Below are 113,793 nucleotides of genomic sequence, written 5' to 3'. Positions count from 1 at the left end.
CTGGCCATGGGCGCCGTCGCCATCCGACGCAGCGGCATCTACTTCGCCATGATCACGCTGGCGCTGGCGCAGATGGTGTTCTTCTTCTTCCTGCAAGCCGGCTTCACGGGCGGCGAGGACGGCCTGCAAAGCGTGCCGCGCGGCACCCTGCTGGGAATCGTCGATCTGTCCAACGACCTGAACCTGTACTACCTGGTGATGGCCATCTTCATCATTGGCTACTTCATCATCTGGCGCACGGTGCACTCGCCTTTCGGGCAGGTGCTGCAGGCCGTGCGCGAGAACGAACCCCGCGCGATTTCGCTGGGGTACGACGTGGACCGCTTCAAGCTGGTGGCCTTCGTGCTGTCGGCCGCGCTGGCCGGGCTGGCGGGCGCCACGAAGACGCTGGTGTTCGTGTCCGCCACGCTGTCGGACGCCACCTGGCAGATGTCCGGGCTGGTGATCCTGATGACGCTGATCGGTGGACTGGGCACGCTGACCGGCCCCGTGCTGGGCGCGTTCATCGTCGTGCTGCTCGAGAACAAGGTGGGCGACTTCGGCCAGATGATGGCCAAGTGGACCGGCGTGGAATGGTTCCTGCGCCTGGGCGAGTCCGTCACGATCGTGAGCGGCCTGATCTTCGTGATCTGCGTGCTGGCCTTCCGGCGCGGCATCGTGGGCGAACTGGGCGCGCTGTTCAACCGGCGCCGCGCCGCGCGGGCCTGAGGTTCGGTCGCCGCAGCATGACCCACGGGGCCGCGCACAGCGGCCCCGCTGCATTGGGGCGCGCGGGGAGCGCCCCGTACAATGTCAGGCACTCCACTACACAGGTGCCGACCATGCGCAACACGCATCTCGTTTCCGGCCTCGGCGCGCTCGCGCTGGCCGCCGCCCTGCTGTCCCCCCTGGCGGCCCACGCCGCCCCCGCCGCCCCAACTTGCGAAGTCGACCGCCCCGTGCGTTTCAGCGGCCTGAACTGGGAATCCAACCTGGTCCTGGCCGGCATCGAACGCTACGTGCTGGAACACGGCTACGGCTGCAAGACCACGGTTGAAATCGGCGAAACCCTGCCGATGCTGGCCGCGCTGCAACGCGGCGACGTCGACGTCACGCCCGAAGTGTGGCCCGGCCAGATCGAAGGCGCCTGGAAGAAGGCGCTGGCCAGCGGCAAGGTACTGGGCGTGGGCCATGTCTATGACGCTGGCGAAGGCTGGTACATCCCCCGCTACACGGCCGAACGGCACCCGGACCTGAAGTCCGCCGCCGACCTGGCGCGCTTCAAGGAGGTGTTTGCCGATCCCGAGGATCCCGGCCGCGGCCGCATCTACGGCTGCCCGGCGGGCTGGGCCTGCGGCACGCTGAACGACAACCTGCTGCGCGCCCTGAAGCTGGACAAGGACTACACCCTGTTCGCCCCCGGTTCCGGCGCCGCCCAAAAGGCCGCCATCGTGTCGGCCTACAAGCGCAAGCGCGACATCGTCTTTTATTACTGGACGCCCACGTCGCTGGTCGGTGCGCTGGACCTGGTGAAGCTGCAACTGCCGGCGTTCGACCAGGCGGCCTACACCTGCATGACCGATCCCAAGTGCGCCAACCCCGTGGCCACCGAATTCAAGCCCAATCCGGTCGTCACGGGCATGAACGCCGATTTCGCGAAGGCCGCGCCGCGCGTCACCGAATTCCTGTCCAAGCTGACCGTGCCCGACGAGGCCATCGATGCCACGCTGGGCTGGCTGGAAAACGAGGGCAAGGAACCCGAGGACGCCGCGCGCTATTTCCTCAAGCAGTACGGCCCGGTCTGGCGGCAATGGATGCCCGCGGATGTCGCCGACCGCGTGCAGGCGGCGCTGGCCAAGGAATAGCGCCCCCCCGGATCATGTATCCTGGCGTTTCGGCGGGGTGCCGAGGCGGGGCCGCCTGCGCGCGGCCGCCGAGGCGCCGCGAGCGCCAACCCGATTCACGCGAAGGAACACAATCATGGATGCCTTGTTCTGGCACAAAGGTCACTGGACCACCGAAAACCCCAAACTGCTCGGCCCGGCCGACCACGCCTTCTGGATGGCCAGCATGGTCTTCGACGGCGCGCGCGCATTCCGCGGCCTGACCCCGGACCTGGACCTGCACTGCCAGCGCGTCGTGCGCTCGGCGGAAAAGATGCTGATGAAGCCGCAGATGGGTTGGGAAGAGATCCAGGACCTGTGCCTGCAGGCCGTTGCCAAGTTTCCGGAAGGGTCTGAGCTCTACATCAAACCCATGTTCTTCTGCGCCGACGGTTTCCTGCTGCCTGACGCCGAAAAGACCCAGTTCGTGCTGCACGTCTTCAAGGTGCCGATGCCCGGCGACCAGGGATTCTCGGCCTGCTTCTCCAGCTTTGCGCGTTCGTGGCCCAACATGGCGCCCACCGACGCCAAGGCGTCCTGCCTGTACCCGAACGGCCAGCGTGCCATCCGCGAAGCGGCTGAAAAAGGCTTCGACAACGCCATCATGCTGGACGGCGCCGGCAACATCGCCGAGTTCGCCACCAGCAATCTGTGGCTGGCCAAGGACGGCGTCGTGTCCACGCCCGTGGACAACGGCACCTTCCTGAACGGCATCACCCGCCGCCGCGTGCTGGCCCTGCTCAAGGCCGACGGCGTCGAGGTCCAGGAGCGCAGCCTGACGCGCGCCGACGTCGAGGAAGCCGACGAAGTGTTCTCGTCGGGCAATTACGGCAAGGTGGTGCACGTGAACCGCGTCGAATCGCGCACGCTGGAATACGGCCCGATGGCGCGCCGCGCCCACAAGCTGTACATGGATTACGCGGAAAGCACCCGCCGGGGCTGATCGCGTCCGGCTCATTCCTCCCGCGGCGGCAGATGCAGCATCGCCACGTGGGGGGAGTCCTCCCATCGCGGGTAGCGCTGCAGCACCGCCGGATCATGGCCTGGCACCACGTGCTGGTCGGACTGCGCGGCCGCCTGCAGCCTGGCATAGCCCGACAGCATCTGCGCGGTGTTGTAGACGATGGGGAACGGGCGCTCCCGCTCCATGTTCTCGTAGTAGTGGCTGGCGTCCGACGCCAGCACCACCCAGCCGCGCGTCGTGTGCACGCGCACCGATTGCAGGCCTTTGGTGTGGCCGCCTATCTTCAATAGTTCGATGCCCGGCAGGAGCGCCTCGTCGCCGTCATGGAACACCACGCGGTCCTCGTACACCCGCCTGACCAGCGACACCACGTCCTCGACCGCGTAGGCGTGCCGCAGGGGCTGAAGGCACATGCAGCGGCCCGTGGCGTAGTCCATTTCGTCATCCTGCACGTGGAATTTCGCTTCGGGCAACAGGTCCAGGTTGCCCGCGTGGTCATAATGCAGATGCGTCAGCACCACGTGCTGCACATCCCCGGGCTGCACACCCAGTTCCGCCAGCGCGCCGATCGGGCAGTGGATGAGGTCGCGCTGCCGCTTGCGCGCCATGTCCGAATTGAAGCCCGTATCGACCAACACGACGCGGCCCGCCCCACGCACCAGCCACACGAAGAAATCCATGGGCATATCGCCGTCGTGCGGATCGCCGCCCAGGAAATTGTCGCGCCGCCGTCGCGCCATTTGGGCGTAGCGGACGGCATAGACCTCGTACTCGGGTAGCGTCATTGGCGTTGCCGAGCTCATATCAGATTCCAAGATAGGCCTTTTGCACGAAAGGATCCGCCAGCAGCTCGTCGCCCTTGCCGCTGCGGACCACTTCGCCGTGCTCGAATGCGTAAGCCTGGTGCGCAAGGCGCAGGGCCAGGCGCGCGTTCTGCTCCACCAGCACAATGGCGATACCGCTTTCACGGTTGATGCGCTGGATGGCGCCCGCGATCTCGGCCACGATCTTGGGCGCGATCCCCAGCGACGGCTCGTCCAGCATCAGCAGGCGGGGTTGCGCCATCATCGCACGTCCGATGGCCACCATCTGCTGTTCGCCGCCGGAGAGAGAACCCGCGAGCTGGGCACGCCGCTCCTGAACCCGCGGGAACAGCGCGTAGATCTCGTCCAGCCGCGTCCGCACGCCCGCACGCGAGCCGACCGCGTGGGCTCCCGCCAGCAGGTTGTCCAGGACGGTCATCCGCCCGAACAGCCGCCGTCCCTCCGGCGAGAGCGCCAGGCCAGCCGAGACGCGCGCTGCCGATCCCAATCGGGTGAAGTCGCGTCCTTCGAAGCGTACGCGCCCGCTCGCCACGGCCGCCAGTCCGATCAGCGCTTTGAGCGTGGAACTCTTGCCCGCCCCGTTCGACCCGACCAGCGCAACGATTTCGCCCTGCTCGACGTTGAAACTGACGCCACGCACCGCCTCCAGCTGCCCATAACGCACATGCAGATCCTGGACTTCAAGCATGGGCATAGTCGGGGGCTCCCAGATAGGCTTCGATCACGACCGGGTTGTCGCGGATGGATTGCGGCGTGCCTTCGGCGATCTTCTCGCCCTGCACCAGCACGACGATGCGATGGCAGAGTTCCATGACCAGCGCCATGTGATGCTCGACCAGCAGCATCGTCAGCCCTTCTTCGTCTTGCAGCCGCCGCAGCAGCCGGCCCAGCTCGTTGCATTCTTCATGGTTCAGGCCGGCCGCGGGCTCGTCCAGCAGCAGCATGCGGGGCCGGCAGGCCAGCGCGACCGCGATGCCCAGCTTCTTCTGCAGACCGTAGGCCAGCGAGCCAGCAGGCGCGTCGCGCCAAGCCTGCAGGTCCAGCAGCGTGAGCAGGCGATCGACCTCGCGCGCGACCTCGGCAGACGACAGCAGGTCCTCGCTGCGTCCCGCCAGGCGCCGCAGCCAGGAATGCCGCACGCGCGACAGCATGCCGCGATGGATATTTTCGGCCACCGTGACGTCGGGATAGGTGGACGTGGACTGGAAAGTGCGTGCCAGCCCGTGCACCACCACGCGGCTTGGCGGCGCCCCCGAAATATCGAGGCCGTCGAAGTGGACCGACCCCGCGCTGGGCGGCATGGCTCCGCTGATGACGTTGAAGGCGGTGGTCTTGCCCGCGCCGTTGGGTCCGATCAGTCCGACGATCTCTCCCTGCGCGACAGCGAACTCCAGGCCGCGCAAGGCAGTCAGGCCGCCGAAACTGCGCGACAGGCTTCTCACCTGTAATAGAGGTTGGCTCATTGTGGCTCCTTGCCCCGGCGCGCCTGCCAGGGCCCCAGCAGGCCGGCCAGGCCGGCGGGTAGAAAACGCAGGATCAGGATCAGCGCCGCGCCATAAAAGATATGCTGCGTCTGAACCGCCCCACGGAAAAGTTCGGGCAGGGGCGTCAGGACCATGGCGCCGATCAGTCCTCCCCAGACCGAACGCCGCCCCCCGATGACCAGCATGATGATGAAGCCGATGGATATGCTGGCGTTGAAGGACTCCGGCGACACATAGCCCACGTAACGCGCCTGCAATGCGCCACCGGCCGCGGCCAGCGCGCAACCGCCCACGAAAGCGCACAGCTGGATGCGCCGCACGCTCAAACCGGTGGATTCCGCCAGCGCGGGGTTTTCCGCGACGGCGTCGATGGCGTGGCCGAACGGGCGCCGCGCCACCGCGGCCAGCAGCGCCACGGAACCCAGCGCGACGCACAGCGCCAGGCCGTAGAAGCTGGCGCGCGTGTCGAACGTCACGCCCGCCAGCGCCGCGGGCTGGATGCCCGTGACGCCGTTGGCGCCGCCTGACCAGGACGACCCATCAAGTAGCACCAGGCGCACCAGCTCACCGAATGCGAACGTCACCAACACGAAGTACACCCCCTTCAAGCGCAGAATGATGGCGCCCAGCACCAGCGCGATCACGGCGGTCAGCGCCACCCCGGCCAGCGTGGACGGCACGAAGCTCCAGCCCAGGTGGCGCGCGGCCAGCACCGAGCCATAGGCCCCCACCGCGACGAAGGCCGCGTGCCCCAGCGACAACTGGCCGCAGCGGGCGATCAGCGCCAGGCCATTCACGATCAGGACGTTCAGGCAGGTCAACACCGCCAGGTGCTGTACGAAAGGTCCGGCGAACCATGGCGTCGCGGCGATGGCCGCCAGCGCCAGCCATAGCAACCACTGCACGGGCGCGGGCCGCGCCATGCCGGCTTCAAGCGAAATTACTGTCATGGCTCAGGCCTCCCCCCGTCCCAGCAGCCCCTTGGGCCGCACGACCAGCATCACGATCACGATGGCAAAGATGAGCATGTCCGCGGTGCTGCTTTCGAACAGCAGGCTGCCGTAGCTTTCCGCCAACCCCAGCGCCAGCCCTGCCACGGCGGCGCCCGGAATGCTGCCCAGTCCGCCCAGGATCACCACGATGAACGCCTTGAGCAGCGGCGTGGCGCCCACGAACGGCGACACCGAGAACAGCGGCGCCATCAGCGCGCCGGCCACGGCCGCCAGCCCCACCCCCAGGCCGAAGCCCAGCGGATAGTAGATGCGCGAACGGATGCCCTGGATGGCGGCGATCTCGAAATCCTCGACCACCGCGCGCAGCGCGCGCCCGGGCCGCGAATACCGCAGGAAGCCGTACAGCAGCGCCAGCGCCAGCAGCGCGAACAGCACCACGTACAGCCGCGAAAGCGGCATCACCACCTTGCCCATTCGGGCCGTGCCCTGGGCGACGGCCGGCATCGACAGCGGGTCGGGGCCAAAGAACATCAGCGCGAGGTTCTGCAGGATCATCGCCAGGCCGATGGTAGCGATCATGCCGTTGAGTTCGTCGCGCCGGAACGGCTTGAGGACGCCCCACTCCAGCACCGCGCCCCCCGCCACCGCCAATGCAAAGGTAAGGGCCACGGCAGGCAGAAAGGCAAAGCCCGCCTGGGTGGTCAGGTAGTACGCGCCGAACGCGCCCAGCATGTAGAACTCGCCGTGCGCGAAGTTCACCATCCGCATCACGCCGAACACCAGCGTAAAGCCCACCGCCATCAGCAGGTACAGCAGCCCCACGATCAAGCCATTTATCGTGGCCTGCGCCAGCAGAATGCTCCAATCCACGTCGTTTCCTCCGCCGCGCTAGCGGCATCCTTCGACCGTGCAGCGGGCGCGGATGACCTCGCGGCCATCCTTGACCTCGGCGACGTAGAACGGCGCATTGAGCTGGTGATCGATGCCGTACCTGGCCTTGCCGGTCCAGCTCAGCTTGCCCAGTGAGCCCTCGAAATCGTCCAGCTTCTCCAGTTCGACGCGCACGCGTTCCGTGTCCTCCACCGTGCCGGCGCGCCGCATGGCCTCGAACAGCATGTTGGTGCCGTCATAGAAGGCGGGGCTGAAGCCGTTCATCGGGTGCTTGTACTTGGCCGCGTAGCGCTGGGCATAGGCCTGGGTGGCGGGCAGTTCCGGATCGATCGGCGTATGGACCAGCATGCCTTCGGTCGCCTGCTTGCCGGCCACGTTGACGATCTCCTGGGTGGCAGGGCCGCCCGTGCGTACGATCTTGCCTTCGAATCCCAGTTCGCGCGCCTGCTTGACGATGAGGCCCGCGGTGGTGGGGGAATTGCCGTCCAGTTCAATGGCGTCGATGCCGCGCGCCATCATGCGGGTCAGGAGCGGCACGAAGTCGACGCGGTCGCGCTCGAAGAATTCCTTGGTGGCCAGCGCCGCGCCCGCTTTCTTGTAGGCGGCCTCCAGGTCCAGCGCGATCTGCTGGCCGGTTTCGTCGTTGGGGAACAGCGCGCCGACCTTGCGCAGGCCCTGCGCCTTGACGAGCCAGTCGATCTGCGGCTGCGAGACCTCGGCGGTGGTGACGTTGGGGCGGAAGGTATAGGGCTTGTCGCCGGCCAGGGCTTTGGCCGTGAATCCCAGCGTCAGCACGATGACCTTGTTCTTTTCGGTCATCGGCTGGATGGCGAGCACGGGCGCGGACCCGACGGGGCCGATCACATAGCGCACCTTGTCCTCGAACACCAGGCGGTTCGCCACGGTGACGGCCTCGTTTGCCTGGTACTTGTCGTCGTAGGCCACCACCTGCACGCGGTACTTCTTGCCGCCCACTTCCAGGCCGCCCGCCTCGTTCACCTGGTCGGCGGCGACCTCCGCGGCGTTTTTCATGCCCTGGCCCCAGGCCGCGCCGGCGCCAGAAAGCGTGACCAGCGCGCCCAGCTTCAGCGTCTCTTGGGCGTGGGCGTTGGAAGCTGCGGCCAGCGCGAAAGCGCTGGCCAGGATGATCGGATAACGCATGTTGTCTCCTGGGGAAATGCGGGCGGCAGCGGCCCGTCGGTATTGCCTGCTCTATTGGCGGGCGATGGCGTCCAGCACCGGCAGCACATAGCTGCGGAACTGACCCGGGTTTTCGCTCATCGGAAAATGGCCCAATTCGCGCATGATGGTCACCTGCGCGCCGGGAATGCCTGCCGCGGTGCGCAAGGTGTCTTCCGGCGTGCAGGAGAAGTCGTATTCCCCCGTCAGCAGGTAGAGCGGGCATCGGTCGGTGCGGATGCCGTCCAGGCGTCCACGCAGATCGCTGTCCACGCGGTAGAAGTACAGGTCGCCGCGGAAGACGCCGGGACCGCCCTGCATGTATTGCCACAGCGTCTCATGGCGATGCACGTCGGGCGACTGCGGGGCGACCAGCCCGGACACCAGCGCCGCGCAGACTTCGCCGCCGTGCACGTCGCCGCGGTGCAGCCAGGACGTGTCGTACCAGGGCTGCTGGTGGTCGGCCGCCTCGACGCCGATCAGAGCGCGAAACGCGTCGGAATGCAGATGCGCGAGCTGTAGCACGATGCGCCCGCCGATGGAGCAGCCGATGAGCGCGGGGCGGTCCAGATCCAGCGCCTGGCAGAAGGCCATCACGGTTTCGACGTACAGCTCGGTGGAGAGACGGTATTCCTGGTCCTGCCAGCCTTCAGGCGGGTAGGACTTGCCGTGCCAGGGCATGTCGAAGGCGATGACGCGAAAGCGCGACGTGATCTCCGGGTCGCACATCATGTGGCGGTACTGGCGGCCGTCCGCGCCTGCCGTGTGCAGGCATACGAGCGGAATGCCCTCGCCCGCTTCCTCGAAATAGACGCGGCAGCGCTTGCCGGCGATATCGAACGACACATAGCGTCCGACGATGGGTTCCAGTGCAGCGCTCATGCCCGCGCCTCCCTGGCCGAGGCCAGCAGGTCCTTCACGAATTGCAGGTGCGCCATCAGCGGCTGAAGATTGCCATCGATGGATAGCTCGCCGCGCTTGCTGAGCGCGAAGATGTCGTGCCAGCCCGCGTCCGGCACGACCTGCCAGAATCGCGTCCAGGCTTGCTCGGAGGCGCGCAGGGCAATGTCGCACGACGGCAGCGGAACAGCGGGAAACTCGGCGGCGGTGACCCGGCCCTCGCGGATGCGCACGAGGACGGGATGGGCGCCGAACCCGACCAGCAGGTCCATGTCGACCTGGCGTGGCCGCGAAAACGACAGCGCGCAGCGGCAAAAGCGCTGCGCGAGCTGCGCGCCGCCAGCTTCCCGCGCGGGCATGGCTTGGTTCTGCATTGTCTCTTCCTGTATTTGTCGTTCTTTTCAGCAGAACGATTATTCTTTCTGTAAGAACATTCTAAGGAGCCAAAACGATCGGTGTCAACACGGGGAAAGCACGAAAAGGGCTGGTGCCGCCGCCTGCAAGCGCCCCGCCGCAATCGCCGCCGCTTATTCCGCCGCCAGCGTCCGGCAATCGGGAGCCAGTGCCAGCGGGCAGCCTGTAAGCGCCTGCAGATCCTCGAATCTCAGCCCGGCGACCATCGCCCTCACCCGCATGCCTGCCGGCGCCACATCGATGATCGCCAGGTCGGTATAAATGCGGTCCACGACACCCGCGCCGGTCAGGGGATAGGTACATTCGCGCACGATCTTGGGCTGACCGTCCTTGGTGACGTGCTCCATCGTGATGTAGACCTGGCGCGCCCCGGCCACGAGATCCATCGCGCCGCCGACAGCTGGGATCGTGTCCGCGGCGCCCGTGTCCCAGTTGGCGAGATCGCCCTTTTCGGACACCTGGAACGCGCCCAGCACGGTCAGGTCAAGATGTCCGCCGCGCATCATGGCGAACGACACCACGTGGTCCGTGATGGACGCGCCGGGCAGCAGGGTTACGGCCTCTTTGCTGGCATTGATGAGGTCCAGGTCCAGCGGCGCGTCAGGATCGCCGGGCCCCATGCCGACAATCCCGTTCTCGGTGTGCAGGATCACGTCGCGCCCCCGGGGCAGAAATGCCGACACCAGCGTCGGAATGCCGATGCCCAGGTTTACGTAGGCGCCATCCTCGATATCCGCCGCGACGAGGCGCGCAATGCCGCGCCGGCTGAGTTTTTCATAGCCCATGACCCGCTCCCACTTGCACCACCCGCTTGACGAAGATTCCTGGCGTCATGACCTGCTCGGGCGCTATGCCGCCCAGTTCCACGATCTCATCGACCTGCGCCACTGTCATGGCGGCCGCCATGCACATGACTGGCGCGAAATTGCGGCCCGCATAGCGGTACGTCAGGTTGCCCCAGCGGTCCGCCGTCCGCGCCTTGACGAAGGCATAGTCGCCCTTGAGCGGCGACTCCAACACGTAGCCCACGCCGTCGATGATTCGCGTCTCCTTGCCACGGGCCAGCGGCGTGCCGAACGCAGTCGGCGTAAAGAATGGACCCAGGCCGGCGCCTGCCGCGCGCATGCGCTCGGCCATCGTGCCCTGCGGCACGCATTCGAGCTCGACCTTGCCGGCCCGATAGGCCTCTGCGAAGGCGGCCGCGTTTGGATTCTTGCGGTCTGACGAGCGCGCGAACGAGCAGACCATCTTGCGCACCCTCCCGGCCTGCACCAGCTCGCTCAGGCCGCGCTTGCCGTTGCCGGCGTTGTTGTTGACGATGGTCAGTTCGCGCGCGCCCTGGTCCAGCAGCGCGCAGACCAGTTCGGTCGGCACGCCCGAGGCGCCGAACCCGCCGATGAGGATTACCGCCCCGTCCTGCACACCCGCCACCGCGTCCGCCAGGGTATCGACTATCTTGTCCAGCATGGATTGCTCTCCTTCGAGGGAAGCCGTGGTTCAACGCGTGGCAGGGCCGCCCAGGATGGCGGTGGACTGGCTGGACAGCGTGCCGCCGTTGCCGTGCACCAGCGCAATGTCGGCGCCCCGCACCTGCCGTTCGCCCGCCTGCGCCCGAAGCTGGCGCACAGCCTCGATGACCAGGAAAATGCCGTACATGCCGGGATGCACGCAGGACAGCCCGCCGCCGTTCGTGTTGACGGGCAGCCGGCCGCCCGGCGCGATAGCCCCGTCCTGCACGAACGCGCCGCCCTCGCCCTTCTTGCAGAAGCCCAGGTCTTCCAGGAACAGCAGCGTATTGATCGTGAAGGCGTCGTAGAGCTCGGCCACGTCGACGTCGGCGACGTTCAGTCCCGCCATGGCGAGCGCGCGCTTGCCCGATTCCGCTGCCGCGGTGACCGTCAGGTCCTCCATCGACGAGATCTGCCGGTTCCACACGGCGGTCGCACTGCCCAGCACATAGACCGGCGGTTGCTTGAGCTGCCGCGCACGGTCCGCCCGCACCATCACGTACGCGCCGCCGCCATCGCTCACCAGGCAGCAGTCGCGCACCGTCAGGGGATCCGATACGGGACGCGAGGCCAGCACGTCGGCGATCGACAATGGATCGCGCATCGCGGCCTCCGGATTGAGCCGCGCCCAGGCACGCGCCGCGACCGCCACCTCGGCAAGCTGTTCGCGCGTGGTACCGTATTGGTGCATATGCCGCGCGGCAGCCAGCGCATAGGATGTCACCGGTTGCAGAGGCGAATACGGGTGTTCCAACGGCTGCGGGTCCAGCAGCGTGCGCGCCTTTACGCCCTCCTTGCGCCCGAACGTCGCCGTCTTCTGCGTGCTGCCGTAGCAGACCAGCACCGCGTTGCATTGTCCGGAAACCAGCGCCATCACCGAAGGCAGCAGGTGCGAGACGAAGCTGGACCCGCCCAACATCGTCGCCTCGATATAGCGCGGCCTCAAGCCCAGGTATTCGGCGACGGGCATGCTCCACATCGTGGCCGAAGAGCTGCACGTCGCCAGCCCATCGATGTCGCGCATGGTGAGGCCGGCGTCCGCCACCGCGCGCGCGGCGGCCTGCGCCAGCACTTCCATTTCCGTATGGCCATGGGCTTCGCCCAGGCCCGCGTGCCCCACGCCAGCGATGGCGACCTGGCCGCGCAGCGATTCCAGCGACATCATGCGTCCTCCGCGGGAACGAACACGACCAGCGGCTGACCCTCGCCGCGCAGCACGCGTGCCCGGACCGGCATGCCGATCCGCAGGCTGTCCAGCGCGACGCCGTCGACGCGGCTCATCATCCGCACTCCTTCCTGCAGGTCGACCAGCGCCACGTTGTAGTCGCCGCCCGACTCAGGCTTGCGCCGCACAATGCTGAACGAATAGACCGTGCCGGCGCCCGATGGCTCGGTCCACGCCAGGTCCTGCGCGCCGCAATGCATGCACAGGACGCGCGGAAAGAACTGATGCGCGCCGCAAGCCGTGCAGCGCTGGATCTGGAAATGGCCTTCGGCCAGCTTCGAAAAATACTGTTCCTGCGGCCCGCGTGGCGCGGCGCCCGCCTGTTCCCTCTGCATTTCCTGGTCTCCTGATTCTTTTGCGGGGCGCGTCAACGCCCCTTGTCCATCACAATTCCGCGAAGGTGCGCCCCTGCGCGACCAACCGTTCGAGCAAAGGCGCGGGGCGCCAGAGTTCGCCATGTTCGGCGTGAAAGCGCCGGATCGTCGCCAGCACCTGCGGCAGTCCCTGCTGGTCGGCATAGAACAACGGCCCGCCACGGTGCACGGGAAAGCCGTAGCCGTTGACGTAGATGACGTCGATGTCCGACGCGCGGCGCGCGATGCCCTCGTCCAGGATGCGCGCGGCTTCGTTGACCAGCGCATACATCGTGCGCTGCACGATTTCCTCGTCGGAGATCGCGCGGCGCGCGACGCCGTCTTCGCGCGCGCAGGTCTCGATCAGCGCCAGCACGTCCGGATCTTCCAGCGGCGCGCGACTGCCTGCCTCATAGCGGTAGAAGCCGCCGCCGGTCTTTTGCCCCAAGCGCCCCTGCTCGCAGAGGCGGTCGGCCACGCGCGAGTAGCGGACATGGGCCGGCCGGGTGGGCGCCGTGCGCTTGCGAAACGCCCAACTGATGTCCAGCCCCGCCATGTCGGCCATGCGCAGCGGCCCCATCGCCAGGCCGAAGCGTTGCAGCGCGCCGTCCACCTGCGCCGGCGTCGCGCCCTCCTCCAGCAGGAAGTGCGCCTCGCGCGTGTAGGGACTGACCATGCGGTTGCCGACGAACCCGTCGCACACCCCTACCAGCACGGGCAGCTTGCCCATCCTGCGCGCGAGACGAAACACGGCAGCGACGACGTTGCCATCGGTTTCGCGGCCCTTCACCACTTCCAGCAGCCGCATGACGTTCGCGGGACTGAAGAAGTGCATGCCCAGTACCTGGGCAGGACGGTCGGTGAACCCGGCGATTTCGTCGATATCCAACCGCGACGTGTTCGACGCGAGGATCGCGCCTGGCTTGCAGACGCGGGCCAGCAGCTGGAATATCTGGCGCTTGACGCCCATGTCCTCGAACGCGGCCTCGATCACCAGGTCGACGTCGCGCAGGTCTTCCATGTCCAGGCTGGGGCGGATACGCGCCTGACGTTCCGCGACCTGCGCGGCGGTCAGATTGCCCTTGGCCGCCGTAGCGGCGTAGTTCTTCGCAATCACCGACCAGCCGCGCTCCAGCGCCTGCGCCTCGCGCTCGACCAGCACCACGTCGAACCCCGCATTGGACAGGCTCATGGCGATGCCGCCGCCCATCGTGCCCGCGCCGACCACCCCCACCGAGGCGATGGGCGCCGCCGCGCGCCATTCAGCCGGCAGCTTGACCGCGGCGCGCTCGGCGAAGAACAGGTGGCGCTGCGCCTTGGACTGGCTGCCGTTGACCAACTCCAGGAAGCGCTCGCGCTCGAAAGCGAGCCCGTCGCCCAGCGGGGCCCGAGTGGCGTATTCCACGCAGTCCACGCAGGCGAGCGGCGCCACGCAACCGCGGTAGCGCCGCGCAGCCTCCTGCCGGGCGCGTTCATAGACGCCGGGGTCGGCGGGCGCCGGTACTGGCCGCGCACCCACGTTGCGATCGGCCAGCGGCGCGTCGGCGATCGCCAGCGCATAGGCCGCCGCCCGCGTTCTGAGGCCGTCCGCATAGACTTCGTCGACCAGTCCCCAGTCCCGAGCCAGGCTGGCGTCGACGGGATCGCCGCCGCAGATCATCGACAGCGCCCGCTCGACGCCCACAATGCGTGGCAGGCGCTGCGTGCCGCCCGCGCCGGGCAGCACGCCCAGCTTCACTTCGGGCAGGCCCAGCGACGCGCCGGCAAGCGCGACGCGGTAATGGCAGCCCAGCGCCAGCTCCAGGCCTCCGCCCAGCGCCGCGCCGTGGATGGCCGCCACCACGGGCTTGCCGGCTTCCTCAATCCGGGCGATGACGGACCGCAGCGTCGGTTCGCGCGTCGACAGTGGCGTGTTGAATTCACGGATCTCGGCGCCGCAGCAAAAAAAGTCGCCGTCACCCGCCAGCACCAGGGCGCTTACCGTGTCGTTGGCCAGCGCGGCGTCGATCGCCGCATGCAGTTCGGCGCGCAGCGCCGCGCTCATGCTGTTGACCGGCGGATTGCGCAGCGCCAGCAATGCGACGCGCCCTCCTTCCATCCGTTCCGTATGGATCAGCATGGCGGTCTCACTCCAGCTCGACCACGACCTGGCCTTCGTCCACCTCGTCGCCCTCGCCGACGAGTACGCGCGCCACGACGCCCGCGCGTTCCGCCTCCACGGGAATTTCCATCTTCATCGATTCGACCTTGGCCACGCTGTCGCCCGCCTCGACGCGCTGGCCCGGGCTGACGGTGACGGCGACCACGCGGCCGACCACGGGGGTTTCCACTTTGAACATTGTCTGCTCCTGATAGTTGTCGGTTTGAACCTGCGAACGGCCTAGGCGGGCTGCGCCTCGGCGAGAATGCGCTCCGCCATGCCGGTGCTGACCCGCCCGGCGCGGAACTCCGGGTCCTCGACCACCCGGAGCACGAACGGAATGTTGGTCTTGACGCCTTCCACGCGGAACTGCGCCAGCGCCGACCTCAGCAGATCGAGCGCCTGCTCGCGAGTGGCGGCATGCGCGATCACTTTGGCCAGCATCGGGTCGTAGTGGCTCGACACACGGCAGCCTTCGGCGTAGCCCGTTTCGACACGCACGCCAGGCATCGCGGGCGGCTGGAACACCCGCAACAGGCCGGGCGAAGGCAGGAATCGCACCGGATCCTCGGCGTAGACGCGTGCCTCGACGGCGTGTCCGTCCAGTGGCGGGACCTGCGGCAGCACGTCCTGCATGCGGTCGCCGGCCGCCAGCCTCAACTGCGCGGCCACGATGTCCACGCCCGTCACGGCTTCGGTCACGGCGTGCTCGACCTGCAGGCGGGTGTTGATCTCCAGGAAGGAGAAGCCCGATTCGGGCGTATACAGCATCTCCACCGTGCCGATCACGTCGTACCCCATGCCCGCCAGCATGGCTTCCAGCCGCGCGCCCATCTCCTTGAGCGCCGCACGTGGCAACCCGGGCGCGGGCGCCTCCTCCAGCACCTTCTGGTGGCGGCGCTGCGTGGAGCAGTCGCGCTCGTACAGGCAGCGCACCTGCCCGTGGCGGTCAGCCAGGAACTGGAATTCGACGTGGCGCGGGTTGCGCAGCAGTTTTTCCAGGTAAAGATCGGAGCCGCCGCCGAAGCTGCGTTCTGAAATCTGCCGCGCGCGCGCCCACTGCGCTTCGGCATCCTGCGGCCCCTGCAACGGGATCATGCCGATCCCGCCGCCGCCCGAAGCCGGCTTGATCAGCACCGGGTACCCCAGGTCTCCGGCGGCCTGGCGCAGCGCCGCGAGGTCATCGCCCAGCACCGCGCTGCTGGGCGCCATCGGCATGCCCAGCGCGCGCATCGCGTCGCGCGCCTGGGTCTTGTGCCCGAGCATGCGGATCCAGCGCGGCGACGGGCCCACGAAGATCAGGCCCGCCTGCTCCACGGCCTCGGCGAACGCCGCGTTCTCGGAGAGGAAGCCATATCCCGGGTGCAGGCCGTCCGCGCCAGTTTCGCGCGCGACGCGCAACAAGGTCTCCTGGTTCAGGTAGCTCTGCACCGCGGGCGATGGCCCGATCGGCACGGCCAGGTCCGCTTCGGACAGGTAGGGCATGTCGCGATCGGCCTCGGCATGGACCGCGACCGACTCGATGCCGAGCGCGCGCAAGGCGCGGATGACGCGGCGGGCGACGGCGCCCCGGTTGGCCACGATGACTCGTTTCATGTTGGGCTCCTGGCGAGGCGTCACGGACGGTAGCCGAAGGCGCGCGGGCCGGGTTCGCGCAGCGGCGCCACCAGTTCCACGAATTCCTCCAGCACCTGGCGGGTCGCGGCGGGATCGATGATGTCTTCCACGACGAAGGCTTCGGCGCTGCGGAACGGCGAGGTCAGGCTGCGCACGCGCGCTTCGATTTCGCGCATCTTGGCCTGGGGATCCTCGGCGGCTTCGATCTCGGCCTTGTACGCGACCTCCAGCCCACCCTCGACCGGCAACGAGCCCCACTGGGCCGATGGCCACGCGTAGCGGAAATTGAAGCGGCCCGCACTCTGGTGTCCGCCCGCCGCCACGCCGAATGCCTTGCGCACAATGATCGAGCACCATGGCACCGTGGATTGCGCGACAGCCGTCAGCGCGCGCACGCCGTAGCGCATGGCGCCGGCCTTTTCGGCACTGAGCCCGATCTGGAATCCGGGCACGTCGACCAGGTTCACGACCGGCAGATGAAAGGTCTCGGCCAGGTCCAGCAGACGGGTGAATTTCTCGGCCGCCGGCCCGTCCCAGCCACCGCCGTAGTGATAGGGATCGCTCCCGAACACGGCCACCGGCCAGCCGTCGATGCGCGCCAGGCCGGTAATGACGGCGCGCCCCCAGCGCCTGCCGATCTCCATGAAAGAGCCTGCGTCGACCAGCGCCTCGACGATGGGCCGCATCTTGTAGACCGCGCGTGGGTCGGTGGGGATGGCCGCACGCAGCCAGTCTTGCGCGCCCGCCTGGCCGGACTCGGCGGCGCGCGGCGGCAGTTCGTGCACCGAGCGCGGCAGGTAGGACAGGAAGCGCCGGACCATCGCGAAGGCGGCCTCTTCGGAATCGGCCTCGTCGTCCACTACGCCGTTGCGGGTATGGATATCGCTCCCGCCCAGCTCGTTCTTGTCCAGGTTCTGGCCGATGCGGGCGACGACGGGCGGTCCCGCGATGAAGAGCTGCGAGGTGTCGCGCACCATGACCGAATAGTGGCTGGCCGCCACCCGCGCCGCACCCAGGCCGGCCACCGAGCCCAGCGCGAGCGACGCGACAGGCACGGTCGCGAGGTTTTGCGCCATCAGCGGCCACATGCGCAGCTTAGGCAGCAGGGTGTGACCCTTGATCTCGATGCTGCGCACCGAGCCCCCTCCGCCCGTGCCGTCGACCAGCCGGATGAGCGGCAGGCGCAGGTCCTGCGCCATGCGCTCGGATTCGACCAGCTTGTCGCCGACGGCGCCATCGTTGGCGCCGCCACGCACGGTGAAGTCATCGGCCGCGACGACCACCGGGCGGCCATCGACCTTGGCCCGGCCAATCAGCAGGTTAGACGGCGTAAAGTCCGTCAGGCGACCTTCGGCGTCATATTCCCCGCTGCCCGCCAGCGCCCCCACTTCCCGGAACGATTCCGGATCGACCATCCTGCCGATACGTTCGCGCACCGGCAGCTTGCCGCCCTCGCGATGCCGGCGCACCTTCGCCTCGCCCCCCATGCGCGCCGCCAACTCCTTGCGCGACGCCAGTTCCCGCAGTTCTTTTTCCCAGGACACCTTGTGCTCCTTCCTGCCAGTTGCCGACGCGGTCCGCGCGCCGGTCAGTCGATCGTGATGTTTGCGCGCTTGATGAGCGATTCGTTCTGCTTGAGCTCGTCGGCGATCTTCTGCCGGAATTCCTTGGGCGATTGCGTCGACGGATTGCCCTGCGCCGCCAGCCGCGCTCGCACGGCGGGGTCCTTGGCGACCGAGGCGATCTCCCGGTTCAGCCGCTCCACGATGGCCGGCGGCGTGCCCACCGGCGCAAACACGCCCACCCAGAACGAAATGTCGAACTCCGGATAACCCAACTCGGCCACAGCGGGCACGTCGGGCAGGTCATGCCAGCGCTGCGCGGTGGAGACCGCCAGCGCCTTCAATTTTCCCGACTTGATGAGCGGCACGCCCGACAGCGTGTCGAAGCCAAAATCGACCTCCCGGGACAGCAGGCCCGCCTCCATCGGCGCCGCGCCCCGGTAGGGGACATGCAGCATCTGCACATTCGACATCGTGGCGAGCTGGGCGCCCGCCAGGTGCATCAGGTTGCCGTTGCCGGCGGAACCGTAGCTGACGGTGTTGGGATTGCGCCGCGCCAGTTCGACCAGCGACTTGACGTCATCGACCCCTGCCACCCGCGGATTCTCGGCGTTGATGGTGAGGATGAAGGGCACCGAGACCACCGTGGTGATCGGCTCGAAATCCTTCAGCGGGTGGTACTGCAGGTCCTTGTAGAGCAAAGGATTGACGGTGATAGAGCTGGAATTGCTGACCAGGATGGTGTAGCCGTCGGGCTTGGCCTGCGCCACCATGCGCGCGGCGATCATGCCGTTCGCGCCGGTCCGGTTTTCCACCACGAATGTCTGCCCCATGCGCGTGGACAGCGCATCGCCGACGATGCGCGCCACCAGATCGATCGTGCTGCCGGGGCTGAAGCCCACGACGAACTTGACCGGGGCATTGGGATATTCGGCGGCGCCGGACGCCGCGGGTAATGCGGCGCACCACGCGAGCGCGCCTGCTGCCAGCCATTTTGCAACTGCCATGATGTGTCTCCTCCGTGTCTGCATGGATCCGCGCCGGGCGCTGCATAGGCGCGTGGCTGCGGATTGCGTGGGTGTCTACTGCGCTGCGACGGCGCCGGAAGCCTTGACGGCCTGGCCCCATTTCTCCTCTTCCTGGTTCATGAACGCGGCGAACGCCTTGGGTGTGCTGTTCACGACTTCTCCGCCCAGCCCTTCGAGGCGCTTCTGCATGTCCGGCGTGGCGACGATCCGGGACACGTCTTCATAGATGCGCTGCGCCTGTTCCTGCGGGATCGACGCCGGCGCCAGCAGGCCGAACCACGTCGCGGCCTCGAATCCCGGCATGCCGGCTTCGGCGAACGTGGGCACGTTGCGCAGCGCCTGCACCCGCTTGCCGTTGGCGACGGCCAGCGCGCGCAGCTTGCCGGATTCGATCAGCGGCAGCGCCGACGTGATGGTGGCCAGCATCATCTGCACCTGTCCGCCCGCGAGATCCGTGAAGGCGGGCGCGTCGCCGCGGTACGGCACGTGGGTGATGCCCGATTGCGTGGCGATCTTGAAGAGCTCGCCGCTCAGGTGCTGCGCCGTGCCGTTGCCGGGCGAGGCGAAGTTCACCGAGCCGCCGTTCTGCTTCAGGTAGGCCAGAAATTCCGGCAAGGTCTTCGCCGGAACGGCGGGGTTGACCACCAGCACCAAAGGCACCTTGGTGACCAGCGTGATCGGCGCGAAATCCTTGACCGGGTCGTAGCTCAGCTTGTTGTACAGATGACCGCTGATCGTGTGCGCGGACGTGGTCATGAACAGCGTGTAGCCGTCGCCCTTCGAGCGCGCCACGGAGCTTGCGCCGATCGTCGTGCCTGCGCCAGCGCGGTTTTCGACGATGACCGATTGCCCCCACGACTGGGTGAGGCGTTCGGCCACGGCGCGCGCGACCACGTCGGTCGCGCCGCCGGCCGGATAGGGCACGACCATCGTCACGGGTTTCGAGGGATAGGTGTCGGCGTGCGCCGTCGCCGCGAACAGGGTCGCGGCACAAGCCAGCGCGCGCAGCCAATTGCATTGCATGGGTAGGTCTCCTCTTGTCATCGGTTGAAGATTCGGTTTATTCTTATCGTTCCATTAGGCAGAACGCTTATTCTATTTTATATTTTTTCAAACCCAGGCTGTCAACGAATAAATGCGCCCGGCCGTTTGCCGCCGGGGCGAAACAGAGCCCATCAAGAGAGGAACGACACTTCATGTCCGAATCATCGGAAACCCTTAAATCCATGTTGATCGGCGGCGAATGGATCGCGCAGGAAGACGCCGCGTTCGAATCCGTCAACCCCGCCACCGGGGCCCGCAACTACCTGATCAGCGCGGCCTCCGAGGCCCAGGTCGACCAGGCGGTGGAGGCCGCCTGGCAAGCGCAGCGCCAGCCCGCGTGGCGCGACATGCTGCCGCACCAGCGCGCCGCGATCCTGCGCCGCATCGCCGACGGCATGGACCAGAACGCGCCCCTGCTCGCCCGCCTGCAGATGATCGAGAACGGCAAGGTGTGGGCCGAATGCAAGGCCCAGGTCGCCAGCGCCGCCGCCACCTTCCGCTACTACGCCGGCGTGTGCGAGACGCTGGGCGCGGAAGTCACGCCGCCGCGCGGCAATTACCTGTCCATGACGCATTACGACCCGTATGGCGTCGTCGTGGCGATCACGCCGTGGAACTCGCCGCTCACGATGGAGGCGCAGAAGGTCGCGCCGGCGCTGGCCGCGGGCAACGCCGTGATCCTCAAGCCGTCCGAGATCACCTCGTCGCCCGCGCTGGCGCTGGGACGCATCGCGCTCGAAGCCGGGCTGCCGCCGGGCATTCTGAACGTCGTGACCGGACTCGGCGCGACGGTGGGCCGGCGCCTCGTCGAACACCCCGGCGTGCGCATGGTGTCGTTCACGGGCGGCACCGCCAGCGGCCGCGCGATCGCGCATGCGGCGGCCGAAAAGCTGATGCCCGTGGCCCTGGAGCTGGGCGGCAAGTCGCCGCACATTGTGTTCGAAGACGCGGACCAGGACGCCGCCATTGAAGGCGTCATCGGCGGCATCTTCGAAGGCAGCGGACAGTCCTGCGTGGCGGGCTCGCGGCTGTATGTCCAGCGCAGCATCGCAAAGGCCTTCATCGAAAAGCTCGTGGCGCGCGCCAGCCGCCTGAAGGTCGACCTGCCCGACGCCGACGGCGCGCAGATGGGGCCGATCGCGTCCTTTGGTCACCGCGAGAAGATCGAAGGCATGATCGATGCCGCGCGGCGCGACGGCGCGCACGTCCTGCTGGGCGGAGAACGGCCCGGCGGCGATGCGCTTGCGGCGGGCGCGTTCTACCGCCCCACCATCCTCGGCGGCCTGTCGCGCGACGCGCACGTGGTCCGCGAAGAGATCTTCGGGCCGGTGCTGTGCGCGCTGACCTTCGAGGACGAGGACGACCTGGTCGATCAGGCCAACGACAGCGCGTATGGCCTGGCCTCGGGCATCTGGACGGCGGACTACCGCCGCGCCTGGCGCGTTGCCAAACGCCTGGAAGCGGGCAGCGTGTGGATCAACACCTACAAGCAGCTCTCCATCTCCACGCCCTTCGGCGGCTTCAAGCAGAGCGGCATCGGCCGCGAGAAAGGCGTGAGCGGGCTGCGCCTGTACCAGCAGTCCAAGGGCATCTACTTCGGCATGTAGGCCGCGCGCCTTTTCCCAAGACCAATCATGGCCGCGCGCCGCGGCCTATCCATTACCTCATCGGAGACCATCCTCATGCCTGAATTCCAACGAGCCGGCTTCATCGGCCTGGGCGTCATGGGCGAACCCATCTGCCGCAACCTGGCCGCCAAGGGCGGCGTGCCCGTGCTGGGCTGCGACAACGACCCCGCCCCCTTGCAGCGCCTGGCGCCGCACAACGTGGCCGCGGCGACAGCACCGCAGATCATGCGCGAATGCGACGTGGTGTTCCTGTCCTTGCCGTCCGGCGAAGTCGTCGCGCAGCTTGCCCGCGCGGCCGACGGGCTGCTGGCGAATGCGCGCAGCGGCCAGTTGATCGTGGACCTGAGCACCTCGCCTGTCGACGTGACGCGCGAATTGGCCGGCGAGTTCGCCGCCAAGGGCGCGACCTTCATCGACGCGCCCGTGGCCCGCACGCGCGCCGCGGCCGAAGCCGGCACGCTGTCGGTCATGATCGGCGGGAATGAAGCGTCGTTCGCGCGCGTCAAGCCGCTGGTCTCGACCTTTGCGAACGAAATCACGCATTGCGGCCCCATCGGCAGCGGCCAGGTCGTGAAGATCCTGAACAACATGGTGCTGTTCGAAACCGTGCTGGCGCTGTCCGAAGCCCGTGCGATCGCGCACCGTTCGGGGGTCGATCCGCGCGTGCTGCTGGAGACCTTCACGCGCGGATCGGCGGACAGCTTCGCGTTGCGCAACCACGGCTTAAAGGCTATCCTGCCCGCAGACTTTCCCGAAAAAGCCTTCCCCGTGGACTACGCCCGCAAAGACCTGCGCTATGCGCTGGCGCTGGCGGAACAGACCGGCGTACAGGCGCTGGGAGCCCGCAACGTGGATCACTGGTTCGACGCAGCGATCGCCCAGGGGCACGGCAACCGCTATTTCCCGGTCATCAGCCGGGTGATCGATCCGGAGTCGGGAACCCCCACGTAATCACCCCCTATCTTTCCCATGAGTCGTACCCCTACTCAGGATAATTCCACCGACGGCGTCGCCGCCGTCGAACGCGCCCTGACCATCGTCGGGGCGGTCGCGCAACGCACCGATCCCATCACGCTTGCCGATCTTTCCCGGGCCACGGGGTTCTACAAGAGCACGCTCTTGCGGCTCATCGCTTCATTGGAAAAGGCCGCCCTGGTGGTGCGCCGCGCCGACGGGCGCTATGCCCTCGGCCCCTACGCCCACCACCTGGGCCGCGCCTACGAGGCCACCTATCGCCTGACCGAAACCATCCTGCCGCTGCTGCAGGCGCTGGTCGACAAAGGCACTGAAAGCGCGTCGTTCCACGTCTACCACGACGCGCAGACGCGCGTGTGCCTGCTGCGGGTGGATTCGCACCACTCCACGCTGGATCGCATCCGCGTCGGCGACCTGCTGCCGCTGGACAAGGGCGCGGCAGGCAAGCTGCTGACGGCCTACCTGGTCGACGGCAAATCCCCCGCCGAGGCCGGCCTGATGCTCACGTCCATGGGCGAGCGCGATCCCAACTGCGCCGCGGTGGCCAGCCCCGTGTTCGGCCCCGACGGGGACCTGTGCGGCGCCATTTCCCTGTCCGGTCCGAAAGAGCGCTATTCGCCCGCTGCCGTCAAGAAAATGGGCAAGCTCGTGCAGGACGCGGCGGCCGAGGCCACGCGCGCGCTGGGCGGCCGCTGGCCGTCAGGCAAATAACAGGAAGGCGGGCGTAAGCTGTGGGCTTTGGACCGCGAGCCCAGCCCATGCACAGCAGACGCGATTTCCTGCGCGGCAGCGCCACCCTGGCAGGCGCCGGCAGCGCGCTGGCGCTGTTTCCCGCAGCCATCCGCCGCGCCCTGGCCATCCCGGCCAACCGCCGTACCGGGTCGATCCGCGATGTGGAGCACATCGTGATCTTCATGCAGGAAAACCGGTCGTTTGACCATTATTTCGGCGGCCTGGAAGGGGTGCGTGGCTTTGGCGACCGCTTTCCAATACCGGTGCCCGACAGCCCGCAGGCGCGTCACCGCACCGTCTGGGCCCAGTACAACGACAGACCGGACGAAGGGGCGCCGCGCACCGTGCTGCCGTACCGGCTGGACACGCGGGCGGCCTACGAGGCCATGCGCCTGGCCAGCACACCGCACACCTGGTCCAACGCGCAGGACGCCTGGGACGTCGGCCGCATGGGCAACTGGCCGGCCGCCAAGAAAAACCACTCGATGGCCTACTACGGCGAGGCCGACCTGCCCTTCCAGTACGCAATGGCGCGCGCCTTCACCGTGTGCGACGCCTACCATTGCTCGTTCACCGGCGGCACCAACACCAACCGCCTGTTCCTCTGGACCGGCACCAACGACGGCCTGGCGCAAGGCAACGGCCCGGCGCTGGGCAATGCGTACAACAAGCTCACCGGCGGCGATCCGGCGCGCGCCTATACCTGGACCACGTATCCCGAACGGCTGGAACGCGCCGGCGTCAGTTGGCGCATCTACCAGGACATGGCGGACAACTACTCGCTCAATCCCACCGCCGGGTTCAAGGCCTACCGCGACGCGTATCGCGGCCTGCCCGGCGCCGTCGCGGCATTGAAGGACAAGGCGCTGACCACGCGCGGCCTGGATCTGCTGCGCCAGGACGTGCTTGACGGCACGCTGCCGCAGGTATCGTGGATCTGCGCGACCCGCGCCGGCTCCGAACATCCCAGCCCGTCCAGCCCGGCCCAGGGCGCGGACTACACCGCGCGCGTGCTCGATGCGCTGACCGCCAATCCCGCGGTGTGGAGCAAGACCGTGCTGCTGCTGATGTTCGACGAGAACGACGGCTTTTTCGATCACATGCCGCCGCCCGCGCCGCCGTCGCGCAACGCCGCGGGCGAACTGGCCGGCGCGTCCACCGTCGACACCCGGGGCGAATATCACGAACATCTTTCCGGCGTCGAACAGGACGACACGCCCGCGCACCTGCACGGCGTCTACGGGCTGGGTCCGCGCGTGCCGATGTACGTGCTGTCGCCCTGGACGAAGGGCGGCTGGGTCAATTCGCAGGTCTTCGATCACACCTCGGTGCTGCGCTTTGTCACGCAGCGCTTCGGGGTGGACGAGCCGAACATCTCGCCGTGGCGCCGGGCGGTCTGCGGCGACCTCATGTCCGTGTTCGATTTCGCCGCGCCGGACGACCAGGACCTGCTGCGCACCCTGCCCGCCACCGCCGAGCGCGCGGCGCGCGCCGCAGCCCTGCCCGGCACCGTCAAGCCGCCGGCGCCGCTCGCGCCCGCGCCGGCACGCCAGCATCCCGGCGTGCGGCCGTCGCGCGCCCTGCCCTATGCGCTGCATGCCCACGCCCGCGTCGAAGACGGCCGCGTGTTCCTGCGGTTCGAAAACACGGGCGCCGCGGGCGCGGTGCTGCACGTGTACGACCGGCTTGACCTCGCAAGCGGGCCGCGGCGCTACACGGTCGAGGCGGGCAAGGTACTGGAAGGCGCATGGAACACCGCGCCGCACGGCCGCTATGACCTTTGGGTGCTGGGCCCCAATGGCTTTCACCGGCACTGCGCCGGACAGGTCCGGCCCGCGTCACCCGCGCTGGACGTGACGGCGGCCTACCCAGGCGCTGGCGCGCTGTTGCGACTGTCGCTGCATAATCCCGACGCGCGGCCGCGCGCCTGCCGCATCGCCGCCAATGCCTACGGCCACCCAGGCACAACCGAGGTCGCGCTGGCTCCCGGCGAGACGCGCGAGCTCACCTGGGACATGTCCGCGAGCGGCGGCTGGTACGACATCAGCGTGCACGATGGGGACGACGCGGCCTTCCTGCGACGCCTGGCCGGGCGCATCGAAACCGGCGCGCACGCCACGTCGGATCCCGCAATGGGCAACGAATTGATCCTGCAATGGACGCCGCTGCCCTGAACGGGCCGGCCAAAGAAAACGCCGGCGCCTCTCGGCGGCCGGCGTTCTTGCGCGCGGTGCGGTCCCCGATCAGGCCGCCTCGGCGCCCTTGCCCAACCCCAGGTAGCTTTCGATGACCTTGGGATCGCCGGCCAGTTCGCGCGCCGGGCCGTGCAGGATGACCTCGCCGGTTTCCAGCACGTAGCCGTAATCGGCCACCTGCAGCGCCGCGCGGGCGTTCTGCTCGACCAGCAGGATCGCCACGCCGGTCTCGCGCAGCCGCGCGATGATGTGGAAGATCTCGCGCACGATGCGCGGCGCAAGCCCCAGGCTGGGCTCGTCCAGCATCAGCAGGCTGGGCTTGGCCATGAGCGCGCGCCCCACGGCCAGCATCTGGCGTTCGCCGCCGGACAGGGTGCCGGCCTGCTGGGCGCGCCGCTCGCGCAGGCGCGGGAACAGGTCGAACACTTCGTTCAGCGTGTCGCGCCAGCCGCTTTCGCGGGCGCGGTAGCGGCGAAAGCCGCCCAGCAGCAGGTTGTCTTCCACCGACATGGTGCCGAAGAGCTCGCGGCGTTCGGGCACCAGCGACATGCCGGCCGCCACGCGGCGCTCGACCATCCAGCCCGACACGTCCGCGCCGGCATACTGCACCGTGCCGGCCGCGTGACCGGTCTGCGGCAAAGAGCCCATGATGGCGTTGAGCATGGTGGACTTGCCGGCGCCGTTGGCGCCGATCACGGTGACGATGCTGCCGGCAGGCACGCTGAGCGTGGCGCCCGCCAGCGCACCGACCTTGCCATAGCGCGCCGACAGGTTGCTGACTTCGAGAACGGGAGTCGTCGTTGCGTTCATCACACGCCTCCCGCGGGCACGGGCTTGGCCTGGTCCGCTTCGGGCAGGTCGTCGTCGATGCCGCCAAGATAGGCTTCCAGCACCGCCGGGTTCTTTTGCACGTCGGCCGGCACGCCTTCGGCCAGCTTCGTGCCGAAATCCATCACCACGAGGTGGTTGGTCAGGCGCATCACAAAATCCATGTCATGTTCGACGAGCAGAATGCTCATGCCTTCCGCGCGAAGCTGTTCCAGCACGCGCGCCAGGTCCTGCTTTTCCTTGTAGCGCAAGCCGGCAGCCGGTTCGTCCAGCAGCAGCAGCACCGGATCGCAGGCAAGCGCCCGCGCGATTTCCAGGATGCGCTGCTGGCCGAGCGCAAGGTTGCCCGCCTGCTCGTACAGGAATTCGCCCAGGCCCACCCGCTTGAGCTGCTGGGCAGCTTCATGCAGGAGCTGCGCCTCGCGGGCGCGGTCCGAGTGCAGGGCGCCGGACAGCACGCCGACGTCCGAGCGCAGATGCGCGCCCAGCGCCACGTTTTCCAGCACGGTCATGCCCGGCAGGAGCTGGACGTGCTGGAACGTGCGGCCCACGCCCATCTTGGCGATCTCGCGCGCCGAGCGGTTGTCGATGCGTTGGCCCATGAACGTGACCTGGCCGCGCGTCACCGGCAGCACGCCGCTGATCAGGTTGAAGGTGGTGCTCTTGCCGGCGCCGTTCGGGCCGATCAGGCCCATGATCTCGCCGGAGCTGACCTTGAAGGAAATGTCGTTGACGGCGACCAGTCCGCCGAATTCCTTGCGGATGGCGTCGACCTCCAGCACCACCTGGCCGGCTTGCGGGCGCTCGCGCGACGGCAGCGCCGGCGCCGATGCGGGCGGCGCCAGGTTGCGGCGCGATCCGTCCGCGCCGGTGACGCTGCCCCACCAGCCCGCCAGGATCGGCCACAGGCCGTTGCGGGCGAACTGCAGCATCAGGATCAACAGCACGCCGAAGACGATCATCTCGAAGTTGGCGTTGGTGTCCAGCAGCCTGGGCAGCAGGTTCTGCAACTGGTCTTTCAGCACCAGGATGACGCTGGAGCCGAGCAAGGCGCCCCAGACGTAGCCGGCGCCGCCGACCACCGCCATGAACAGGTATTCGATGCCGTAGTTCAGGCCGAAGGGGCTGGGACTGACGGCGCGCTGCATGTGGGCATACAGCCAGCCCGACACGCAGGCCAGCAAGGCCGCCCACACGAAGATCACAATCTTGTAGGCCGCCGTGTTGACGCCCATGGACTCGGCCATGCCCGCCCCGCTCTTGAGGGCGCGGATGGCCCGGCCCGGACGCGAGTTGAGCAGGTTTCGGGTGGCCCACAGCGCCAGCAGCACGAACACCCAGATCAGGTAGTAGATGTGGCGGCCGCTGGCCAGCGAGATGCCGAAGATGCTGATGGGCTCGATGCCGGCAATGCCGTCATGCTTGCCCAGCCAGTCGATGTTGCCAAAGAGGTAATACAGCGACAGGCCCCAGGCGATGGTGCCCAGCGGCAGGTAATGGCCGGACAGGCGCAGCGTGATCGCGCCCAGCAGGTAGGCCACCACGGCGGTCAGCACCAGGCCGGCGGGCAGCGCCAGCCAGGGCGACACGTCGTATTGCGTGGTCAGGTAGGCGGTGGTGTAGGCGCCCAGGCCCACGAAGGCCGCCTGGCCGAAGGACGTCAGGCCGCCCACGCCGGTCAGCAGGACGAGGCCCAGCACGACCAGGCTGGCCAGACCGATGTAGTTGAGCTGTGTCACCCAGAACTCGGGCGTGGCCGACACCAGCGGCAGGCCCGCCAGGACGACGAGAAATACGGCAAGCAGAATGCGGTTCATGGCTTTATTCCTCTTCGTCCGCGTGATGGGTGCTGAACGAACGCCAGACGAGAACCGGAATGATCAGGGTGAAGACGATCACTTCCTTGTAGGCGCTGGCCCAGAACGAAGAGAACGATTCCAGCACGCCGACGAGCAGCGAGCCCGCCGCCGCGATGGGATAGCTGGCCAGGCCGCCGATGATGGCGCCCACGAAGCCCTTCAGGCCGATGAGGAAACCGGTGTCGTAGTAAACGGTGGTGATGGGCGCGATCAGCATGCCGGACACCGCGCCGATGCCCACGGCCAGCGTGAACGTCAGCGTACCCGACATATTGGTGCTGATGCCCACCAGCCGCGCGCCGCGGCGGTTGACGGCGGTGGCGCGCAGCGCGCGGCCGTACAGCGTCTTGCCGAAGAACAGCCACAGGGCCAGGATGAGCAGCGCGCAGGTGGCGACCACGAAGAGGCTTTGCGCCGACCAGGACATGAATCCCAGGTCGACCTGCCCGCTGACGAACGCCGGCGTGCGCCAGCCCTCGGCGCCGAAGAACACGAGCGCCAGGCCCATCAACGCGAAGTGCACGGCGACCGAGACGATCAGCAGCACCAGCACGGTGGCTTCGGCGAGCGGCTGGTAGACGATGCGATAGACCATCGGACCCATGGGGATCACCAGGAACAGCGTCAGCAGCATGTTCAGCCACAGCGAGTTGTCCGGGGCGGTGTAGCTCTTGGTCAGCCAGAACAGCGCCAGCGGCAGCACGACGCAGGTGGCAATGGTTTGAGGCAGGCCCGCGGCGTTGCGGGTGCGCAGCGCCCGCAGCAGTTCGAGCGCCAGGCAGACGAGTCCCAGCAGCGGCAGCAGATAGGCGGTGCCCGGCACTTTGCCGTCCACCAGCATGGCCAGGGTCAGGGCGCCGAACGCCACGAACTCGCCCTGGGGAATGAAAATGACGCGCGTGACGGCGAAAACCAGCACCAGAGCCATGCCCAGCAGGGCATAGATGGCGCCGTTGACGACACCGTCTTGCAGCAGGATCAGCGCAATTGATGAATCCATCGAACAACTACCTTGTGGTTTCTTGGTGTCCCGACCCCATTCGGAACACTGATACGACACACCGGCCGGAAAGGCCGGTGCGACGTACTGACGGGCTGCGCGGCAAACGGTGAGCCGCCGCGCGCCGAGCGCCCTTGGATAGGGCGGCCCGGGATAGGGCTGCCCGCGATAGGGCTACCCGCGACCGGGCGGCCCGATCGCGGGCAATCTGGGGAATCACAGGCCGGGCTGGTAGACCCACTTGCCGTTTTCCACCTTGACCATGACGCGCGAACGCTCGTCAAAGCCGGCGTGGTCCGTGGGCGACATGTTGAACACGCCTTGCGAAACGGCCAGGTCCTTCACGCCTTCCAGCGCGTCGCGCATCGCGGCGCGGAATTCCGGCGTGCCGGGCTTGGCGCCCGTCTTCAGGGCCACGGGCAAGGCGGCCACGACCAGTTGGCCGGCGTCCCACATGTGGCCGCCGAACGTGTTGGTCGAACCGGCGCCGTGGGCCTTTTCGTAGGTTTCGACGTAGGCCAGGGCCGACTTCTTGACCGGGTTGCTGTCGGGCAATTGCGCGGCGACCAGCAGCGGGCCGGCCGGCAGCAACATGCCGTTGCAGTCCTTGCCGCAGACGCGCAGCACGTCGTTGTTGGCGGCGCCGTGGGTCTGGTAGATGGTGCCGCCGTAGTTGCGCGCCTTCAGTTCCTTTTGCGGCAGCGCGGACGGGGTGCCGGCGCCGGCGATCAGGATGGCGTCGGGCTTGGCGCCGACCAGCTTGAGCACCTGGCCCGTGACGCTGGTGTCGGTGCGGCCGTACTTTTCGACGGCGACGATCTCGATGCCCTTGGCCTTGGCGGCCTTCTGCATCACGTCCAGCCAGCCGTCGCCATAGGCGTCGGCAAAGCCGATGAAGCCCAGCGTCTTGACCTTGGACTTGGCCATCGCGTCGGCCAGGGCGCTTGCCATCAGCGCGTCGTTCTGGGGAGTCTTGAAGACCCAGCGGCGCTTGTCGTCCACGGGCTCAACGATCTTGGCGCTGGCGGCCACGCTGATCATCGGCACCTTGGCCTCGGCGGCCACGTCCACCATGGCCAGCGATCCCGGCGTGATGGAGGTGCCGATCAGCACGTCGACCTTGTCGTCCGACGCCAGCTTGCGCGAGTTCTTGACGGCTTGGGTCGTGTCGGTGGCGTCGTCCAGGACGATCCATTCGATTTTCTGGCCGGCAACTTCCTTGGGCAGCAGGGCCACGGTGTTGCGCTCGGGGATGCCCAGGGAGGCGGCGGGACCGGTGCTGGCCACCGTGACGCCCACCTTGACCTGTGCGCTCGCCAGAAGCGGCAGAGTCAGGGCTACAGCGGCGGCGGCCGCGGACAAGCCGAAGTGCTTGCGCATGTTTTTGTCTCCTGTGTATGGCTCTTGTGTGCCTCGAACGAGGCGAAGCGAGCCTGTTTAAAGTTATACAGAAAAAAATATTATATGGTTAAAACAGTATCAGATGACCTGGCGCAACTACGGTAATTCCCTGATGTGCTACGGAAATGTGCTCCGGAAACCACGATCTGTCTAACGCATTTGTTAATGGCGAACTTGTACTTGAAAGGGTGGCGAGCGTCAGTTGGGGGATTCCCTTGGGATGATTGGATCTTTGCCCGGGCTGCGCCAGCCTCAGCGGCCCAGCATCGGCCACACCCGCTCGACGCGCGACGCCACCCAGGCGGCCACGACGGCCTTGACCAGGTCGCCGGGCAGGAACACGGCGACCGCCGCTGCGGCCTTGGCCAGGTCCATCTTCGCCACCGCCGACAGCCACGGCACGCCGAACGCATACACCACGGCAATGCCGCCCACGACGCAGGCGGCCACATAGCCGGCCAGGCCCATCCAGGTGCCCGATTGGCGGGCGGCCAGGCGGCGCGCCAGCCAGCCCGTCACGAAGGCGCCCGCCACCATGCCGACCAGAAACCCGCCGGTGGGACCGAAGAACGCGCCCAGACCGCCCCGGCCGCCGGGCAGCACCGGCAGGCCGACCGCCGCCAGCGCCAGGTACAGCAGGCACGCCAGCGCGCCGCGCACCGGGCCCAGCATCGCCCCGGCCAGCATGGCGCCCAGCGTCTGCAGGGTGATGGGCACCGGAATGCCGGGCATCGGAATCGGCGGCATCAGGCTCAAGACGACGATCAGCGCCGCGAAGAGCGCGACCAGCACCGTGTTACTGGATTTCATGGCTTTTCCCCCTTTGTTGATGGTTACGGCGCGCCGCCGTCAGACGCTGCGCGCATCGATCGCTTCGGAAACTTCCTGGGCCCGCTTCAAGGTCAGGACGATCAGCGGCACGATCAGCGCGACCGGGTTGGCGCCCAGTCCCCGCGCGGCCTGCGCTTCGCGGATCTCCTGGAAATTACGCCAGATTTCCGGCACGAAGCGCAGCGCCAGCGCCAGGGCCAGCGCCACCTTTTCGGCATCGACAAGGCCCGTGCGCTCCAGCGGCCGCAGCGCCCCTTCACAGACGGCGATCAGGTCCGAGGTGCGCGTGGCCAGCGTCACGGCCAGCGCCAGGCCGACCATGGCCGCCACCCGCAGCACGACGGCCAGGGCGTCGGCTGGCCCCTGAAACCAGCCGGTGAACGACGCCACGGCGAGCAATATCCAGATCAGTCCGCGCACCTGGCGCCAGACCGCGGCGGCGCCGACGCCGGTCGACCAGACCAGCGCCGCGGAAAATCCCAACGCCAGCGCCAGCCAGACCGGGTCGCGCAGCAGGAAGAGCCCCGCGCCGGCCGCCATCAGGGCCAGCAGCTTGATCCACGCCGGCAGGCGGTGCAGCGGCGTGGCGCCCGGGACGTACAGCGGCTCCATCATCCGCAGTGCTCCCGGTACCAGCGCAGCGCGGCCGCGGGCGTGTCGTCGGCCGCGATCGCGCCGTCGCGCACGACCAGCACGCGGTCAAAGTCCTCGAGCAGCTCCAGGTCGTGGCTGACAACGATGGCATCATGGGGCAGCCCGGCAATGGCGGCGCGCACGCGGTTGCGATTGCGCAGGTCGAGTTGGGTGGTGGGTTCGTCAAAGACGATGAGCGCGGGCTCCATGACCAGCACGGCAGCCAGGGCCACCAGCTGGCGCTCGCCGCCGGACAGCGTGTGGCTGCTGCGGTCGGCCAGGTGGCCGACGCCCAGGCTGTCCAGCCCGGACTCGATGCGGGCCTCGCGCTGCCGGCGGTCCGGCGCCAGGCGCTTGAGCCCGAAGGCCAGGTCCTCGCGCACGATGGGAAAGACGATCTGGTTTTCCGGGTTCTGAAAGACAAAGCCGACGCGCGCGCGCACGGCCTTCAGGTCGTGCCGCGTATCCAGCCCGTCCACCCGCACCTTGCCCGAGGACGGAATCACCAGCCCGTTGACCAGGCGCGCCAGCGTGCTCTTGCCGGCGCCGTTGGGGCCGACGATGCCGATGCGGCGTTCGGCCAGGGTGACGCTCACCCCGCGCAACACTTCCGCCTGGGGCGTGGATACTACCGCCTGGTCAAACTCGATTAACATGGGGCGGGATTATGCCCGAACCATTTCGGGCATCGCGACTCCAAGAGCTCATATGGAAAAAGTACGCAAAACCGACGCCGAATGGCGCGCCCAGCTTTCCCCCGAAGAATACGTGGTCACCCGGCAAAAGGGTACCGAACGCGCGTTCACCGGACGCTACTGGGATACCTTCACGCCCGGCATCTACCGCTGCGTGGGCTGTGGCACGGCGCTCTTCGCATCCGACACCAAATTCGACGCGGGTTGCGGCTGGCCCAGCTACTTCCAGGCGCTGGATCCCGAACTGGTCCGCGAAGAACGCGACACCAGCCACGGCATGGTGCGTACCGAGGTGCTGTGCAATGTGTGCGACGCGCACCTGGGCCACGTCTTTCCCGACGGCCCCGAGCCCACCGGCCTGCGCTACTGCATCAATTCCCTGTCGATGACGTTTGAACCCCTAGAAGACTGATGAAGAAGTTTCTGTTCGACCTGTTCCCGCTGCTCCTGTTCTTCATCGCCTACAGGTTTACGGACATCTTCATCGCCACGGGCGTCGCCATGGCGGCGGCCGTGGCGCAGATCGTCTGGCTCAAGGCCACCGGCCGCCCCACCGAAGCCATGCACTGGATCAACCTGACCGTCATCCTGGTGTTCGGCGGCGCCACCATCTGGCTGCACAGCGACGTCTTCATCAAATGGAAGCCGACGGTGCTGTACTGGATGTTCGGCGGCGCGCTGGTCTTCGCCCGCCTGTTGTTCGGTCGCAACCTGATCCGCCGCCTGATGGAAAAGCAGATCCAATTACCCGACACGGCCTGGGACCGGCTCAACATGCTCTGGGCCGCCTTCTTTCTGGTGGCCGGCGCCCTCAACCTCTATGTCGCGTTCTCCGGGCACTTCACCGAGTCGCAGTGGGTCAGCTTCAAGGCCTTCGGCCTGATGGGCCTGATGATCGTCTTCGTGGTCGGCCAGTCCCTGTGGCTGGGCAAGCACATCCAGACCGAGGAAAACACCCCGGCCGGCCCGGGCACCACGCCGCCCGGCAAGCCCTGAGCCTCCTGCGCCGCCCTCCTCCCAGGCGCGCGCGCCCCCGAAGCGGGGCCGCCGCGCCGGAACTTCCCCCTTGCTCCCATGTCAGAAACCACCGATCGCATTGCCCTGATCCGGGAACGGCTAGCCGCCCTGGAACCCCTCAGCCTGGAGATCCTGGACGACTCCCATTTGCATGCCGGCCACGAAGGCAGTAAAAACGGCGCCGGCCATTATCGCGTGATCATCGTGGCGCCTTGCTTTGCGGGGCTCTCGCCCGTCGCGCGGCATAGGCTGGTGTATCATCATTTGCAAGATTTGATCCCCTATCCGATTCATGCGCTTGCGCTTGACGCCCAGGCTCCCAAATAGAAAGTAAAAGGATATTCATGAAACGCATCGTCATGCTGGCTGCGGCCTGCGTCATCGCCGTGCCTGCTTTTGCGCAAAACGTGGCTACCGTCAACGGTAAGGCCATCACGCAAAAGAGCCTGGATCAATTCGTCAAGCTCCTGGTCGGCCAGGGCGCCACCGATTCGCCGCAACTGCGCGAACAGGTCAAGCAGGAAATGATCAACCGCCAGATCTTCGTGCAGGCCGCCGAATCCGGCGGCATCGCCAAGCAGGCGGACGTCCAGACCGAAATCGAACTGGCCCGCCAAGGCATCCTGGTCCGCGCGCTGATGGCCGACTACCTGGCCAAGCACCCGGTCACCGATGCCCAGGTCACCGCCGAATACGAGAAGATCAAGAAGGAACAGGCCGGCAAGATGGAATACAAGGTCCGTCACATCCTCGTCCAGGACGAGAAGACGGCGAATGACCTGCTGGCCCAGATCAAGAGCAACAAGGGCAAGTTCGACGACCTGGCCAAGAAGAACTCCAAGGACCCCGGCAGCGCCGAAAAGGGTGGCGACCTGGGTTGGGCGCCCCCGACCAACTACGTGCAGCCGTTCGCGCAAGCCGTGACGCAGCTCAAGAAGGGTCAAGTGGTCGACAAGCCGGTCCAGACCCAGTTCGGCTGGCACATCATCATGGTTGACGACACCCGCCCGGTCGAATTCCCGCCGATGGATCAGGTTCGCCCGCAACTGGAAGAAATGATGCGCCAGCAAACCCTGGCCGACTACCAGAAGCAACTGCGCGAAAAGGCCAAGGTCCAGTAAGGCCCCGCCAGACGAAAAACTGCCCGCTTGAAGCGGGCAGTTTTTTTTTGCGCGACGCGCGGGCGTTCGCGGTGCAGGCAGACAGGCAGGCCTGATCGGGAGACCCCGATCAGGACATGCCGAGCAATGCCTTCAAGCCGTCTTCGTCCAGCACCGGCACGCCCAGTTCCTGGGCCTTGGTCAGTTTGCTGCCGGCCTCTTCGCCGGCCACCAGATAAGCCGTCTTCTTGGACACCGAGCCGCTGACCTTGCCGCCCGCCGCCTGGATGTGCATCGACGCTTCTTCGCGCGTCCAGTTCGGCAGCGTGCCGGTCAGCACGAAGGTCTTGCCGGCCAACGTGGTGTCTTGCGGCGCGGCTTCCGCCACGGGGTTCACGCCCTGCGCCTTGAGCTGCTCGATCACGTCGCGGTTGTGCTGCTCGGCAAAGAAGTGGCGGATCGACGCCGCCACCACCGGGCCCACGTCGGGCACCGAGGACAAGGCTTCTTCGTCGGCATCCATGATGGCGTCGATGCTGCCGAAATGCCTTGCGACGTCGCGGGCCGTCGTCTCGCCCACGTGGCGGATGCCCAGCGCGAACAGCAGGCGCGCCAGGCCCGGCGAGCGCGCCTTCTCGATGGCGGCGATCAGGTTGTCGGCGGATTTCTGGCCCATGCGGTCCAGGCCGACCAGTTCCAGCGGACGCAGCCCGTACAGGTCGGCCAGCGTCTTGACGCGGCCGCTGTCCACGAGCTGGTCCACGAGCTTTTCGCCCAGCCCCTCGATATCCAGCGCCTTGCGGCTGGCCGCATGCCACAGCGTCTGCTTGCGCTGCGCGCCGCAAAACAGCCCGCCGGTGCAGCGCGCGATCGTTTCGCCTTCCAGGCGCTCGATGGCCGATCCGCAGACCGGGCACTCGGTCGGCATGACGAATTCCCGCGCATCGGCGGGCCGCTTGTCCGGGACCGGTCCCAGCACCTCGGGTATGACGTCGCCCGCGCGGCGCACGATGACCGTGTCACCGATGCGCACGTCCTTGCGGCGGATTTCGTCTTCGTTGTGCAGCGTGGCATTGGTCACGGTGACACCGCCCACGAACACAGGCTTGAGCCGCGCGACAGGCGTGATGGCGCCGGTGCGGCCCACCTGGACTTCGATGTCCAGCAAAGTGGTGGTCGCCTCTTCGGCGGCGAACTTGTGCGCCAGCGCAAAGCGGGGCGCGCGCGCCACGAAGCCCAGCACCTTCTGCGCCGGCAGCGAATCCACCTTGTAGACCACGCCGTCGATGTCGTAGGGCAGCTCGGCGCGCATGGCGCCGACCTTGGCGTAAAAGGCCATCAGCCCTTCGGCGCCCGTGGCCCGGTGGTTGTGCACGACGTTGACGGGCAGGCCCAGCGAGGCCAGCCATTCCAGCATCGCGCCGTGGGATTTCTCGGGAAGCTGCGAGGCCTGCGCCGCGCCGGCCGAGGCCTCGTCGAACAAGCCGTTCTGCGCGCCGGGCAGGCCATGGACCTCGCCCCAGCCATACGCAAAGAACCGCAGCGGCCGCTTGGCCGTGATGCGGGGATCGAGCTGGCGCAGGCTGCCCGCGGCCGCGTTGCGCGGATTGACGAAGACCTTTTCGTCGCGCTTGGCCTGCGCCTGGTTCAGTTTTTCGAAATCGGCGCGATTCATCAACACTTCGCCGCGCACCTCCAGCACCTTCGGGGCCGCGCCCTTCAGTTGCAGGGGAATCGCCTTGATCGTGCGGATGTTGGAGGTGACGTCCTCGCCCGTCTGCCCGTCGCCCCGGGTGGCGGCCTGCACCAGGCGGCCGTCCTCGTAGCGCAGGCTGATCGCCAGGCCGTCGAGCTTCAGTTCACAGAAGTAATCCGGTTGCTGCGCCGGGCCCAGCATGCCGGCGCCGCGCAGGGTGTCGGTGACGCGGCGATCGAACGCGCCGACCTCTTCCTCGGAGAAGGCATTGTTGAGCGACAGCATGGGCACCACGTGGCGCACGCTGCCAAAGGCGGACACGGGCGCCGCGCCCACGCGCTGCGTGGGCGATTCGGGCGTCACCAGTTCCGGATGCTCGGCCTCCAGGGCCTGCAGTTCCCGCATGAGCCCGTCGTACTCGGCATCCGAGATGGAGGGCTCGTCGTAGACGTAATAGCGGACGTTGTGCTGTTCGATCGCGGCGCGCAGCCGCGCCGCCGCCTGCGCCGGATTCTCGCCGGACCCACTGGCCATCAGGCAAACACCCGCTGGGCACGCTCGCTGCCGGCAGGCAGGCCCGCCTGTTCAAGCTGGCCGAACAAGACCTGCAGACGCTCGTCGATGACCGCTTCGGAGCCGTCGGCCAGGGGCTTGCCCTGGTCGTCGACCAGTTCGGCGCGCAAGCGCGCCGCCAGGTCCCGGCCCACGTCGACCATGCGGCCAAAGGCGCGGGTGTCCGCCGGGCTGCACGGGACGTCGAGCAGCAGGTAGAGGCGTTCGATGCCGCCCATGCCCGCATCGAAGGCCGCGCCGTCCGCGCGGGCCAGCGTGAAGCGGGTCACGCCGTTCTCGTTGGGCCAGGCCAGGCGGTTGCCGTCGGGAACAAAGCCGGCGTCGCGCGCCACGGCCAGCACCTCGGCGGCCGGCTGGGCCGAGCCCAGCAGCAGCGTCAGGCCGACCTGGGTGTCCAGCGCGGCGCAGGTGTCGTCCAGGCGGGCGCCCTGCTCCAGGACCGCCTGCTGGTCGGGGCCCTCGATGGTGGCGTCGAAACGTTCGGCCATGTCCTGCGCACGCGCCCAGGCCTGCGACCATTCAATCGCGGTCAGGGGGCCGCTGCGGTTGGCCAGCAGCACGGCAAGCTGCATGGACGCATAGGACTCGCCGGCATGGATGCGCGCGCGGTGGCGGCGCTGATCGGTCGAGGCGAACACGCGCATGGGCTTGCGGCCCACGCTGCGCAGGCTTTGCATGTAGGGCAGCAGGTCGGCGCCGCGCACCGGCTCGGCGAAGTTGATCTCGATGACGACTTCGCAGGCGGGATCGGGGTCTTCGGTGTCGTCGGCGTCGCTGCCCGGATCCACGCGCGCGGGCTGGCCGGGCTGCGCGCGGGCGGGTTCGCCGCCCATGCCGGGCTCACGCCGGGCCGCGGCAGTGGCCGCGGCGCCGCCGGCCGCGCCCGCACCCAGCAGCGGATCCTGTTCGGAGGTGGGGAAATGGCTCTGCATCTTGCGCCGGACGCGCCGGTCCTGCCACCAGTTGAATCCCAACACCAGCAGTATCAGCAAGACGCCCAGGGCTATCAGCCCGATCTGCAAATCACTCATGTGTAAATCCCGCGCCAGAAGGCGGCGCCTTTCTCAATATTGGGTTTATGCCGCTTCGGAGGCCATCATCTGGACGGCCGAATCTATGTCTACCGCAACGATACGCGAAACCCCTTGCTCTTGCATGGTCACGCCGATCAATTGCTTGGCCATCTGCATCGCGATCTTGTTGTGCGAGATGAACAGGAACTGCGTCTGCTCGCTCATGTTGGCGACAAGGTTCGCGTAGCGCTCGGTGTTGGCGTCGTCCAGCGGCGCGTCCACCTCGTCGAGCAGGCAGAACGGCGCGGGGTTCAACTTGAACAGCGCGAACACCAGCGCGGTGGCGGTCAGCGCCTTTTCCCCGCCCGACAGCAGGTGAATCGTGCTGTTGCGTTTGCCGGGCGGCTGGGCCATCACCTGCACGCCGGCATCGAGGATTTCCTCGCCGGTCATGCTGAGCTTGGCCTCGCCCCCGCCGAACAGCTTGGGGAAGAGTTCGCCGAAGTGCCCGTTGACGATGTTGAAGGTCTCTTGCAGCAGCTCGCGGGTTTCGCGGTCGATCTTGCGGATGGCGTCTTCCAGGGTGTCGATGGCCGTCATCAGGTCCTGATGCTGCGAATCCAGGAAGCCCTTGCGCTCGCGCGAGGTGTTCAATTCGTCCAGCGCGGCCAGGTTGACCGAGCCCAGGGCCTCGATCTGGCGCGAGATGCGTCCGACTTCCTGTTGCAGCCAGCTTGCGCGGCGCCATTCGTCGGGCTGGTTGGCCAGGAACTGGGCCAGTTCCTCGCGGTCGACTTCCCGGGCGTTGAGCTGCTCGGTGAACTGCTCTTCGGCCAGGCGCGCGGCCTGCTCCTGCAATTGCAATTCCATGATGCGCGCACGGCGCGGCTCCAGGGTCTGCTCCTGCTGCTGCCGGTCTTCATCGGCGCCGCGCAGCAGCGCCGCCAGGTTTTCGAGTTCCTGGCGCGCGCGCGACAGCGCTTCCTCGCGCTCGGCGCGCATTTCCAGCGCGTCCTGCAGGCCGGCCTGCGACGCGGACGCGTCGAGTTCCGCCAGGTCGCCCATCAGCTGTTCCAGCTCGACCGCGCCGCGCTGGCTCTGGTCCGCGGCCAGTTGCCGGTTGCGTTGCAGGTCGGTGATGCGGACCTGGATGCCGCGCTCGGCGAATTCGGCCTCCTGGGCGGCGCGCTCCAGTTCCCGCAACCGGGTGCGGGCCGCCTCGGCCTGCGCGGCCAGCGTCTCGCCGTCCATTTCGGCGTCGGCAAACCGGGACTGGTGCTCGGCAAGCTCTTCGTCCAGGGCCTCGAAGCGGGCCTCGGCCTCTTCGCGGGTGGCGCGCAGGTCTTCCTCGTGCGCCTTGATTTCTTCCAGGTCCTGGCGCAGGCGCGAGGCGCGCTCGCCGGACTGTTCGGCCTGCTGCTGCAGCCGGGAATGTTCGAGCTGGATGTCGTGCACCCGGCGCGTGACCTCGGCCACGCGCGTGCGCGCCGGGGAGATGGCCTGGGACACCTGCTGCCAGGCGGCTTCGGCCCGGGCGACCGCGGCACGCGCCTGGTCGGTGATGAGCTGCTGGGCCTTGATCTCGCGCTGCAGGTTTTCGATTTCCTGCTGGCGGGCCAGCAGGCCCGCCTGTTCGGAGTCAGGCGCGTAGAAGCGCACGCTGTGCGCGTCGATGAGGTGACCGGCCTTGACCACGCAGGCGGCGCCCGCGGGCAAGGTGGCCCGCAGGGACAGCGCCTGGGTGAGGTCATTGGCGGCGTAGACGCCGGACAGCCATTCGTTCAGCAGCGTGCGCAGGTCGGGATCGGTGATGCGCAGCAGGCTGGCCAGCGGCGTGAAGCCGGCAGGCGCGGGCGGCGTCGGGGCCGCGACGGGCAACTGGTGAAATGCCAGGCGGGCGGGCGGCGCGTCCTCGGCGAAGGCGCGCGCCCAGTCCAGGGTGCGCACTTCGATCGAGGCCATGCGCTCGCGCAGCGCGGATTCCAGGGCGGTTTCCCAGCCCGGCTCGACGTGCAGCTTCTGCCACAGGCGCGACAGCCCGGCCAGCTCGTGCTTGGCCAGCCAGGGCTCCAGCGCGCCCTGCTTCTGCACGTCTTCCTGCAGCTTCACCAGCGCCGACAGGCGGGCTTCCAGGCGGGCCAGGTTCTGGGCTTCGGTCTGGGCGGCGGCCTGGGCGCGGCTGCGCTCGGCGTCGGCCTCGGGCACGCGGCCCTCGAGGACCGCCAGTTCTTCCTGGGCCGCTTCGAGCTGGTCTTCGCCCGCGGCGCGGTCGCCGGCAAGTTGTTCCAGGCGCTCGGGATCGGGGCTGTGCAGTTCGCGCAGTTCCTGCTGCAGGCGTTCGCGCCGCTGGTCCAGGGTCTGCATCTGGCGGTCGGCGTCGCGCTGGGTCTGCGCCACCAGGGCGAGGTTCTGCTCGACGCGGGCCAGCGCGGCGCGCATTTCGTCGCGGCCAGCGGCCGCTTCGCGGACGCGCTGCTCGACGGCCGGCAGGCCGGCCTGGGCGTCTTCGGCGGTGGCGCGCGCTTCTTCGGTGCGCGCGGCGGCGGTGGCCAGGTCATCCTCGGCCTGGGCGATCTGTTCGGTGCAGTGCTCCCGCTGGCTGGTCCATTCGGCGATCTGCTGCTGCAACTGGTCGCGGCGCGACTGCAGGCGGTTGCGGGAATCGACGACGTGCCGGATCTCGGCCTCCAGGCGGCTGACCTGGGCGTTGGCTTCGTACAGCGCGCCCTGCGCGGTGTGAACGGCGTCGCTGGCGGCGTAATGGGCCTGACGCCGGGATTCGAGCGCGGCCTCGCCTGCGCGCAGGCCGGCAATCGCGGCTTCCAGTTCGTTCTGGGCCTGCGCCATTTCCTGCGCCTTCCTGGCGCGTTCCTCGCGGGCGCCCGTCTCCTTCAGCAGCCACAGCGAATGCTGCTTCTTTTCGCCGTCGGCCTGGAGTTCGCGGTAGCGCGTGGCCACTTCGGCCTGGGCTTCCAGCTTTTCAAGCTGGCTGTTCAGTTCGCGCAGGATGTCTTCGACGCGGGTGAGGTTTTCGCGGGTGTCGGACAGCCGGTTCTCGGTTTCCCGGCGGCGTTCCTTGTAGCGCGACACGCCGGCCGCTTCTTCCAGGAATACGCGCAGTTCTTCGGGCCGGGCTTCGATCAGGCGGTTGATCATGCCCTGGCCGATGATGGCGTAGCCGCGGGCGCCCAGGCCGGTGCCCAGGAAGATGTCGTGGATGTCGCGGCGGCGGACCTGCTGGTTGTTGACGAAATAACTGCTGGTGCCGTCCCGGGTCAGGACGCGGCGCACCGCGATTTCGGCGTAGCTGCTCCACTGGCCGGCGGCGCGCCCCTCGCTGTTGTCGAACACCATTTCCACCGACGCCCGCGCCGCGGGCTTGCGGTTGCCGGACCCGTTGAAAATGACGTCCTGCATGGACTCGCCGCGCAGTTCCGATGCCTTGGCCTCGCCCAGCACCCAGCGCACGGCGTCGATGATGTTCGACTTGCCGCAGCCATTGGGACCCACCACGCCGACCAGCTGGCTGGGCACGGGGATCACGGTGGGGTCGACGAAGGACTTGAAGCCGGCGAGTTTGAGCTGAGTAAGGCGCACAGTACGATGACGACGGGGTGGGTTGAACGAAAGGCGTTAACGGACCTGCCGCACAGATTGCAAACCGGCCCAAAAAGGGCCGGCTCTCATATGGACCGTATGATACCGCAGGCGGTCTGTCCCCAGAGGTTGGCACCGGTCAACCCGCGGGCAAACGCGCGATGGCCCGGCGCAAGGCTCCGGCTATACTCCCTGACACTTTTTGGCACGACACATCATCTTCAAGCGGACTGGTCAGCCTCTGGCCGAAGAACGGGGACATTCTTGAAACGTGGTTTCTATCTGGTCATGGCCGCGCAGGCCTTCTCGTCATTGGCGGACAATGCGCTGTTCATCGCAGCAATCGCCTTGATACAGGAACTGCACGGTCCTGACTGGTTGGCGCCCATGATGAAATGGTCGTTCGCGCTGGCCTACGTCGTGCTGGCCGCATTCGTCGGCGCCCTGGCGGATTCCTATCCCAAGGGCCGCGTCATGTTCTCGACCAATGCCCTCAAGGTCGCGGGCTGTCTGCTGATGTTCTCGTATGCCAGCCTGGGCATCGCCCCGCAATACCAGACCTGGCTGGTGTGCGCGGCCTACGGCGTGGTGGGCATCGGCGCCGCCGCCTACTCCCCCGCCAAATACGGCATCGTGACCGAAATGCTCCCCCCGGCGCTGCTGGTCAAGGGCAACAGCTGGATCGAGGGCCTGACGGTCTTCTCCATCATCCTGGGCACCGTCCTGGGTGGACTGCTGATATCGTCGTCCGTCTCCAGCGCCCTGCTGAGCCATTCCTTCATCGGCAAGCTGGTCAGCACGCCCGCCGAGGCGGCCATCCTGGTCATCGCCTTCGTGTACCTGCTGGCGGCGCTGTGCAACCTGCTGATCCCCCACACGCACGTGCGCTATCCGCCGCAGCAGAAAAACCCCGTGCGGCTCGTGCGCACCTTCTGGGGCTATGTCTGCGTGCTCTGGAAGGACAAGCTGGGACAGATCTCCCTGGCCGTCACCACGCTCTTCTGGGGCGCGGGGGCCACGCTGCAGCTCATCGTCATCGAATGGGGCCGCAGCCATCTGGGCTACCAGCTCGACAAGGCTTCAATGCTGATGGGCGTGGCTGCGCTGGGCACGGTGGTCGGGTCCATCCTGGCGGGCCGCATCCCGCTGCGCCGCGCGCTGGCCGTGCTGCCGGTGGGCGCCGCCATGGGCCTGGTCGTGCTGCTGATGCCGCTGGTCTACCAGCCTTGGAGCGTCTATCTCCTGTTGCTGCTGACGGGCGGTCTGGCCGGCTTCTTCGTCGTGCCCATGAACGCCCTGCTCCAGCATCGCGGCCACGTGCTGCTGTCGGCCGGCCATTCCATCGCCGTCCAGAACTTCAACGAACAGCTCAACATCCTGCTCATGGTGGCCATGTATACGCTGCTGCTTTGGCTGGAGCTGCCGATCAACATCATCATCGTGATCTTCGGCACCGTCGTGGCCGTGCTGATGGTCGTGTTCATGCGCTGGAGCAAGCGCAACATGCTGGCCAATCCGGACCTGCACGACCAGATCGGCCAGGAAGGCCACGGCCGCGCGCTGGATTCGACACACTGACCCGGTGCGCCGCGCACGCGCTGCGCCGCCAATGACAACACCCGGGCGCGCCCGGGTGTTTTTCTTTGTGGCCGGTGCGGGCTAGAGGTCGCGCGCAGCCAGCTTCAGGTCCTGCCAGGCGCGTGCCTTCTCGGAGGGGCTGCGCAGCAGATAGGCCGGATGGTAGCTGACCACGACCGGAATCTGCGCACCCTCGTCCGTCTTCAAGTGATGGACGCGGCCGCGCAGGCTGCCGATGGTGGCGTCAGTGCCCAGCAGCGTCTGCGCCGCGAAGCGGCCGAGCACCAGGATGCGTTCGGGCTTGAGCAGGGCGATCTGCCGCATCAGGTACGGACTGCAGGCGGCGATCTCCTCGGGCTTGGGATTCCGGTTTCCGGGCGGGCGGCACTTGATCACGTTGGTGATGAATACGTCGCGCTCCCGGCTCATGCCCACGGCCGCCAGCATGGCGTCCAGCAACTGGCCCGACCGCCCCACGAAGGGTTGGCCCTGGCGATCTTCCTGTTCGCCGGGGGCCTCGCCCACCACCAGCCAGCGGGTCGGCTGCGCGCCGTGGCCCACCACCGCATGGCGACGGCCCTGGCACAGGCCGCAGGCGGCGCACGCCACGACCTGCGCGGCCAATTGCTCCAGATCGGCATCCTTGACCGCCTCGGCCACCGGGATGGGCGGCGGCGCTTCTTCCTTGACCTCGACCTTCGGCGCGGGACGCGGCGGCGGGCCGCTGCGGTTCAGGATCGAGGCGGGGATGGCCGAGGCGCGACCCGATGCCGGCTCGGCCGCGGGGCTTGCCGCGGCAGCCGGCGCGGGTTTGGGTACGGCGGCCGGCTCGGCGGTGGACGCCGGGGGGACCACTGCAGATTTAACTGGCGAGGCAGGCGGCACCGCGGACGCCGCCTCCGGCGCGACGACACGCGCCGTGACCGGCGCCATGGCTGGCGGCGCAACCGGCGGGGTGCGCAGCCAAAGCCGCTCCATGCCGATCTCGCGCAGCCAGATGCGCTGCAAGGGGTTGATACGCGGCGGCGCCGGCCGCGGCACGGCATCCATGGGGCTCATGCCGGTCCCCCGCCCGTGTCGCTGAAGCGTTTCTGCATGACCAGGGCGTCCTCGCGGCCGCCCTTCTCGGCCGGGTAATACGCGCGCCGCACGCCGATCTGCAGATAGCCGTGGCGCTTATAGAAACTGATGGCGGACGTGTTGGACGGCCGGACCTCCAGCAGCAGGCCCTCCAGCCCGCGCTCGCGCGCCTGCTGTTCGCACCAGTCGAGCAGCACGCCGCCCAGGCCCTGGCGGTGCAGGTCCCGGGCCACGGCGATCACCAGCAGATGCGCCACGTCAGGCGCAAACATGAGAATGGCGAAGCCCGCCAGCCTGCCCTCGCGCCGCAAGGTCCAGGCGCCATAGCCTGCCGCCAGAGCGTCCGAGAAATTGCCGCGCGTCCAGGGAAAGGACTGCACGTGCGCCTCCAGCGCAACCACCTCGTCCAGGTCGGCCTGCGTCATGGACTGCGGGATCTGCGGCGCCAGCGAGGGCTGCGCCTTCGGATTGCCGCCCTCGCCACGCAGCCGCTCGGCGGTGGTGAATGCCACTTTGTCTCGGACATAGAGCGGCGCGGCCAGCTCGGGCGCCACGGTTTCGCCTCGCAGCCAGCCCAGGCGCGCAAGCCGCGCCACACTGGCCGCCTGCGGCCGCTGCGCGTCGCCGGCCCGGCGCCATTGCGCGGGGCAACGCATGTCGGCCGGATAAGCCTCCCAGGCGTCCCCGGCCAGGAGCGGTTCGAGCGGCTGCCCCGCCTGGGCCGACCAGTTCGGCAGATGATGCGCTGTCCAGGGCACCACCTCGGCCGCGGCGATCAACATCGGCGCCTGCAGGGTGTCCCAGACGGAATCCTCGCCAGCCGCGTCCCGGCGGCGGTAGACTGCCAGATAGACCTCGTTCATGCGGGCGTCCAGGGCCACGACGATGGCATCGGCCGGCGTCCCGGCGACCTCGGCGGCCACCGCCTGGTGCGAAACAATAGGCAACACCGGGATCCCCAGGCCGAGGGCCATGCCCTGGGCCACGCCGCAGGCCACGCGCAGACCGGTAAACCCCCCGGGGCCCTGCCCGAACGCCACGGCATGCAGGTCCGACGGCGGGATGCCGGCTTCGGCCAGCAGCTCATCGGCCATAGGGAGGAGGCGCTCGGCGTGTTCCTGGGCGCCTTCGTGTTCGCGCACGCGGATGTCCAGGCGGCCGTCGACCGCCCGCAAAAGGGCCACGCCACAGCGCGACGACGACGTTTCCAGAGCCAGCAGGTTTAGTTCCATAGAAGCAGATTGTACGAAATAAGCCGCTGTTACCCCCGGGTGTAAGGGGGATTTCAACCAGGGTTCGCAATGTGTAATATCTTGTGAACGCCCACTAGCCGCTGGTTCTTGTCACTGTTACATTTCCGGCCATGAATACGCAAAACACCACCCCCACCCGAAAAATCCTCGTCGTTGACGACGATCCGCGCTTGCGCGATCTGCTGCGCCGGTACTTGTCCGAACAGGGATTCAACGTTTTCGTCGCCGAAGACGCCAAAGAGATGGGCAAACTCTGGCAACGCGAGCATTTCGACCTGCTCGTGCTGGATCTGATGCTGCCCGGCGAGGATGGCCTGTCCATCTGCCGCCGGCTGCGCGGTGGTCACGACAACACCCCCATCATCATGCTCACGGCCAAGGCGGAAGAGATCGACCGCATCGTCGGGCTGGAGATGGGCGCGGACGACTACCTGTCCAAACCGTTCAATCCCCGGGAACTGCTGGCGCGCATCAATGCGATTCTGCGCCGCCGCGGCACCGAGGAACACCCCGGCGCCCCCAGCCAGGAGAACGAGTCCATCGCCTTCGGCCCTTACGTGCTGAACCTGTCCACCCGTACGCTCACGCGCAACGGCGAACAGGTGCCCATCACCACGGGTGAATTCTCGGTGCTCAAGGTGTTTGCGCGCCATCCGAAGATTCCCCTGTCGCGCGACAAGCTCATGGAACTGGCCCGCGGCCGCGAATACGAAGCCTTCGATCGCAGCCTCGACGTCCAGATCTCGCGCCTGCGCAAGCTGATCGAACCGAACCCGTCCAAGCCCGTATTCATCCAGACGGTCTGGGGTCTGGGATACGTGTTCGTCCCGGACGGTGGTAGCTGATCGACTCGCCCGCCCCGGGCAGGAGCGCAGCTTCGTGCCGCGCCTGCGCAGAACATTCAGGAACCTGACATCACGTTTGCGGCTGGGTTTATTCGGCCGCACGTTCCTTTTGCTCGCCGCACTGATGCTGGTCAGCCTGGGCGCGTGGCTCCAAGTATTTTTCAGCATGGAGCTGGGACCGCGCGCCAATCAGATGGCGCAGCGGGTGATCACGGCCGTCAATATCACGCGCACCGCGCTGATCTATTCGCATAACGGCGAACGCAGCAAACTTCTGCTCGACCTGGCCACCAATGAAGGCATCCAGGTCTATCCCCGCGAAGTCACCGACTTTGCCGAAGCCCTCCCCGACGACGACTACTGGCAGCGCGTGGCCCAGCACATCCGTACGCGCTTCGGCCCGGAAACGCAGATCGCCTGGGGCGTGAACCAGGTGCCGGGTTTCTGGGTCAGCTTCCAGATAGAAAAAGACCTGTACTGGCTGGTGTTCGAACGCGAACAGATCGGACTGACCGGCGGCATCGAATGGCTGGGCTGGGGCGCCACCGCGCTGCTGCTGTCCCTTGTCGGGGCCGCGGTCAGCGTCGGGTTCGTCAACCGGCCGCTATCGCGCCTGGCCCGGGCCGCCCAGGTCCTGTCGCGCGGTGAAACGCCCGCCCCCCTGCCCGAACAGGGGCCGCTCGAAATCCGCGACCTGAACGCCTCGTTCAACCGCATGGCCAAAGACCTGCGCCAGGCCGAGGCCGACCGCGAGCTCATGCTGGCCGGCATTTCGCACGACCTGCGCACCCCGCTTGCGCGCATGCGGCTGGAAATCGAGCTGAGCGGCGTGTCCGAAGACGCCCGCCAGGCCATCGACGAAGACCTCGGCCAGATCGACCACAGCATCGGCCAGCTCATGGAATACGCCCGCCCCGCGGGCACGCTGCCGCAACTGGCCACGGACATTTCCGCGGTGCTGGCCGAACTCTACGAACGCGAGCGCAGCCACACCGCGTCGCTGGGCGGCGATCTGGAAGCCGTCCTGGAACCCGGCCTGCGCGCCCGCATCACCGCCTTGGACCTCAAGCGCATCGTCAGCAACCTGATCGAAAACGCGCGCCGCTACGGCCGGTCCGACGACGGCCTGGCGCACTTGAACATGACGCTGCAGGCCGAAGGCAGCATGATCGTCATCGAGGTCTCCGACCGCGGCCCCGGCATCGCCCCCGAGGACGTGGATCGCCTGTTGCGCCCGTTCTCCCGTGGAGAAGCCGCGCGCACCGGGGTCAGCGGCGCGGGCCTGGGCCTGGCCATCGTCGAACGCCTGCTCAAGCACGTCGGCGGCTCGTTGCGCATGCTGCCGCGCGAGGGTGGCGGCCTTACCGCAAGGATAGAGCTGCCCAAAGCCAAGTTTAGGAATTATCAATTAGACAACGATAATCCATAGCGTAGAATTTATGGTTTGAGGCACTGCCTTATCTCCACCCAACAACTACGGGAGTAAACATGAAAACTGTTGGCGACAAACTCGAACCCTTCAAGGTCACCGGCGTCAAGCCCGGCTTCAACCAGCACGAAGAAAACGGCGTGTCGGCGTTCGAAGACATCACCGAAAGCTCCTTCCCCGGCAAGTGGAAGGTGATTTACTTCTACCCGAAAGACTTCACGTTTGTTTGCCCGACCGAAATCGTCGGCTTCAACAAGCTGGCCAAGGACTTCGAAGACCGCGACGCCGTCCTGCTGGGCGGTTCGACCGACAACGAATTCGTCAAGCTGGCCTGGCGCCGTGAGCACCCGGACCTGAACAAGCTGGGTCACTACCAATTCGGCGACACCACCGGCGCGCTGATCGACCAGCTCGGCGTGCGTGAGAAGGGTGCTGGCGTTGCCCTGCGCGCCACCTTCATCGTCGACCCGGACAACACGATCCAGCACGTTTCGGTGAACAACCTGAACGTCGGCCGTAACCCGGAAGAAGTGCTGCGTCTGCTCGACGGTCTGCAAACCGACGAGCTCTGCCCGTGCAACCGTACGGTTGGCGGCGCCACGCTGTAATTTCCAGCCCGGCCCGGGGCCTGTTCGCAGGCCCCGCCCGGGCTTTAACTGCGCTAGATTATAGGTAAAAACTATGGAATTTCTTACGACCATTAAGGAACAGTTGCCGGATTGGGCCAAGGACATCCGCCTGAATCTGGACGCCGTGATCGCCCGCTCGACGCTGGCTCCCGAAGACGCCATCGGCGCTGCCCTGTCCGCCGCCTATGCCGCGCGCAGCCCGGTGCTGGTTGAAGCCTTCAAGAGCGGCCTGTCGGAAGGCGACGCGAACGCCGCGCTGACCGCATCCGCCCTCATGGGCATGAACAACACCTGGTACCCCTACGTCGAGATGACCGGCGACGCCCAGCTCAAGAGCCTGCCGGCCCAGTTGCGCATGAACGCCTACGCCACCCATGGCGGCGTCGAGAAGAAGCGTTTCGAGCTCTTTGCGCTGGTGGCCTCCATCATCGGCAAGTGCCACTTCTGCGTTGCGTCGCACTATGAAAACCTGAAGAACGACGGCCTGTCGACCGAACAGTTGCGCGACGCCGGCCGTATCGCCGCCGTGGTCAACGCCGCTGCCCTGGCGCTGGCCGCCCAAGGCAAGTAAGCGGTTCCGCCGATCGGAAAAAAGCCCGCCTGCATGATGCAGGCGGGCTTTTTGCTTAATGGCGTCAGGGACGGCGGCGCGATGGCGCCCCCGTCGCGCCGCTACTTTCCGGCGGCCGGCTTGACCGGCGCGGTGGGCAGGCCGTTGGCCACCCAGGCCTCCATGCCGCCGCGATACCAATACGCGCGCCATCCCAGTGTGCCTGCACGCAGCGCCGCGTTATAGGACGAACGGTCATTCATGCCCGCGCCCATGAACACGATGGGTGCGTCGCGCCGGCCGCCCGTGTTCTTCTGGAGCCAGGCGTCGAGCGCGCCCTGCAGGTGATCCGCGACGCTGCCGTCCTGGCCCGCGTCCGCCAGCGGGTAGGCAATGGGCAGCGTGTCCCGCAGGCCGCTGGTGTCGATGATGAGAATCGACTTGTCCTTGTTGATCATCTGCACCAGGTCCGCGGTCGTGATGACCTCGGCGCGGGTGTGCTTGTTGGGCGTCGGGCCCTTGTAGGGGGACGAGAACAGCATGGACGTGGGCGGCACGCCGCTGTCCTTGAGTTCATCGAACGTGCCGCTCGGCTGCGCGGGCATCCCCTGCCCGGCGGCTGGCGGCTGCCGGGGAGCCGCGCCATCCTTGGCCACGACTTCTCCGCCCACGGTGCCCGTTTCAATGTCGGAGATCATCACCGCGATGTTCTCGATCAGGTCGTAGCACATGGTGATCGACCCTTCCCGGGGGCTGTACCAGGCGTTCAGCTGGCCGCAGTCCTTGAACACCACGTTGACCGGCCGCGGCAGCACGTAGGTCTGGCCCAGCAGCTTGATATTGTTGGTGATCGCCTCGGACAGGTTGTTCGCAAAGAGATTGCCGATCTTGCGCTTGGACGGCTCGAACACCACATTGACCGGCGCGCCCGGCGCGTCGGCCGGCTGTTGGCCGTCGGGCGTCCACGCGCCGACGCGGGTGTGCGGCGCCAGCAGCCGGCGCCAGGCGCGGTTCTGCTTGTTGAATTCGTCCGTGCAGCGCGCCTTGGTCCGGTCCTCGAAGCCCACGTGCTTAGCCACCGGCTCGAACACCGAGGGGTTGCCGCCGTACATGATGCACAGCATGTTGCGGAAACGCTTGAGATCGCCCGTGTGCTCGTCCTGCCACGCCGAATTTGCCGACGCGCCGCGCTTTTCCGCCAGCATGCCGCTGTAGTACCACTGCAGCGCGGCGTACGTCGCGGCCTCGCGGGCCATGATGTTCACGTCCTTGTCGCTGGACGGGTACATCGTGGGCTCGACGATCTGCAGCGCCGAATACATGTCGACCGCGTCTTCTTCCGCGCCCGTCGCGGGCAGTTCCAGCTCGCCGATCAGCGCATGGCCGAATTCGTGCAGGAAAATGCTGCGCATGATCCCGACGTAGACGCCGACGATGCGCAGCGTGTCGCCGCCGAACCGGGGATAGGGCCCCGCGCCGGGCAAGGCGGGCGTGTTGTTCGCGGGCGCGGGCGCCGCGGCGGGCGCCCGGGTTGACCCAGCCCCTGCCCCTGCGCCTGCGCCGCCTTGCGCACCGCCGCCGGCCGGCTGGGTGGCCAGATTGGAATTGATCGTGAAATCGGCGATGCCGAAGGTGCCTTCATCGTAGGCCATGATGCCGACTTCGCTGCCCAGCGCGGGCTCGTTCTCGACGTCGGCGATCTTCTGGCCATTGACGATGAAACGCGCCGCGCCCGGCACTTCAACCACTTTGATGCGGTCCGTGCCGTCCAGCTTCGCGACATTGGGCACCGACGCGATGTCGCGCCGCTTCTGGCCCTCGAGACAGAACAGCAGCGTGTTGCGGTCCGCCCGGATCTCCAGCAGGCACAGGCTCTTGCGCGCATTGTTGTTGAGCGCGACGCCAATGGACGCCTTGGGGCTTTTTGAGTTGACCACCACGTTGACGTCGATGATGCGGCCCGATTCGGGCGGCTGGCCCGCGTTGACATAGAACGTCTGCTCGCCGCCGGGCACGTCGCTGTTGCGCAGGGTGAACCAGCCATCCTGTTCGCCCACGTGCCACCCCTGCAGAAGCTGCTGCCTGACGGTGCCTGCCAGCGGGCCGAGCTGCTGCTCGTACTCCGCGTGCGCGGAGGTGGCAAATGCGGCAAGAACGAAAAATAGCCCCGCGCCCCGTAATTGCATCTGAATGTCCCTGATTAGTCAGATTTCAAGTGGCGCAGCGTAAGTCAGATCAAATTCACCCGCTTATTCATTTGTTAAAGATGTATGCCAACGTAAATGCCGCCTGGCGTTGCGGCGCAGGCGGCATTGAAAAGGCGTGGGGCGCGTGGCGCGGACGCCACGGACATGGCGGCGTGCGGGGTCAGCTTTCGACGCGCGCCAGCAGCGCGACCACCGTCGCCGCGATGCCTTCCTTGCGGCCCAGGTAGCCCAGCCCCTCGTTGGTCTTGGCCTTGATGTTGACCTCGGCTTCGTCCAACCCGGTATCGGCGGCGATGTTCTTCACCATGGCCGGCGCATGCGGACCGATCTTCGGCGCCTGCGCGTGCAGGGTGGCGTCGATATTGACCGGCGTCCAGCCCGCCCGGCGGACCCTGGCCATCGCCTCGCGCAGCAGCACGCGGCTGTCGGCTCCCTTGAAGGCCGGATCGGTGTCGGGAAAATGCCGGCCGATATCGCCCAGGCCCGCCGCGCCCAGCAGCGCGTCGGTGATCGCGTGCAGCAGCACGTCTGCATCGGAATGTCCCAGCAGGCCGTGGGTATGGGGAATCGTGACCCCGCCGATGATCAGCGGCCGGCCCTCGACCAGCGCATGCACGTCAAAGCCTTGCCCGACGCGGAAAGGAATGCTCATAGCCATTTTTCCATCAGTTCGAAATCGTCCGGCCACGTCACCTTGAAGTTGCGCATCGCGCCCGGAACCAGCAACGGCGCGTAGCCGGCGGCCTCGATCGCGGAGGCCTCGTCGGTGACGGTCACGCCGTCCACGCAAGCCGCGGTCAGCGCATCGCGCAGCACCCCGGCGCGGAACATCTGCGGCGTTTGCGCCAGCCACAGGCCATTGCGGTCCAGCGTGCGCTCCACGCGCTCGTGCCCGCCCTTGACCGTGTCGGCCACCGGCAGGGCCAGCAGGCCGCCCACCGGATCGACAAGGCAGGCGTCGATCAGGCGGCCCAGCGCCGAAGCGGGCAAGCCCGGCCGCGCGGCATCGTGCACCAGCACCCAGGCGTCATCCGCGACCTCGCTGTCGGCCAGCGCGCCCGCGACCGTATCGGCGCGCGTCGCGCCGCCGCAGGCGCGCCAGACGGTGCGCGGCAGGCCGGCCAGCGCGGCGTCGACCCAGCCGTCTCCCGGCGTCACCGCCACGCGCACCTGCGACACGCGCGCATCGGCCAGCAGCGCGCAAACCGCGTGGCGCAGCATGGGCTGTCCGGACAGTGGACGATATTGCTTGGGAACGGCCTCGTGCCCGGCGCGGGTGGCGCGGGCGCCGACGCCCGCGGCGGGCACGATCGCGATGATTGAGTCAGACATGGTGCGGAGATTTTATAATCTTCCGCTTGATGTCCGCTTCCAGCCTGATGCCCACCCCTTCTTCCCTCGACACGGCCGCGCCGCCCGTCCCCGCCACGGTCCCCACCCTGTCCGCGCTGAAAGCCGGCGCGCGCTACGCGCAGCCCCGGCCGCCCGGCTCGGGCGACGCCTGGCTGCTGGCGGACCTGGCACGCCAGGCCGGCGCGCCGCTGGTGATCCTGACGGCCGAGCCCCTGGAGGCCCAACGCCTGGCCGAGGAAATCCAGCTGTTCGCGCCGGGCCTGCGCGTCAGGCAACTGCCCGACTGGGAAACGCTGCCCTACGACGCCTTCTCGCCGCACCAGGACCTGATCTCCGAGCGCCTGAACACGCTGCATTCGCTGATGATGAAGACGGTGGATGTGCTGACCGTGCCCATCACCACCGCGTTGTACCGGCTGGCCCCGCCCTCGTTCCTGGCCGCCTACACGTTTTCGTTCAAACAGAAGGACAAGCTGAACGAATCGGCGCTGCGCGCGCAACTCACCCTGGCCAACTACAACCACGTCACCCAGGTGACCTCGCCCGGCGAATTCTGCCTGCGCGGCGGCCTGATCGACCTGTTCCCGATGGGCTCGGTGGTGCCGTACCGGCTGGATCTGTTCGACGACGAGATCGAGACCATCCGCAGCTTCGACGTCGACACCCAGCGCAGCCTGTACCCCGTGCGCGAAGTGCAGCTCCTGCCCGGCCGCGAGTTCCCCATGGACGAAGACTCGCGCAACCGCTTCCGCGCCCGCTTTCGCGAGGTCTTCGAAGGCGATCCGTCGCGCGCCCTGCCCTACAAGGACATCGGCAACGGCATCCCGTTCGCCGGGGTCGAGTACTACCTGCCGCTCTTCTTCGAGGAAACCGCCACGCTGTTCGACTACGTGTCCGAAGGCACGGTCATGGTCACCGTCGGCGACATCGACGATGCGATGCAGCGCTTCAGCCAGGACACCGCCAGCCGCCATGGCTTCCTGAAAAGCGACCGCGAACGCCCGGTGCTGCCGCCTTCCGCCCTGTTCCTGGACAAAGAAGCGCTGTATGGGCGGCTGAAGGAATTCCGACGCCTGTCGCTGGCCGCGGGCCAGCCGCATCCGGACTTTCGCGCGGCGCCCGACGTCAGCGTGGCGCGCCGCTCCGATGACCCCATCGCCAAGCTGCGCGCGCTGGTGCAGACGCGCCAGACCCGCGTGCTGCTGTGCGCGGACTCGGCCGGCCGGCGCGAAACCCTGGTGCAGATGCTGAACGAGTTCGGCGTCACGCCCGACGCCCAGCCGGACACCATCCAGGCCTTCCTGGCGTCGGACGCGCATTTCGGCATCGTCGCCTCGCCGCTGGGCACCGGCTTCGAACTGCCGGACGCCAACCTGGCGTTCCTGACCGAAAACGATCTCTACCCCGGACTGGCCAGCACCGGACGCCGTGGCAAGCGCGACCAGGAACGCGCGAGCAACGTCGAAGCCATGGTGCGAGACCTGTCCGAACTGCGCGAAGGCGACCCCGTCGTCCATGCGCAGCACGGCATCGGGCGCTACCACGGCCTGGTCAATATGGACATGGGCGAAGGCGAGATGGAGTTCCTCCACCTCGAATATGCCAACGGCAGCACGCTGTACGTGCCGGTGTCGCAACTGCACGTGATCGCCCGCTACAGCGGCGCCGATCCGGAAGCCGCGCCGCTGCACCAGCTGGGCTCCGGCCAATGGGACAAGGCCCGCCGCAAGGCGGCCAAGCAGGTCCGCGATACGGCCGCCGAATTGCTGGCGCTGTATGCGCAGCGCGCGGCGCGCGAAGGCTTTGCCTTCAACCTGCCGCTCAATGACTACGAAGCGTTCGCCGAAGGCTTCGGCTTTGAAGAAACGGCCGATCAGGCCGCCGCCATCCAGGCCGTGATCAGCGACATGACGTCCGGCCGTCCCATGGACCGCCTGGTGTGCGGCGACGTCGGCTTCGGCAAGACCGAAGTCGCGCTGCGCGCCGCCTTCCTGGCCGTGGCCAACGGCAAGCAGGTGGCCCTGCTGTGCCCCACCACCCTGCTTGCCGAACAGCACGCGCAGACCTTCTCCGATCGCTTTGCCGACTGGCCCGTGCGCGTGGTGGAGCTGTCGCGCTTCCGGTCCCCCAAAGAGGTGGCCAGCGCCATCGAGGGCATCAATGACGGCCGGGTCGATATCGTCATCGGCACGCACAAGATCCTGTCCAAGGACGTGAAGTTCAAGCGGCTGGGCCTGGTCATCATCGACGAGGAACACCGCTTCGGCGTGCGCCAGAAAGAGGCCCTGAAGGCGCTGCGCGCCGAAGTCGACGTGCTGACGCTGACCGCCACGCCCATCCCGCGCACGCTGGGCATGTCGCTGGAAGGCATCCGCGACTTCTCCGTGATCGCCACCGCGCCGCAGAAGCGCCTGGCCATCAAGACCTTCGTGCGCCGCGAAGACGGCAGCACCTTGCGCGAGGCCCTCTTGCGCGAGCTCAAGCGCGGCGGCCAGTGCTACTTCCTGCACAACGAGGTCGAGACCATCCACAACCGCCGCGCCCGCCTGGAAGAACTGGTGCCCGAGGCCCGGATCGCGGTGGCACACGGCCAGATGCCGGAGCGCGAACTCGAACAGGTGATGAAGGGGTTCTACCAGCAGCGCTACAACGTCCTGCTGTGCACCACCATCATCGAAACCGGCATCGACGTGCCCAGCGCGAACACCATCGTGATCCACCGCGCCGACCGCTTCGGGCTGGCCCAGCTGCACCAGTTGCGCGGGCGGGTCGGACGTTCCCACCACCAGGCCTATGCCTATCTGCTGACGCCGGGCGAGGACGCCATCACCAGCAACGCCAAGAAGCGGCTGGAAGCCATCCAGGCCATGGAAGAGCTCGGCTCGGGCTTTTACCTGGCCATGCACGACCTGGAAATCCGCGGCACCGGCGAAGTGCTGGGCGATTCGCAGTCCGGCAACATCCAGGAAGTCGGCTTCTCGATGTACAACGAGATGCTCAACGAAGCCGTGCGCGCCCTGCGGGCCGGCGAAGAACCCGACCTGGACGCGCCCTTCAACCTGGCGTGCGAGGTCAACCTGCATGCGCCGGCGCTATTGCCGTCCGACTATTGCGCCGACGTGCATGCACGCCTGGCCATCTACAAGCGGCTGGCGCACGCCGCCGACGAGGACGACCTGATCCACATCCAGGAAGAACTGATCGACCGCTTCGGCAAGCTGCCCGAGGCGGCGCAGACCCTGCTCGCGACGCACCGCCTGCGCCTTGCGGCCCAGCCCCTGGGCATCGTCAAGATCGACGCCAGCGAAAGCCAGGCGCTGCTGCAGTTCGGTCCCAAGACCACGGTCGACCCCGGCCGGATCATCGATCTCGTCCAGCGCCAGCGCCACATCAAGCTCGCCGGGCAGGACAAATTGCGCGTCGAGATCAAGGCGCCCCAGCTTGCGGCCCGCGCCGACGCCGTGCGAGCGGTCCTGCGCGCACTGAAATAATCCCAGACACCCTTCCCCATCCCGCCATGACTACCCACAACCTCGTCGTCCAATCCCCCGGCCTCGCCATCGAACATGCGGAACAGCTCGCAGCCCTGGCCCAGGCCCAGGGCATCGCGCGGATCAGCAATACCGCCGCCCGCCTGCTCGACGTGCAGCACGACGCCGAGACCCGCAGCGTGGTCACCGCCTGGGCCGATGCCCGCGGCGTCGACGCCGCTTTCGTGCCGTCCGGCCTGAAGCTGTCGCACTGCAAGGTCCTGGCCATGGACATGGACTCCACGCTGATCAACATCGAGTGCATCGACGAGATCGCGGGCGTGGTCGGCGTGAAGGACAAGGTGTCCGAGATCACCGAAGCCGCCATGCGCGGCGAAATCAAGGATTTCGCCGAGAGCCTGCGGCGCCGGGTCGCGCTGCTCAAGGGCGCGCCGGCCGGCGCGCTGGACCAGGTCTACGAGGAAAAGCTGCGACTGAACCCGGGCGCCGAGCGCCTCATCACCACCGCCCAGTCCGCGGGCATCAAGGTGCTGCTGGTGTCCGGCGGATTCACGTTCTTCACCGAGCGCCTGCGCGCCCGCCTGAACCTGGACAGCGCCCACGCCAATACCCTCGAAATCGAAAACGGCGTGCTGACCGGCCGCGTGCTGGGCGACATCCTGGACGCCGACGCCAAGGCCGCGCATCTGCGCGAGTTCGCGCGCACGCACGGCGCCGACACGCACCAGATCATCGCGATGGGAGACGGCGCCAACGACCTGAAGATGCTGGCCAACGCGGGCTTCCCGGTGGCCTACCACGCCAAGCCGCTGGTTCGGCAGCAGACGCGCTACGCCCTGAACGTGTCGGGGCTGGACGGCGTGCTGAACTGGTTCGAGACCTGATCCGCAGATGCCCCGGTGTCTGACACCCATCAGCGCGCCGGTGCCAGCCCCCCAAAGCACAAAAGCCACCTCAAGATGAGGTGGCTTTTTCGTAGCGAGTCGGCGCCGGCTGCGCGGCGCCGCCGCTCAACGCCCCATGCTCAATACCGCATGCGCAGGGACAGCAACGCCGCCCGGCCCGTGCCCAGCGCCGCGTAGTGCGCGGCATAGGCCTTGGTGTAGTACGTTTCGTCGAAGATGTTCAGCACGTTCAACTGCGCCGAGATATGCTCGTTGAATTCGTAGGCGGCCATCGCGTCGAAGCGCCAGTACGAAGGCACCCAGCGCGCCTTGGGCGTGCCATCGGCATTCTTCGTGGCGTCCGAGTTGCCGTAGACCTTGTCAACGTAGTACGCGCCGCCGCCGACCGTCAGCTTGGGCAGGACCTTGTAGGTCGTCCACAGGCTGAAGGCATTGCGCGGCGTGTTGGGCAGGTCCTGGCCGACCGCGCCGCTGTTGTACGCGCCCTTGGTCATTTCGCTGTCCATGAACGTGTAGCCGCCGAAGACGTTCCACTTGGGCGTGATGGCGCCCGAGAAGCCGATTTCGATGCCGCGCACCTTGGCCTCGCCTACCTGCGCCACTTCGGTCGCGGACACGGCGACGCTGGTGTTCTTGCGGATGTCGTGGAAGGCCGCCGCCGAGAGCGTCAGCTTGTCATCCAGCACCTGCCACTTCGTGCCCAGTTCGACCGTCCGGCTCTTCTCGGGTTCGAGCGACGCGTTCGACAGCGACGTCGCATCGCTGACCGCGCTGCCCGCCACCGCGGACGGCGTGGACGAGGTGCCGTAGGTGGCGTAGATCGTGCCATTGGGCGCAGGCTTGTACGCCAGGCCGACCTGGTAGTTGAAGAGGTTGTCTTCGCGGCTCGTGCTGTAGAACGCGGGTGTGCCGGCCGGATCGCTGCGGCCGCGCGCGATGTTGCTGCCGCTGGTCCGGTAGTTGTCCCAGCGCGCGCCCAGGCTGGCCTGCCATTGTTCGTTGAACTTGATGGTGTCAAAGCCGTAGAGCGCGATCGTGTCCGTGTTGTAGCGGGCAGGATTGTCGTTGCGGGTCAGCTTGCCCGGGTAGTCGTCGCTGGGATCCGGATCCCACAGCGACGTGCACAGCGCCGGATTCGACAGGTCCGTCGCGCTGACCTTGCAGTCCATCGGGCCGCGGGCGATGGTCTGGGTGTAGCCGTCCTTGTCCTGCTTGATGTTGCTGTACTCGAAGCCCAGATCGAACGAATGCTTCAGGCTGCCGGTCTCGAACTCGCCGGTCAGGTCCGTCTGGTTGGCAAAGGTCTTGGTGACGTAGTAGCCCGACTTGAGCGCGCGATACACCAGCCCGTTGGGAATGTTGCCCTTGCTGTCGTCAGGATTGGTGGCGGCGAAATCGGTCGTGCCGCGGCCGTAGCGCATCACGTTGCGCAGCTGCAGCTTGTCGGAAAAATCATGCTGGAAGTCGACCGTCGCGACGTCGTCGCGCGTCTTCATGAAATCGCGTCCGGTCAGGCCGTAGAACGACTTGCGGCTCACGCCCATGGTCTCCGTCACCGGCTGGCCCGTCTTCGGGTCATACGGGATGGAGTAATCCGGCATGCTGTCGTCTTGGTAGTGGTAATAGCTGAGCGTGATGCGCGTCGGCGTGCCGACGCCCAGCATCAGGGAAGGCGCCACGCCCCAGCGTTCGAAGTCCACCGCGTTGTCGCGGCCGGGCACGTCGCCCTTGTTGCCCATGACGTTCAGACGGAAGGCCGCCTTGTCCGCCAGGCGCCAGTTGCTGTCGATGGTCGCGCGGTAATTGTTGTCCGTGCCGATCTGCGCCGTGGCTTCGGTGAAGTCCGTGGCCTTGGGCGTCTTGCTGACCATGTTGATGCTGCCGCCCGCACCACCGCGGCCGGAATAGACCGAATCCGGTCCCTTGATGATCTCGACCTGCTCCAGGTTGAACGTGTCGCGGATCTGGGTGCTGGAATCGCGGATGCCGTCCAGGAAGATGCTCCCCGCGGAATTCTGCCCGCGGATGATGGGCAGGTCGCCGCCCGGCCGGCCGCCTTCGCCGGCGCCGAAGGTGATGCCGGGCGAGTTGCGCAGCACATCCTGAAGCGACGAAGCGGCCTGGTCCTGGATCACCTGCTGGGGCACGACCTGCACCGTGCGCGGCGTATCCAGCAAGGGCGCCGTCAACTTGGGCGACTGAGCCGTGGACGTCTGGTAGGGAGAGCCTTCGCCCTCGACACGGACCGGGGACAACTGGGTCACGCCGGTGTCGGCGGACTGCGCTGCGGCATAGGGGCTGACGAACAACGCCGGCGCCGCGATGGCGGCGGCCAGCGACGTGGCGAGCGTATTCAGCGAATACGAATCTTGGGGCTTCAAACCAACTTCTCCAGAATGTGAATAGCAACGATTCTTGTTTTTTTGTCGTTTGCGATTCTGAACTGGGAGGCTGAATGAAACCTGAATGATTCGATTCCGCTCATCCGAAAGATGAAAAAACAACACTGCTGGGCGAACTTTCGACGTATTTCGAATGCTCAATTTTTGGGGGCGGATCGGGGCCGGCGATCGAAGGCGCGCGGGGCGCAGGGCTCGTCTTCGGTCCGCCCCTGCCCGCATGAACGGCCCCGCTCGTACCAGCCAGGGATAGGCGTCTCAGCCCTGCAGCCCGACGCGCCAGAACGCGCCACAGGCTGCGCCAGGCACGTTCCACAGCTTTCCATGAGCAAATGAAAAAACGCCCCTGGCGGGGCGTTTAAGGGTCTTGCCGCGTCTTCAAACGCGCAAGCGAGGGTGCCGCTTGAACAGATACCGGTACACGAACCCGGGATAGGCCAGCACCAGGTACAAACTGAGCGTGATCGCGTAGAACTCCCAGGTCTGGGCAAAGCGGTTGCCCAGCGCGGATTCAAACGCAAATCCCAGCGCGCCGACGATCGCGTAGAAAACCAGGACTTCGACCAGGCGGACCCAGAAGGGCTTGACCGCCGTGGCGCCGCCCTGCTTCCAGGGCAGCACGGCAAACACGCGTTCGGTCAGAAAGGGAAGGTTCGCGCTGACGAGCGCCAGCGCGATCAACAGCCATACCGCCAGCGTCTGGTTCATGGCTGTGATCCGTCCCTTACAGGGTCAGCGACGAGCGGATGGCCTGCACGCACAGCGCCATCAGGCCGCCGGGCAGCAGGCCCAGCACCAGGATCAGGGCGCCGTTGATCGACAGCACGCCGCGCTGGCCAGCGGTGGCCACCATCGGCGCGGCGTCGGCCGCCGGCTCGTCGAAGTACACGACCTTGACCACGCGCAGGTAGTAGAACGCGCCGATCAGCGAGAACAGCACCGCCACCACGGCCAGGGAAATATGACCGGCGCTCACCAGGGCCTGGAGCACGGCCAGCTTGGCGTAGAAGCCCACCAGCGGCGGGATGCCGGCCAGCGAGAACATCAGCAGCAGCACGATGGCGGCATGCCACGGGCTGCGGCGGTTCAGGCCCTTCAGGTCGTCGATGTGCTCGCACTCGAAACCTTGGCGCGACAGCAGCAGCACGATGCCGAAGCTGGCCAGCGTGGTCAGCACGTAGGTCAGCATGTAGAACAGCGACGCGCCGTAGGCGGCGGACGACAGTTCCGGCTTGCCCGCGACCGAGCCCGACATCAGGCCCAGCAGCACGAAGCCCATGTGCGAGATGGTCGAGTACGCCAGCATGCGCTTGAAGTTCGTCTGCGCGATGGCGGTCAGGTTGCCGATGGCCAGCGACAGGACGGCCAGGATCATGAGCATGGGCTGCCAGTCGGCGGCCAGCCCGTGCAGGCCGTCCACCAGCAGGCGCAGCGTGATCGCGAAGGCGGCCAGCTTGGGCGCGCCGCCCAGGATCAGGGTGACGGCGGTCGGCGAACCCTGGTAGACGTCAGGCACCCACATGTGGAACGGCACGGCGCCCAGCTTGAACGCCAGGCCCGACACCAGGAACACGATGCCGAACACCAGCGCCATCTTCTCGGCCTTGCCGGCGGCGATGACCTTGGAGATCTCGGCCAGGTCCAGGTGACCCGTCGCGCCGTAGATCATCGACATGCCGTACAGCAGGAAGCCCGAGGCCAGCGCGCCCAGCACGAAGTACTTCATGGCAGCTTCGGTGGCCACGACGTTGTCGCGGCGCAGGGCGATCAGCGCGTACAGCGCCAGCGACATCAGTTCCAGCCCGAGGTAGATGGAGATCAGGTTCCCGGAGGAGATCATCACCATCTGGCCCAGCAGCGCGAACAGGGTCAGGACGTACAGTTCACCGCCCTTGACCATGTCACGCACCTGCGCATAGACCCGGCCGTAGATCAGCGTCACGGCGACCGCGACGTAGGAGGCGATCTTCAGCAGATGCGACAGCTCGTCGGTGACGTACAGCCCGTTGAACGTCGAACCCGCCACGCCGTTCTTCCATTGCACGGCGGACACGACGGTCAGCACGCCCAGGGCAAGCATGGTCAGCAGGAACGTCGGCTTGCGCTCGGGGTGATTGCTGACCGCGTCGATGAGCAGGATAGCCAGGCCGAAAATCAGCAGAAGGATTTCCGGTGTCGCCAGGGCGAAATCGATTTGGGATTGCATCATTGTCTTGTCTTACAGTTTCGAGACGGCAACGTGTTGCAGCAGGGCCTCGACCGACACGTGCATCACGTCGGTAAAGGGCTTGGGATAGATCCCCATGTACAACACGGCGATCGCCATCACGCCAAGAATCACGAATTCGCGGCGATTGATATCGGTCAGCTCGCGCACGTGGTCGTTGGCGACATCGCCCAGGACGACGCGCTTGACCATCCACAGCGAATACGCCGCGCCCAGGATCAGGGCGGTGGCTGCCAGGAGGCCGATCCAGAAATTGTGCTGGACCGCGCCCATGATCACCATGAATTCGCCGACGAAACCGCTGGTGGCCGGCAGGCCGCTGTTGGCCATCGAGAACAGGATGAAGAACGTGGCAAAGCGCGGCATCACGTTGACCACGCCGCCGTAGTCGGCGATGCGGCGCGAGTGCATGCGGTCATAGAGCACGCCGATACACATGAACATGGCGCCCGACACGAAGCCGTGCGAGATCATCTGCACGATGGCGCCTTCGACGCCGGCCGTGTTGAAGATGAAGAAGCCCAGCGTGACGAAGCCCATGTGCGCGACCGACGAATAGGCCACCAGCTTCTTCATGTCGTCCTGCACGATCGCGACCAGGCCGATGTAGATCACGGCGATCAGCGACAGCGTGATCATCAGGCCGGCCAGGCTGTGCGAGGCATCAGGCGCGATCGGCAGCGAGAAGCGCAGGAAGCCGTAGGCGCCCAGCTTCAGCATGATCGCGGCCAGGACGATGGAACCGCCCGTGGGCGCTTCGACGTGGGCGTCGGGCAACCACGTGTGGACCGGCCACATCGGCACCTTGACCGCGAAGGCCGCCAGCAGCGCCACGAAGATCAGGATCTGCGGGGTGTAGCCCAGCTTGGTCTGCTGCCAGGTCAGGATGTCGAACGAACCGCCCGAGACGTTCCAGAGGTACACGAACGCCACCAGCGTCAGCAGCGAACCCATCAGGGTGTACAGGAAGAACTTGAACGCCGCATACACGCGGTTCGGTCCGCCCCAGACGCCGATGATGATGTACATCGGGATCAGCGTGGCTTCGAAGAACACGTAGAACAGCATGCCGTCCAGCGCGCAGAACACGCCCACCATCAGACCCGACAGGATCAGGAAGGCGGCCATGTATTGCGCGACGCGGCTGGTGATGACTTCCCAGCCCGCCAGCACCACGATGATGGTGATGAACGCGGTCAGGAGCACGAACCAGAGCGAAATGCCGTCGATGCCCAGGTGGTAGTTGACGTTGAAGGCCTCGATCCAGGAGGTCTTCTCGACGAACTGCATGGCAGCCGTGGAGGAATCAAAACCCGTGTAGAGCGGAATCGTGACCAGGAAGCCGGCGATCGAGCCGACCAGCGACAGGCCGCGGGTCAGGCCGGGACGATCGTCGCGGCCCACCGCCAGCACCAGCAGGCCGAATACGATCGGGACAAAGATCGCAAGCGTGAGCCAGGGAAAAGTGTTGGATGCCATCTCGCTTGCCATCATTGGGGAATCAGCACAAAGAAAGTCACCAGCGCCATGACGCCGATGATCATTGCGAACGCATAGTGATAGATGAAGCCGGACTGCAGGTGGCGGCTGATGGCTGCCACCCAGCCCACCAGGCGGGCGCTACCGTTGATCAGGATGCCGTCGATGATGCCGCGATCGCCGGTCTGCCACAGGCCGCGGCCCAGGCAGCGCAAGCCGCGCGCGATCACCTGCTCGTTGAACCAGTCCACGTAGTACTTGTTCTCGAGCACCTTGTTCACGCCCGACAGGCTGGACTTGATGGCGGCCGGAACCTTGGGATTGATCAGGTAGCAGTACCAGGAGATGACGAAGCCAGCCACGACCAGCCAGAACGGCAGGGTCTGGAAGGCATGCAGGCCGTAGGCGACCCAGCCGTGCCATTCCTCGCTCAGCACGTGCATGGCCGGATGCTGCAGCGGCAGCACCTTGATGGTGCCTTCGAAGAACTTGCCGAAGACCATCGGGTCAACCGCCCAGGCGCCGATCAGCACGGACGGGATCGCCAGCAGCACCAGCGGCAGCGTGACCACCCAGGGCGACTCGTGCGGCTTGCCGCCGTGGTGGCCATGGCCGTGGTCGACGTGGCCGTGGTCGTCATGACCGTGGCCGTGCGCGTCATGGCCGTGGCCGTGGTCGGACGTATCGAAGCGTTCCTTGCCGTGGAAGACCAGGAAGTAAACGCGGAACGAGTACAGCGAGGTGACGAACACGCCGATCAGCACCGCGTAGTACGCAAAGCTCGCGCCCCACACGTTGGCGTGGCCGGCGGCTTCGATGATGTTTTCCTTCGAGTAGAAACCCGAGAAGAACGGCGTGCCGACCAGGGCCAGCGTGCCCAGCAGGAAGGTGATCCAGGTGATGGGCATGTACTTGCGCAGGCCGCCCATGTTGCGGATGTCCTGGTCGTGGTGCATGCCGATGATGACCGAGCCCGCGCCCAGGAACAGCAGCGCCTTGAAGAACGCGTGCGTCATCAGGTGGAAGATCGCGACCGAGTAGGCCGACGCGCCCAGCGCCACGGTCATGTAGCCCAGCTGCGACAGCGTGGAGTACGCGACGACGCGCTTGATGTCGTTCTGGATGATGCCCAGGATGCCCAGGAACAGCGCGCCGATGGCGCCGATCACGATGATGAACGACAGCGCCGTGTCCGACAGCTCGAACAGGGGCGAGAAACGCGCCACCATGAAGATGCCGGCCGTCACCATGGTGGCGGCGTGGATCAGCGCGGAGATCGGGGTCGGGCCTTCCATCGAGTCGGGCAGCCAGGCGTGCAGCGGAACCTGGGCCGATTTACCCATGGCGCCGATGAACAGGCAAATACATGCGACGGTCAGCAGCATCCAGTCGGAACCGGGCAGCGTCATGCCGGCCAGCTTGTCGGCCTGGGCGAAGACTTCGCCGTAGTTCATGGTGCCGGCGTAGGCGAACAAGAGGCCGATGCCCAGCACGAAGCCGAAGTCGCCGACGCGGTTGATCAGGAACGCCTTCATGTTGGCGAAGATCGCCGTGGGACGGGTGTACCAGAAGCCGATCAGCAGGTACGACACCAGGCCCACCGCTTCCCAGCCGAAGAACAGCTGCACCATGTTGTTCGACATCACCAGCATCAGCATGGAGAACGTGAACAGCGAGATGTACGAGAAGAAGCGCTGGTAGCCGGGATCGTCGGCCATGTAGCCGATGGTGTAGATGTGCACCATCAGCGACACGGAGGTCACCACGACCATCATCATGGCCGAGAGCGGATCGATCAGGAAGCCGATTTCCAGCTTGGTCTGGCCGATGAGGCTCCAGGTGTAGACCGCGCCGTCGAAGCGCAGGCCGTTCAGCACGTCGCCCAGCACCACCACCGAACCGATGGCGGAGATGAGCACGCCCAGGATGGTGATGACGTGCGAGGCGCGGCGACCGATGGGACGGCCAAGGAACCCGGTGCCGAAAAGGCCCGCGAGAATTGCTCCGGCCAGCGGCGCCAGCGCGATGAGCAGGTAGAGATTGGGTGAGCTAGACATTTTCTTCCAATACCCCGTCAGCCCTTCAGGCGATCGAGTTCGTCAACGTTGATCGTGTTCAGGTTGCGGAACAGCAGCACCAGGATGGCCAGGCCGATCGCCGCTTCAGCGGCGGCCACGGTCAGGATGAAGAACACGAACACCTGGCCGGCGGTGTCGCCGAACCAGCTGGAGAACGCCACGAAGTTCATGTTGACGGCCAGGAGCACCAGCTCGATGGACATCAGGAGAATGATCAGGTTGCGGCGGTTCAGGAAGATGCCGAAGATCCCGATGGCGAACAGGATCGCGCCAAGGATCAGATAGTGGGCCAGCGTCAACGTCATTCTTTTTCTCCTTGGGGCGCGGCAACGCCGTTCGAAGCGTCACGCTTGGCCTGGGCGCGCTCGCTCTGGGCGGGCATGCTCACCATGCGGAAGCGGTCCTTCGAACGCACGCGGACAGCGGCGACCGGGTCGTTGTACTTCACGTCGCGGCGGCGGCGCAGGGTCAGCGCAATCGCGGCGACCATGCCGACCAGCAGCAGCGCGGCGCCGACTTCAACGGCATAGACGTACTGCGTGTACATCGCCTCGCCCAGGGCGCGGGCGTTGTTGTAGTCGCTGGCGAGCTGCGCCTGGGGGCCGGAGCCGTACCAGATGGAGCCCAGCACGAAGGACACTTCCAGCACCAGCACCAGGCCGATCACCAGGCCGAGCGGCAGGTAGGTCTTCATGCCCTGGCGCAGGGTGTCCATGCGGATGTCCAGCATCATCACGACGAAGAGGAAGAGCACCATCACGGCGCCCACGTACACCAGCACCAGCAGCAGCGCCAGGAATTCCGCGCCCAGCAGCATCCACAGCATGGCGGCGTTGGCGAACGCCAGGATCAGGTGCAGAACGGCGGTGACCGCGCTGCGTGCGGTGATCACGCGGAACGCCGCGATCACCAGCACGGCGGCCAGTATGTAGAAAAGGACAGTGGTAAAAGTCATGGATCGGACCCTGGGCTTCAGCGGTAAGGCGCGTCTTCGGCCCGGCGGCGGGCGATGTCGGCTTCGTAGCGGTCGCCCACGGCGAGCAGCATGTCTTTGGTGAAATACAGGTCGCCGCGCTTTTCGCCGTGGTATTCGTGGATATGGGTTTCCACGATGGAGTCCACGGGGCAGCTTTCCTCACAGAAGCCGCAGAAAATGCACTTGGTCAGGTCGATGTCGTAGCGCGTCGTGCGGCGGGTGCCGTCGTCACGCTGATCCGACTCGATCGTGATCGCCAGCGCCGGACACACGGCTTCGCACAGCTTGCACGCGATGCAGCGCTCTTCCCCATTGGGGTAGCGGCGCAGCGCGTGCAGGCCGCGGAAACGCGGCGACGCAGGGGTCTTTTCCTGGGGGTAGCGCAAGGTGACCTTGCGCTTGAAGAAATACTTGCCCGTCAGGCGCATGCCCTTGAGCAACTCGGTCAGCATCAGGCTGCCGAAGAAATCCTTGATCGCTTCCATATCGTGCCTCTGCTTGGCGGCTTAGCGCCAAATGTTCCAGGGCGTCTGCATCCAGATCGCCACCACGACCAGCCAGACGCCGGTCAGCGGGATGAAGATTTTCCAACCCAAACGCATGATCTGGTCGTAGCGGTAGCGCGGGAACGAGGCCCGGAACCACACGAACAACGAGACCACGACGAACGTCTTGAGACCCAGCCAGATCCAACCCGGAATCCAGGTCAGCGGCGCGATATCGATCGGGGAAGCCCAACCGCCCAGGAACATGATCGACGCCATGCACGACAGCAGGATCATGTTGGCGTATTCGCCCAGGAAGAACAGCGCGAACGCCATGCCCGAGTATTCGACCATGTGGCCGGCCACGATTTCGGATTCGCCTTCCACCACGTCGAACGGGTGGCGGTTGGTTTCCGCGACGGCCGAGATCACGTAGATCACGAACAGCGGCAACAGCGGCAGCCAGTTCCAGGACATGAACGTCAGGCCCTTCTCGGCAAACCAGCCGCGGTTCTGGACGTTCACGATCTCGGACATGTTCAGGCTGCCCGACACCAGCAGCACCGTCACCAGCACGAAGCCGATGGCCAGTTCATACGACAGCATCTGGGCCGAGGCGCGCAGCGCGCCCAGGAACGCGTACTTGGAGTTCGAGGCCCAGCCGGCGACGATCACGCCGTACACGCCGATGGACGTGATGGCCATGATGTACAGCAGGCCGGCGTTGACGTTGGCCAGCACGACGTCCGGGCCGAACGGCACGACCGCCCAGGCGGCCAGCGCGGGCATCAGCGTGACCACCGGGGCCACGATGAACAGCACCTTGTTGGCCTGGCTGGGAACGACGACTTCCTTGGTCAGCAGCTTGAACACGTCGGCGAAAGGCTGCAGCAGCCCCTTGAAACCGACGCGGTTCGGACCCATGCGCACGTGCATGGCGCCGATCATCTTGCGTTCCCAGTACGTCAGGTAGGCGACGCACAGGATGATGGGCACGGCAATGACCACGATCTTGATGAGGGTCCAGAGGACCATCCAGACCGTCGGGCCCAGCAATGCCTGACCGTGGCTTTCAAGAACATTGAGCCATTCCATCAGGCACGCTCCACGCTGATTTGACCAAATGCGCCACCCAGGGCAGCGGTAGTTTCGAAGGCTGCGGAAATGCGCACGGCGCGGTCGGCCACGGCATCATCCTGCACGGTTTCCAGTTCGACGGCGCCCTGCCCGCCCGACACGCGCACCTTGACGCCGGCCGTCAGGCCCAGGCTGGTGAGCGTGCGGCCGTTCATGGCGGCGGCGGGCTTCTTGGAAGCCGGCGAGGCCTGCAGCGGTTCCGAACGGCGCACCATGGCGTCGGTACGGTAGATCGGCACATCGGCGACGCGTTCCAGGCCGGTGAGCGCCTGGCCCAGGCCCAGCGGCGCCTTGATGTCGTTGGAAAGACGGCCTTCGATGCCACCGGCCAGCACGGCGTCGCGCACGGACTCGGAGGTCTCGTCGTCAAAGCCCGCCAGGTGCAGGACGTTGCCCAGCACGCGCAGGACTTTCCAGCCCGGACGGGTCTGGCCAAACGGCGTGACCGTGCCCTTGAAGCTCTGGGCAAGACCTTGCGCATTGACGAAGGTGCCGGAGGTTTCGGTGAACGGCGACACCGGCAGCATCACGTCGGCCCATTCGGCCGCGGCCGAACGGTAAGGCGTGAGCGCGACGGCGAACTGCGCGCCGCGCAGCGCGGCGATGGCCTGCTGGCCGTTGTCGGCGTCGAGCAGCGGCTCGGCGTGCAGGACCACGTAGGCCTTGAGCGGTTCGGCCAGCATGGCGGCGGCGGTCTTGCCGCCCTTGCCCGGGATGGCGCCGGCGAGGTAACCGCCGACCGTGTTGCCGCCCGAGGTCAGGAAGCCGAACTTGCCGCCTGCCAGGTCAGCCACGGCGCGGCCGTTGGCGGCCAGCGTGGTGGCCTGGGCGCTGGCGACGGCCAGGTTGCCCATCAGCACGGCGGTGTTGGCGCCCGACGCGAGGCTGGCGGCGATGAGCTTGGCGTTTTCGCCCGGCGTGACCGAGGCGAATTCGGCCGGCACGGCCTGCTCCTTGGCCTGGGCCAGCGCGACGGCCACTTCGGCCAGCGCGCGCGCCAGTTCGGACGGCGCGACGGTGATGCGCGCGGTCACGGGCAGCAGGGGATCGTCGGCGGCGCTGTCGACCATCAGGACCTGCGTGCCGCGCTTGGCGGCCTGGCGCAGGCGCTGGGCCATCAGGGGGTGATCCTTGCGCAGGAACGAGCCGACCACCAGGACGCGGTCCAGGTTGTCGAGTTCGGCGATGGGCATGCCCAGCCACGGCGCGCCAGTCAGCGCGGCGTCGAAGGCCGGATCGGTCTGGCGCAGGCGGAAGTCGATGTTCTCGGAACCCAGCGCGCGGACCAGGCGGCCCAGCAGCGCGTATTCCTCGGTGGTGGCGTACTCGGAGGCCAGCGCGCCGATCTGGCCGGCGCCGAAGCTGTCACGCACGCGCGACAGGCCCTGGGCCACGGCCTGCAGGGCATCGGCCCAGGAGGCTTCCTGCCACTTGCCATCGGCGCCCTTGATCATCGGGGCGGACAGGCGGTCTTCGCTGTTCAGGCCTTCATACGAGAAGCGGTCGCGGTCGCTGATCCAGCATTCGTTGACGGCTTCGTCTTCGAACGGCACCACGCGCATCACGCGGTCGCCCTTGACCTGGACCACCAGGTTGGCGCCCAGGCTGTCGTGCGGGCTGACCGAACGGCGGCGAGCCAGTTCCCAGGTGCGCGCGCTGTAGCGGAAGGGCTTGGAGGTCAGCGCGCCCACCGGACAGATGTCGATCATGTTGCCCGACAGTTCGGACTCGATCGAGCGGCCCACGAAGGTGGTGATCTCGGAGTGTTCGCCACGGCCCAGCATGCCCAGTTCCATGACGCCGGCGATTTCCTGGCCGAAGCGCACGCAGCGGGTGCAGTGGATGCAGCGGGACATTTCCTCGGCGGAAACGAGCGGGCCGAGGTCCTTGTGGAACACGACGCGCTTTTCTTCCTGGTAGCGCGACGAGGATCCGCCGTAGCCCACGGCCAGATCCTGCAGCTGGCATTCGCCGCCCTGATCGCAGATCGGGCAGTCGAGGGGGTGATTGATGAGCAAGAATTCCATCACCGACTTCTGAGCGGCGCGAGCCTTCTCCGAGCAGGTGTGGACGACCATGCCGTTGGTCACGGGCGTGGCGCAGGCGGGCAGCGCCTTGGGCGCCTTTTCCACTTCAACCAGGCACATCCGGCAGTTGGCCGCGATGGACAGTTTCTTGTGGTAGCAGAAATGCGGCACGTAAAGCCCGACTTTCTGGGCGGCATGCATGACCATGCTGCCTTCGGGCACTTCGACCTTGTTGCCGTCGACGGTTAGTTCAACCATTGCTGTTCCTGAGACCTACAGATATTGCGGGACCACACAAGACTTGTGCTCGATGTGGTGCGCGAATTCGTCGCGAAAATGCTTGAGGAAGCCACGGACGGGCATGGCGGCGGCGTCACCGAGGGCGCAGATGGTGCGGCCCATGATGTTCGCGGCCACGTTGTCCAGCAGCTCCAGATCTTCCGGACGGCCTTGACCGTTTTCGATGCGATGCACCATGCGGTAGAGCCAGCCGGTGCCTTCACGGCACGGCGTGCACTGGCCGCAGCTTTCTTCGAAATAGAAGTAAGACAGGCGCAGCAGCGACTTGACCATGCAGCGCGTCTCGTCCATGACGATGACGGCGCCCGAACCCAGCATCGAGCCGGCCTTGGCGATGGAGTCATAGTCCATCGTGCAAGCCATCATGATGTCGGCGGGCAGGACCGGGGCGCTGGAGCCGCCGGGGATGACGGCCTTGAGCTTCTTGCCGCCGCGCATGCCGCCCGCCAGTTCCAGCAGGGTCGAGAACGGGGTGCCCAGCGGGATCTCGTAGTTGCCGGGACGCTCGACGTCGCCGGTGATCGAGAACAGCTTGGTGCCGCCGTTGTTCGGCTTGCCGACTTCCAGGTAGGCCTGGCCGCCGTTGCGGATGATCCACGGCACGGCCGCGAACGTTTCCGTGTTGTTGATCGTGGTGGGCTTGCCGTACAGGCCGAAGCTGGCCGGGAACGGCGGCTTGAAGCGCGGCTGGCCCTTCTTGCCTTCCAGGGATTCCAGCAGCGCGGTTTCTTCGCCGCAGATGTAGGCGCCGTAGCCGTGGAACGCGTGGAGCTGGAAGCTGAAGTCCGAACCGAACAGGCGGTCGCCCAGGAAGCCGGCGGCGCGCGCTTCTTCCAGGGCTTCCTCGAAGCGCTCGTAGACTTCGAAGATTTCGCCGTGGATGTAGTTGTAGCCGACGCTGATGCCCATGGCGTAGGCGGCGATGGCCATGCCTTCAATCACGATGTGCGGATTGAAACGCAGGATGTCGCGGTCCTTGAACGTGCCGGGCTCGCCTTCGTCGGAGTTGCAGACCAGATACTTCTGGCCGGGGAAGGCGCGCGGCATGAAGCTCCACTTCAGGCCGGTCGGAAAGCCCGCGCCGCCGCGGCCGCGCAGGCCGGAGGCCTTGACTTCGGCGATCACGTCTTCCGGCTTCATGCCGGTGGTGAGGATCTTCTTCAGGGCTTCGTAGCCGCCGCGCTTGACGTAGTCTTCCAGGCGCCAGTTGGCGCCGTCGACGTCGGCCATGATCTGCGGCTGGATGTGCCGGCCGTGCAGGCACATGGAATTGGACAGGTCGTTCAGGGGGTTGGGATCCAGCCCTTGCGCGAACTGCTTGTACAGGTCTGGCGCGTTCATGCCGACTCTCCTTGCACCTTGAGGGCCGCGACCAGCGCGTCCAGCTTCTCGTCGGTCATGCGCACGCACATATGCTTGTTGTTCACGATCAGCACGGGGGAATCGCCGCAGGCGCCCATGCATTCGCCTTCGACCAGGGTGAACTGGCCGTCAGCGGTCGTCTCGCGGTAGTCGACGCCCAGCTTGCGCTTGAGGTATTCGCCGGCGCGGTCGCCGTCGCGCAAGGCACAGGGCAGGTTCGTGCAGACGGCGATCTTGTTCTTGCCGACGGGCTTGACGTCGAACATGTTGTAGAAGGTGGCGACTTCCTGGACCGCGATGGGCGGAACGCCAATGTACTTGGCCACGTCTTCGATGATTTCGGTAGCCAACCAGCCCTTCTCTTCTTGCGCGATGGCAAGCGAGGCCATGATGGCGGACTGCCGCTGGTCGGCCGGGAACTTGGCCAGTTCACGGTCGATTTTCTGGTAGGCCTGTTCGGAAAGCAGCATAGTTTGAATCCGGGTTATGCGGGCGTGCTCGTGACTGTCTGGACGGATCAGCGATCGATCTCGCCGAAAACGATGTCCTGCGTGCCAATGATGGTGACGGCGTCGGCGATCATGTGGCCGCGCGACATTTCATCCAGCGATTGCAGGTGGACGAAGCCAGGCGCCCGAATCTTCAGGCGGTAAGGCTTGTTGGCGCCGTCGGACACCAGGTAGATGCCGAATTCGCCCTTCGGATGCTCGACCGAGGCGTACGCCTCGCCCGGAGGCACGTGGAAACCTTCGGTGAAGAGCTTGAAGTGATGGATCAGCTCTTCCATGTTGGTCTTCATGGCGGTGCGCGACGGCGGGGCGATCTTGTGGTTCTCGATCATGACCGGGCCGGGATTGTTGCGCAGCCATTCCACGCACTGGCGGATGATGCGGTTGCTCTGGCGCATCTCGGCGACGCGGACCAGATAGCGGTCGTAGCAATCGCCGTTGACGCCGACGGGGATGTCGAAATCGAGCAGATCGTAGACTTCGTAGGGCTGCATCTTGCGCAGGTCCCAGGCCACGCCCGAACCGCGCAGCATCGGGCCGGTGAAGCCCAGCGCCTTGGCGCGCTCGGGATCGACCACGCCGATGCCGACCAGGCGCTGCTTCCAGATGCGGTTGTCGGTGAGCAGCGTTTCGTATTCGTCGACGCAGGCCGGGAAGCGGTTGGTGAAGTCTTCGATGAAGTCCAGCAGCGAGCCCGAACGCGCGTCGTTCATGGCGCGCATTTCCTTGTCGCCGCGGTACTTGCTGGTGTCGCCGTATTGCGGCATCGAATCCGGCAGGTCGCGGTAGACGCCGCCCGGACGGTAGTAGGCCGCGTGCATGCGCGCGCCCGAGACCGCTTCGTAGCAGTCCATCAGGTCTTCGCGCTCGCGGAAGGCGTACAGGAACACCGCCATCGCGCCCACGTCCAGGGCGTGCGAGCCCAGGGACATCAGGTGGTTCAGGAGGCGCGTGATTTCGTCGAACATCACGCGGATGTACTGCGCACGCAGCGGCGCCTCGATGCCCAGCAGCTTCTCGATGGCCATGACGTAGGCGTGCTCATTGCACATCATGGACACGTAGTCCAGGCGGTCCATGTAGGGCAGCGCCTGGATGTAGGTCTTGTGTTCGGCCAGCTTTTCGGTGGCACGGTGCAGCAGGCCGATGTGCGGGTCGGCGCGCTGGATGACTTCGCCGTCGAGTTCAAGCACCAGGCGCAGCACGCCGTGCGCGGCCGGGTGTTGAGGACCGAAGTTCAGGGTGTAGTTCTTGATGTCTGCCATGATTCAACGCCCCATGCCGTAGGTGTCTTCGCGCACCACGCGCGGGGTGATCTCGCGCGGATCGATCGTGACCGGCTGGTAGATGACGCGCCGTTGTTCGGGGTCGTAGCGCATTTCGACGGTGCCCGACAGCGGGAAGTCCTTGCGGAAAGGATGGCCGATGAAGCCGTAGTCCGTGAGGATGCGGCGCAGGTCGGGGTGGCCTTCGAAGACGATGCCGTACAGGTCGAAGGCTTCGCGCTCGAACCAGCCCACGGCCGGCCAGCATTCCATCAGCGAGGCGACCATCGGGAATTCGTCGTCAGGCGCCCACGTACGCACGCGCAGGCGCCAGTTGTTCTCGATGGAGAGCAGGTGCGCCACGACGGCATAACGCGAACGGTGGACCCGGACGTTGGCTTCCTCGGGAAGCTGGCGCGTGCCGTTGCCCCAGGTCAGGTAGTCGACGCCGCAGAGGTCGATACAGGTTTCAAAGCGCAGGCCGGCTTCGGTGCGCAGCTTGTTGCAGACGGAGAACCACTGCTCCGCGGGCACTTCGAGCGTCAGCTCGCCCAGCGCCTCGGTCAGCGCGATGTCCGCGCCGAGGGTGGTCTGCAAATTGTTTTTCAGGGATTCGAGCCTGGTCATCATCTTGTACGCTTAGGTGAACCGATACGCTGGCTTCGCGGGGTCCGAGGCGGCGGGGCCTGCCGTCGAACCCGTGAAGCATCAGCGCGCAATCGTGTTGGTCAGGCGGATCTTGTTCTGCATCTGCAGCAAGCCGTAGACCAGCGCCTCGGCCGTGGGCGGGCAGCCCGGCACGTAGACGTCTACCGGTACGATGCGATCGCAGCCACGGACCACCGAATACGAGTAGTGGTAGTAGCCGCCGCCATTGGCACAGGAGCCCATGGAAACCACCCAGCGCGGCTCGGGCATCTGGTCGTAGACCTTGCGCAGCGCGGGCGCCATCTTGTTGCACAACGTGCCGGCCACGATCATGAGATCGGACTGACGCGGACTGGGCCGGAAGATGATGCCGAATTGGTCCAGGTCATAGCGGGCCGCGCCCGCGTGCATCATCTCAACCGCGCAACAGGCCAGACCGAAGGTCATGGGCCACATCGAACCGGTCTTCGCCCAGTTCAGGAACTTGTCGGCGCTGGTTGTGATGAAGCCTTGCTTGAGAATGCCGTCTATAGCCATATTCGTCTCTGATAGCGTGCTGTGAAATGAACCCGGAGGTCACTCCCAGTCCAGCGCGCCCTTTTTCCATTCGTAGATGAAGCCGACGGTCAACACGGCGAGGAAAACCATGACCGTCCAGAAACCGACGAGCCCGACAGTGCCCTGGGCAATGGCCCACGGGAACAGGAACGCGATTTCCAGGTCGAAAAGAATGAACAGGATCGCCACGAGGTAGTAGCGCACGTCAAACTTCATGCGAGCATCTTCAAACGCTTCGAAGCCGCACTCGTAAGGCGAGAGCTTCTCAGCGTAAGGACGCCGCGGGCCAAGGAGGGAGCCGGCCGTTAGAAGCGCGAACCCGATAAGGGTGGCCACTACGATAAACAGCAGGACGGGAAAATACTGTTGCAGGTTCATTCAGGCGTCCGTCAAATGCGCAAACCTTAGGATTGTAGCATTCGCGCGGTTACTTCCGGCTGAACTCTGTAGCTTGAATAGCAGGCGAAAGACTGCATTCCTCAAATGGAACAATCGCAGCTTTCACAAGCACTTGTGAAGGATACACGGCTTGAAAGACAAGTCGCCGCAGTATGCCCGAATTCAACCATCAGGCGAAAAAAAACCACCCCAACGGGTGGTTCATGCGAACGGGCCGAAGCCCGTTCGCGTCAGCTTTAAATCCAGGCAGGGCTTGCGCCCTGCATTGGATTAGAAGCGGTGACGGACACCGACGCCGACGGCGGTCGACTTGATGTCTTCCACGAAGGCGTAGTTCTTGGCGTACGAACCGTAAGCGTACAGGTTGGTGCGCTTGGACAGGTCGTAGGTGTAGCCCAGCGAGAAGACGTTCATCGTCTCAGCACCGTTGATACGGTCGTTGCTGGGGTCAACCATTTGCCACGAACCGAACAGCTTGCTTGCGCCGCCGATCGGGGCGGACAGGCCGACCATGTACGAGTTGGCCTTGAAGCCATCGGCGAAGATGTTGGTGCCGATGCTCAGGGAGCCCGTGCCGGTGTTCACGCCTTGGCCAGCGAACCAGCCGTCGGTGGTGCGAGCGTAGGCCAGGGCCAGCTTCACGACTTCGAAGTCATACGAAGCGCCGATCGCGTACATACGCGGGGTGGCGTCGGTGGCTTCCGTCGGCAGACGGTTCGAAGCGTTCAGTTGGTCGTACGACAGAGCGACATTCAGCGGGCCGTTGACGTAGCGCAGACCGGTCGTGATGGCGCGGGTGTTGTCGGCAGTCTTCCAGCCGGTTTGGGCGGTGTTGTTGTCGTCAGCGTTGAACGAGTAACCAACGCCAAACTGGAAGCCGCTGAACGACGGGGTCTGATACATGACCATGTTGTCGTAGCGTTGCGTGTTGGCAGCGCTCATCGAAACGCCGATGTTGGCTTGACCGAAGCCAGCGCCGAACGGGTCGATGGAACCGAAGTACTTCGACGCGATGTTGGTTTGACGGCCGAAGTCCAGTTGGCCCCAGCTGTCGCTGGCCAGACCGACGGTGGCTTGGCGACCGAACAGACGGCCACCTTGAGCCGACTTGCCGTTACCCGAATCAAAGCCGGATTCCAGTTGGAAAACAGCGCGCAGGCCGTCACCCAGATCTTCCGAACCACGCAGACCCCAGCGCGAACCGTTTTGGACGCCGTTGATCATGCCGAAGCGGCTGCCGTTAACGGCATCGGGACCACCGCTGATCTTGTTGTAGCCGAGGCCCGTGTCGATGATGCCGTACAGGGTGACAGACGTTTCTGCCTGGGCGACACCGGCGAAACCGGCGAGCAGGGCGGCAGCGAGCAGAGTCTTTTTCATTTAAGAAATCTCCGTTGATTTGAGTGACAAGAGCAGCAATCCAGCAAACCAGCCTGCCGCCCCCCTAACTCCGCGAAGGGAAGTTGACGCTATTGCATCAAAAATCAGGGGGACTGGCTACGGTCGGCATCAGAAAAGTGCAGGTTTGCGACAGGCATGTTGGGAAGTTGCAACATCCCGCTGATGCTGGCGGAGCAACGCTAGGGCTTACCCTTATCGAACAGCCCGAGCGCGCAACCATGCGACTTTCGGCCCTGCCCCCAATTTTCCGGGCAATTCCAAAACCCATTCGTCAAGCGACTTTCTTCACGGTTCCCGCTGCCGTCCGAGGGAAATCGGAGGCGGCCGGGATGACTCCGGCACTGAAGACCATCGTAATCACAAGCGGGGCGAATAACGTTGTTATTAATAAAAATCGTCGATATTATCGATGGCATCGAATCGAGCCCGACCGACATGTCCATCCCCTCCCCGCGCGCCGAACGCAACGAACGCCTGAGTGCGCTGCGCAGGCAGATCATCCTGGACGCCGCCTTGCGGGTCTTCGAGCGCGATGGGCTGGAAAAGACCACGATCCGCGCGATCGCCAAGGAGGCCGGCTGCACGACGGGCGCCATTTACCCCTGGTTCGCGGGCAAGGAAGCGATCTATGGGGAACTGCTGGATGGGTCGTTGCAGCGGTTGCACGCGCACCTGGAGCGGGCCGCCGCCGCGCATGAGGACACGACGGCCGCGCGCGGCGCGATCCTCGCGTTCTTCGGCTATTACGCGGAACGGCGCACGGACTTTTCGCTGGGAATGTATCTGGTCCAGGGGCTGGGCCCGCGCGGACTGGGCCGGGACATGGACGAGAAACTCAATGCCCGGCTGCGGCAATGCATCGATCTGCTCGGGCATGCGCTGGCGCGCACGAAGGCCTGGGAGGCGGAAGCCGTGCAAACCGAGCAGATGAACGTCTTTACGTATCTGATGGGGCTGTTGCTGCTGCTGCACACCCGACGCCTCAAGTCCCTGGGCCAGCAGGCCGAACCGCTGCTGGACAACTATTGCCACGCCCTGGAACGACGATGACCGCAACCGCCCTGCCCCCCGACACCCGTGCGCCGCTGATCAGCCTGGCCGACTTTCATGTACTGCTGGCCGAACAGCATCCGTTCTCGATGCTGCTGGGCATCGACGTCCTCCATATCGGGCGCGGCACGGCGCACGCGGTCCTTCCCGCGCGCGACGCGCACCAGCGGCTGGGAGGCATCGTCGCCGGGCCCATGCTGATGGGACTTGCCGACCTGGCCATGTATGCGGCCGTGGTGGGCGCGACCGGCCAGGCCCACGCCGTCACGGCCAGCCTGACCATCAATTTCCTGCGCAAGAGTCCGGCAGGCGCCATCCATGCCCATGCCCGCCTGCTGAAGGTGGGCCGGCTGTCCGCGGGGGAAGTCGTGCTGACGGGCGATGGCTCGGATGAGCCGCTTGCCCATATCGTGAGCACGTGGTCGGTGCCCAAGCCATGAGCCGGCGCGTCAGCATCGTCGGCATGGGCAGCATCGGCACGCGGGCGGCGCGGCAGTTGCTGGCCGCCGATCCCGACATTGCGTTGACGCTCTACGATGTCGAAGCGGCGCGCTGCGAGGCGTTCCGCGGCAACGCAACGCTGGCGACGTCGGCGCGCGAGGCGCTGGCGGAGTCGGACACCATCGTGCTGGCCCTGCCCCGGGAGCGCGAGATCGACCGCACCCTGGAGCGGTTCAGCGACGGCCAGGTGACGGCGCCCATCGCTGGCAAGCTGATCATCGATCTGGACCCGCCGCCCGACGACCGGATGCGGCAACTCGACCGGGCCATCGCCCGCGCGGGCGGGCGCTACACGTGCGCGCCGTTGCCGACCGATGGCGTCGACCGGGCCGGGTCGTGCCTACTGGACGCGCTGAACCGCCGCCCCTGACATGTGCAGCCGTTCGCAGGCCGCCACGCATAGCACCAGCCACCCCAGGCTCACCGCCAGCCCGGCGACCACATCGCTCGCAAAATGCACCTGCAGCAGGATGCGGCTCAGGCCGATCGCCACGATGAGCGCGGTCATGCCGGCCACGCAGGGCATGCGCCAGGCGGGCGGAGCCAGGCGCCACATCAGGTAGCAGGCCGTCCCGTACACGGCCATGGCGGCCGAGGAATGACCGCTGGGGAAACTCCAGCCGCTTGCCATCGCGTAGCCGTGGTCGTGTTCCGGCCGAACGCGTTCGAAGGTGTGCTTGAGCAGCCAGTTGAGCGCCCCGCCCAGGCCGGTTGTGATGGCGCAAAAGAGCGCAAGCTGCCACATCCCGCGCCAGAGCAGGCCCAGCGTCATCAGCACGCTGAACACCGTGAGCAGGTTGCGGTCGCCCAGATAGGTGATCCAGGACAGCAGCCACAGCATCGACGTGGACATGGACATGCTCAGCGCGTCGGCCAGCGCGCTGTCGAAGGCGACGATCGTCCCGCGGCTGTCGACGGCCACGGCCAACGCCAGAAACGTCCCGAACGCTGCCAGGGCCGTGGCGGCGAAGAGCGCGGTGCGGCCGCCGGCGGACAGCCGGCCGTGCCAGCGCATGAACAGCAGCGACGCGGCGCCGGCCACGAGCGGCAGCGCGACAAACAATTGGAGGGCATGGGCCGCGGCCCATGCCGCATAGACATCGGTCATGAGTACGCCATCAAATTGAAAAAATGCGCGAAGTGCGCGCTTACTGCACCAGCGTGACCAGCGTTTTGTCGACAGGTGCGAAGGCGCTTGCGCCGGCCGCATAGTCCCACCGCTCGACGTGGCAGACCTGCTGGCCGTCTTCGACCGACCGGGTGATCAGGCCCACCGAATTGGGCACGCTGCCCCGGACACGCTGCGAACAGGCAGTGCCGGCCTGGACGATCCAGCCCGCCGGCCCCGACGATGCCGTCAGCGGCAACACGTAGGGCAAGTGTATGTGACCGCCCAGCACGAGGTCGACACCGGCCTGCGCCCACGCGGCGAGCGCGCGCTCGCGGCCGATCAGGAGATTGGACAGGTCCGATTCCACCTTGGCCCGCACGGGATGGTGCGCCACGACGATGCGCAACTGCCCGGGACGGGCCTGGCGCAGCCGCTGGGCGACGCGGGCGATCTGGGCGTCGGAGATTTCGCCGTCCTTGTGGCGCCTGGGCCGCGTGGTGTTCACGCCGATGGCCAGCACGCCGGGGCTTTCGAACACGGGTTCGAGGATCGGGCCCAGCGCGCGCTTGTAATTGCCGTAGGGGTTGAGCACCCGCGCGAAGACGTTGAACAGCGGGATGTCATGATTGCCGGGCACCGCCAGCACGGGCAGTGACAGGCGTTCGATGAATCGGCGCGCGGCGGCGAACTGGGCGCGTCGGGCGCGCTGGGTAATGTCGCCGCTCAGCACGACCAGGTCCGGCGACACCTGCCGGGCCACGTCCAGCACGGCCTCGACGACCGCCTTGCGCTCAGTGCCGAAATGCGTGTCTGACAGATGCAGGATCCGCGTCATGAGCGGTCCAGGTACTCGGCGTCCGTCGGCACCACCAGGGGCAGGCGATCGTCCGCCACCTTGAATTCGAGCGGCGTGTCCATCCAGGAGATCTCGCCGTCCATCGCGACCTTGACCCGCCGGCGGCCGCGCACGCGCACCGTCATTGTGTCGAAGGCGAAACTGATGACATGCTCGGCCTCGCCCAGCCGGCTGAGCAGGCCGCGCAGCAACAGGCCGTACAGGGCAAGCGTGCCCACGGGGCGCGCGGCCATGGCGACCAGCCGATTGCGGTCGAGCTCTTCGTTGTCGATGCCGACGTGCTCGAGCTGCAGCTTGTTGTTGCCCACCACGAGCGTTGGCGACCGCAGGCTGCGCGCCTTGCCCTCGAACTCGAGCTGCAGGCTGAGCTGGCGCGGTTCGCGCATCAGCGTGACCAGGCCCGACCACAGGGCGACCCAGCGCCTGCGGCCGTAGCGTTGCTTGTAGGCTTCGCGGTCTTCGAGCAGTTGCGGATACAGGCCGAGGCTGGCGTTGACGAGGAACGGCCGGCCGTTGAGCAGGCCGACCTGCACCGGCTGGATGCGGCCTTTCAGAAAGCCGCGCAGGGCGACTTCGGTCTCTTGCGAGATGCCGTAGGTGCGGCCGAAATAGTTGAAGGTGCCCTGCGGCAGGATGCCGAAGGGCACGCCCTGCCCCAGGACCGTGGCCGCGACGGCGTTGAGCGTGCCGTCGCCGCCCGCGGCGATGACGACGCCCTGCTCGTCCTGCGCGCGTTTGACCGCCTGCCGCGCGACGTCAGTCAGGCGCGACGGATCGTCCACCGACATCAGGTCGTATCGCCGCCCGGCCTCGTCGAGGATGCGCCGGATGGTGTCCTGCAGGACCTGCGCGTCGCCGCGCCCCGATCCGGTGTTGAGGACGATGAAAAGAGGTTCTGTTCCCGTGAGGGGTCGAGCCGCTGTAGCCAGGCTCTGCTCGGATGGCGTCATTCCACAAACATACCCTATGCGGGTAAGCCGCCGCAAGACGCCAAAAGATCCCAAAAGATCCGGAAAGACGCCACAAAACGCCACAAGACACTACAAGACGCCTCAAGTCCCGATGAATCGCCGGGCGCCGCCATGGGCCGACGTGGGCCTTCGTGAGCCGCCGTCAGCCGTCGAGAACCGCCGCTTCAGCGCCCGACCGCGTAGGCCTGCATCAGGCGCGGCGTGGCCGCCGCGTGCAGCAGGCCGTCGGGATCGCGCGAGGCCGCGGTCAGCCGTCCCACCGACCATTCCGGCACTTCCTCGATCTGGTGCCCGCGGCGGCGCAGCGCCTCGATCACCTCGGCGCCGAAGCTGGCCTCCAGCGCCAGGTGCCCCGGCTTGCGGTCACGGGGATAGAAGGACGTGGGGAAATGCATGGTGTGCGACATGGGCAGGTCGATGGCTTCCTGCAGGTTCAGGCCATGGTGCACGTGACGCAGGAAGAACAGCAACTGCCACTGCTCCTGCTGGTCGCCGCCCGGCGTGCCGAACGCCAGGTAAGGCACGCCGTCGCGCAGCGCCAGCGACGGGGTCAGCGTGGTGCGCGGACGCTTGCCCGGCGCCAGCGTGCCCGGCAAGCCCTCTTCCAGCCAGAACATCTGGGCGCGGGTGTTCAGGCCGAACCCAAGCGCCGGAATGACGGGCGAGGACTGGAACCAGCCGCCCGAAGGCGTCGCCGAGATCATGTTGCCCCAACGGTCGATGACGTCCACATGCGTGGTGTCGCCGCGCTTGGCCGAGGCGCGCATGTCGGCGAGCGTCGGCTCGTTCGTAGCGCTGCCCGGCGCGGTCACGGGCGACAGGCGTTCGAGCGTGTCCATGACGCGGGCCACCTGGGCCTCGAAGCCGGGCACCCGGCCCGGCAGCAGGTCGCGCGATGCGGTCTCGCCGATCAGCTTGCGGCGTTCGGCGCTGTAGGCATCCGAAAGCAGATGGTCCAGCGGCACGTCGATGAAGGCCGGATCGCCGTAATAGGCTTCGCGGTCCGCAAAGGCGAGCTTCATGGCCTCGGTGACGCGGTGGATGAACTCGGCGCTGGTGGGGCTGACGCCAGCCAGGTCCATATCCTTCAGGATGGCCAGCGTCTGCAGGAACACGGGGCCCTGGCTCCAGGCGCCCGCCTTGGCGACCGTGTAGCCGTGGTAGTCGTAGGTGAGCGGCGTGTCGTAGCTGGCGGACCAGCCGGCCAGGTCGTCGGCCGTGATGACGCCGCGGTGGGTCGTGCCGCTTTCGTCCATGACGTCGGTGTTGCGGGCGAAACGGTCGATTTCTTCGGCGATGAAGCCGCGGTAGAACGCGTCGCGCGCGGCCTCGATCTGGCGTTCACGGTCGGCGCCGGCCGCTTCGGCCGCTTGCAGCACGCGGGTCCAGGTGCGGGCGAGCGCCGGGTTGCGGAACAGCTTGCGGGCCTGCGGCACCTGGCCGCCCGGCACGTACACCTGGGCGGTCGTGGGCCAGTGCGTCTGGAAGAAGTCCTTCAGGCCGGCGATGGTGTTGGAGATGCGCGGCATCAGGGCGTGGCCGTGCTCGGCATAGTAGATGGCGGGTTCTAGCACGTCGCGCACGCGCATCGTGCCGTGGTCGCGCAGCAGCAGCATCCAGGCGTCGAAGGCGCCCGGGATCACGGTGGCCAGCAGGCCGTTGCCGGGAATGAGCTTGAGGCCTTCGGCGCGGTAGCGCTCGAGCGTGGCGGCGGCGGGCGTCGTGCCCTGCCCGCACAGCACCTCGACCTTGCGGGTGCGCGCGGAATAGAAGACGGCCGGCACTTCGCCGGCCGGCCCCACGAGGTGGGGTTCGACGACCTGCAGCACGAACGCCGAGGCGACGCAGGCATCGAACGCATTGCCGCCGCGCTCCAGCAGCGACATGCCGGCCGAGCTGGCCAGCCAATGGGTGGACGTCACGACACCGAAGGTGCCGAGGATTTCCGGGCGAGTCGTAAACATGGTGGGTCCTGTTGTGGGCGGGTGGGTGTCAGACACCTGCAATGTGCGCCGCGCGTGAAGAGGCCCGCATCTGCGGGCCTGGGGCTTTACTTCCTGGATACGCCCTTGAGGCGGATCAGGCCGTCGGGATAGGGCACAAACCCTTCCACCTTGCTCTGCACGCCGAACGTCCAGGGCAGGTAGAACAGATAGATGATGGGACGCTGGTCCTGCATCGCGGTCAGCACCTGGTCGTACATGGCGCGGCGCTTGGCGGTGTCGGCCTCGGCGCGGGCGTCGTTGAGCAGCTTGTCGATGCCGGCGTCGCAGAACTTGCCGTCGTTCAGGTTGCCCTTGCAGCTCAGGTATTGGTGGATATTGCCGCTGGGATCGACGCGGCCGGACCAGCCGTTCTGGCCGACCTGGAAGTCGCCGCGCGCCAGCGAGGATTGCAGCGAGGCGAATTCGACGGGACGCAGGGTGATGTCGAAGCCCGCTTCGGCGCCCATGGCCTGCACCAGTTCAAAGACCTGCTGCATCGTGGTGTTGTTGCCGAAGGTGATCTCGACCTTGACGCGGTCGTAGCCGGCTTCCTTCAGCAGGGCCTGCGCCTTTTTGGGATCGCGGCCCGCGCGGTCGAACGACTTGTTGTAGGCGAAGCTGGCCGGCGGAAACGGCTGGTACGCCGGCTGGAACATGCCTTCGCCGATCACCTGGTTCAGCACGTCGCGGTCGATGGCCAGATCCAGCGCCTGGCGGACGCGCTTGTCCTTGGCGAGCGGATGGTCGGCGCGCGCGCCGTTGGCGATGTTCACCGAGATGGACTGGAAGCCCAGGCCGGTCACCGGCGCCAGACGCAGGCTGGGATCGTCCTTGACGGCCTTGGTGTCGCTGGGCGCCACGCGCTCGATGATGTCCAGGTCGCCCGCGCGCAGGTTGTTCAGGCGCACGGTGTTGTCCGGAATCGGCGTGTAGACGAGGCGGTCAAAGTGGTAATTGGCCGCGTCCCAGTACTTGGGGAATTTCTCGAGCACGATGCGGTCGTTCTGCACGCGCTCCTTGAACTGGTACGGACCCGAGCACACGGGCTTGCCGCCGGGATCCTTGTCGAAGCTGTCGGGCGAAATCATCATGCCGGCGCGGTCGGACAGTTGGGACAGCAGGGAAGCGTCCGGCTCCGACAGGTTCAGCACCACGGTCTGGTCATCCGGCGCGTCCACGCTGGCGACGGTGGCCAGCTCGCTCTTGCGGTTGCTGTCCGGCAGCGTGCGGGCACGGTCCAGGTTGGCCTTGACGGCGGCGGCGTTGACGGGCGTGCCGTCATGGAAGACGGCATCCGTGCGCAGCTTGAAGGTCAGCGTCTTTTTGTCCGGGCCGACGGTCCAGGACTGCGCGAGCTGGGGCACGAACTTCAGGTCGGGGGTGATGTCGACCAGCTTGTCGCACAGCGACGCGAACACGATGCGGCCGACAAACGTGCGGGCGCGGGCCGGATCCAGCACGTCCGGGTCGTCCTGCAGCCCGATACGCAAGGTGGACTGGGCCTGCGCCAATCCGGTGGCCAGCATTCCCGCCATGGCCATGGCGAGGCAGAGTTTACGCATGAATGATCTCCATCGGTTCCGACAGGGCTGCCGCTTCGTGCGCCGGCGCACCGCCTGGCGGGAAGGACAGACCCCGGGGTCGTGCCGCGTCGCCGGGTCCATCCCCCGCTGCGCACGTTGTTGTTGGATTCTGCGCCAGGCGCGCGGCGATTGTATAGACCGGCGTGGGCGCGCCGCCCACTATACGCCCGTGGCGGCCGCCTTGCGGACGCCCGGATTCAGGGGATCCGGCAGGGGGCCGAAAAATCGGCGGAGGCGGCGACCGTGCCGCGCAGCATGGCGACCAGCGGCCGGGCGTCGTCGCGCCGGTATTGGAACGCGTAGGGCAAGGCGGCCAGCTCGGGCTCGCCGTGCAGGACGCGCAGGCTGCCTTCGGCCTGCAGCGTGTCGGCCCAATGGCTGGGCAGCAGCCCCACGCCGGTCCCTTCGATCAGCAGGCCGACGATGGCGCCCCAGTTGTTGCAGCAGAGGCGCTCGCCCGCGGCTTCTCGTCCGCCCAGCCAGTCGTCGATGATGCGCGTGGTGCCCGCGCCTTCCGGCAAGGTCACGAGCGGCAGCCGGGCCAGCAAGGCCATCGTCATGCGGGTGTCGCCGGGTTGCAGCACCGAGGGCGCCGCCGCCCAGGAAAAGCGCGCCTCGCCGATGGGCGACGAAGCGATGCCCGCCCGGGACGAGCGCCCGGCGATCACGGCGAAGTCCAGTTCGCCGTCCGCCACGCGCTGCTCCAGCACCTGCCCGATGTCGACATAGGGTTCCAGCACCAGCTCCGGATAGGCGGCGCGCACGGCGCCGATGAGGCGCGGCAGCCAGGTCAGCGCGGTCAGTTCGCCCACGCCGAAACGGCACCGGCCGCGCAGGCCCGGCGTCTCGGCCATGGAGGCGCGGAGCTGGTCGGCGGCGGCCAGCAGGCTGCGGGCCTGCGGCACCAGCCGCTGGCCCGCGTCGGTGAGTACGGCCTTGTGGCCGCTGCGGTCGAACAGCGGCTGGCCCAGCGCGTCTTCCAGTTCGGTGAGCCGTTTGGAGAGCGAGGACACCGACAGATGCAGCCGTTCAGCAGCCACGGCAAAACTGGCGCAGGTGGCGGCCCAGTAGAAGGCTTCGAGCTGCTTGAGGGTCATGGCCGTTCGCTGACGCGGTAGGCGCAGCGCCGCGCCCCCGCCAGGATGTGCTCTTCGCGCTCGACCCGCACGCCCTCGCCCAGCACCTTGCGAAACAGCTCCAGCTCGCTGCGGCAAAAGCCCATACAGGCCTTGGCGGCCGAACAGATGGGGCAATGGTTTTCGATGAAGATGAAATCGGCGCCGTCCTGGCGCAGTTCGGCCATGTAGCCTTCCGCGCACCGCACGCCGACCAGGCGCTCGAGCCGCGCCTTCAGGCCGGGCGCGTCCTGCATCGCCTGGCGGTAGCTGCTGAACATGGCGCTTTCGCGCACCTGCACGAGCTTGTCGATGCCTTCCTCGCCGAACACCTGGCGCACGGCGGCGATCATCTGCACCGTCATTTCGGCATGGGTGTCCGGGAAGCGGCCGTGGCCGGCCTCGGTCAGGAACCAGATCTGGGTGGGCCGGCCGCGGCCCGCGCTGCGGCTTTCGGCGTCGACCAGCCCGTCCGCGTGCAGCCGCGTCATCTGCTGGCGCACCGCCTCGGCCGTCACGTCCATCGCCCGCGCGATGACCGCGATGGATTGCGGCCCGCGCGTCTTCAGGGTCATGAGCACGCGGTCCGCGGGCTGGTGCGGCATCGCGGCGGCCGGGTGGGACAGGCTGTCAGACATGAGGGGGTTCGATGCTCCGGAAGAAGTGCCTATGGTGCCACGGACGGCGGACCTGGGTCAGCCGGGGCCGGCCCCCGTCCCCGATGCCGGCGATGGCGCCGATACCGCCGACGCCGGCTGCGGCGCCTGCCAGCCGCCGCCCAGCGCCTTGACCAGCGCGACCAGGCGCGTATAGGACTCGGTCTCGGCGACGGCCACGGCGTCCTGGGCGCGCAAAAGCGTACGCTGCGCGTCCAGGACGGTCAAATACGGGGCGCTGCCCTCGCGGTAGCGCAGCCGCGCCAGTTCGGCGGCCCGCCCGCTGTGCGCGGCGGCCTGCGCCAGGCTGCCCAGGCGCTGCTGCGTCTGGCCGAACTCCGCCAGCGCGGATTCCACTTCCTGCACCGCCCGCAGCACCGTCTGTTCGTAGCGCGCCGCCTCGCCGTCCAGACGCGCCTCGGCCCCGCGCTTGCGGGCGAAGGCCGTCGGCAGATGGAAGGCTGGCCAGTTGGCGCTGGCCGCCACGCTGAATCCGCGGCTGGCCGCCGAACCGAAGTCCGCCCCGCGCAGCGCGACAAAGCCCAGGAAGCCGCCCAGGTCGATGCGCGGGTAGAGGTCGGCCGTCGCGACGCCCACGTCGGCGTTCGCGGCGGCCAGATTGCGTTCGGCGGCCAGCACGTCCGGGCGCCGCGACAGCAAGGTGCCCACGTCGCCGATGGGAAGCCGCGCCGTCAGGGGCGCAAGCGGCCCGGCCGCTTCCAGCGCTCCCAGTTCGACGGGGCGCAGGCCCACCAGTACCGCGATCCGGTAGCGCGCCAGCCGCCGCGCCGTCTCCTGCACCGGCACGCTGGCCTGCACGGTTTCCAGTTCGGCCCGCGCGCTGGCCAGATCGCCCTCGTCGCCGCGGCCGGCCGACACCAGGGCCTGGGTCACGCGCAGGCTGTCCTGCTGGCTGACCAGGTTGGCGCGCGCCACCGCCAGCCGCTGCTCGGCGCCGCGCAGCTCGAAGTAGTTGCGCGCCACTTCGGCCGCGACGACGATGCGGGCCTGCGCCAGATCGGCGGCCTGCGCCTCGCTGCGGGCGGCGGCGCCCTCGGCGGCGCGGCGCAGCCTGCCAAAGAGGTCCAGCTCCCAGGCAGCATCGAAGCCCGCGCGGTAGCTCTCGGCCAGATTGCGCTCGCCGGCCGCGCCAGGGTTGGCCTGCGACAGGCTGCGTTCGTAGCCGCCGCCCAGCGTCACGACGGGCAGCTTGTCCAGTTCCTTTTCGTCCAGGGCCGCGCGCGATTCGGCAAGGCGCGCCTGCGCGATGCGGATGTCGTGGTTGCGCGCCAGCGCCAGGTCGATCAGGCGGTCGAGTTGCGGATCCTGCAATTGCTTCCACCAGTCGCGCTGGAGCTGGTCGGTGGGAAACAGCGCCTGCTCCGGACTGGCCAGAACGACGGGCGCCGGGTGCGGCGGCCGGTAATCGGGGCCGACCGCGCAGCCGGCGGCGGCCAGGGCCGCCAGCAGCACGATGGCGCCGCGGCGCAGCCGGGGGGAGAGATGAAGCGTGTCCATGATCGATTCCTCAGTGCCAGGCGGCCGCGCCCGTGGCGCGCCCGTCCTCGGCGTCGGCCTGCGCCAGTTCGCGGGCGCGCGGCGTGTCGTGGGCCGCCCGGTGGTCGCGGGCGAAAACGGTGTAGACGGTGGGCAGCACGAACAGCGTGAAGAGCGTGCCCACCAGCAGGCCCACCACGATGACCAGGCCCAGGCTGTAGCGGCTGTTCGCGCCCGCGCCGGTGGCGAACAGCAAGGGGATCAGGCCCATGACCATGGCGGCCGTGGTCATCAGGATGGGCCGCAGGCGGATGCGTGCGGCCTGCTCCATCGCCGCGCGCCGGTCCAGGCCATGGCTGACCTGCATTTCATTGGCGAATTCCACCATCAGGATCCCGTGCTTGCTGATCAGCCCGATCAGCGTCACCAGGCCGATCTGCGTGTAGATGTTCACCGTGGCCATGCCCAGCGCCAGGGGAATCAACGCGCCGCAGATGGACATGGGCACGCTCACCAGGATGATGAACGGATCGCGCAGGCTCTCGTACTGGGCGGCCAGCACCAGGTAGATGACGATGATGGCGAAGATGAAGGTGATCATCAGGGCCGAGCCTTCCTGCGAGAACTGGCGCGCATCGGACTGCCAGTCATAGCTGAAGCCCGCGGGCAGCGCCTGGGCCTGCTGCGTCAGGAACTGCACGGCGTCGCCCATGGTGACGCCCGGCATGGGTATGGCCTGGAACGTCGCGGCGTTCAACTGGTTGAACTGCGTGAGCTTGTTGGGCTCCACGCCCATCGAGACCGACACCAGGTTGGACAGCGGCACCTGCGCGCCCGTGGCGCTCTTGACGTGGTACTGCGCCAGCGCCTGCGGCGAGATGCGCTGCTCGGGGGAACTTTGCGGAATGACGTCATAGGAACGTCCGTCCATGCCGAAGCGGTTGACGTAGTTCTCGCCCACCAGCACCGCCAGCGTGTCGCCGATGGCCTTCATGGTGACGCCCAGGCTGTTGGCCTTGGCGCGGTCCACTTTCAACTGCACGACGGGGTTGTTGTAGTCCAGGTCGCTGTCCACCACCATGAACAGGCCGCTTTCGCGCGCGGCCCGCTTCAGGCCTTCCATGGCCTCGTAGACCACGGCGTAGTCGGAGGCGCTCATCAGCACCATCTGCACCGGCAGCCCGCCGGTGGACCCCGGCAGCGACGGCAACTGGAAGGCGAAGATGTTGCTGCCCTCGATCTGGTTCGCCATGGATTGCATGTCGGCCTGGATCTCGTCGGCCGAGCGCGTGCGGTCCTGCCAGTCCACGAAGTCCACGCCGCCGATGCTGTTGGAGACGCCGTCGGAGCCGTTGATCAGCCAGCGCCCCTTTTGCTCGGGCAGCGTCTTCATGACGTCGTCCCACTTCCTGCCGAATTTTTCGACATAGTCGATGTTGGCCTGCTGCGGCGACTTGATGGCGGTAAGGACCGTGGACTGGTCCTCGACCGGCGCCAGTTCCTGCTGCGCGGCGTTGTACAGGAATGGCAGGCTGGCCAGCACCGCCACCGCCAGCACGCCGGTGACCCAGCGATGATGCAGCGACACGTCCAGCACGCGCCCGTAGGCGTCACCCAGGCGTCCGAAGAAGTGTTCCGCCTTGCGGGCCATCCAACCGTCGGCGACCCGGCCGTTCAGGAGGAACGAGCTCATCACCGGCGACAGCGTCAGCGCGATCACGCCGGACACGACCACCGCCCCCGCCAGCGTGAACGCGAACTCCTTGAAGAGCGAGCCGGTCAGCCCGCCCATCAGCCCGATCGGGGCGTAGACCGCCGCGAGCGTGATGGTCATGGCGATCACCGGGCCCGCCACTTCGCGGGCGCCGATGAGCGCGGCGCGCACGGGCGACTTGCCCTCCTCGATGTGGCGGTGCACGTTCTCGACCACGACGATGGCGTCATCCACCACCAGCCCGATCGCCAGCACCATGGCAAGCAGGGTCAGCAGGTTCACGCTGAAGCCAAAGAGCGCCATGATGGCCGCGCCGCCCAGCATGGACAGCGGGATGGTCACCACCGGGATCAGCACGGCGCGCAAGGATCCCAGGCACAGGAAGATCACCGCCACCACGATGACGATGGCTTCGAGCAGCGTTTGCGTCACCCCGTCGATGGACGCGCTGATGAAGCGCGCCAGCTCGAACGGCACCTGCACGCTGGTGCCCGGCGGCAGGTTTTGCTTGATATTGGGCAGCAGTTCGTTCAGGCGCTTCACGATGACCAGCGGATTGCCGACCGGCGTGGCGTTCAGGCCGAAATACACGGCGGGCTCGCCGTCCATGAGACCGCTGGAATCGGTGGAGGCGGCGCCCAGTTCCACGGTGGCCACGTCGCCCAGCCGGACGATGGCGTCGCCTTCGCGCTTGACCACCATGTCGCGGAATTCGGCCACACTGACCAGGTCGGTGTTGACCTGGATGTTGGACACCACGTACAGGCCCTTGGCCTGGCCCGGCGCCGCCTGCACGTTGTTCTCGCGCAGCGCCTCGGCCAGTTCCCCGGCGGAGATGCCGCGCGCCGCCATGCGGTTGGGGTCCAGCCATACGCGCATTGCCAGCTTCTGGCCGCCGTACAGCTCGACGCTGGCCACGCCGTCGATGGACGACAACTGCGGCTGCACCACGCGCGACAGGTAATCGGTCAGCGCGGCCAGCGACAGGTCGGTGCTGGAAAAGCCCACGTAGGCGACGGCGGTCGCCTCGCCAGCGGACTTGACCAGGACGGGGTCGTAGACATCCTGCGGCAGCCGGTACTTGACTTCGTTGACCTTGGCCATCACCTCGGTCATGGCCTTGTTGGAATCGGCGTTCAGCTTCATCCGCACGGTGATCACGCTGCGGCCCTGGGTGGACGACGAGGACAGGTAATCGATGCCTTCGACCGTGGCCACGGACTGCGCAATGGGCTGTGTGACGAAGCCCTGCATCAGATCGGGCGAGGCGCCCGGATACTGGGTGGTGATGGTGATGGTGGTGCTTTCGGTCAGGGGATACTGCCTGACCGGCAGCCCGCTCAAGGCCTTGATGCCCAGCAGCAGGATCAGCGTGCTGACTACCAGCGCCAGCACGGGGCGGCGCACGAACAGATCGGTGAACTTCATGTCTGCCTCCGGGCCTTACCGCGCCTGCGCCACGGCCTGGCGGGGCGCATCCAGCGCCACGGTGTCGCCGGGCAGGATCTCGACGGCGGCGCCGTTGTGCAGCCGCAGTTGTCCAGAGGTCACGACACGGTCGCCCGCGCTCAGCCCCTCGGTCACCACCACGCGGCCGCGCAGGCGCTCGCCCGTTTTCACGTAGGTCTGCCTGACGGTCGGGGTCGGGGCCGGGGTCGGGGCCGCGCCGGCTTCGGGCGGCGTCACGACATAGACGGAATCGCCGTAGGCGCTGTAGCTCACGGCCGTCTCGGGCACGGTGATGACGCCGGGCCGGTCGGGCAGGCTGATCCGGCCATGCGCGTACATCCCGGCCGACAGCGCGCCGTCGGGATTGGCCAGTTGGGCCTGAACGCGGACGGTGCGCGTGCCCGGGTCTACCTGGGGCTCCACGGTCGTGACCTTGCCCGGGAACTCGCGCCCGGCGTGCGCGTCCACCGTCACCGTCACGGGCTGGCCGACGCGCAGCGCGCCCAGCGCCTGTTCGGGCAGCGTAAGGTTGGCGTACATGGAGGCGCCGTCGGTCAGCGACACCAGCGGGTCGCCGGCGCGCGCAAACTGCCCCAGGTTCACGCGGCGCACGCCCAGCACGCCGTCGAACGGCGCCTTGATGCGCTTCTGGTCGATCAGCGCCTGCACGCGCCGCACGTCGGCGGCGGCCTGCTCGTAGTCGGCCTGCGCCTGGTCGAGCTGCTCGCGCGTGGCGGCCTGCAGCGGCGCCAACCGGCGCGTGCGATCCAGCAAGGCCCGCGCGTTGCGCGCCTGCGCCTGCAGCCGCGCCAGTTCGCCCTGCTCGGGCGCGTCGTTCAATTGGACCAGCAACTGCCCTGCCTTGACCGCTTCGCCCGGCGTGAACAGTATCTGGGCCACGCGCCCGTCGACTTCGGCCGCCACCAGCACCTGGCGCGTCGCCTCCAGCGAGCCGATGCCGCTCAACACCACCGGGAAATCCGCCTGCACCGCCGTGGCCACGGCCACCTTGGCCGGCGCCATCGTCCACCCGCCCCCCGGCGCCGCGCCGCTGGACTTCCAGTAAAGCGCCCCGCCGGCCAATGCCGCCGCCAACGCCAGGGCGCCCGCCGCCCATGCCCCTGCTTTCGCCTTCATGTGTACGCTCACTTTATTTAAACAAGAATTTGCTTGGATAATCCACGATTCGGGGATTTTCGTCAAAGCGGATGAAGCAATGGCGCGGATAGGGCCGGGCTATGGGCGAAAAAAAGCCACGCGGTCGGCGTGGCAGGGTCGGGGTAGGCGGGGAAGCGAGGCCGGGCGGATCAGCCCCGCACCATGTGCAGGTAATGCCGGTGGCGTTCGTACTGGTCCAGGATGTCGCCGATCACGGCGTCCCGGCTCCAGCCCATGATGTCGTAGTCCTGGCCGCCCTCGCGCAGGTGGACTTCCGCGCGGAAGTACTTGCGCTCTTCTTCGTCGGCGGCCTCGTCGGGCGTGAGGCTGGGCCGCACGAAGGCCTGGGGCTGCACGGCGTAGGAGAAATCCAGGTGCTCGCCATGGGAAACCTCCAGGATCGCCCCGCCCTCGTCCTGGTCTTCCCGCACCTGCACCGCATAGCCCTGCTTGCGCAATTCGTCGGCCACGTCTTCGAAGGCCGGCCGCACCACGTCGGAAATGAAGCGCTGCACATGGGCGCGGCGCGGCATCATCACCATGTTGCGCAGGCGCCGCTCCCAGGACTGCCCGCCGCGCGCCGGCCGCGACAGCGTCAGTGACTGGTAGCGGATGCCGCGCTTGGTGGCATCGAGCTTGAGCGCCTTGAACAGGCCCCACAGCGACAGCAGCAGGATGATCGAGAACGGCAGCGCGCTGGCGATGGTGGCGGTCTGCAGCGCGGTCAGGCCGTCGGCCAGCAGCAGGGCGATGGCGACCGCGCCCATCAGCAGCGACCAGAAAATGCGCTGCCAGACAGGCGTGCGGTCCTGCCCGCCGGAAGCCAGCAAGTCCACCACCAGCGCCCCCGAGTCCGCCGAAGTGACGAAGAACACGGCGACCATCGCGATGGCCACCAGCGAAAGCACGCCGCTCAAGGGCAGATGCTCGAAAAAGGCGAACAGCGCCAGCGAGGAATCGGCCTCCACCACCTCCGCAAGACCCTGCACCCCGTCGACGAAAATCATGTGGATGGCCGTGTCGCCGAACACCGTCATCCAGAACAGGGTGAAGCCCGCGGGCACCAGCAGGACGCCGGTGACGAATTCGCGGATGGTGCGACCGCGGGAAATGCGCGCGATGAACAGGCCCACGAAGGGAGACCAGGCGATCCACCAGCCCCAGTAGAACAGCGTCCAGCCACCGATCCAGTCGGTCGGTTCATAGGCATAGAGGTTGAAGGTCTTGTTGACGATATCGGACAGATAGGTGCCCGTGTTCTGCACAAAGGTCTGGAGCAGAAACACCGTCGGTCCCACGATCAGCACGAACAGCAGCAGCACCACGGCCAATGCCAGATTGGTCTCGGACAGGATGCGGATTCCCTTGTCCAGGCCGCTTGCCACTGACACCGTCGCCAGGCCGCACGTGATGACGATCAGGATGATTTGCGAAGTCACGCCGACCGGGACGCCGAACAGATGGTTCAGCCCGCTGTTGATCTGGGCAACCCCCAGGCCCAGCGAGGTCGCCACGCCGAGCACCGTGCCCAGGATGGCAAAGATGTCAACGGCGTGACCGATCGGCCCGTGGATGCGGTTGCCGATCAAGGGGTACAGCGCCGAGCGCAGCGTCAGGGGCAGGCCGTGCCGATAGCTGAAGAACGCCAGGATCAACGCCACGATGGCGTAGATCGACCACGCATGCAGCCCCCAATGGAAGAACGTGATCTTCATGGCCTCGCGCGCGGCGATGACGGTTCCGCCTTCGCCGAAGGGCGGAGACAGGAAATGCATCAAGGGTTCGGCCACGCCGAAGAACATCAGCCCGATGCCCATGCCGGCGGAAAACAACATGGCGAACCAGGTGAAGTTGCGATAGTCGGGTTCGCTGTGGTCGGGCCCCAGCTTGATGTCGCCGTACCGGCTCACCGCCAGGAACACCACCGACAACAGGATGATGGCCACCACCAGGATGTAGAACCAGCTGACGTTGCCGAGAATCCAGCGTTGAACGGAGTCAAACAGCGTCTGCGCGGAGTCGGGCGCCAGGATGGCAAAGCCCACGAGCAGCAGGGTGACGATGGCCGCCGGAAAAAAAACGGGCCGATTGATGCTGGGTGTCCGGGTTTCCGAAGTCATGCGGCTGCTCCTTACGCCCGAGGGTGAGATCCTGCGGCGCGAGCCCCCTCAGTCCGGCCGCACGCCGTGGCTATTACTATCACGGGACAAACCTGTCTGACAACTCGCGGCCGCGCGGCCTCAATCCGGTGTGGCCTCGCCGAAGACCACGCGGCGGAAGAACCCGGCCAGCACGGCCTCCGTCATCTCGGGCGTGACGCCCTGCGGATCAAAGGCATAGCTGAACTGCATGCCGTCCGACAGCGCCAGCAGCCCCAGCGCAAGCTGCTCCGCCGGCAGCGGAAGCGGGGTGCCCACGTGCGCCGCAAACTGCTTGACGCATTCGGTGGTGGCTTCGCGCAGCTCCCGCAGACAGGCCGTGAAGCCGACGCGGAATTCCGGATCGCGGGCCGCCTGCAGCTTGCCTTCCATCCAGAGCAAAAAGCAGTCGTTCTCGCGGAAATGCGTGCTGTAGTACTGCAGAACGCGCGCTTCCATCTGCGACCGCGATTCGCCGTCCGCGAAGATGGCGCGCAAGTCGGCCATGACGCTTTCGTGGTCGCGCCGCAGCAGTTGCAGGAAGAGCTCGGACTTGCTGCCGAAATTCGAATAGAACGCGCCACGCGAGTAGCCGGCCTGCTCGGCGATGTCTTCGACGCTGGCGGCCACAAAGCCCTTGGATAGAAAAATCGATTGCGCGGCGTCGAGCAGACGCTGACGCGTCTGGTCACGGCTCTGCTCTCGAGTTAGGCGGACTTTTGACATGGCGCGAGTTTAGCATCGGCGCACATTTCAAATTCAACATTGAATCCAGATACATGACTGTATTAGAATCCAGTCCGTATCGAGTCCGGCTCGTCCCTTTTTCACCCCCCTTTTACGCCGTTCCGCGCCGCGAGGTGTTTTGTGAATTGTCCTGGCCCGTGCGCGCGCTCCATTGCGCGCGACGCCGTTGCTGATGCAGCGCCGCCCCTTTCCCCCGCCCCGTCCCGCCGGCGGACACGGCTAATGGCCCTGTCCGCGCTGGTGGCGCTGGCGGCCGCCGTGAGCGGATGCGGCCGCGAACAGGCATCCGCCCCCGCGCCGCGCCCGGTAGTCGCCATGCCGGCGCAGGCCGACGCGGCCCTGCCCGCGTGGACGCTGCCCGGCGAAGTCCAGGCCCGCTACAGCACGCCGCTGTCGTTCCGCGTGGGCGGCAAGATCATCGAGCGGCAGGTCCGGCTGGGCGACACGGTCAAGCCCGGACAGGTGGTGGCCCGGCTGGATCCGGCGGACGCCGCCAAGAATGCCGCGGCCGCGCGCGCGGCGCTGTCCGCCGCGCAGCACCAGCTTGACTACGCCCGCCAGCAACTGGACCGCGACCGGGCCCAGGCGCGCGAGAACCTGATCGCCGCCACCCAGCTTGAGCAGACCCGCAACGCCTATGCCTCGGCGCTCGCGCAGCGGGACCAGGCCGCGCAGGAAGCGGCGCTGGCGGCGGACCAGCTCAAGTACACGACGCTCCAGACCGACCACGCCGGCGTCATCACCGCCGAAGAGGCCGACACCGGGCAGAACGTGGCGGCCGGCACGCCCGTCTATCAGCTTGCGTGGTCGGGCGACATCGACGCGTTGTGCGACGTGCCCGAAAACCTGCTGGCCAGCCTGGCCATCGGCCAGCGCGCCGCCGTCACGCTGGGGCCGCTGCCCGGCCAGACGTTCACGGCCGTGCTGCGCGAGATCGCGCCGGCGGCCGACCCGCAAAGCCGCACCTACCGCGCCAAGCTCACGCTGGAATCGCCCACGCCCGAGGTGCGCCTGGGCATGACCGCCAACATCAGTTTCGACAACCGCTCGGCCAACGGCCAGGCCACCTACACCGTGCCGGCCACGGCCCTGTTCCATGACGGGCACGAGCCGGCGATCTGGATCGTCAAGCCCGAAGCCGACACGCTGGAGCTGCGGCGGGTGCAGGTGCTGCGCTACGACGCGCGCACCGTAACCCTGTCGGCGGGCTTGCAGGCAGGCGAGCGCGTGGTGTGGCAAGGCGTGCACACCGTGTCGGCCGGCGAAAAGGTGCGCGCGGTGCCGCCGCTGCATCCCGAGGATTTCGCATCATGAGCGCCCCCGGCCAGGACGCCGGTCAAGACGCGGGGCAAGACGCGGGGCAACACGCGGGGCAAGACGCCCACCGTCACGAGGAAGGCAGCTTCAACCTGTCGGCCTGGGCCTTGCGGCACCAGCCGCTGGTGATCTTCATCATCACGCTCGTCACGCTGTTCGGCGTGCTGTCGTATTCGCGGCTGGCCCAGTCCGAGGATCCGCCCTTCACCTTCCGCGTCATGGTCATCCAGACCCTCTGGTCCGGCGCCACCGCGCAACAGGTGCAGGAACAGGTCACCGACCGCATCGGCAGGAAACTCCAGGAGACCGCCAACACGGACTTCCTGCGCAGCTACTCGCGGCCCGGCGAATCCCTGATCTTCTACACGATGAAGGACTCGGCGCCCGCCAGCACCGTGGCCGAGCAGTGGTACCAGGTGCGCAAAAAGGTGGGCGACATCCGGGCCACGCTGCCCCAGGGCGTGCAGGGCCCGTTCTTCAATGACGAGTTCGGCGACGTCTACACCAACATCTACACCCTGCAGGGCGACGGGTTCTCCCCGGCGCAGTTGCGCGACTACGCTGACAAGCTGCGCACGGTGCTGCTGCGCGTGCCGGGCGTGGCCAAGGTGGATTACTTCGGCGACCAGCCCGAGCACATCTACATCGAAATCACCAACACCCAGCTCACCCGGCTGGGCGTGTCGCCCCAGCAGATCGCGCAGGCGATCAACAGCCAGAACGCCGTGCAGGGCGCGGGCACGCTGACCACGGCGGACGACCGCATCTTCGTGCGGCCCACCGGCCAGTTCGCCAACAGCCGCGCGCTGGCGGACACGCTGATCCGCGTCAACGACAAGTCCATCCGGCTGGGCGACATCGCCACGATCCGCCGCGGCTACGACGATCCGCCGACGCAGCAGATGCGCTTTGGCGGCAAGACCGTGCTGGGCATCGGCATCACCATGCAGCCCGGCCAGGACGTGGTGCGCCTGGGCAAGTCGCTGGACGTGAAGTTCAAGGAACTGCAGGCCCAGTTGCCCGCGGGCCTGACGCTGGACGAAGTCTCCAGCATGCCCACGGCCGTGTCGCATTCGGTCGATGAATTCCTGCGCTCCGTGGCGGAAGCCGTGGCCATCGTGCTGGCGGTGAGCCTGGTGTCGCTGGGGCTGCGCACCGGCATGGTGGTGGTGATTTCCATCCCGGTGGTGCTGGCCATCACGGCGCTCTTCATGGAGATGTTCGGCATCGGTTTGCACAAGGTGTCGCTGGGCACGCTGGTGCTGGCGCTGGGCCTGCTGGTCGACGACGCCATCATCGCCGTCGAGATGATGGCGGTGAAGCTGGAGCAGGGCTGGAACCGCACGCGCGCCGCGGCCTATGCCTACACCAGCACCGCCTTTCCCATGCTGACCGGCACCCTCGTCACGGTGGCCGGCTTCCTGCCCATTGCGTTGGCCAAGTCCAGCACGGGCGAATACACGCGCTCGATCTTCCAGGTGTCCGCCATCGCGCTGATCACGTCGTGGTTCGCCGCGGTGGTGCTGATCCCGCTGCTGGGCTATCGCCAGCTGCCCGAGCGCAAGCGCGAGGCGCACCTGCCCCACGACCACGAGCACGACATCTACGACACCCGGTTCTACCAGCGCCTGCGCGGCTGGGTCGCGTGGTGCGTAGACCGGCGCTATCTCGTGCTGACCGGCACCGTGCTCGTGTTCGCCGTGGCGATGGCCGGGTTCCGCGTCGTTCCGCAGCAGTTCTTTCCCAGCTCAGACCGCAGCGAGCTGCTGGTGGACGTGCGCCTGCAGGAAGGCGCGTCGTTCGCCGCGACATTGCGGCAGGTCGAGCGCCTGGAAAAGGCCCTGGAAGGCCGGCCCGAGATTGCGCATTCGGTGAGCTTCGTCGGCACCGGCGCGCCGCGCTTCTACCTGCCGCTGGACCAGCAACTGGCCACGCCCAACTTCGCCCAGCTCGTCATCACCACGCACTCGGTGGAAGATCGCGAAAAGCTCGCGCAGTGGCTGGAGCCGATGCTGCGCAGCGACTTCTCCGCCTTCCGCAGCCGCCTGTCGCGGCTGGAAAACGGACCGCCGGTCGGCTATCAGGTGCAGTTCCGGGTCAGCGGCGACAAGATTCCCGAGGTGCGCGCGGTGGCCGAGAAGGTGGCGGCCCAGGTGCGCGCCGACCCGCGCTCGGCCAACGTGCAGTTCGACTGGGACGAGCCATCCGAGCGCTCGGTGCGCTTCGAGGTCGACCAGCAGAAAGCGCGCGAACTGGGCATCAGCTCGGCCGACATCGCCGACTTCCTGGCGATGACGCTGTCGGGCTACACCGTGACGCAATACCGCGAACGCGACAAGTTGATCAACGTCAGCCTGCGCGCCCCGCGCGAAGAGCGGATCGACCCGGCCCGCCTCGCCACGCTGGCCATGCCCACCGCCAATGGCCCGGTGCCGCTGGGCAGCCTGGGGCAGGTGCGCTACGGGCTTGAATACGGCGTCATCTGGGAACGCGACCGCCAGCCCACGATCACCGTGCAGGCCGACGTGACCGCCGGCGCGCAAGGCATCGACGTCACGCACGCCATCGACAAAAAGCTGGACGCGCTGCGCGCCGAGCTGCCGGTGGGCTTTCGCATCGAGGTCGGCGGACCGGTGGAGGAAAGCGGCAAGGGCCAGTCGTCCATCAATGCGCAGATGCCCTTGATGGTGGTGGCGGTGCTGACGCTGCTGATGGTGCAGCTGCAGAGTTTCGCGCGCGTCCTGATGGTGGTGCTGACGGCGCCGCTGGGACTGATCGGCGTGGTGGCGGCGCTGCTGCTGTTCGGCAAGCCCTTCGGCTTTGTCGCGATGCTGGGCGTGATCGCCATGTTCGGCATCATCATGCGCAATTCGGTCATCCTGGTGGATCAGATCGAACAGGACATCCGCGCGGGCCACAAACGTGTGGACGCGATCGTCGGCGCCACCGTCCGGCGCTTCCGGCCGATCACGCTGACGGCCGCCGCGGCGGTGCTGGCGCTGATACCCTTGCTGCGCAGCAACTTCTTCGGCCCCATGGCGACCGCCCTGATGGGCGGCATCACCAGCGCCACGGTGCTGACGCTGTTCTTCCTGCCCGCGCTGTACGCCGCGTGGTTCCGCGTGCGGCACGACGAACGCGACGAACCCGAAGGCGTGCCCCCCGGCGCCAACGCGGGCGACACGGCGCAGCGAGGAGCCTGATCATGACCATGGATTTCACCCGCGCAAGCCGTCGATTCACCGTCCTGCCGCTGGTGCTGATGCTGGGCGCGTGCGCCTTCGCGCCGGACAGCAAGCCGCCCGAGGTGACGCCGCCCGCGCAGTACGGCGTGCAGGCCGTGCCCCCCGCCGGCGCGGCCGCGCAGGGCGTCGCGCAGCGTTTCGAGCGCGGGGCGCACCCCGTGCCGCAATGGTGGAAGCGCTATGGTTCCGCCGCGCTCGATGCGCTGGTCGAGGAAGGCCTGGCCAACAGTCCCGACCTGGCCGCGGCCGAACGCAATCTGGCCGGGGCACGCGAACAATTGCGCGGACAGGTCAATTCGTCGTTGCTGCCGTCCGTGGACGCGGGCGCCAGCGCCACGCGCAATCGCGCGGTGACGATGCCTGAACTGCCCGAACCCACGGCGCTCTACAACGTCTTTACCGGCCAGATCCAGGCCACGTATGACCTGGACCTGTTCGGCGCGGCGCGCTTTGCCAATACCTCGCTGGCGGCGCAGGTCGAGCAGCAGGCCTACCAGCTGGAAGCCGCGCGGCGTTCGCTGGCGGCCAATATCGTCACCGGCGCCATCACCTCGGCCTCTTTGGCCGAGCGCGTGGCGCTGACGGAAAAGCAGGTGGTGTTGCTGCGCCAGGTGGCGCGCGACACGCAGCGCCGGTACGAGCTGGGGTCGGCCTCGCAGAACGACGCGCTGGATGCGGACCAGGACGCCGCCACGCTGGAGGCGTCGCTGCCAGGACTGCGCGCGCAGTGGCATGCCACGCGCCACGCGCTGGCCGTGCTGCTGGGGCGCAGCCCCGACCAGGCGCCGCCGGACCTCGCCTTCGACGCGCTGGCCGTGCCGGACGCGGTGCCGGTGGTGGTGCCCTCGGAACTGCTGGCCGCGCGGCCCGACATCCAGGTGGCCGAGGCCGTGGTGCAGGCCGCCGCGGCCGACGTGGGGCTGGCGACCGCGCAGCTCTTTCCCAGCCTGTCGCTGTCGGCGTCCATGGGCAAGGGCGGCTTTGCGTGGGGGGACGCGCTGTCCGGGGCTGGCGCCATCTGGGCCATCGGGGCATCGCTGACCCAGCCCATCTTCCATGGCGGCGCACTGCTGGCCGAACGCAACGCGGCCAGGGACCGGTACGAAGCGGCTGTCCTGCAGTACAAGCAGACCGTGCTGACGGCGTTCCGCGACGTGGCAGACACCCTGTCGCGCCTGGAAGCCGGCGGGCAGGCGCTGGCGTCGGCCGAAGCCTCGCGCCTGGCCGCGGAGCAGTCCTACCGGAACACGGCCAAGCGCGTGCGGCTGGGCGCCCTGGCGCCCTACACCGAATACGCCGCCGAACAGCACTACGTGGCGGCCCGCCTGCGCGAACTGGAGTACGCCAACAACCGCATGACGGAAACGGCGGCGCTGTTCCAGGCCATGGGCTCGCCCGCCAGCGCCCCCCAGAAGCCGTAGCGCCCCGGCGTCAGCCCTTCTTGAAAAGGCGCTTGGCGAGGTTCACCACGCCCAGCACCACGGCCCCCGCCACGATGCCGAACAGGGCATTGAGCAAGGTGGACACCAGCGCATGCACGACGCCGCCCCCGCCGACCGCGGCGGCGGCGTGTTCGATGACCGCATGCACCGGCGGGATGCCGTGGGTCAGGATGGCGCCCCCGACCATGAACATGGCGGCCGTGCCCACCACGGACAGGGTCTTCATCAGATACGGCGCCGCGGCCACGATCCGCTCGCCCAGCCAGGCGACCCCGCGCGAGGTCTTCTGGCTCAGGTGCACGCCCAGGTCGTCCAGCTTGACGATGCCCGCGACCAGGCCATATACCCCGACCGTCATGCCGACGGCGATGATGGACAGCACCGCGACCTGGCGGGTGAAGTCGGCGCCGGCCACGGCGCCCAGGCTGATGACGATGATTTCGGCCGACAGGATGAAGTCGGTCCGCACCGCGCCCTTGATCTTCTTTTTTTCGAACGCCACCATGTCGACCGACTGGTCCTGCAGGGCCCCGGCGAGCGCGGCGTGGTGGCCTTCGGGGGATTCGCCGTGCGGCAGGAATTTGTGCGCCAGCTTCTCGACGCCTTCGTAGCAGAGGAACGCGCCGCCCAGCATCAGCAGCGGCGTCACGGCCCAGGGCGCGAATGCGCTGATCAGGAGCGCCGCCGGCACGAGAATCAGCTTGTTGATGAAGGAGCCCTTGGCCACCGCCCAGACCACCGGCAGCTCGCGCTTGACCGGCACGCCGGTGACCTGCTGGGCATTGAGCGCCAGGTCGTCGCCCAGCACGCCCGCGGTTTTCTTGGCCGCCACCTTGGTCATGACGGAAACGTCATCCAGGATGGTGGCGATATCGTCGAACAACGCAAAGAAACTGCTTCCGGCCATCGAAACCCCCTCTCCCCTGTAAGGTGTTCCGAGTGTACAGGCGGCGGGCGGCGGATTCACGCCCCCGGCCCGTGCGTCCGGCCCGCGGCCGCAAGGCAGGCAACTTCCTGGGCCGGCATCCCGCCAGCACCGAGCGCAAGCACCGCCCGGTGGACGCCCAAGCGCATGCCGGGCTACGCCGCGCCCTTGAGGGCGTGGCGCCCGAGGACCGGCAGGCCGCTAGGCCTGCGCGCGCGCGGCTGCGTTATCGAAGAGGATGTTGTTTTCCAGATGGATGTGCGCCATCAGGTCTTCCTTGAATTGCCGGATGCCCAGGTACAGCGCGCGCCACGTGTTGCAGGCCGCGCGCGGCAGCGTCACGTTGTTGGTCAGCGCCAGCAGGCGTTCCAGCGCGACGCCGTGGTCGTCGTGCTCCATGCGCATCACCATGATCGGCATGGTCGCCATGGCGCCATGGCCGCGCGCCAGCATCGGAAACAGCACCTGTTCCTCTTTCTGCATATGGCTTTCCAGTTCCTGCTGCATGGTGCGCAGGTGGTCGGCCAGGCCGGCCGGGCAATCCGGGCTGTCGGCGTGGACCTGCTCCACCTTCAGCGCCAGGCGGATCAGTTCGGGCAGTTGCTGGCGATGGACCTCGTGATAGCGCGACAGGATGTGGTCGACCAGTTCGGCCGGCGAGGCCTGGCTCCAGTCCGTCTCCTGCGAGGGGTTTTGCGCCAGGGCCATCAGGCGCGCTTCGATCGTGGCCGGATCCAGCGAACGCTGGGCGGCCGCCTCGGCCAGGCTCTTTTTGCCGCCACAGCAGAAGTCCAGCTCGAATTCATGAAACACCTGCGTGGCGCCCGGAATGCTGCGGGCCAACTGCCCCAGGGATTGCTCAACCATGCTCATCGCGTCTCTCCATTGATCATGACGGTGCATCTACCCATGCGAAAACCGTGCCAGGAAAAACTTGCGATTTATCAACCACCTGCAAATTAAAGGGTGAATTTCACCATTCATAGCCAGGGTTTAATTCACCCCGCGACGGTAGAATCCACCCATGCAAAACCTCCTGCTTGCCGACCTGGTCGCGGACCTGCCCCCTGCCATCCGCCTGCAGCGCCTGGTCTCCAGCCTGCGCACCCATTTCCGCTGTGGCGCCGTGGCCTTGCTGCAGCTTGAAGAAGACCACCTGCGCCCCATCGCGGTGGACGGCCTGACGCAGGACGCGCTGGGCCGCCGCTTCGCGGTGCAGCAGCACCCGCGGCTCGCGGCCATCCTTGCGCGCCGCGGCGTCACCTGTTTCCATCACGACAGCACCCTGCCCGACCCGTACGATGGCCTCATCAACGGCATGGCGGGCGAGCCGCTGCCGGTGCACGACTGCATGGGCACCAGCCTGCACGTCGAAGGCAAGACCTGGGGCGTGCTGACACTGGACGCGCTGGAGGTCGGCACTTTCGACATGGACGCCCAGGCCGACCTGCGCGACTACATCGTGCTGCTGGAGGCCGCGTTGCGCACCACCCGCCTGGAGGCTGAAATCCGCGCCCTGCGCGTGGCGCGCGGGCAGGCGCCGGCGGACAGCGCCGCGCCCGCCGGCAGCGAGATCCTGGGCCAGAGCGAATCCATCGGACGGCTGCTGCACGAGATCGCCGTCGTCGCCGACTCCGAACTGCCCATCCTGCTGCTGGGCGAGACTGGCGTCGGCAAGGAGCTGTTCGCGCGCCGGGTGCACGCGCTGTCACGCCGCCGCGACCGGCCGCTGATCCATGTGAACTGCGCCGCGCTGCCCGAGTCCCTGGCCGAAAGCGAACTGTTCGGCCACGCGAAAGGCGCGTTTTCGGGCGCCGTCGCCGACCGTCCGGGCCGTTTCGAGGCCGCCAATGGCGGCACGTTGTTCCTGGACGAAGTGGGCGAGCTGCCGCTGCTGGTGCAGGCCAAGCTGCTGCGCACCTTGCAGAACGGCGAGATCCAGCGGCTGGGCGACGACCGTCCGCGCACGGTGGATGTGCGCATCGTGGCGGCCACCAACCGCAGCCTGCGCGACCTGGTGCGCGCGGGCGATTTCCGCGCCGATCTCTACCACCGGCTGTCGGTCTATCCGATTCCGATCCCGCCATTGCGCGACCGCGGCAACGACGTGCTGCTGCTGGCCGGCCGCTATCTGGAACTGAACCGCGCGCGGCTCGGCCTTCGCAGCCTGCGGCTGTCGCCCGAAGCCGAGGACATGCTGCGCCGATACCGCTGGCCCGGCAATGTGCGCGAACTTGAACACGTCATCAGCCGCGCCGCGATCAAGGCGGTCAGCCACGGCGCCAGCCGCAACGAAATCGTGACGCTGGGCGCCAAGCTGCTGGACCTGTCGGACGGGGACATGCCGCTTGCCGTGGAAAGCGAAGCGGCGGATGCGTGCGCGCCGGCCGGGCCCACGCAGTCGCTGCGCGACGCGGTGGACGCCTGCCAGCGGCAGGTCATCCGGCGGACGCTGGACGCCAACCAGGGCAACTGGGCCATGGCGGCGCGGGCGCTTGACGTGGATGCCAGCAACCTGCACAAGCTGGCGAGGCGGCTGGGCCTGAAGCCCTGAGGCGGCAGGTTCACGGCCCGCGCTCGCGGGCCGGTTCAATCAAACGGGATCAGACAGGCCGGGCCTGCGCATCGACCACGCTGCGGCCATGCTGGATCGCGGCATCCACCGCCATACCGGGGCTGGAAACCACGCCGCCCGAGACGAACAGCGGCACGAGGTGAGGTTCGCCGAGCCCGTCCTGGTCGCCCGCGAGTTCCACGGCGACGGTGGCGGTAAAGGCGGGCTGGCTGGCGCCTGCCGCATCAGCGCGGGAGACGCGCGCGGTAAGCCGGTATCCCTTGTAGACCATGTTGTTGTGAAGCATGTGACCTCCAATACGGATCAAAAGGCCTTGCGGCCCTTGATCACAGCGCGCGGATCTGGGTCGCGTGAGGACCCTTGGCGCCCTGCGCGGTCACGTAGCTGACACGCTGGTTTTCGAGTAGCACCTTATGGCCGTCGCTGACGATTTCCGAGAAATGCGCGAACAAATCCTTGCCGCCATTTTCGGGCATGATGAAGCCAAAACCCTTGGCATCGTTGAACCACTTCACAATTCCGGTTTCCATGATTTTTTCCTTTGACTGCGGGCTGCGGGTTGCCCCGCGAAATGAGCCAGTCAAGGAAAGGACCGCGAACAATGAAGCGCCCCGCAAAGGGTGCAAGACCGGACGAAAATCACGATGCTCGAAAAGCTTCAAACCCACTATGGGTGCAGGCCGGGGTAATGTCAACCGGCGTTTCCAAATACCACCCCGATGCCCCGATGCGCGCGTTTTCCGCGGTTTTCCGATGCAATGCGCGAGTGTTCGAGCCCGATTGCGCTTAATGCGTAACCAATCGGTCTTTTGCACCGTGCCGGCGCATAAAGGGCGTATGCTCGACGCGTGGTGCTTGAACGCGCGTTGCCTCGCCGTATCGCCATACAGGAGTTCCAACATGGCCATACCGCGCAAGCGCATGCCGCAAGTCCCCGTTTTCCTCGATGCCCACGGGCTGATGGCAGCCGCGCGTTGAGCGCCATCGGAAGGTCCATCGCCCGATTCGCAAACGCGTGCGTCAAACGGCTTCCTTCGGCGCCTCCGCCCCCGGGCGGCGGTGAAACCAAGCGCGAGCCCCGTGCCATCCACGCCGCGATTTCATCGCCGTGGCGCATCTACCGCATCTACGCCCGTCCCGGCCATCTGCTGATGCGCGACGAGCGGGGCCACATCCTGAACCTGGGCGTGATGAAAGGGTCCGAACCCAACCTGACCTATCGCCTCTTCGCGCGCGATCTGCAGGGCAAGGGCTTTGCCACGCGCACGCAGTTGCTGGACGACATCGCACGGCGCATCGAAGCCGGCGAAGTCAGCAAGGAACTGCTCAGCCTGCCCGAATGGGACCAACCGATGGGCGCGGACCTGGATCGCGGCACGCATACGGACGTGTCGATGAAGCTGAATCGCTAGGCGCGGTCCGGCTCAGGCCATTTCCGCCGCGGTATCCAGGATGGCGCGCCGGAACTCGTTCATCAGCGGCGACCAGGTCGTGCCTTGCCGCGAGATCAGCGCGATCGAACGCGGCAGCGGCGGCCCCAGCGCCACCGGCAGCGCCACCACATCCCTGGCGGCCGCCAGCGCGCTTTGCGGCAACAGCGCCAACAGGTCGGAATGCGCCAGCAGCTCCAGCGTGCCCTTGGAGAAATGCTCCACTTCGAGCGCGGCCGCCGGCAGCGGCAGGCCGTTTTCCGCGTAACGCGCGTCCAGCGCATTGCGCGCGATGGATGAAGGCTTGGGCAGGATCCACCGCAGGCCCGCCAGGTCGCGCAACGCCAGCTTGCGCCGCGCGGTCAGCGGATGCCGGCGGCTGGCGGCCACGCACAGCCGGTCCTCGACGATCAATTCCTGGTGCAACGACACGGGCACGTCGGCGTAGATGGGCGTCACCGCCAGGTCGAGCGCGCCGCTGGCGACCTGCTCGTTCAAATCATCCGACAGGCCCTGCGTCAATTGCACCCGCAGCGCCGGACGCCGCGGCAGCAGGCGGCGCATCGCCGGCATCGCCACACTGTCGACCGTCGCGCCCGTCACGCCCACGCGCAACAGCCCCGCCTGCCCCACGCGCAATTCGGTCGCGTGCCGCACCGCATCCCGGTACTCCGCCCAGAGCTTTCTTGCGTGTTCCAGGAACACGAGCCCCGACGACGTCAGGCGCAGTCCGCGGCGGCTGCGGTCCAGCAGCGCCAGGCCCGTGTCGGCCTCCAGCCGCTGCAGCGACTTCGACAGCGCGGGCTGGCTCACGCCACACGAAGCCGCGGCGCGGTCCAGGTTGCCATGCTCGACCGCGGCAAGGAAGTATTCGATGTCCCGCAACGACAGATTCATAACTCTTGGTTATCCATAAGCTCCGTATTGGGAATTTTATGTTGCCCCTCCCCTCCTAGAATCCTGGGATCAACCCGCGCATTCGCAACGGCGCTGGACATGGAAAAAAGGGGAACCGCAGTTGGACAACAAGCCCAATATCGTCTTGATCGTGGCCGACAACCTGGGGTGGGGGGAACTCGGCTGCTACGGCGGCGGCGCCCTGCGCGGCGCGCCCACGCCCCACATCGACCGCCTGGCCGCCGAAGGCCTGCTGCTGCAGAACTTCAACGTGGAAAGCGACTGCGTGCCCACGCGCTCGGCGCTGATGAGCGGGCGGCATCCGATCCGCACGGGCTGCCTGCAATCCGTGCCGCCGGGCCTGCCGCAGGGGCTCACGCGCGACGAGATCACGCTGGCCCAGCAACTGTCGGGCCAGGGTTACGCCACCGCGCATTTCGGCAAATGGCATCTGGGCGATGTGCCCGGGCGCTACCCGTCGGACCGCGGCTTCGATGAGTGGTATGGCATCCCGCGCACCACCGACGAAAGCCAGTTCACGGCCTCGGTGGGGTTCGATCCGTCGGTGGCGGATATCCCGTACATCATGCAGGGCCAGGCGGGCGGCCCGTCCGAGAACGTCAAGGTCTACGATCTGGACACGCGCCGCGGCATCGACGCCGAACTGGTGGACCGGTCCATCGACTTTATGCGCCGCAACGTGCAGGCCGCGCGCCCCTTCTTCCTGTATCTGCCCCTGGTGCACCTGCACTTTCCGACCCTGCCCCATCCCGACTTTGCCGGGCGCACCGGCGCGGGGGACTTCGCGGATTCGATGGTCGAAATGGACCACCGGGTTGGCCAGATCGTGCAAGCCGTGGATGCGCTGAACCTGCGCGACGACACAGTGTTCATCTTCTGCAGCGACAACGGCCCCGAGTACCGCCGGCCCTACCGGGGCACCGCCGGCCCCTGGAGCGGCACGTACCACACCGCCATGGAAGGCAGCCTGCGCGTGCCTTTCATCATCCGCTGGCCGGGCCGCGTGCAGCCCGGCCAGGTGTCCAACGAAATGGTCCACGTCACCGACCTGTACACCACGCTGTCGCGCATCGGCGGCGCGGAGATTCCGCAGGACCGTCCCATCGACGGCATCGACCAGACCGATTTCTTCACGGGGGCCAGCGCGACGTCGCTGCGGGAAGGCTTTCTGTTCTACATCAAGAACGACCTGCGCGCCGTCAAATGGCGCGACTGGAAGCTGCACTTCTACTGGGAGCCCGAGGTCAACGAGGGCAAGGGCAAGCTGGAATCGCCCTATCTCTTCAACGTGAAGCAGGACCCCAAGGAGGAAAGCGATGTCCTCATCTTCAATACGTGGGTGCTGGGGCCCATGCTGAAAATGGTGCAGGCCTTCAACCAGTCCTGCGCCGCGCATCCGAACACCCCGCCCGGAAAACTGGACCCCAGTTGATGCCGTGGCGGTTCACTCGATAGCAGAAATCAAGGGGAAAACATGAAATTCGCTATCCCATGCGGCGCGCTGGTCCTGGCGCTTGCACTGCCCGCCGCCGCGGCCGGCGCGGCCGACGGCAAGCAGGACTGGCCGGCCAAGCAGATCACCTGGGTCGTGGGCTTCGTGCCCGGCGGCACCGCGGACGTGCTGACGCGCATCGCCGCGCAGGAACTGGCGCGCAAGACCGGCCTGAACGTCATCGTGGAAAACCGCCCAGGCGCATCCGGCGCGATCGCCCTGCAACTGGTGGCGCGCAGCAAGCCCGCCGACGGCTATCTCATCACCGTGCCGGGACCGCTGATCTATCCCACGCCGCAACCCGAGATCGGCCGCGAACTGGCGCCCGTGATGCTGATGGCGCAAGGCCCCATGGTGATCGTCGGCCCAGCCCGCGACGCCAAGGACAGCCTGCAGGACGTGCTGGCTGACGCGAAGCGCCGGCCGGAAGCCTGGAGCTATGGCAGCTCCGGCAACGGCACCTCGCAGAACCTGGCGGGCGAACTCCTGAACCAGTACGCCGGCACCCGCATCGTGCACGTGCCCTACAAGGGCGGCGGGCAGGCGGTGGCGGACGTGGCGGGCGGGCAGATTCCGCTGGCCATCCTGGGCTCCGCGCCGGTGATGCCGCAGATCAAGGCTGGCGCCTTGAAGGCCTATGCGGTCACCACGCCCTATCGCCTGGACAGCCTGCCCGGCGTGCCGACCGTGGCGGAATCGGGATTCAAAGGCTACGCCGCCACCCAATGGTTCTCGGTGGCGGCCAGCAACGCGATCACCGGCGAACAGCTCGAACCGATCAACGCCGCGCTGCGCGCCGCCGTCGCAACGCCCGAATTCAAGGCCGCGGTGGACAACGCCGGCATGCTGGCGGGCGGCGGCTCGCGGGAAGACCTGATGAAATTCATCCAGGCCGACAACGCCAAATGGAAGGCATTGATCGACAGCGGCGCGGTGAAGCTGGCGAACTGAACGGCGCAGTTCAGCTCATGGGTTCAGCTCAGGGGTTCAGCTCAGGGGTTCAGCTCATGTACACGCCGCCGTTGATCGCGTAGTTGGCGCCCGTGACGAACGCCGCATCGTCCGACGCCAGCCACACGCACAGCCCGGCGAGGTCCTGGGCCGTGCCCAGCCGGCCGACCGGGACGCTTTCCACGATGCGGTCCAGCAATGCGGGCGGGAAGGCGCGCACGGTGTCGTCGGCAATGAAGCCCGGCGACGCCAGGTTCACCGTCACGCCGCGCGCCGCGACCTCCTGGGCCAATGACCGCGTAAAGCCGATGACCGCGCCCTTGGCCGTGGCGAAGTTGATCTGGCCGATCTGGCCTTTCTCGGCCGCGACCGACCCGATGTTGATGATGCGCCCCCAGCCGCGGTCCGCCATGCGGTCGACCACCTGCTTGGTGCTGTTGAACAGCGTGTCCAGGTTGCTGCGCAGGACCGCGGACCAGTCGGCGTGGGTCATCTGCCGAAAGCGCATGTCCAGCATGGAGCCGGCGTTGTTGACCAGCACGTCGATCTCGCCGACCTCGCGCCGCACCTTGGCGAACGCGGCCTCGGTGGAGGCCCAGTCGGTGGCGTCGCCTTCCGAGGCGATGAAGTCGTAGCCCAGCGACTTCTGCTCCTTGAGCCAGTGGTCCTTGCGGGACGAGCGCGGCCCGCAGCCCGCGACCACGCGATGCCCGGCGCGATGCAGCGCCTGGCAGATCGCGGTGCCCGTGTGGCCCATGCCGCTGGTGACGTAGGCAATGCGCAAAGCCATGGTTCTTCCTTTTGAAAGTCGTGCGGCTCGCGCCGCGGGAGATCAGGCGGCGCCCACCAGGGGGAACAGGCCGAACGCCAGGGCGGCCGCCAGCATGACCAGGCAAACCATCGTGGCCCACTTCAGCGCATAGCGCTGGTGATCGCCGAATTCCACGCCGGCCAGGCCGACCAGCAGATAGGTGGACGGCACGAGCGGGCTGAGCAGATGCACCGGCTGGCCGATGAGCGAGGCGCGCGCCATCTCGACGGGCGAGATCCCGTAGCCCTGCGCCGCTTCGCTCAGGATGGGCAGCACGCCGAAGTAGAAGGCGTCGTTCGACATGAAGAACGTGAACGGCAGGCTGACCAGCGCGGTGATGCCCGCGAGATACGGGCCCAGCGCGTCCGGGATCACGGCGAGCAGGCTGCGCGACATGGCCTCGACCATGCCGGTGCCCGACAGGATGCCTGTGAAGATGCCCGCCGCGAAGATCAGCGACACGACCGACAGCACGTTGCCCGCATGCTGCGCCACGCGGCGGCGCTGCTCGGCCAGGTTCGGGTAGTTGATGATCAGCGCCACCGCGAACGCGATCATGAACAGCACCGGCAGCGGCAGCACGCCCAGCACCAGGCTCACCATCAGCGCCAGCGTCAGGCCGGCATTCACCCACAGCAGCTTGGGGCGGCGCAGGTCGTGGTCGACTTCGATCTCGGGCAGGTTCTTGGGGCCGTCCTCGTCGTAGCCGGCATGCAGCGACGCGCCCTCGGGCAAGGACAGCACGCCCAGCCGGCGACGTTCGCGCAGGCCAAGAAAGAACGCCAGGACCAGGATGGCGACGATGGACACGCCCATCACGGGCACCAGCGGCACGAAGATGTCGCCCGCGTCCACGTGCAGGGCGCTGGCGGCGCGCGCCGTCGGCCCGCCCCACGGCGTCAGGTTCATGACGCCGCTGGCCAGCATCGCCAGGCAGGTCATGGACAGCGCGTTCATCTTCAGGCGCCGGTACAGCGGCAGCATCGACGCCACCACGATCATGTACGTGGTCGATCCATCCCCGTCCAGCGAGATCACCAGCGCCAGCACCGTCGTGCCCACCACGATCTTCAGCGGATCGCCCTTCACCGCGCGCAGGATGCGGCCGACGATCGGGTCGAACAGCCCGGCGTCGATCATCACGCCGAAGTACAGGATGGCGAACATCAGCATCACGCCCGTGGGCGCGATCTTGCGGATGCCGTCCAGCATCATCTTGTCGATGCCGGCGCCAAAGCCGCCCAGCAGGGCAAAGATAATGGGGACAAGGATAAGCGCAACAAGAGGCGACAGGCGCTTGGTCATGATCAGCGTCATGAACGTGATCACCATGCCGAAGCCAAGCAGGGTCAGAAGCATGAGGGGTTATCTCCAGCTAGTCGTTGTTATGTGTGCGTGCCTCCGGCTTGGGAAGCAAGACCGCAAGGCTAGGAAGAAAAGCTGTCTGGAACCTGTCGCTTTTTGTTGGCTGCGGAGATGCGTGCGCGGCGTGGGGGCCCCTTTCCCCGCCGGGCCGTCCCCAAGGGGAAAGCGCCCCCTCGGGGGGCAGCTAGCGCGCGAAGCGCGCGCGGCGTGGGGGCCACGTCTCCACCATGCGACAATCGCCGCATGCGCATCCTGGTGATCGAAGACGATGAGGATCTGGCCGACGCACTCGTGCGCCGGCTGCGCCGTCTCGGCCATGCGGTCGACTGCCAAAACGACGGCCTGAGCGCCGACGGCGTCCTGCAATACGAGACCTTCGACCTCGTCATCCTGGACATCGGCCTGCCCCGCATGTCGGGCTTCGACATCCTGCACCGGCTGCGCGACCGCGGCAGCAAGACGCCGGTGCTGGCGCTGACCGCGCGCATCGACATCGAAGACCGCGTCCACGCCCTGGATACCGGCGCGGACGACTACCTGGCCAAGCCCTTCGACTTCCGCGAGCTGGAAGCCCGCTGCCGCGCCCTGCTGCGCCGTCCCAGCCCGCAAGCTACCGGCACCCTGCGCTTCGGCGACCTGGTGATCGACAGCGCGGCGCGCCAGGTGACGCTGGCCGGCCGGCGCATCGACCTGCCCAAGCGCGAATTCAGCCTGCTGGAAATCCTGCTCGCCGGCATGAACCGCGCCGTCAGCAAGACGGAAATCGCGAACAAGCTGTTCGCCTTCGACGACGACGCCGCGCCCAACGCCATCGAGGTCTATATCGCCCGGCTGCGCCGCAAGCTGGAAGGGTCGCCCCTGCGCATCGAGACCCAACGCGGGACGGGCTACCTGCTGACGGCGACGGGCGGCGCGGATGGGGATCCGGCCGCCACGCCGCGCGCCTAGGCGCCGACGCATGGACCGGCCGCGCACCCCGCCTCCCCGCCGCATTTCCATCCGCCGCCGCCTGCTGACGGTGCTGCTGGCGCTGTTCGCGGTGGGCCTGGGCGCGATCTTCCTGCTGGTGCGCGGCTACGCCAACCAGACGGCCGACACCACCTACGACCAGCTTCTGCGCGCCTCCGCGCTGTCGATCGCCGACAGCCTGCAACTGGTGCAGGACGCCTGGCAGATGGACATGCCGTACGCGGCGCTCGCGCTGCTGGAACAGGCGCCGCGCGACCGCGTCTTCTACCGCGTCGCCGCCGGCGGCGGCGCGCTCATCTCGGGATACGGTGACCTGCCAGCGCCGCCCGCGCGCGGCCAGGGCGACGCCAGCACCCCGCAGCTATACGCCGCCGCCTACCGCGGCGAGCCCGTGCGCATCGCCTGGATGGAACGCAAGATCGCCGGCCCGCGCGAGACCGAAACCGCGATCATCCAGGTCGCCCAGACGCGCGAGGCGCGCAACGCGCTGGCCCGGCGCATCCTGTGGCAGGGCACGCTGGCGCTCATCGGATTTGCGGCCGCCGCGCTGGCGCTGGCGTACTGGGGCCTGCGGCGCTCCCTGGCGCCGATCCGGTGCGTCGAGCGCGAGCTGGCCGGGCGCAGCGCGTCCGACCTGCATCCCATCGCCGCGCCCGTGCCCGAGGAACTGGACATGCTGGTGCACGCGCTGGACGGCTTCATGGCCCGGCTGTCCGAGAACCTGGACACGCTGCGCCTGTTCATCGCGGAAGCCGCGCACCAGCTCCGCACGCCGCTGGCCGCGCTGCATGCGCAGATGGAGGTGGCGCTGGACGAGGACGATCCGGCCGAGCAGCGCCGCAGCCTGCTGGCCGTGCTGCGCAACGCCGAAAAGCTCTCGCGCCTGGTCAACCAGCTGCTCAGCGACGCCAGCGTCATCCATCGCAGCAACGTCAGGCAGTTCCACCCCGTCGACCTGGCCGAGCTGCTGAGCCAGGCCGTGTACGACACCGTGCCGCAGGCCGACCCGCAGCCCGACGTCCGCCTGCACTTGCCGCCCGCCGGCGCCGGCGACGCCCCGCGCGTGCCGGGCGACAGCCTGATGCTGCGCGAAGCCTTCAAGAACCTCATCGACAACGCCTTGCGCCACGGCGCCAACGACGCCGGCCACATCGACGTCCGGCTGGACCGCCACGACGGCGGCTGGCGCATCATGGTGTCCGACCAAGGCCCGGGCATCCCGCCCGCGCTGGCCAACACCGCGTTCGAGCGCTTTGCGCGGGGTCCCGATCCCCGCTCGCCCGGCGCCGGCCTGGGCCTGTCCATCATCAAGCGGGTGGTCGACATCCACGGCGGCAGCCTCAGCCTGAGCAACCGCGTGGGCGGCGGCCTGGACGCCGTCATCACCCTGCCTGCGAGCGCCGGCCATGCGTAGCGCCCTGTCCTTCCTGCGCGGCCTGGCCGCCAGCGCCGCGCTGGCGGTGGCGGTGGCGCTGGCGCCCACGGCCCACGCCGCGGAGGTGAGCGACGGCGGCCTGGTGCTGGGTCCCGC

The 113,793-nt window shown here is 67.1% G+C and carries 100 protein-coding genes (2 of these 100 cut by a window edge); 31 read left to right on the top strand and 69 right to left on the bottom strand.

Annotated elements, in window-relative coordinates; all coding sequences use genetic code 11:
• The 3 genes from BXA00_RS15745 to BXA00_RS15735 all read left to right on the top strand — a co-directional run.
• Nucleotides 1-708: the 3' portion of a branched-chain amino acid ABC transporter permease gene (locus BXA00_RS15745; protein WP_076519348.1), read on the top strand. The gene continues 276 nt to the left of window position 1, outside the view; the window shows 708 of its 984 coding nt (coding positions 277-984); its start codon lies off the left edge, out of view; it ends in the stop codon at nt 706-708.
• Nucleotides 709-821: 113 nt separating this feature from the next.
• Nucleotides 822-1,844 carry an ABC transporter substrate-binding protein gene (locus tag BXA00_RS15740; RefSeq protein WP_076519347.1) on the top strand — a complete coding sequence of 341 codons (1,023 nt, stop codon included), beginning with the start codon at nt 822-824 and terminating at the stop codon, nt 1,842-1,844.
• A gap of 115 nt (nt 1,845-1,959) precedes the next feature.
• Nucleotides 1,960-2,805: a branched-chain amino acid aminotransferase gene (locus tag BXA00_RS15735; protein WP_076519346.1), complete on the top strand. Its 846-nt coding sequence runs from the start codon at nt 1,960-1,962 to the stop codon at nt 2,803-2,805.
• Between the two features lie 11 nt (nt 2,806-2,816).
• Here BXA00_RS15735 and BXA00_RS15730 read toward each other — a convergent pair whose 3' ends face one another.
• The 18 genes from BXA00_RS15730 to BXA00_RS15645 form a co-directional block, all read right to left on the bottom strand.
• On the bottom strand, nt 2,817-3,611 hold the full coding sequence (locus tag BXA00_RS15730) for an N-acyl homoserine lactonase family protein (RefSeq protein WP_231952098.1): 795 nt from the start codon (nt 3,609-3,611) through the stop codon (nt 2,817-2,819).
• A gap of 19 nt (nt 3,612-3,630) precedes the next feature.
• Nucleotides 3,631-4,344, bottom strand: coding sequence for an ABC transporter ATP-binding protein (locus BXA00_RS15725; protein ID WP_076519344.1), 714 nt, complete (start codon nt 4,342-4,344; stop codon nt 3,631-3,633).
• The gene (locus BXA00_RS15720) at nt 4,331-5,113 is read right to left on the bottom strand and encodes an ABC transporter ATP-binding protein (protein WP_076519343.1); all 783 of its coding nucleotides are present in this window, start codon (nt 5,111-5,113) and stop codon (nt 4,331-4,333) included. The genes BXA00_RS15725 and BXA00_RS15720 overlap by 14 nt, the downstream gene beginning before the upstream one ends.
• Nucleotides 5,110-6,084, bottom strand: coding sequence for a branched-chain amino acid ABC transporter permease (locus BXA00_RS15715; protein WP_076519342.1), 975 nt, complete (start codon nt 6,082-6,084; stop codon nt 5,110-5,112). The genes BXA00_RS15720 and BXA00_RS15715 overlap by 4 nt, the downstream gene beginning before the upstream one ends.
• Nucleotides 6,085-6,087: 3 nt before the next feature.
• Entirely contained in the window at nt 6,088-6,957 is an 870-nt protein-coding gene (locus tag BXA00_RS15710; protein WP_076519341.1) for a branched-chain amino acid ABC transporter permease, read from the bottom strand.
• Between the two features lie 18 nt (nt 6,958-6,975).
• Nucleotides 6,976-8,139 (bottom strand): ABC transporter substrate-binding protein, encoded by a 1,164-nt coding sequence (locus tag BXA00_RS15705; RefSeq protein WP_076519340.1) that lies wholly within the window; start codon nt 8,137-8,139, stop codon nt 6,976-6,978.
• Nucleotides 8,140-8,190: 51 nt separating this feature from the next.
• The gene (locus BXA00_RS15700; RefSeq protein WP_076519339.1) at nt 8,191-9,039 is read right to left on the bottom strand and encodes an alpha/beta fold hydrolase; all 849 of its coding nucleotides are present in this window, start codon (nt 9,037-9,039) and stop codon (nt 8,191-8,193) included.
• The gene (locus BXA00_RS15695) at nt 9,036-9,431 is read right to left on the bottom strand and encodes a hypothetical protein (protein WP_076519338.1); all 396 of its coding nucleotides are present in this window, start codon (nt 9,429-9,431) and stop codon (nt 9,036-9,038) included. The genes BXA00_RS15700 and BXA00_RS15695 overlap by 4 nt, the downstream gene beginning before the upstream one ends.
• A 153-nt stretch (nt 9,432-9,584) precedes the next feature.
• On the bottom strand, nt 9,585-10,256 hold the full coding sequence (locus BXA00_RS15690) for a 3-oxoacid CoA-transferase subunit B (protein ID WP_076519337.1): 672 nt from the start codon (nt 10,254-10,256) through the stop codon (nt 9,585-9,587).
• Entirely contained in the window at nt 10,246-10,938 is a 693-nt protein-coding gene (locus BXA00_RS15685; protein WP_076519336.1) for a 3-oxoacid CoA-transferase subunit A, read from the bottom strand. The genes BXA00_RS15690 and BXA00_RS15685 overlap by 11 nt, the downstream gene beginning before the upstream one ends.
• A gap of 30 nt (nt 10,939-10,968) precedes the next feature.
• Nucleotides 10,969-12,141, bottom strand: a complete 1,173-nt coding sequence (locus BXA00_RS15680) for a thiolase (RefSeq protein WP_076521965.1) — start codon at nt 12,139-12,141, stop codon at nt 10,969-10,971.
• Nucleotides 12,141-12,539, bottom strand: a complete 399-nt coding sequence (locus BXA00_RS15675) for a Zn-ribbon domain-containing OB-fold protein (protein WP_076519335.1) — start codon at nt 12,537-12,539, stop codon at nt 12,141-12,143. Before BXA00_RS15675 ends, BXA00_RS15680 begins: the two co-directional genes overlap by 1 nt.
• A gap of 49 nt (nt 12,540-12,588) precedes the next feature.
• On the bottom strand, nt 12,589-14,676 hold the full coding sequence (locus BXA00_RS15670) for a 3-hydroxyacyl-CoA dehydrogenase NAD-binding domain-containing protein (RefSeq protein WP_076519334.1): 2,088 nt from the start codon (nt 14,674-14,676) through the stop codon (nt 12,589-12,591).
• Nucleotides 14,677-14,683: 7 nt separating this feature from the next.
• Complete coding sequence (locus tag BXA00_RS15665) at nt 14,684-14,896, bottom strand: biotin/lipoyl-containing protein (RefSeq protein WP_076519333.1); 213 nt, start codon at nt 14,894-14,896, stop codon at nt 14,684-14,686.
• Nucleotides 14,897-14,937: 41 nt separating this feature from the next.
• Nucleotides 14,938-16,293, bottom strand: a complete 1,356-nt coding sequence (locus BXA00_RS15660) for an acetyl/propionyl/methylcrotonyl-CoA carboxylase subunit alpha (RefSeq protein ID WP_076519332.1) — start codon at nt 16,291-16,293, stop codon at nt 14,938-14,940.
• A 20-nt stretch (nt 16,294-16,313) separates the two neighbouring features.
• Entirely contained in the window at nt 16,314-17,858 is a 1,545-nt protein-coding gene (locus BXA00_RS15655) for an acyl-CoA carboxylase subunit beta (protein WP_076519331.1), read from the bottom strand.
• Nucleotides 17,859-17,902: 44 nt separating this feature from the next.
• The gene (locus BXA00_RS15650; protein ID WP_076519330.1) at nt 17,903-18,883 is read right to left on the bottom strand and encodes a tripartite tricarboxylate transporter substrate binding protein; all 981 of its coding nucleotides are present in this window, start codon (nt 18,881-18,883) and stop codon (nt 17,903-17,905) included.
• A 75-nt stretch (nt 18,884-18,958) separates the two neighbouring features.
• Nucleotides 18,959-19,927, bottom strand: coding sequence for a tripartite tricarboxylate transporter substrate binding protein (locus BXA00_RS15645; RefSeq protein WP_076519329.1), 969 nt, complete (start codon nt 19,925-19,927; stop codon nt 18,959-18,961).
• 173 nt (nt 19,928-20,100) lie between these two features.
• On the opposite strand from BXA00_RS15645, the gene BXA00_RS15640 reads away from it, so the two are divergent.
• The 4 genes from BXA00_RS15640 (at nt 20,101) to BXA00_RS15625 (ending at nt 25,457) form a co-directional block, all read left to right on the top strand.
• Nucleotides 20,101-21,555, top strand: a complete 1,455-nt coding sequence (locus BXA00_RS15640; protein WP_076519328.1) for an aldehyde dehydrogenase — start codon at nt 20,101-20,103, stop codon at nt 21,553-21,555.
• A 75-nt stretch (nt 21,556-21,630) separates the two neighbouring features.
• Nucleotides 21,631-22,527, top strand: a complete 897-nt coding sequence (locus BXA00_RS15635; protein ID WP_076519327.1) for an NAD(P)-dependent oxidoreductase — start codon at nt 21,631-21,633, stop codon at nt 22,525-22,527.
• Between the two features lie 18 nt (nt 22,528-22,545).
• Complete coding sequence (locus BXA00_RS15630; protein WP_076519326.1) at nt 22,546-23,262, top strand: IclR family transcriptional regulator; 717 nt, start codon at nt 22,546-22,548, stop codon at nt 23,260-23,262.
• A 47-nt stretch (nt 23,263-23,309) separates the two neighbouring features.
• Entirely contained in the window at nt 23,310-25,457 is a 2,148-nt protein-coding gene (locus BXA00_RS15625) for a phosphocholine-specific phospholipase C (protein WP_076519325.1), read from the top strand.
• A 69-nt stretch (nt 25,458-25,526) separates the two neighbouring features.
• Here the strand turns inward: BXA00_RS15625 and BXA00_RS15620 are convergent, their stop codons facing one another.
• From BXA00_RS15620 to BXA00_RS15590, 7 genes are all read right to left on the bottom strand, one after another.
• Complete coding sequence (locus BXA00_RS15620; RefSeq protein ID WP_076519324.1) at nt 25,527-26,288, bottom strand: ABC transporter ATP-binding protein; 762 nt, start codon at nt 26,286-26,288, stop codon at nt 25,527-25,529.
• Nucleotides 26,288-28,123, bottom strand: a complete 1,836-nt coding sequence (locus tag BXA00_RS15615; RefSeq protein ID WP_076519323.1) for an ATP-binding cassette domain-containing protein — start codon at nt 28,121-28,123, stop codon at nt 26,288-26,290. Before BXA00_RS15615 ends, BXA00_RS15620 begins: the two co-directional genes overlap by 1 nt.
• A 4-nt stretch (nt 28,124-28,127) precedes the next feature.
• Nucleotides 28,128-29,165, bottom strand: a complete 1,038-nt coding sequence (locus BXA00_RS15610) for a branched-chain amino acid ABC transporter permease (RefSeq protein ID WP_076519322.1) — start codon at nt 29,163-29,165, stop codon at nt 28,128-28,130.
• Nucleotides 29,166-29,381: 216 nt separating this feature from the next.
• Nucleotides 29,382-30,545 carry an ABC transporter substrate-binding protein gene (locus tag BXA00_RS15605; protein WP_076519321.1) on the bottom strand — a complete coding sequence of 388 codons (1,164 nt, stop codon included), beginning with the start codon at nt 30,543-30,545 and terminating at the stop codon, nt 29,382-29,384.
• Between the two features lie 273 nt (nt 30,546-30,818).
• A complete protein-coding gene (locus tag BXA00_RS15600; RefSeq protein ID WP_076519320.1) occupies nt 30,819-31,376 on the bottom strand; it encodes a biotin transporter BioY in 558 nt (185 codons plus the stop codon).
• A gap of 39 nt (nt 31,377-31,415) precedes the next feature.
• Nucleotides 31,416-32,012: an energy-coupling factor transporter transmembrane protein EcfT gene (locus BXA00_RS15595; RefSeq protein WP_076519319.1), complete on the bottom strand. Its 597-nt coding sequence runs from the start codon at nt 32,010-32,012 to the stop codon at nt 31,416-31,418.
• The gene (locus BXA00_RS15590; RefSeq protein WP_076519318.1) at nt 32,009-32,686 is read right to left on the bottom strand and encodes an energy-coupling factor ABC transporter ATP-binding protein; all 678 of its coding nucleotides are present in this window, start codon (nt 32,684-32,686) and stop codon (nt 32,009-32,011) included. Before BXA00_RS15590 ends, BXA00_RS15595 begins: the two co-directional genes overlap by 4 nt.
• Nucleotides 32,687-32,738: 52 nt before the next feature.
• Between BXA00_RS15590 and msrB the strand changes: the two genes are divergently transcribed.
• The 4 genes from msrB (at nt 32,739) to BXA00_RS15570 (ending at nt 34,863) form a co-directional block, all read left to right on the top strand.
• Nucleotides 32,739-33,137: a peptide-methionine (R)-S-oxide reductase MsrB gene (gene msrB, locus BXA00_RS15585; protein ID WP_076519317.1), complete on the top strand. Its 399-nt coding sequence runs from the start codon at nt 32,739-32,741 to the stop codon at nt 33,135-33,137.
• Complete coding sequence (locus BXA00_RS15580) at nt 33,137-33,721, top strand: septation protein A (RefSeq protein WP_076519316.1); 585 nt, start codon at nt 33,137-33,139, stop codon at nt 33,719-33,721. Before msrB ends, BXA00_RS15580 begins: the two co-directional genes overlap by 1 nt.
• Before the next feature lie 78 nt (nt 33,722-33,799).
• Nucleotides 33,800-34,069, top strand: coding sequence for a BolA family transcriptional regulator (locus tag BXA00_RS15575; protein WP_076519315.1), 270 nt, complete (start codon nt 33,800-33,802; stop codon nt 34,067-34,069).
• A 17-nt stretch (nt 34,070-34,086) separates the two neighbouring features.
• Entirely contained in the window at nt 34,087-34,863 is a 777-nt protein-coding gene (locus BXA00_RS15570; protein ID WP_076519314.1) for a peptidylprolyl isomerase, read from the top strand.
• A gap of 109 nt (nt 34,864-34,972) precedes the next feature.
• On the opposite strand, the gene ligA is transcribed toward BXA00_RS15570, so the two are convergent.
• From ligA to smc, 3 genes are read right to left on the bottom strand one after another with little or no spacing between them, the layout of a single operon-like run.
• Nucleotides 34,973-37,072 carry an NAD-dependent DNA ligase LigA gene (gene ligA / locus BXA00_RS15565; RefSeq protein WP_076519313.1) on the bottom strand — a complete coding sequence of 700 codons (2,100 nt, stop codon included), beginning with the start codon at nt 37,070-37,072 and terminating at the stop codon, nt 34,973-34,975.
• The gene (locus BXA00_RS15560; protein WP_076519312.1) at nt 37,072-38,142 is read right to left on the bottom strand and encodes a cell division protein ZipA C-terminal FtsZ-binding domain-containing protein; all 1,071 of its coding nucleotides are present in this window, start codon (nt 38,140-38,142) and stop codon (nt 37,072-37,074) included. Before BXA00_RS15560 ends, ligA begins: the two co-directional genes overlap by 1 nt.
• A 45-nt stretch (nt 38,143-38,187) precedes the next feature.
• Nucleotides 38,188-41,721, bottom strand: a complete 3,534-nt coding sequence (gene smc, locus BXA00_RS15555) for a chromosome segregation protein SMC (RefSeq protein ID WP_076519311.1) — start codon at nt 41,719-41,721, stop codon at nt 38,188-38,190.
• Nucleotides 41,722-41,985: 264 nt separating this feature from the next.
• On the opposite strand from smc, the gene lplT reads away from it, so the two are divergent.
• Nucleotides 41,986-43,299, top strand: a complete 1,314-nt coding sequence (gene lplT, locus BXA00_RS15550; protein WP_076519310.1) for a lysophospholipid transporter LplT — start codon at nt 41,986-41,988, stop codon at nt 43,297-43,299.
• Between the two features lie 81 nt (nt 43,300-43,380).
• On the opposite strand, the gene BXA00_RS15545 is transcribed toward lplT, so the two are convergent.
• Together BXA00_RS15545 and tsaB are read right to left on the bottom strand one after the other, a co-directional pair.
• Nucleotides 43,381-44,358, bottom strand: a complete 978-nt coding sequence (locus BXA00_RS15545) for a uracil-DNA glycosylase (protein WP_076519309.1) — start codon at nt 44,356-44,358, stop codon at nt 43,381-43,383.
• Nucleotides 44,355-45,611 (bottom strand): tRNA (adenosine(37)-N6)-threonylcarbamoyltransferase complex dimerization subunit type 1 TsaB, encoded by a 1,257-nt coding sequence (tsaB, locus tag BXA00_RS15540; RefSeq protein WP_076519308.1) that lies wholly within the window; start codon nt 45,609-45,611, stop codon nt 44,355-44,357. Before tsaB ends, BXA00_RS15545 begins: the two co-directional genes overlap by 4 nt.
• Nucleotides 45,612-45,742: 131 nt before the next feature.
• On the opposite strand from tsaB, the gene ompR reads away from it, so the two are divergent.
• The 4 genes from ompR to BXA00_RS15520 all read left to right on the top strand — a co-directional run bounded on the left by ompR (nt 45,743) and on the right by BXA00_RS15520 (nt 49,106).
• Nucleotides 45,743-46,477 carry a two-component system response regulator OmpR gene (ompR, locus tag BXA00_RS15535; protein WP_003813882.1) on the top strand — a complete coding sequence of 245 codons (735 nt, stop codon included), beginning with the start codon at nt 45,743-45,745 and terminating at the stop codon, nt 46,475-46,477.
• A 34-nt stretch (nt 46,478-46,511) separates the two neighbouring features.
• Nucleotides 46,512-47,906, top strand: coding sequence for an ATP-binding protein (locus tag BXA00_RS15530; RefSeq protein ID WP_076519307.1), 1,395 nt, complete (start codon nt 46,512-46,514; stop codon nt 47,904-47,906).
• Between the two features lie 59 nt (nt 47,907-47,965).
• Nucleotides 47,966-48,514 (top strand): peroxiredoxin, encoded by a 549-nt coding sequence (locus tag BXA00_RS15525; RefSeq protein ID WP_006217982.1) that lies wholly within the window; start codon nt 47,966-47,968, stop codon nt 48,512-48,514.
• A 73-nt stretch (nt 48,515-48,587) separates the two neighbouring features.
• A complete protein-coding gene (locus tag BXA00_RS15520) occupies nt 48,588-49,106 on the top strand; it encodes a carboxymuconolactone decarboxylase family protein (protein ID WP_076519306.1) in 519 nt (172 codons plus the stop codon).
• 101 nt (nt 49,107-49,207) lie between these two features.
• Here the strand turns inward: BXA00_RS15520 and BXA00_RS15515 are convergent, their stop codons facing one another.
• The 3 genes from BXA00_RS15515 to ispD form a co-directional block, all read right to left on the bottom strand.
• On the bottom strand, nt 49,208-51,271 hold the full coding sequence (locus BXA00_RS15515) for a DUF4344 domain-containing metallopeptidase (RefSeq protein WP_076519305.1): 2,064 nt from the start codon (nt 51,269-51,271) through the stop codon (nt 49,208-49,210).
• Between the two features lie 181 nt (nt 51,272-51,452).
• The gene (gene ispF / locus BXA00_RS15510; protein ID WP_076519304.1) at nt 51,453-51,944 is read right to left on the bottom strand and encodes a 2-C-methyl-D-erythritol 2,4-cyclodiphosphate synthase; all 492 of its coding nucleotides are present in this window, start codon (nt 51,942-51,944) and stop codon (nt 51,453-51,455) included.
• Complete coding sequence (gene ispD / locus BXA00_RS15505) at nt 51,941-52,624, bottom strand: 2-C-methyl-D-erythritol 4-phosphate cytidylyltransferase (protein WP_076519303.1); 684 nt, start codon at nt 52,622-52,624, stop codon at nt 51,941-51,943. The genes ispF and ispD overlap by 4 nt, the downstream gene beginning before the upstream one ends.
• A 29-nt stretch (nt 52,625-52,653) precedes the next feature.
• Between ispD and mfd the strand changes: the two genes are divergently transcribed.
• A complete protein-coding gene (gene mfd, locus BXA00_RS15500; RefSeq protein WP_076519302.1) occupies nt 52,654-56,136 on the top strand; it encodes a transcription-repair coupling factor in 3,483 nt (1,160 codons plus the stop codon).
• 26 nt (nt 56,137-56,162) lie between these two features.
• Nucleotides 56,163-57,020, top strand: coding sequence for a phosphoserine phosphatase SerB (gene serB / locus BXA00_RS15495; RefSeq protein WP_076519301.1), 858 nt, complete (start codon nt 56,163-56,165; stop codon nt 57,018-57,020).
• Between the two features lie 140 nt (nt 57,021-57,160).
• Here serB and BXA00_RS15490 read toward each other — a convergent pair whose 3' ends face one another.
• From BXA00_RS15490 to BXA00_RS15410, 17 genes are all read right to left on the bottom strand, one after another.
• On the bottom strand, nt 57,161-59,422 hold the full coding sequence (locus BXA00_RS15490) for a TonB-dependent siderophore receptor (protein ID WP_076519300.1): 2,262 nt from the start codon (nt 59,420-59,422) through the stop codon (nt 57,161-57,163).
• 396 nt (nt 59,423-59,818) lie between these two features.
• Nucleotides 59,819-60,148, bottom strand: coding sequence for a DUF2818 family protein (locus tag BXA00_RS15485; RefSeq protein ID WP_076519299.1), 330 nt, complete (start codon nt 60,146-60,148; stop codon nt 59,819-59,821).
• Between the two features lie 16 nt (nt 60,149-60,164).
• On the bottom strand, nt 60,165-61,649 hold the full coding sequence (gene nuoN, locus BXA00_RS15480; RefSeq protein WP_076519298.1) for an NADH-quinone oxidoreductase subunit NuoN: 1,485 nt from the start codon (nt 61,647-61,649) through the stop codon (nt 60,165-60,167).
• Between the two features lie 9 nt (nt 61,650-61,658).
• Nucleotides 61,659-63,161: an NADH-quinone oxidoreductase subunit M gene (locus BXA00_RS15475; protein ID WP_076519297.1), complete on the bottom strand. Its 1,503-nt coding sequence runs from the start codon at nt 63,159-63,161 to the stop codon at nt 61,659-61,661.
• Nucleotides 63,158-65,203 (bottom strand): NADH-quinone oxidoreductase subunit L, encoded by a 2,046-nt coding sequence (gene nuoL, locus BXA00_RS15470; RefSeq protein WP_076519296.1) that lies wholly within the window; start codon nt 65,201-65,203, stop codon nt 63,158-63,160. Before nuoL ends, BXA00_RS15475 begins: the two co-directional genes overlap by 4 nt.
• Nucleotides 65,204-65,220: 17 nt before the next feature.
• Nucleotides 65,221-65,529 carry an NADH-quinone oxidoreductase subunit NuoK gene (gene nuoK, locus BXA00_RS15465; RefSeq protein ID WP_006217969.1) on the bottom strand — a complete coding sequence of 103 codons (309 nt, stop codon included), beginning with the start codon at nt 65,527-65,529 and terminating at the stop codon, nt 65,221-65,223.
• Nucleotides 65,526-66,179 (bottom strand): NADH-quinone oxidoreductase subunit J, encoded by a 654-nt coding sequence (locus BXA00_RS15460; RefSeq protein WP_076519295.1) that lies wholly within the window; start codon nt 66,177-66,179, stop codon nt 65,526-65,528. The genes nuoK and BXA00_RS15460 overlap by 4 nt, the downstream gene beginning before the upstream one ends.
• A gap of 17 nt (nt 66,180-66,196) precedes the next feature.
• Nucleotides 66,197-66,685 carry an NADH-quinone oxidoreductase subunit NuoI gene (nuoI, locus tag BXA00_RS15455; RefSeq protein WP_008161196.1) on the bottom strand — a complete coding sequence of 163 codons (489 nt, stop codon included), beginning with the start codon at nt 66,683-66,685 and terminating at the stop codon, nt 66,197-66,199.
• Between the two features lie 21 nt (nt 66,686-66,706).
• Nucleotides 66,707-67,780: an NADH-quinone oxidoreductase subunit NuoH gene (nuoH, locus tag BXA00_RS15450; RefSeq protein WP_076519294.1), complete on the bottom strand. Its 1,074-nt coding sequence runs from the start codon at nt 67,778-67,780 to the stop codon at nt 66,707-66,709.
• Nucleotides 67,780-70,107, bottom strand: coding sequence for an NADH-quinone oxidoreductase subunit NuoG (gene nuoG, locus BXA00_RS15445; RefSeq protein WP_076519293.1), 2,328 nt, complete (start codon nt 70,105-70,107; stop codon nt 67,780-67,782). Before nuoG ends, nuoH begins: the two co-directional genes overlap by 1 nt.
• Before the next feature lie 15 nt (nt 70,108-70,122).
• A complete protein-coding gene (gene nuoF / locus BXA00_RS15440) occupies nt 70,123-71,490 on the bottom strand; it encodes an NADH-quinone oxidoreductase subunit NuoF (protein WP_076519292.1) in 1,368 nt (455 codons plus the stop codon).
• Complete coding sequence (nuoE, locus tag BXA00_RS15435; protein ID WP_076519291.1) at nt 71,487-71,981, bottom strand: NADH-quinone oxidoreductase subunit NuoE; 495 nt, start codon at nt 71,979-71,981, stop codon at nt 71,487-71,489. Before nuoE ends, nuoF begins: the two co-directional genes overlap by 4 nt.
• 47 nt (nt 71,982-72,028) lie before the next feature.
• Nucleotides 72,029-73,285, bottom strand: a complete 1,257-nt coding sequence (locus BXA00_RS15430; RefSeq protein WP_076519290.1) for an NADH-quinone oxidoreductase subunit D — start codon at nt 73,283-73,285, stop codon at nt 72,029-72,031.
• Nucleotides 73,286-73,288: 3 nt separating this feature from the next.
• Nucleotides 73,289-73,915 (bottom strand): NADH-quinone oxidoreductase subunit C, encoded by a 627-nt coding sequence (locus BXA00_RS15425; RefSeq protein ID WP_076519289.1) that lies wholly within the window; start codon nt 73,913-73,915, stop codon nt 73,289-73,291.
• 78 nt (nt 73,916-73,993) lie between these two features.
• Complete coding sequence (locus tag BXA00_RS15420; RefSeq protein ID WP_006217960.1) at nt 73,994-74,470, bottom strand: NADH-quinone oxidoreductase subunit B family protein; 477 nt, start codon at nt 74,468-74,470, stop codon at nt 73,994-73,996.
• 39 nt (nt 74,471-74,509) lie between these two features.
• On the bottom strand, nt 74,510-74,869 hold the full coding sequence (locus BXA00_RS15415) for an NADH-quinone oxidoreductase subunit A (protein WP_006217959.1): 360 nt from the start codon (nt 74,867-74,869) through the stop codon (nt 74,510-74,512).
• Nucleotides 74,870-75,160: 291 nt separating this feature from the next.
• On the bottom strand, nt 75,161-76,270 hold the full coding sequence (locus tag BXA00_RS15410) for a porin (RefSeq protein WP_076519288.1): 1,110 nt from the start codon (nt 76,268-76,270) through the stop codon (nt 75,161-75,163).
• 456 nt (nt 76,271-76,726) lie between these two features.
• Here BXA00_RS15410 and BXA00_RS15405 point away from each other — a divergent pair, with 456 nt between their 5' ends.
• Genes BXA00_RS15405 through BXA00_RS15395 form a run of 3 tightly spaced genes read left to right on the top strand, consistent with a single transcriptional unit; the run spans nt 76,727 to nt 78,212 of the window.
• A complete protein-coding gene (locus BXA00_RS15405) occupies nt 76,727-77,341 on the top strand; it encodes a TetR/AcrR family transcriptional regulator (protein ID WP_076519287.1) in 615 nt (204 codons plus the stop codon).
• Nucleotides 77,338-77,781: a PaaI family thioesterase gene (locus BXA00_RS15400; RefSeq protein WP_076519286.1), complete on the top strand. Its 444-nt coding sequence runs from the start codon at nt 77,338-77,340 to the stop codon at nt 77,779-77,781. Before BXA00_RS15405 ends, BXA00_RS15400 begins: the two co-directional genes overlap by 4 nt.
• The gene (locus BXA00_RS15395) at nt 77,778-78,212 is read left to right on the top strand and encodes an NAD(P)-binding domain-containing protein (protein WP_076519285.1); all 435 of its coding nucleotides are present in this window, start codon (nt 77,778-77,780) and stop codon (nt 78,210-78,212) included. The genes BXA00_RS15400 and BXA00_RS15395 overlap by 4 nt, the downstream gene beginning before the upstream one ends.
• Here BXA00_RS15395 and BXA00_RS15390 read toward each other — a convergent pair.
• From BXA00_RS15390 to BXA00_RS15335, 12 genes are all read right to left on the bottom strand, one after another.
• On the bottom strand, nt 78,183-78,950 hold the full coding sequence (locus BXA00_RS15390) for a phosphatase PAP2 family protein (RefSeq protein ID WP_076519284.1): 768 nt from the start codon (nt 78,948-78,950) through the stop codon (nt 78,183-78,185). The genes BXA00_RS15395 and BXA00_RS15390 overlap by 30 nt on opposite strands.
• 40 nt (nt 78,951-78,990) lie before the next feature.
• Entirely contained in the window at nt 78,991-79,788 is a 798-nt protein-coding gene (locus BXA00_RS15385; RefSeq protein WP_076519283.1) for a metallophosphoesterase, read from the bottom strand.
• Nucleotides 79,785-80,759, bottom strand: a complete 975-nt coding sequence (locus BXA00_RS15380) for a diacylglycerol kinase family protein (protein ID WP_076519282.1) — start codon at nt 80,757-80,759, stop codon at nt 79,785-79,787. Before BXA00_RS15380 ends, BXA00_RS15385 begins: the two co-directional genes overlap by 4 nt.
• Before the next feature lie 185 nt (nt 80,760-80,944).
• Nucleotides 80,945-82,744, bottom strand: a complete 1,800-nt coding sequence (locus BXA00_RS15375) for a gamma-glutamyltransferase family protein (protein WP_076519281.1) — start codon at nt 82,742-82,744, stop codon at nt 80,945-80,947.
• An 86-nt stretch (nt 82,745-82,830) separates the two neighbouring features.
• Nucleotides 82,831-84,327 carry an ABC transporter substrate-binding protein gene (locus BXA00_RS15370; RefSeq protein WP_076519280.1) on the bottom strand — a complete coding sequence of 499 codons (1,497 nt, stop codon included), beginning with the start codon at nt 84,325-84,327 and terminating at the stop codon, nt 82,831-82,833.
• A gap of 218 nt (nt 84,328-84,545) precedes the next feature.
• Nucleotides 84,546-85,445 (bottom strand): LysR family transcriptional regulator, encoded by a 900-nt coding sequence (locus tag BXA00_RS15365; protein WP_076519279.1) that lies wholly within the window; start codon nt 85,443-85,445, stop codon nt 84,546-84,548.
• Entirely contained in the window at nt 85,442-86,101 is a 660-nt protein-coding gene (locus BXA00_RS15360; protein WP_076519278.1) for a metalloregulator ArsR/SmtB family transcription factor, read from the bottom strand. Before BXA00_RS15360 ends, BXA00_RS15365 begins: the two co-directional genes overlap by 4 nt.
• Before the next feature lie 57 nt (nt 86,102-86,158).
• Nucleotides 86,159-87,637 carry an efflux transporter outer membrane subunit gene (locus BXA00_RS15355; protein ID WP_076519277.1) on the bottom strand — a complete coding sequence of 493 codons (1,479 nt, stop codon included), beginning with the start codon at nt 87,635-87,637 and terminating at the stop codon, nt 86,159-86,161.
• Between the two features lie 10 nt (nt 87,638-87,647).
• Entirely contained in the window at nt 87,648-90,758 is a 3,111-nt protein-coding gene (locus BXA00_RS15350; RefSeq protein WP_076519276.1) for a MexW/MexI family multidrug efflux RND transporter permease subunit, read from the bottom strand.
• Between the two features lie 15 nt (nt 90,759-90,773).
• A complete protein-coding gene (locus BXA00_RS15345; RefSeq protein WP_076519275.1) occupies nt 90,774-91,916 on the bottom strand; it encodes an efflux RND transporter periplasmic adaptor subunit in 1,143 nt (380 codons plus the stop codon).
• A 170-nt stretch (nt 91,917-92,086) separates the two neighbouring features.
• Nucleotides 92,087-94,057, bottom strand: coding sequence for a choline BCCT transporter BetT (locus tag BXA00_RS15340; RefSeq protein ID WP_076519274.1), 1,971 nt, complete (start codon nt 94,055-94,057; stop codon nt 92,087-92,089).
• A gap of 120 nt (nt 94,058-94,177) precedes the next feature.
• A complete protein-coding gene (locus BXA00_RS15335) occupies nt 94,178-94,801 on the bottom strand; it encodes a TetR/AcrR family transcriptional regulator (RefSeq protein WP_076519273.1) in 624 nt (207 codons plus the stop codon).
• A 243-nt stretch (nt 94,802-95,044) separates the two neighbouring features.
• Between BXA00_RS15335 and BXA00_RS15330 the strand changes: the two genes are divergently transcribed.
• The 3 genes from BXA00_RS15330 to BXA00_RS15320 are packed head-to-tail and all read left to right on the top strand — an operon-like array spanning nt 95,045 to nt 100,805.
• Nucleotides 95,045-96,136: an efflux RND transporter periplasmic adaptor subunit gene (locus BXA00_RS15330; RefSeq protein ID WP_076519272.1), complete on the top strand. Its 1,092-nt coding sequence runs from the start codon at nt 95,045-95,047 to the stop codon at nt 96,134-96,136.
• A complete protein-coding gene (locus BXA00_RS15325) occupies nt 96,133-99,342 on the top strand; it encodes an efflux RND transporter permease subunit (RefSeq protein ID WP_076519271.1) in 3,210 nt (1,069 codons plus the stop codon). Before BXA00_RS15330 ends, BXA00_RS15325 begins: the two co-directional genes overlap by 4 nt.
• A 2-nt stretch (nt 99,343-99,344) precedes the next feature.
• Entirely contained in the window at nt 99,345-100,805 is a 1,461-nt protein-coding gene (locus BXA00_RS15320) for an efflux transporter outer membrane subunit (RefSeq protein ID WP_076519270.1), read from the top strand.
• Nucleotides 100,806-100,815: 10 nt separating this feature from the next.
• Here the strand turns inward: BXA00_RS15320 and BXA00_RS15315 are convergent, their stop codons facing one another.
• Both BXA00_RS15315 and ytfE read right to left on the bottom strand, forming a co-directional pair.
• Nucleotides 100,816-101,733: a DUF808 domain-containing protein gene (locus BXA00_RS15315; RefSeq protein WP_076519269.1), complete on the bottom strand. Its 918-nt coding sequence runs from the start codon at nt 101,731-101,733 to the stop codon at nt 100,816-100,818.
• A 219-nt stretch (nt 101,734-101,952) separates the two neighbouring features.
• A complete protein-coding gene (ytfE, locus tag BXA00_RS15310; protein ID WP_076519268.1) occupies nt 101,953-102,624 on the bottom strand; it encodes an iron-sulfur cluster repair protein YtfE in 672 nt (223 codons plus the stop codon).
• Nucleotides 102,625-102,775: 151 nt separating this feature from the next.
• On the opposite strand from ytfE, the gene norR reads away from it, so the two are divergent.
• Entirely contained in the window at nt 102,776-104,305 is a 1,530-nt protein-coding gene (gene norR, locus BXA00_RS15305; protein ID WP_076519267.1) for a nitric oxide reductase transcriptional regulator NorR, read from the top strand.
• 49 nt (nt 104,306-104,354) lie between these two features.
• Here norR and BXA00_RS15300 read toward each other — a convergent pair whose 3' ends face one another.
• Together BXA00_RS15300 and BXA00_RS15295 are read right to left on the bottom strand one after the other, a co-directional pair.
• Nucleotides 104,355-104,612 (bottom strand): hypothetical protein, encoded by a 258-nt coding sequence (locus BXA00_RS15300; protein WP_076519266.1) that lies wholly within the window; start codon nt 104,610-104,612, stop codon nt 104,355-104,357.
• A 40-nt stretch (nt 104,613-104,652) separates the two neighbouring features.
• On the bottom strand, nt 104,653-104,856 hold the full coding sequence (locus BXA00_RS15295; protein ID WP_006223700.1) for a cold-shock protein: 204 nt from the start codon (nt 104,854-104,856) through the stop codon (nt 104,653-104,655).
• Nucleotides 104,857-105,300: 444 nt separating this feature from the next.
• On the opposite strand from BXA00_RS15295, the gene BXA00_RS15290 reads away from it, so the two are divergent.
• Complete coding sequence (locus BXA00_RS15290) at nt 105,301-105,738, top strand: hypothetical protein (RefSeq protein WP_076519265.1); 438 nt, start codon at nt 105,301-105,303, stop codon at nt 105,736-105,738.
• 12 nt (nt 105,739-105,750) lie between these two features.
• Here the strand turns inward: BXA00_RS15290 and BXA00_RS15285 are convergent, their stop codons facing one another.
• Nucleotides 105,751-106,653, bottom strand: coding sequence for a LysR family transcriptional regulator (locus BXA00_RS15285; protein ID WP_076519264.1), 903 nt, complete (start codon nt 106,651-106,653; stop codon nt 105,751-105,753).
• 121 nt (nt 106,654-106,774) lie between these two features.
• On the opposite strand from BXA00_RS15285, the gene BXA00_RS15280 reads away from it, so the two are divergent.
• On the top strand, nt 106,775-108,106 hold the full coding sequence (locus BXA00_RS15280) for an arylsulfatase (protein ID WP_076519263.1): 1,332 nt from the start codon (nt 106,775-106,777) through the stop codon (nt 108,104-108,106).
• A 42-nt stretch (nt 108,107-108,148) separates the two neighbouring features.
• Nucleotides 108,149-109,117 carry a tripartite tricarboxylate transporter substrate binding protein gene (locus BXA00_RS15275; protein WP_076519262.1) on the top strand — a complete coding sequence of 323 codons (969 nt, stop codon included), beginning with the start codon at nt 108,149-108,151 and terminating at the stop codon, nt 109,115-109,117.
• 49 nt (nt 109,118-109,166) lie between these two features.
• Here the strand turns inward: BXA00_RS15275 and BXA00_RS15270 are convergent, their stop codons facing one another.
• Complete coding sequence (locus BXA00_RS15270) at nt 109,167-109,907, bottom strand: SDR family oxidoreductase (protein ID WP_076519261.1); 741 nt, start codon at nt 109,905-109,907, stop codon at nt 109,167-109,169.
• A gap of 42 nt (nt 109,908-109,949) precedes the next feature.
• Nucleotides 109,950-111,287, bottom strand: a complete 1,338-nt coding sequence (locus tag BXA00_RS15265; RefSeq protein ID WP_076519260.1) for a CitMHS family transporter — start codon at nt 111,285-111,287, stop codon at nt 109,950-109,952.
• Nucleotides 111,288-111,536: 249 nt separating this feature from the next.
• On the opposite strand from BXA00_RS15265, the gene BXA00_RS15260 reads away from it, so the two are divergent.
• The 3 genes in view from BXA00_RS15260 to BXA00_RS15250 are tightly spaced (at most 10 nt apart) and all read left to right on the top strand, a layout consistent with a single transcriptional unit that may run on beyond the window.
• Nucleotides 111,537-112,241, top strand: a complete 705-nt coding sequence (locus BXA00_RS15260) for a response regulator transcription factor (protein WP_076519259.1) — start codon at nt 111,537-111,539, stop codon at nt 112,239-112,241.
• A 10-nt stretch (nt 112,242-112,251) separates the two neighbouring features.
• Nucleotides 112,252-113,676 carry a sensor histidine kinase gene (locus BXA00_RS15255; RefSeq protein WP_076519258.1) on the top strand — a complete coding sequence of 475 codons (1,425 nt, stop codon included), beginning with the start codon at nt 112,252-112,254 and terminating at the stop codon, nt 113,674-113,676.
• Nucleotides 113,669-113,793, top strand: the start of a protein-coding gene (locus tag BXA00_RS15250; RefSeq protein WP_076519257.1) for an ABC transporter substrate-binding protein. 958 nt of this gene lie beyond the right edge of the window; only the first 125 of its 1,083 coding nucleotides appear in the window; it begins with the start codon at nt 113,669-113,671; the stop codon falls past the right edge of the window. The genes BXA00_RS15255 and BXA00_RS15250 overlap by 8 nt, the downstream gene beginning before the upstream one ends.

It is taken from the genome of Achromobacter sp. MFA1 R4, assembly GCF_900156745.1.
Classification (GTDB): domain Bacteria; phylum Pseudomonadota; class Gammaproteobacteria; order Burkholderiales; family Burkholderiaceae_B; genus Achromobacter.
This window is presented reverse-complemented; position numbering and strand designations above follow the sequence as displayed.

Excerpts from the sequence above, each read along its gene's own strand:
- BXA00_RS15520 (WP_076519306.1), top strand. The coding sequence starts at position 48,588 with ATGGAATTTCTTACGACCATTAAGGAACAGTTGCCGGATTGGGCCAAG.
- BXA00_RS15725 (WP_076519344.1), bottom strand. The coding sequence starts at position 4,344 with ATGCCCATGCTTGAAGTCCAGGATCTGCATGTGCGTTATGGGCAGCTG.
- BXA00_RS15460 (WP_076519295.1), bottom strand. The coding sequence starts at position 66,179 with ATGACTTTTACCACTGTCCTTTTCTACATACTGGCCGCCGTGCTGGTG.
- nuoF (WP_076519292.1), bottom strand. The coding sequence starts at position 71,490 with ATGAACGCGCCAGACCTGTACAAGCAGTTCGCGCAAGGGCTGGATCCC.
- BXA00_RS15285 (WP_076519264.1), bottom strand. The coding sequence starts at position 106,653 with ATGAATCTGTCGTTGCGGGACATCGAATACTTCCTTGCCGCGGTCGAG.
- BXA00_RS15340 (WP_076519274.1), bottom strand. The coding sequence starts at position 94,057 with ATGACTTCGGAAACCCGGACACCCAGCATCAATCGGCCCGTTTTTTTT.
- BXA00_RS15640 (WP_076519328.1), top strand. The coding sequence starts at position 20,101 with ATGTCCGAATCATCGGAAACCCTTAAATCCATGTTGATCGGCGGCGAA.
- BXA00_RS15295 (WP_006223700.1), bottom strand. The coding sequence starts at position 104,856 with ATGGAAACCGGAATTGTGAAGTGGTTCAACGATGCCAAGGGTTTTGGC.
- BXA00_RS15395 (WP_076519285.1), top strand. The coding sequence starts at position 77,778 with ATGAGCCGGCGCGTCAGCATCGTCGGCATGGGCAGCATCGGCACGCGG.
- BXA00_RS15260 (WP_076519259.1), top strand. The coding sequence starts at position 111,537 with ATGCGCATCCTGGTGATCGAAGACGATGAGGATCTGGCCGACGCACTC.
- BXA00_RS15625 (WP_076519325.1), top strand. The coding sequence starts at position 23,310 with ATGCACAGCAGACGCGATTTCCTGCGCGGCAGCGCCACCCTGGCAGGC.
- BXA00_RS15630 (WP_076519326.1), top strand. The coding sequence starts at position 22,546 with ATGAGTCGTACCCCTACTCAGGATAATTCCACCGACGGCGTCGCCGCC.
- BXA00_RS15590 (WP_076519318.1), bottom strand. The coding sequence starts at position 32,686 with ATGTTAATCGAGTTTGACCAGGCGGTAGTATCCACGCCCCAGGCGGAA.
- BXA00_RS15695 (WP_076519338.1), bottom strand. The coding sequence starts at position 9,431 with ATGCAGAACCAAGCCATGCCCGCGCGGGAAGCTGGCGGCGCGCAGCTC.
- ispD (WP_076519303.1), bottom strand. The coding sequence starts at position 52,624 with ATGTCTGACTCAATCATCGCGATCGTGCCCGCCGCGGGCGTCGGCGCC.
- BXA00_RS15390 (WP_076519284.1), bottom strand. The coding sequence starts at position 78,950 with ATGACCGATGTCTATGCGGCATGGGCCGCGGCCCATGCCCTCCAATTG.
- BXA00_RS15665 (WP_076519333.1), bottom strand. The coding sequence starts at position 14,896 with ATGTTCAAAGTGGAAACCCCCGTGGTCGGCCGCGTGGTCGCCGTCACC.
- ytfE (WP_076519268.1), bottom strand. The coding sequence starts at position 102,624 with ATGAGCATGGTTGAGCAATCCCTGGGGCAGTTGGCCCGCAGCATTCCG.
- nuoL (WP_076519296.1), bottom strand. The coding sequence starts at position 65,203 with ATGTCTAGCTCACCCAATCTCTACCTGCTCATCGCGCTGGCGCCGCTG.
- msrB (WP_076519317.1), top strand. The coding sequence starts at position 32,739 with ATGGAAAAAGTACGCAAAACCGACGCCGAATGGCGCGCCCAGCTTTCC.
- BXA00_RS15685 (WP_076519336.1), bottom strand. The coding sequence starts at position 10,938 with ATGCTGGACAAGATAGTCGATACCCTGGCGGACGCGGTGGCGGGTGTG.
- BXA00_RS15365 (WP_076519279.1), bottom strand. The coding sequence starts at position 85,445 with ATGACCCTCAAGCAGCTCGAAGCCTTCTACTGGGCCGCCACCTGCGCC.
- BXA00_RS15650 (WP_076519330.1), bottom strand. The coding sequence starts at position 18,883 with ATGGCAGTTGCAAAATGGCTGGCAGCAGGCGCGCTCGCGTGGTGCGCC.
- BXA00_RS15315 (WP_076519269.1), bottom strand. The coding sequence starts at position 101,733 with ATGGCCGGAAGCAGTTTCTTTGCGTTGTTCGACGATATCGCCACCATC.
- BXA00_RS15595 (WP_076519319.1), bottom strand. The coding sequence starts at position 32,012 with ATGATGGAGCCGCTGTACGTCCCGGGCGCCACGCCGCTGCACCGCCTG.
- serB (WP_076519301.1), top strand. The coding sequence starts at position 56,163 with ATGACTACCCACAACCTCGTCGTCCAATCCCCCGGCCTCGCCATCGAA.
- BXA00_RS15475 (WP_076519297.1), bottom strand. The coding sequence starts at position 63,161 with ATGATGGCAAGCGAGATGGCATCCAACACTTTTCCCTGGCTCACGCTT.
- BXA00_RS15705 (WP_076519340.1), bottom strand. The coding sequence starts at position 8,139 with ATGCGTTATCCGATCATCCTGGCCAGCGCTTTCGCGCTGGCCGCAGCT.
- BXA00_RS15325 (WP_076519271.1), top strand. The coding sequence starts at position 96,133 with ATGAGCGCCCCCGGCCAGGACGCCGGTCAAGACGCGGGGCAAGACGCG.
- nuoE (WP_076519291.1), bottom strand. The coding sequence starts at position 71,981 with ATGCTGCTTTCCGAACAGGCCTACCAGAAAATCGACCGTGAACTGGCC.
- BXA00_RS15405 (WP_076519287.1), top strand. The coding sequence starts at position 76,727 with ATGTCCATCCCCTCCCCGCGCGCCGAACGCAACGAACGCCTGAGTGCG.
- nuoH (WP_076519294.1), bottom strand. The coding sequence starts at position 67,780 with ATGGAATGGCTCAATGTTCTTGAAAGCCACGGTCAGGCATTGCTGGGC.
- BXA00_RS15330 (WP_076519272.1), top strand. The coding sequence starts at position 95,045 with ATGGCCCTGTCCGCGCTGGTGGCGCTGGCGGCCGCCGTGAGCGGATGC.
- BXA00_RS15380 (WP_076519282.1), bottom strand. The coding sequence starts at position 80,759 with ATGACGCCATCCGAGCAGAGCCTGGCTACAGCGGCTCGACCCCTCACG.
- BXA00_RS15740 (WP_076519347.1), top strand. The coding sequence starts at position 822 with ATGCGCAACACGCATCTCGTTTCCGGCCTCGGCGCGCTCGCGCTGGCC.
- ligA (WP_076519313.1), bottom strand. The coding sequence starts at position 37,072 with ATGGCCAGTGGGTCCGGCGAGAATCCGGCGCAGGCGGCGGCGCGGCTG.
- nuoG (WP_076519293.1), bottom strand. The coding sequence starts at position 70,107 with ATGGTTGAACTAACCGTCGACGGCAACAAGGTCGAAGTGCCCGAAGGC.
- BXA00_RS15485 (WP_076519299.1), bottom strand. The coding sequence starts at position 60,148 with ATGAACCAGACGCTGGCGGTATGGCTGTTGATCGCGCTGGCGCTCGTC.
- BXA00_RS15660 (WP_076519332.1), bottom strand. The coding sequence starts at position 16,293 with ATGAAACGAGTCATCGTGGCCAACCGGGGCGCCGTCGCCCGCCGCGTC.
- BXA00_RS15355 (WP_076519277.1), bottom strand. The coding sequence starts at position 87,637 with ATGGACACGCTTCATCTCTCCCCCCGGCTGCGCCGCGGCGCCATCGTG.
- BXA00_RS15570 (WP_076519314.1), top strand. The coding sequence starts at position 34,087 with ATGAAACGCATCGTCATGCTGGCTGCGGCCTGCGTCATCGCCGTGCCT.
- BXA00_RS15425 (WP_076519289.1), bottom strand. The coding sequence starts at position 73,915 with ATGATGACCAGGCTCGAATCCCTGAAAAACAATTTGCAGACCACCCTC.
- BXA00_RS15360 (WP_076519278.1), bottom strand. The coding sequence starts at position 86,101 with ATGTCTGACAGCCTGTCCCACCCGGCCGCCGCGATGCCGCACCAGCCC.
- BXA00_RS15335 (WP_076519273.1), bottom strand. The coding sequence starts at position 94,801 with ATGTCAAAAGTCCGCCTAACTCGAGAGCAGAGCCGTGACCAGACGCGT.
- BXA00_RS15675 (WP_076519335.1), bottom strand. The coding sequence starts at position 12,539 with ATGCAGAGGGAACAGGCGGGCGCCGCGCCACGCGGGCCGCAGGAACAG.
- tsaB (WP_076519308.1), bottom strand. The coding sequence starts at position 45,611 with ATGGAACTAAACCTGCTGGCTCTGGAAACGTCGTCGTCGCGCTGTGGC.
- ompR (WP_003813882.1), top strand. The coding sequence starts at position 45,743 with ATGAATACGCAAAACACCACCCCCACCCGAAAAATCCTCGTCGTTGAC.
- BXA00_RS15645 (WP_076519329.1), bottom strand. The coding sequence starts at position 19,927 with ATGCAATGCAATTGGCTGCGCGCGCTGGCTTGTGCCGCGACCCTGTTC.
- BXA00_RS15525 (WP_006217982.1), top strand. The coding sequence starts at position 47,966 with ATGAAAACTGTTGGCGACAAACTCGAACCCTTCAAGGTCACCGGCGTC.
- BXA00_RS15730 (WP_231952098.1), bottom strand. The coding sequence starts at position 3,611 with ATGACGCTACCCGAGTACGAGGTCTATGCCGTCCGCTACGCCCAAATG.
- BXA00_RS15375 (WP_076519281.1), bottom strand. The coding sequence starts at position 82,744 with ATGTTTACGACTCGCCCGGAAATCCTCGGCACCTTCGGTGTCGTGACG.
- nuoN (WP_076519298.1), bottom strand. The coding sequence starts at position 61,649 with ATGATGCAATCCCAAATCGATTTCGCCCTGGCGACACCGGAAATCCTT.
- mfd (WP_076519302.1), top strand. The coding sequence starts at position 52,654 with ATGTCCGCTTCCAGCCTGATGCCCACCCCTTCTTCCCTCGACACGGCC.
- BXA00_RS15385 (WP_076519283.1), bottom strand. The coding sequence starts at position 79,788 with ATGACGCGGATCCTGCATCTGTCAGACACGCATTTCGGCACTGAGCGC.
- BXA00_RS15300 (WP_076519266.1), bottom strand. The coding sequence starts at position 104,612 with ATGCTTCACAACAACATGGTCTACAAGGGATACCGGCTTACCGCGCGC.
- BXA00_RS15400 (WP_076519286.1), top strand. The coding sequence starts at position 77,338 with ATGACCGCAACCGCCCTGCCCCCCGACACCCGTGCGCCGCTGATCAGC.
- BXA00_RS15635 (WP_076519327.1), top strand. The coding sequence starts at position 21,631 with ATGCCTGAATTCCAACGAGCCGGCTTCATCGGCCTGGGCGTCATGGGC.
- BXA00_RS15420 (WP_006217960.1), bottom strand. The coding sequence starts at position 74,470 with ATGGCTATAGACGGCATTCTCAAGCAAGGCTTCATCACAACCAGCGCC.
- BXA00_RS15605 (WP_076519321.1), bottom strand. The coding sequence starts at position 30,545 with ATGCGCAAGCACTTCGGCTTGTCCGCGGCCGCCGCCGCTGTAGCCCTG.
- BXA00_RS15545 (WP_076519309.1), bottom strand. The coding sequence starts at position 44,358 with ATGAGCCCCATGGATGCCGTGCCGCGGCCGGCGCCGCCGCGTATCAAC.
- BXA00_RS15680 (WP_076521965.1), bottom strand. The coding sequence starts at position 12,141 with ATGTCGCTGGAATCGCTGCGCGGCCAGGTCGCCATCGCTGGCGTGGGG.
- nuoK (WP_006217969.1), bottom strand. The coding sequence starts at position 65,529 with ATGACGTTGACGCTGGCCCACTATCTGATCCTTGGCGCGATCCTGTTC.
- BXA00_RS15275 (WP_076519262.1), top strand. The coding sequence starts at position 108,149 with ATGAAATTCGCTATCCCATGCGGCGCGCTGGTCCTGGCGCTTGCACTG.
- BXA00_RS15670 (WP_076519334.1), bottom strand. The coding sequence starts at position 14,676 with ATGCTGATCCATACGGAACGGATGGAAGGAGGGCGCGTCGCATTGCTG.
- BXA00_RS15620 (WP_076519324.1), bottom strand. The coding sequence starts at position 26,288 with ATGAACGCAACGACGACTCCCGTTCTCGAAGTCAGCAACCTGTCGGCG.
- BXA00_RS15265 (WP_076519260.1), bottom strand. The coding sequence starts at position 111,287 with ATGCTTCTGACCCTGCTTGGCTTCGGCATGGTGATCACGTTCATGACG.
- BXA00_RS15580 (WP_076519316.1), top strand. The coding sequence starts at position 33,137 with ATGAAGAAGTTTCTGTTCGACCTGTTCCCGCTGCTCCTGTTCTTCATC.
- BXA00_RS15690 (WP_076519337.1), bottom strand. The coding sequence starts at position 10,256 with ATGGGCTATGAAAAACTCAGCCGGCGCGGCATTGCGCGCCTCGTCGCG.
- nuoI (WP_008161196.1), bottom strand. The coding sequence starts at position 66,685 with ATGGAAGCGATCAAGGATTTCTTCGGCAGCCTGATGCTGACCGAGTTG.
- BXA00_RS15735 (WP_076519346.1), top strand. The coding sequence starts at position 1,960 with ATGGATGCCTTGTTCTGGCACAAAGGTCACTGGACCACCGAAAACCCC.
- BXA00_RS15560 (WP_076519312.1), bottom strand. The coding sequence starts at position 38,142 with ATGAGTGATTTGCAGATCGGGCTGATAGCCCTGGGCGTCTTGCTGATA.
- ispF (WP_076519304.1), bottom strand. The coding sequence starts at position 51,944 with ATGAGCATTCCTTTCCGCGTCGGGCAAGGCTTTGACGTGCATGCGCTG.
- BXA00_RS15270 (WP_076519261.1), bottom strand. The coding sequence starts at position 109,907 with ATGGCTTTGCGCATTGCCTACGTCACCAGCGGCATGGGCCACACGGGC.
- BXA00_RS15415 (WP_006217959.1), bottom strand. The coding sequence starts at position 74,869 with ATGAACCTGCAACAGTATTTTCCCGTCCTGCTGTTTATCGTAGTGGCC.
- BXA00_RS15720 (WP_076519343.1), bottom strand. The coding sequence starts at position 5,113 with ATGAGCCAACCTCTATTACAGGTGAGAAGCCTGTCGCGCAGTTTCGGC.
- BXA00_RS15345 (WP_076519275.1), bottom strand. The coding sequence starts at position 91,916 with ATGAAGGCGAAAGCAGGGGCATGGGCGGCGGGCGCCCTGGCGTTGGCG.
- BXA00_RS15715 (WP_076519342.1), bottom strand. The coding sequence starts at position 6,084 with ATGACAGTAATTTCGCTTGAAGCCGGCATGGCGCGGCCCGCGCCCGTG.
- BXA00_RS15350 (WP_076519276.1), bottom strand. The coding sequence starts at position 90,758 with ATGAAGTTCACCGATCTGTTCGTGCGCCGCCCCGTGCTGGCGCTGGTA.
- BXA00_RS15610 (WP_076519322.1), bottom strand. The coding sequence starts at position 29,165 with ATGGATTCATCAATTGCGCTGATCCTGCTGCAAGACGGTGTCGTCAAC.
- BXA00_RS15700 (WP_076519339.1), bottom strand. The coding sequence starts at position 9,039 with ATGAGCGCTGCACTGGAACCCATCGTCGGACGCTATGTGTCGTTCGAT.
- BXA00_RS15255 (WP_076519258.1), top strand. The coding sequence starts at position 112,252 with ATGGACCGGCCGCGCACCCCGCCTCCCCGCCGCATTTCCATCCGCCGC.
- BXA00_RS15320 (WP_076519270.1), top strand. The coding sequence starts at position 99,345 with ATGACCATGGATTTCACCCGCGCAAGCCGTCGATTCACCGTCCTGCCG.
- BXA00_RS15600 (WP_076519320.1), bottom strand. The coding sequence starts at position 31,376 with ATGAAATCCAGTAACACGGTGCTGGTCGCGCTCTTCGCGGCGCTGATC.
- BXA00_RS15410 (WP_076519288.1), bottom strand. The coding sequence starts at position 76,270 with ATGAAAAAGACTCTGCTCGCTGCCGCCCTGCTCGCCGGTTTCGCCGGT.
- norR (WP_076519267.1), top strand. The coding sequence starts at position 102,776 with ATGCAAAACCTCCTGCTTGCCGACCTGGTCGCGGACCTGCCCCCTGCC.
- BXA00_RS15515 (WP_076519305.1), bottom strand. The coding sequence starts at position 51,271 with ATGCAATTACGGGGCGCGGGGCTATTTTTCGTTCTTGCCGCATTTGCC.
- BXA00_RS15370 (WP_076519280.1), bottom strand. The coding sequence starts at position 84,327 with ATGCGTAAACTCTGCCTCGCCATGGCCATGGCGGGAATGCTGGCCACC.
- BXA00_RS15615 (WP_076519323.1), bottom strand. The coding sequence starts at position 28,123 with ATGAACCGCATTCTGCTTGCCGTATTTCTCGTCGTCCTGGCGGGCCTG.
- BXA00_RS15430 (WP_076519290.1), bottom strand. The coding sequence starts at position 73,285 with ATGGCAGACATCAAGAACTACACCCTGAACTTCGGTCCTCAACACCCG.
- BXA00_RS15575 (WP_076519315.1), top strand. The coding sequence starts at position 33,800 with ATGTCAGAAACCACCGATCGCATTGCCCTGATCCGGGAACGGCTAGCC.